The following is a 115343-nucleotide window of genomic DNA, read 5'->3' on the forward strand; positions in this document are numbered from 1 at the left end:
TCCGTTGCGGGTGGCGGTGATGGGGTGTGTGGTCAACGGTCCTGGTGAGGCGCGTGAGGCGGATCTGGGGGTGGCGTCGGGCAATGGCAAGGGGCAGATCTTCGTGAAGGGCGAGGTCATCAAGACCGTGCCGGAGTCGAAGATCGTCGAGACGCTGATCGAGGAAGCGATGAAGATCGCCGAACAGATGGAGAAGGACGGCGTGCTGTCCGGCGAGCCCGAGGTCTCCGTCGGCTGATCCACCCGGCCGCCCGGTCCCGCACCCCGTGCGCCGGCCGCGAAGCCGGGACGCACGGGCGGGAGGGCGCCCCCGCGGGCCGCGGCGGGCCTGGAAACGGCCCGCCGCCACCGCGCCCCGCATGGTCGCGGCGGTGCCGGGTACAGTGCGGTGACCGACAGACCCACTGGTGAGGCCCCCGTGTTGACGCACACCACCACCCGGGTCCTCGAACCCGGGGACCTCGGCGCCGCGCTCGCAGTCCTCGACAGCGAGCCGGTCGCCAACGCGTTCGTCACCGCCCGCGTCCAGGCCGCCGGCCTCGATCCGTGGCGCCTCGGCGGCGAGATGTGGGGCTGGTACGACGAGGGGCGGTTGCGCTCCCTGTGCTATTCGGGCGCCAACCTCGTCCCCGTCTGCGCCACCCCCGAAGCGGTCCGCGCCTTCGCCGACCGCGCCCGCCGCACCGGCCGCCGCTGCTCCTCGATCGTCGGCCCGGCCGAACCGACCGCCGAGCTGTGGCGCCTCCTCGAACCGAGCTGGGGCCCCGCCCGCGACGTGCGGCCCCACCAGCCCCTGATGGTCACCGAGCGGCCCGCCGCCGACGTGGAGCCCGACCCGCTGGTCCGCCGCGTCCGCAAGGACGAGATGGACCTGATCATGCCGGCGTGCGTGGCGATGTTCACCGAGGAGGTCGGCGTCTCCCCGATGGCGGGCGACGGCGGGCTGCTGTACCAGGCGCGCGTCGCCGAGCTGGTCTCCTCCGGCCGGTCCTTCGCGCGCGTGGAGGACGGCAAGGTCGTCTTCAAGGCGGAGATCGGCGCGGCCACGCCCAAGGCGTGCCAGATCCAGGGCGTCTGGGTCGCACCCGAGCACCGGGGGCGGGGCCTCTCCGAGACGGGCATGGCCGCGGTCCTGCGGTACGCCCTCGCGGACGTGGCGCCGGTCGTCAGCCTGTACGTCAACGACTACAACAAGCCCGCCCGGGCCGCGTACCACAGGGTCGGCTTCCGCGAGACGGGCGCGTTCATGAGCGTGCTGTTCTGAGGGCGCGCGCGGGACGTAGGGTTCGGGCCATGGATGACGTCGTGGTGGTCGGACCGCTCGACCTGACCGCGCGGGTGGACGACGCGCTGGCCGTGCAGGCCCTCGCCTTCGGGCTCAGCGAGGGCGAGGTCGCGGTGCGCCGCCACATCGTGGTCCGCCACATGGCCTGCCGGGGCGCCCGCGCGTACGGCGCGACCACCCCGGACGGGCGCCTCGTCGGCTTCGTGTACGGCATGCCCAACGACCGGGCCCACTGGTGGTCGACGGTCGTCCAGCCGTACCTGGTCCGCGAGGGCAACGACGGCTGGCTCGACGACTCGTTCGTCATCACGGAGCTGCACGTCCACCCCGGCCACCAGGCCCGCGGCATCGGCACGGAGCTGATCACCACGATCACCGGCACGGCGGACGAGCCCCGCTCGATCCTCTCGGCCATCGACACGGAGAGCCCCGCCCGCAGGTTGTACCGCTCCCTCGGCTACGTGGACCTGGCCCGCCGGGTGCACTTCCCGAGCGCCCCCCGCCCGTACGCGGTGATGGGCGCCCACCTGCCCCTGCGCCGGGGGTAGGACCGGGCCGCCGCCGCGCCCCCGGGCGGCGCGGCGGCGGGGCCACTGATTTCCGCGGGCCGGGGGCGCCCGGCTAACCTCCTGCCCATCACACTTTTCACCGCAGGAGAGATCCCCATGGCCCAGGTCCAGCGCATGTCCCGGTTGATGGTCAAGACACTGCGCGACGACCCGGCGGACGCCGAGACGCTCAGCCACAAGCTGCTCGTCCGCGCCGGTTACGTCCGCCGCAACGCCGCCGGCATCTGGTCCTGGCTGCCGCTGGGCAAGAAGGTCCTGGAGAACGTCTCGCGCGTCGTGCGCGAGGAGATGGACGCCATCGGCGCCCAGGAGGTCCTCCTGCCCGCCCTGCTGCCGAAGGAGCCGTACGAGGCGACCGGCCGCTGGGACGAGTACGGCGCCGAGCTGTTCCGCCTCCAGGACCGCAAGGGCGCCGACTACCTGCTCGGCCCCACCCACGAGGAGATCTTCACCCAGCTGGTCAAGGACCAGTGCACGTCCTACAAGGACCTGCCGGTGATCCTCTACCAGATCCAGACCAAGTACCGCGACGAGGCCCGCCCCCGCTCGGGCATCCTGCGCGGCCGCGAGTTCCAGATGAAGGACTCGTACTCGTTCGACACGACGGACGAGGGCCTCGCCGAGTCGTACCGCCTGCACCGCGAGGCGTACGTGAGGATCTTCGAGCGCCTCGGCCTCCACCACAAGATCGTCTCCGCGACCTCCGGCGCCATGGGCGGCTCGGCGTCCGAGGAGTTCCTGGCCCCCGCCGCGGCGGGCGAGGACACCTTCGTGTACTGCCCGTCGTGCGATTACGCGGCCAACACCGAGGCCGTCACCTTCGCGGGCGGCGAGCCCGTCGACGGCTCCGCGCACGGCCCGGTGGAGGAGCTGGACACCCCGGACACGCCGACCATCGAGACGCTCGCCGAGCACCTCGGCGTACCGGCCTCCGCGACGCTGAAGAACCTGCTGGTCAAGGTGGACGGCGAGATCGTCGCCGTGGGCGTCCCCGGTGACCGCGAGGTCGACCTGGGCAAGCTGGAGGACCACCTCGCGCCGGCCGTCGTCGAGATGGTCACCGCCGAGGACTTCACGGGCCGCCCCGACCTGGTGCGCGGCTACGTCGGCCCGCAGGGCCTGGAGAAGGTCCGCTACATCGCCGACCCGCGCGTCGCCCCCGGCACCGCCTGGATCACCGGTGCCAACAAGCCGGACACGCACGCGAGGAACGTCGTCTGCGGCCGCGACTTCCAGGTCGACGACTACCTCGACGTCGTCGTGGTCGAGGAGGGCGACCCCTGCCCGAAGTGCGGCACGGGCCTGAAGCTCGACCGCGCCATCGAGATCGGCCACATCTTCCAGCTCGGCCGCAAGTACACCGACGCCTTCCAGTTGGACGTGCTCGGCCAGAACGGCAAGCCGGTCCGCGTGACCATGGGCTCGTACGGCATCGGCGTCTCGCGCGCGGTGGCGGCCCTCGCCGAGCAGACCGCCGACGACAAGGGCCTGTGCTGGCCGCGCGAGATCGCCCCGGCGGACGTCCACGTCGTCGCGGCGGGCAAGGCGCTCCAGACGGAGCTGGCCCTGGAGGTCTCCGAGAAGCTCCGCGAGGCCGGGCTGCGCGTCCTGGTCGACGACCGGGCGGGCGTGTCGCCGGGGGTGAAGTTCACCGACGCCGAGCTGATCGGCGTGCCGAGGATCCTCGTCGCCGGGCGCCGCTCGGGCGAGGGCGTCGTCGAGCTGAAGGACCGCCGCACGGGCGAGCGCGAGGAGCTGACCGTCGAGGAGGCGGTGGCCCGCCTCACGGCCGCGTAGCGCTCGGAGGGCACCCTCAGAGGCATCCCGCCGTACCGGCGCCGTCGTCCCGCACCGGGACGGTCGGCGCCGGTGCGCGTACGGGCCGCGCGGTCGCCGCGCGGGGCGCCTCCAGGGACGGGGCGGGGCCGCCGTCCCCGGCCGGGGCGGTGGCGGGCCCGGGGCGCCCGTCCGCCTCGTCCCCGGCCGCCCGGTGCTCGGCGGCCTCCGCCGACCGCTCCAGGAAGCGGAGCAGCTCCACCGGGATCGGCAGCACGAGCGTGGAGTTCTTCTCGGCGGCGACGGCCATCACGGTCTGGAGCAGCCGCAGTTGGAGGGCGGAAGGCGTGTCGGCCATCTCGCGCGCGGCCTCCGACAGCTTCTTGGACGCCTGGAGCTCCGCGTCGGCGTTGATCAGCCGCGCCCTGCGCTCGCGGTCCGCCTCGGCCTGCCGGGCCATGGAGCGCTTCATGGTCTCGGGCAGCGACACGTCCTTGATCTCGACGCGGTCGATGGTGACGCCCCACTCGACGGCCGGGTTGTCGATCATCAGTTCCAGGCCCTCGTTGAGCTTCTCCCGGCTGGAGAGCAGGTCGTCCAGGTCGCTCTTGCCGATGATCGAGCGCAGCGACGTCTGGGCGATCTGCGAGACGGCGAACCGGTAGTCCTCGACGCGGATGACGGCCTCGACGGGGTCGACGACCTTGAAGTAGATCACCGCGTCGACCCGGACGGTGACGTTGTCGCGGGTGATGCCGTCCTGGGCGGGCACGGGCATCGTCACGATCTGCATGCTCACCTTCCGCATCCGGTCGACGAACGGGACGACCAGGGTGAGCCCCGGCCCCCGCACCCGGCTCCGCAGCCGCCCGAACCGCAGGACGACGCCCTGTTCGTACTGCTTGACGACCCTGACGGCGGCCCCGACGTACGCGATGGCGGCCGAGCCCGCCAGTACGGCCGCGGTCAGCAGTTCCTCGCCCATGACGACCCCCTGCCGTCGAGTCGAACCCAGGTGCGATACAAGGGTTACGCCCCATAGTGCACCGATATGGTCGAAACGGGCAGTGTCGTGCGGCCGTGTTCTCCGTGCGACGGCGCCCCGGTCGCCCGGAGTCCCCGGCCGGTCACAGCCAGCCGGCGAACTCCAGCAGCGGCTCCGCCTCGCGGTCCCGCCCGGCCGCCAGCGCACGGGTCCCCGACTCGACCGCCCGGAACAGCGTCCAGCCGCGCAACCGCTCCCGGTCCACGTCCAGGGAGTCCGCCAGCCGGTGCACCCGCCGCCGCGCCGCCGCCGCGCCGGACGCCTCCGCCACCAGGTCCTCGACCCGGTCGCGCACCAGCCGCGCCAGGTCGTACGCCCGCTCGCCCACCACCGGCTCCGGCCCCACCGCCAGCCACGGAGCCCGGTCACCGGCCAGCACCTTGCCCTGCCGGAAGCAGCCGTGCAGCAGCAGCGCCTCGGACGCGTCCGCCAGCAGCCCGGCGCGGGCCTCCAGCGCGGCCGCCACCAGGGCGCCCACCGCCTCGTCCGCCCGGTACGCGGCCATCGCCTCCGCCCGGGGCGCCGTCCGGTCCGCCACCGACTCGAAACGGTGCCCCTCCGGGGGCTCCACCCACAGCCGCCGTACCGTACCGGCCGCCTCCAGCAGCGCCTTCGCCTCCGGCAGCGACCGCAGCGACACGTCCGGCCGCAGCCGCTCCAGCAGCAGCCCGGGCCCCTCGCCGGCGTCGTCCAGCAGCCGCACCGCGCCCCAGCCGTCCCAGTGGGCGAGCGCCTCCCGCTCCCGGTCGGGCGCGGCGAACGGCGGCGCCAGCTTCAGCGCGGCCGGCTCCCCGCCGCCCCGCCGGGCCAGGACCACCACGCTGCTGCGGCCGCCCGGCTCCACCACCCGCTCGGCGGCCATGCCGCGCCCGGACAGCGCCCGGCGGACGGTGTCCGGCAACCCGTCGAGCCACGTGCTCGCGGCGGCCTCGCCGTACGTTTCGCCGAGTGCCCGCACCAGGCGACGAGGCGGTTCGGACACGGGGACGTCAGCGGCGTGGGCCATGCGTGCGGGGCCACCTTTCGGTCCTGCGGCGCGAGCCGCGCGGGGAAGCGGGGCTCACGGTCGCTCGGCGAGCCCAGGAAAGGCTACGCCGCCGCCGCGCCAGCGGACGGCCCGCACCGCCGCCTCCCGCAGCGCGGCCGCCGCGTCCCGGCGCAGCGCGCCCCCGGCGGCCCGTACGAGGTCGGCGTACACGCCCGCGACCCGGTCCTCCAGCTCGGCGGCCAGCCGCACCGCCCCGTCCCCGTCCGCCACCGGGAACGGCAGCGCGTACGCCGGCGCCGACGCGGCCGGCGTGCCGCCCAGGTCCCGCACGGTCCGGGCCGCCGCGTCCCGCCGCGCCCGGTGCGCCGCGTGGGCCGCCTCCGCCTCCGCCCGCCTGGCCGCCCCGACCCGGGCGCCGACGACGCCGTACCCGTACACCGCGGCGTGTTCCGCCGCCAGCACCGCCTGCGCGGCCTCCAGGGCGCTCACGCCCGGCTCCCCTCGCCGAGCAGGTAGGCGTGCGCGGCCCCGGCTGCGGCGACCGACGCCAGCAGGCGGGCCAGCTCCGGGGGCGCGGCCACCAGGGCCGCCGCGTGCGCCGCCGCGGTGCGCGAGGCCAGCGCGGCCAGCTCCCCGAGCACGGCGCCCGGCTCGGCCGGCACGCCGCGGGGGAACGGGCCCGCGCCGGAGCGCGGCGCCGGGGACGCGGCGCCGTCCGCGCCGGGGGCCGTGCCCACCGGGGTCGGGGACGCCGTGCCCGCCGGGTCCGGGGACGCCGCGCCGGGGGCCCGCTCGCCCGGAGGGGCCAGCGCCGCCACGTGGCGGGCCGCCGCCTCACGGAGCGGGGCCAGCCGGCCGCCCAGCGCCGGATGGGCGTCCAGCGCCTCGTCGTAACCGGCCAGGAGCACCCCGCTCGCCGCCGCCGACCTGCGGCGCAGGACCGTTTCGGCACGCCGTGCCGACTCGGCCGCCGAGGGGCGCGGGAGGCCGCCCCCGCCGGAGCCCGGGCCCGAGCAGCCGGCCAGCGCCCCGGACACCCCGGACGCCGTCGCCACCGCGAGCGCACGCCTCCGCGTCACCTCCGTGCGCCCCACGTTCACTCCTTCGGGTACACCACTTCGAAGATCACCGCAGGCGAGCGTACCCGCGGGCCGGTCCGGGGTGGACGGCAACACCCCCCGGGACCGGATACCCTTTGTCTGACACGCGACGAACCCACAACAGCACACGCGGCCGAGGAGTCACCCGGATGAGCACCACCCAGAGCGAGAGGCTGCGCGGGTTGCTGGAACCGCTGGTCACCGCCAGGCAGCTGGATCTCGAGGAGATCGAGGTGTCCCGGGCGGGCCGCCGCAGGGAGCTGAGGGTCATCGTCGACTCGGACGACGGCGTGGAACTCGACGTCTGTGCCGAGCTGAGCCGCGCCATCTCCCAGACGCTCGACGAGACGGACGCGATGGGCGAGGAAGAGTACGTCCTCGAGGTGAGCTCGCCGGGCGTCGACCGCCCCCTCACCGAACACCGCCACTTCGTGCGCGCCACCGGCCGCCTCGTGAAGTTCCGGCTGCACGAGGGCGGCGACCTCGTCGCCCGCATCCTCGGAGTGGACGAGGAGGGGCTCGACCTGGAGGTCCCGGGCGTGAAGGGCCGCAAGGCCACCGCCCGGCGCCTGGAGTTCCCCGAGATCGCCAAGGCGCGCGTGGAGATCGAGTTCAACCGCAAGGACAAGAAGGAAGAGGAGGAGGCGTAGCCGTGGACATCGATGTGAAGCTCCTTAAGGGCTTGGCACATGAGAAGGAGATCCCCTTCGAGCTGCTGGTCGAGGCGATCGAGTCGGCCCTCCTCATCGCCTACCACCGCACCGAGGGAGCCCGCCGCCACGCCCGCGTCGTGCTGGACCGCCAGACCGGTCACGTGACGGTGTGGGCGAAGGAGGACCCGGCCGACCTGGAGGAGGGGCAGGAGCCCAAGGAGTTCGACGACACCCCGTCGGACTTCGGCCGCATCGCGGCGACCACGGCCCGCCAGGTCATCCAGCAGCGGCTGCGCGACGCCGAGAACGACATGACGTTCGGCGAGTACGCGCGCCGCGAGGGCGACATCGTGGCCGGCGTCGTCCAGCAGGGCAAGGACCCCAAGAACGTCCTGGTCAAGCTGGACGACAAGCTGGAGGCGATCCTCCCCGTCCAGGAGCAGGTGCCCGGCGAGGAGTACACGCACGGCCTGCGCCTGCGCACGTACGTCGTCCGCGTCGCCAAGGGGGTGCGCGGTCCGTCCGTCACCCTGTCGCGCACGCACCCCAACCTCGTGAAGAAGCTGTTCGCGCTGGAGGTCCCGGAGATCGCCGACGGTTCCGTCGAGATCGCCGCGATCGCCCGCGAGGCCGGCCACCGCACGAAGATCGCCGTACGGTCGACGCGCTCCGGCCTCAACGCCAAGGGCGCCTGCATCGGCCCGATGGGCGGCCGGGTGCGCAACGTCATGGCGGAGCTGCACGGCGAGAAGATCGACATCGTCGACTGGTCCGACGACCCGGCCGACATGGTGGCGAACGCGCTCTCCCCGGCGCGCGTCTCCAAGGTCGAGGTCGTCGACCTGGCGGCCCGGTCCGCCCGCGTCACCGTGCCGGACTACCAGCTGTCCCTGGCGATCGGCAAGGAGGGCCAGAACGCCCGCCTGGCCGCCCGCCTCACCGGCTGGCGCATCGACATCCGGCCGGACACCGAGCAGCCCGCGCAGTCCGCCGGGGAATCCCGGGAATCCGGGGAATAGAGACCACCGTGGTCACGTTGGGCTACAGCGAGACCACGACGGGATCACGACAACAACCGTTCGATTTTTGCCCCAAAGGGGTGAGGTCGGTGCGGGGAGGTAGACTTAAGCGTGTCTGGCCGGACGCATGCCCGCGCATGCCCTGAGCGAACCTGTGTGGGATGCCGGGAGCGGGCGGCCAAGAGCGATCTGCTGCGCATCGTGGCGATCGAGGGTGAGTGTGCCCCCGATCCACGCGGTACGCTGCCCGGTCGGGGTGCCTATGTGCATCCCGTCCAGTCCTGCCTCGATCTGGCGGTCCGCCGCCGGGCGTTCCCCCGGTCCCTCCGGGTCCAGGGTCCGCTCGACACCGCGGACGTGCACCGCTACGTCGAGCAGGCGACACCGTAAGAAAGAAGTACGGCACGGGGAGAGCCCGTGCGGTCAGGTACCTCGCGAGTGGAAGTAGGTCGAGATTGCGATGAGCACTCGATGAGTACGCGATGAGTACGCCCATGAAGTAGCGACGGTCCGGCGGTAACCGGACCTCAAAGGAGCGAAGTGGCTAAGGTCCGGGTATACGAACTCGCCAAGGAGTTCGGTGTGGAGAGCAAGGTCGTCATGGCCAAGCTCCAGGAACTCGGTGAATTCGTCCGTTCGGCGTCATCGACGATCGAGGCGCCGGTTGTCCGTAAGTTGACCGACGCTTTGCAGGGACCCGGCTCCGCCGGCAAGTCCGCTGCCAAGCCCGGCGCGCCCCGCAAGGCCGCGCCCCCCGCCCCCGCCAAGCGCGAGGGCGGCACCCCCGCGCCCGCCAGGCCCGCCGCGCCGTCCCCGGCGCAGGCCGGCGGCGCCCCCCAGGCCCCCAGGCCGGCAGGGGAACGCCCGGCCGCCCCGAAGCCCGGCGCCCCCGCGCCGCGGCCCGCGGCCGCCGAGAAGCCCGCGGCGCCGGCCCCCGGCCCGCGTCCCACCCCGGGTCCGAAGCCCGCCCCGGCCGCCAAGCCGGCCCCGGCGGCCCCGGCCCCGACGAAGCCCGAGTTCACCGCGCCCCCGTCGGCTCCCGCCGCCGGTCCCCGGCCCGGTGCCACCCCCGGCCCCCGCCCCGCCGCGCGTCCCCAGACGCCCGGTGGCCAGCAGGGCGGCGGACGCCAGGGCGCCCCGCGCCCCGGCCAGCAGGCCCCCCGTCCGGGCGGCCGTCCGGCCGGCCCGCGTCCGGGCAACAACCCGTTCACCTCCGGTGGCTCCACCGGCATGGCGCGCCCGCAGGCGCCCCGTCCGGGCGGCGCCCCGCGCCCCGGCGCCCCGGGTGCTCCCGGCGGCCCGCGTCCGCAGACCCCCGGCCAGGCCGGTCCGCGTCCGCAGGCGGGCCCCGGCGGCCCGCGCCCCACGCCCGGCTCCATGCCGCGTCCCCAGGCTCCGCGCCCGGGTGGCGGCCCGGCCGGTAACCGCCCGAACCCGGGCATGATGCCGCAGCGTCCCGCTGCCGGCCCGCGTCCCGGCCCCGGTGGCCGCGGTCCCGCGACCGGTGGCCGTCCGGGTGGTCCCGGCGGTCGTCCCGGTGGTGGCGGCGGCTTCGCCGGTCGTCCCGGTGGTGGCGGCGGCGGCTTCGCCGGTCGTCCCGGCGGCGGCGGTGGCGGCGGTGGCCGTCCCGGTGCTCCGGGCGGTGGCGGCGGCTTCGGCGGCGGCCGTCCCGGCTTCGGCGGCCGTCCCGGCGGCCCCGGTGGCCGTGGTGGCACGCAGGGCGCGTTCGGCCGTCCGGGCGGTCCCGCCCGCCGCGGCCGCAAGTCGAAGCGGCAGAGGCGCCAGGAGTACGAGGCCATGCAGGCCCCGTCCGTGGGCGGCGTGATGCTGCCTCGCGGCAACGGCGAGACCGTTCGCCTGTCGCGCGGTGCGTCCCTCACCGACTTCGCGGAGAAGATCAACGCCAACCCGGCGTCGCTCGTCGCGGTCATGATGAACCTCGGCGAGATGGTCACCGCCACGCAGTCCGTCTCCGACGAGACGCTGCAGCTCCTCGGCGACGAGATGAACTACACCGTTCAGATCGTCTCGCCGGAGGAGGAGGACCGCGAGCTGCTCGAGTCCTTCGACCTGGAGTGGGGCGAGAACGAGGGCGGCGAGGAGTACCTCACTCCGCGCCCGCCGGTCGTGACCGTCATGGGTCACGTCGACCACGGCAAGACCCGCCTGCTCGACGCGATCCGCAAGACGAACGTCGTCGCGGGCGAGGCCGGTGGCATCACCCAGCACATCGGTGCCTACCAGGTGACGACCGAGGTCAACGGCGAGGACCGCAAGATCACCTTCATCGACACCCCGGGTCACGAGGCGTTCACCGCCATGCGTGCCCGCGGTGCCAAGTCCACCGACATCGCGATCCTCGTGGTGGCGGCGAACGACGGTGTGATGCCCCAGACGATCGAGGCGCTGAACCACGCCAAGGCGGCCGACGTGCCGATCGTGGTCGCGGTCAACAAGATCGACGTCGAGGGCGCCGACCCGGTCAAGGTGCGCGGTCAGCTGACCGAGTACGGCCTGGTGGCCGAGGAGTACGGCGGCGACACGATGTTCGTCGACATCTCCGCCAAGCAGGGTCTGCACATCGACTCCCTGCTGGAGGCCGTGATCCTCACGGCGGACGCCTCGCTCGACCTGCGGGCCAACCCGGAGCAGGACGCGCAGGGCATCGCCATCGAGTCGCACCTCGACCGTGGCCGCGGCGCCGTCGCGACCGTCCTGGTCCAGCGGGGCACGCTGCGGGTCGGCGACACGATGGTGGTCGGCGACGCGTACGGCCGCGTCCGGGCGATGCTCGACGACAAGGGCAACAACGTCGAGGAGGCGACCCCGTCGACTCCGGTCCTGGTCCTGGGTCTCACCAACGTCCCGGGCGCCGGCGACAACTTCCTCGTCGTCGACGAGGACCGCACGGCCCGCCAGATCGCCGAGAAGCGCGCCGCGCGGGAGCGCAACGCCGCCTTCGCCAAGCGCGTCCGCCGGGTGTCCCTCGAGGACCTCGACAAGGTGCTCAAGGCCGGTCAGATCCAGGAACTCAACCTCATCATCAAGGGCGACGCGTCCGGTTCGGTCGAGGCCCTCGAGTCCTCGCTGCTCCAGCTCGACGTCGGTGAAGAGGTCGACATCCGGGTCCTGCACCGCGGCGTGGGTGCGGTCACCGAGTCCGACATCGACCTGGCGATGGGCTCCGACGCCATCGTCATCGGCTTCAACGTCCGCGCGGCCGGCCGTGCCGCGCAGATGGCGGAGCGCGAGGGCGTCGACGTCCGCTACTACTCGGTGATCTACCAGGCCATCGAGGAGATCGAGGCGGCCCTCAAGGGCATGCTCAAGCCGGAGTACGAAGAGGTCGAGCTCGGTACGGCGGAGATCCGCGAGGTCTTCCGCTCGTCCAAGCTGGGCAACATCGCGGGTGTCCTCATCCGGTCCGGCGTGGTCAAGCGCAACACCAAGGCGCGCCTCCTGCGCGACGGCAAGGTCGTCGCGGAGAACCTCAACATCGAGGGTCTGCGTCGCTTCAAGGACGACGTCACCGAGATCCGCGAAGGCTTCGAGGGCGGTATCAACCTCGGAAACTTCAACGACATCAAGATCGACGACGTCATCGCGACGTACGAGATGCGCGAGAAGCCGCGCGGCTGACCCAGCCCGCGCGACATCAGGAGCGGAAGCCGGGGCCGGTCGGCGGAAGGAATTTCCGTCGATCGGCCCCGGCCGCTGCGTGTACGGTTCGGATGTCCCCGCCGGTGAACGGCGGGGGCCTACCGAACCCGAACCGGCGGGACATCCGGACTGTCCATGTATGTGGGGACGCTGTCCTTCGATCTGCTTCTCGGCGACGTACGGTCGCTGAAGGAGAAGCGCTCCGTCGTCCGGCCGATCGTCGCCGAACTCCAGCGGAAATTCGCGGTGAGTGCGGCGGAGACCGGCAACCAGAACCTCCATCGCAGGGCCGAGATCGGCGTGGCGATGGTCTCCGGGGACGCCGGGCATCTCACAGGGGTACTGGACCGGTGTGAGCGCCTCGTCGCCGCGAGGCCCGAGGTGGAGCTGCTGTCCGTACGGCGGCGCCTGCACACCGATGAAGAGTGAACGCAAGACGGAAGAGGAGACGGACCGGTGGCCGACAACGCGCGGGCCCGCAAGCTGGCCGATCGCATCCAGGTCGTGGTCGCGGAGACCCTGGACCGGCGAATCAAGGATCCGCGGCTGGGCTTCGTGACCATCACGGACGCCCGCGTCACCGGCGACCTGCGGGAGGCCACGGTCTTCTACACGGTCTACGGTGACGAGGAGGAGCGCGCCGCGTCCGCGGCCGCGCTGGAGTCCGCCAAGGGCGTCCTGCGCTCCGAGGTCGGCAAGCAGACCGGCGTCCGCTTCACGCCGACGCTGACGTTCGTCCCGGACGCCCTGCCCGACAACGCCCGCACCATCGAGGACCTCCTCGACAAGGCGCGGGCCAAGGACGCCGAAGTACGCCAGGTGTCCACCGGCAAGACGTACGCGGGCGAAGCCGACCCGTACCGCAAGCCCGGCGAGGACGAGGCCGAGGACGACGAGGACGGCGCCGGCGCCTGATGAGCAACGCAGCACACGCCCTCCCGGCCCGGGCCGGGAGGGCCCCCCAAGACGGCCTCGTCATCGTCGACAAGCCGTCGGGGTTCACCTCCCACGACGTCGTGGCCAAGATGCGCGGCATCGCCCGCACCCGCCGCGTCGGCCACGCCGGCACGCTCGACCCCATGGCCACCGGCGTCCTCGTCCTGGGCGTCGAGAAGGCCACCAAGCTCCTCGGCCACCTCGCGCTGACGGAGAAGGAGTACCTGGGCACCGTCCGGCTCGGCCAGAACACCCTCACCGACGACGCCGAGGGCGAGATCACCTCGTCCGCCGACGCGTCCCGCGTGACCCGCGAGGCCGTCGACGCGGCCGTGGCCAAGCTGACCGGCGACATCATGCAGGTGCCGTCGAAGGTGAGCGCCATCAAGATCGACGGGAAGCGGTCCTACGCGCGCGTGCGGGGCGGCGAGGAGTTCGACATCCCGGCCCGCCCGGTGACCGTCTCCCAGTTCACCGTGTACGACATGCGCGACGCCGTCGCCGACGACGGCACCCCCGTCGTCGACCTGGTCGTCTCCGTCGTCTGCTCGTCCGGCACGTACGTCCGGGCCCTCGCCCGCGACGTCGGCGCCGACCTCGGCGTCGGCGGGCACCTCACCGCGCTGCGCCGCACCCGCGTCGGCCCGTACAAGCTGGACGCCGCGCGCACCCTGGACCAGCTCCAGGAGCAGCTCACCGTCATGCCCATCGCGGAGGCGGCAGCCGCCGCGTTCCCGCGCTGGGACGTCGACGAGCGGCGCGCGAAGCTGCTCCTCAACGGCGTTCGGATCGACATGCCCGCCTACGAGCGGGGCCCCGTCGCGGTCTTCGGACCGCAGGGCCGCTTCCTGGCCCTGGTGGAGGAGCGCGGCGGGAAGGCCAAGAGCGTCGCCGTCTTCGGCTGACCCCCGCCCCGGGGCTCCGGGGCGGGGGCCCCACCGTGGAGCGGGCCGGTCGCCCGCGCCCGCTCCACGATCCCCCTCCTGATGTCTCTGTCCGCGCCGGGATGCCTATTCACCCACTTGGCCGGGCGCTCGGAGTGAACAAGGGGGCATTTGGGGGCGCGTCCGATGGACGCGTTTCCCGGCGTGATCGGCCCGGTCCTACGGTCGACCCATGGCACGACAGGACCGGACGACACTGGTACGCATCTGTGATCAGGCGGGCCGGACGCGAGGCTCCGGCTTCGTCGCCGACCACCTCGGCACGGTCGTCACCAGCCACGAAACCGTCGACGGCCTGGAGCGGATCGTCGTCTGCACCCCCGACGGACGCGCCCACACGGCGAGGGCCGACGCCGTCACCGCCCTGCCCGCCGACGCCCTCGCCCTCGTCCGCACCGACGGGCTCGGCGTCCGCCCCCTGCCCATCGCCTCCCGCCCCGCACCCGCGGCGGGAGCGTACGTACACGTGTACGCCCACGGCTGGCGCGAGGCGCGCGTCCTCGGCGCCGCGCGGGCCACGTACACCGGCGCCGAGGGCTCCCACCCGGTCGACGAGGCCCTGGTGCTCGCCATCGGCACCGAGGGCCGCGAGGCGCTGCGGCGCGGCGGGGAGGCCGCCGGGGGACCCGTCCTGGACGCCGCCACCGGCACCGTCCTCGCCGTCCTCGCCGGCGCCCTCCGCACCGACCACCGCGCCGCCGGGCTCGCCCTGCCCCTGGCCCGCGCCGCCGCCCGCGCCCCCGGCGGCCCGCTCGCCGCCCTCCTCCACCGCAACGCCGCCACGGTCCCGGCCCACGGCCCCGACCTGAACCTCGCGGGCGCCCTCGAACTCGCCGCCCTCACGCACCCCGCCCTCGCCCTCGCCCGGACCGTCGCACGGCCCGGCATCGCCCACCGCCTCGACCTGTTCGCCGCCGCCCCCCACGGCCCGGACCACCCCGTCGTCTGCGGGGTCGTCGGGGAACCCGGCACCGGGCGCACCACCGCCCTGGGCGCCCTCGCCCACCGGCGCGCCGCCGCTGCCGCCCCCGAGCCGACCGTGTGGCTGCGCGGCGCCGACCTGCGGCCGGGCGACGTCTCCCTGGGGGACGCCGTGAGCCGCGTCCTGGACCGTGTCGAGCGGGCCGCCACCGAGGCCCGCGGCGACCGGAACGCCCACCCGGAGTCCCGCGCCACCGCCCCGGGCGCCCTGGCCCGGCACGTCGCGCGGATCGCCTGGGACGCGGGCCGGCCGCTGCTCGTGCTGCTCGACGCCCCCGAGGAGGCACCGCCGCCCTTCGCGGACCGGCTGCCCTCCTGGACCGCCGAGACGGTGCGCTGGCTGCGGCGGCACGGCGTACGGCTCGCCGTCGCCTGCGGGCCCGCGCACTGGGGGACGGCCGGTGCCCTGTACCCGCCGGGCGCGCTGTACCGGCCCGGCGCGTCCACCGGTCGGTTCCCCGCCGCCGTGCCGGTCGGGGACCTGACGCCCCAGGAGGCCGAGGAGGCCCGCGCACGGTACGGGCTGCCCGCCGGGACCCTCGCGGCGGCCGACGCGCGCCACCCGCTGGCGCTGCGGCTCCTCGCGGACGTACGGGCCGCGCTGCCCGGCGCGGTACCGGGGCGGGCCGGGCGGGCCGACGTCTTCGCCGCCCACCTGGACCTGCTGTGCCTGCGCGTCGCGCACCGCGTCGCCGCCGGGTGCCGGCCGGCGCTGTCGGAGGCGGAGGTCCGCGGCCTCGCCGCCCGGGCCGCCGACCGCGTCCGCGAGGCGGCCCGGCGCTGTCTCGGCCCCGGCCACGGCGAACTGGACCGGGCCGGGTTCGAGGAGTTGTTCCCGTGGGGCACCGGTTGGGCGTCGGCGGTGCTCGCGGAGGGGCCGCTGGTCGCGGCGGGCGCGGGCTACCGGTTCGCGGACGAGGAGTTCGGGGAGTGGCTCCAGGCCCTCCACGTCGACGTGGACGCGGCCCTGGACGCCCTGGTGCACACCCGCCGCGACACGGCCCCGCCCCCGGACCGCCTGCCGTGCGTCCCCCCGGCCCGGGGCCGCGTGCCGGCGCCGGCGATCCCGGCCGCCGGTCCGGTCCCGGCCGCCCTGCCCGCGCGCCCGACCGGGTACGCCATCCCGCCGGTCCCGCCGGTCCCGCCGTTCCCCCCGGCGCTGCCCGGGCGGGCGGGCCCGGTGGGCCACGGCCCCCGGCCGCACGCGGCCCGGCCGGAGCCGGCCACCGGACCCGGCGGACACGCGGTCGCGCCCGGAGTCGTGGCCGCGCCCGGTGACGTCCCCCCGCCCGGGCACCCGGTCCTGCCGGGATACCCGGTCCCGCCGGGTTACCCGGTCCCGGCCGGGCACGCCTTCCCGCCCGGCGGGACGGTGCGGCCCGGGAACTCCTCCGCGCCCGGCGCGCCCGCCCCGCTCGACCACGGCACGTCCCCCCGGCCCGGCCCGGAGGGGCACATCGCCCTGCCGGGCCGGGCCGCCTTCCCCGACACCGCCCTGCCCGGTCACCCGGTCCCGCCCGGCCACCCGGCCCCGCCCGCGCGGTTCGCCCGACCCGAGTACGGCGGAGTGCCCAGGCAGACACCCCCGGGCGGGTACGCCGCTCCGCCCGGGTACGCCGCTCCGCCCGGGTACGGCACGCGGCCCGAACGGCGGGCGCCGCTCGGCCAGGCCGTCCCGCCGACCGTCCCGCCGCCGCGCACGGCCCCGCCCGGACCGGCCTCCCGGCCCGGTCACGGCGACCCGCGCGGTGCCCTCCTCCCGGCCGGGCCCGTCGACCGCCCGCTGCCGCCCGGCGTTCCCGCGCCGCGCCCCGCGGGGGTGCCCCCGCACCGGGTCGGCGTCGTGGTGGGGGCGTTGCTGCTGCTGGAGGGGGGCCGGGGCGCCGAGGCGCTCGCACGGAGGCTGGAGCGGCTCGCCCGCCACGAGGGCGGGCCCGCCGACGCCGGCTGGTGGGCGGGCCGACTGCTGCGGGACACGCTGCTGCGCGTCCGGGACGCCCGGCCGTACACCGGTGTCCTGCGGCAGTTGGCCGAGCGCCTCGCGGCACGGCCGGCCCCCGGCGACCCCGACGTGTACGGGGCGCCCTTCTGGGAGCGGCTCCGCCTCGGCGAGGACGAGCGCCTGGACCTCCTGCGCCGCGTCCTCCCCGCCGACGCCCCGTCCCGCGCCCCGCGCCGCCCCGGCTACCTGGAGGCCGTCGCCCGGCGCCTGGCCGCCGACCCGCGCGGCGTACAGCCCCTGCTGTGCCGGTGGTTCACCGACGAACGGCCGCTCTCCGCCGAGCCCGGCTCCCACGTCCGGCCCACCGTCGCCGGCGTCGCCCAGGCGCTGCTCCACACCCACCGGGACCTCGCCGTCGACGACCTGTGCGAGGCCCTCGTCACCACCGCCCACCCGCGCGCCGACGAGCTCCTCACCGGCCTCGTCCACGACGACCCCGCCGCGCTGTGCCGCGCGGTCGACCGCTGGGCGCACGACGACACGCGCCCCGCCCGCCGTGTCGCCGCGGCGGCGTACGGGCCGCTCCTCGCCGCCCGCGTCACCGACGGCGGCGACCGCGAACTCCTCCGGTACGCCGCCCTCGCCCTCCTCGCCCGCCCCGGGGACCGCTCCCTGCACGGCGCGGCCCTCGCCGTCCTCGTCCACGACCCGCACAGCCGCACCCGCCACCTGGCCCAGGCCCTCGCGGCGTTCCGGGCCGGCGACCGCGGACTGCCCGCCCGGGCGCTGACCGCCGCGCTCGCCACCCACCCCGAGCCGGTCCTCGCCGCCTTCCGCGCCCGGCTGCGCAGCGGCGGCCCCGCCGTGGCCGCCGACGTCCTCGGCGCCCTGGCCGACGTGGACACCCCCGAGCTCGCCGGGTGCGCCGCCGCCCTCGTCCGCGGGTACGTCGACGGCCACCCGGAGGGCGCCGCGCACGCCGCCGCCCACGTCGACCGGCGTCTGGAGCGGGGCCCCGCCGTCCGCGCCGACCTGTTCCCGCTCGTCACCGACCTGCTGCGGGGCCGCCCCGCCGAGGTGCGCGCCGCGCTGGTCCCGGTCCTGGCCGCACCCGGCACGCCCGCGTCGCGGGCCCTGCGCGGCGAACTCCTCGACGTACTCCTCGACCTGGAGCGGGACGAGCGCCCCGACCCCGCCGTGCCGGAGGCGCTGTTGCGGGCCGCCGCCCACGGCGCGGCGGGGCGCCCGGAGTCCCGCACCCGGAACCTGGTCCTGCGGAGCGGCGAGTTGCTGGCCCGTACGGCCGAGGGCGCGGCGGTCCTCGACCGGCGGCTGGCCGAGCTGGCCGACGAGGTCCCCGGCTTCGCCGCGCTGCTGGGCGCCTGGTTCGCCGGGGACCCGCGGCGGTGGGCGGCCCTCGCGGGCCCCGCCGTCCGCCGCGCGGTCGAGCGGCACGCCGCGCCGGGGCCCGGTGACGGGGCCGCCGCTGTGGCCGGGCGGGTACGGACCGCTATGCCGATGCGGAACGAACCACGGGGGCATGGCACCCTTAGACCTGCGTATCGGTCATGACGCATTGACGTACACGGGTTCGGGCGAGGAGCGGTCACAGTGCAGCGCTGGCGAGGCTTGGAGGAGATTCCCCAGGACTGGGGGCGCAGCGTCGTCACCATCGGTTCCTACGACGGCGTCCACCGCGGGCACCAGCTCATCATCGGCCGGGCCGTGGAGCGCGCCCGTGAGCTGGGCGTCCCCGCCGTCGTCGTCACCTTCGACCCGCACCCCTCCGAGGTCGTCCGCCCCGGCAGCCACCCGCCGCTGCTCGCCCCGCACCACCGGCGGGCCGAGCTGATGGGGGAGCTGGGCGTCGACGCGGTGCTGGTCCTGCCGTTCACGACCGAGTTCTCGAAGCTGTCGCCGGCCGACTTCATCGTGAAGGTCCTGGTCGACAAGCTCCACGCGCGCGTGGTCGTCGAGGGCCCCAACTTCCGCTTCGGCCACCGCGCCGCCGGCAACGTCGACTACCTCGCCGAGCTGGGCGCCACGTACGACTACGAGGTCGAGGTCGTCGACCTGTACGTGACGGGCGAGGCGGGCGGCGGGCAGCCGTTCTCGTCGACGCTGACCCGGCGCCTGGTCGGCGAGGGCGACGTCGCGGGCGCCGCCGAGATCCTGGGCCGCCCGCACCGCGTCGAGGGCGTCGTCGTCCGCGGCGCCCAGCGCGGCCGCGAGCTGGGCTACCCGACGGCGAACGTGGAGACCCTGCCGCACACGGCCGTCCCCGCCGACGGCGTCTACGCCGGCTGGCTGACCGCGAACGGCGAGCGGATGCCGGCGGCGATCTCCGTCGGCACGAACCCGCAGTTCGACGGGACGGAGCGGACCGTCGAGGCGTACGCCATCGACCGCGTCGGCCTGGACCTGTACGGGCTGCACGTGGCCGTCGACTTCCTCGCCTACGTGCGGGGGCAGAAGAAGTTCGACTCGATCGAGGCGCTGCTGGAGGCCATCGCGGACGACGTGAAGCGCTGCCGTGAGCTGACCGGGGAGTACGACGCCCGCTGAGGCCGTACGAGGAGGGCCCGCACCGTGGGGACGGTGCGGGCCCTCCTGTCGTGCCGTCACTCCCGGGGCGGGGCGGGGGCCTGCGGCGGCTGCTGGGGCCAGGCGGGGGCCGGCGCGGGCGCGTCGGGGTCGCCGTACGGCACGCCGCCAGGCTGGGGCGGCTGCTGGGGCTGGGGCGGCTGGTCCGGCCAGTTGGCCGGGGGCTGCTGCGGCCAGCCCTGCGGGGGCACATCCGGCTGGGCGAACTGGGCGGGGGCCTGCGGCGGCTGCCCGTACGGCTGCCCGGGCGCGGGCTGTCCGGGTACGGGCTGCCCCGGTACGGGCGGCTGACCGCCGTACGGGGGCTGGGCGGCGTACGGCTGGCCCTGGCCCGGGTGGCCCGGCATCGGCGGGGCCATCTGCGGCGGCATGCCGCCGTGCCCGTCACCGGTCCACAGCCCCTGCGCCTGCTGCGCGCGCGTGAAGTCCTCGGCGACCATCGCGGCGAGGTTGAAGTACGCCTCCCGCGTCTTCGGCCGCATCATGTCCAGGTCGACCTCGGCGCCCGCCGCCAGGTGCTCGTCGAACGGCACCACGACGACACCCCGGCAGCGCGTCTCGAAGTGCTGGACGATGTCCTCCACCTTGATCATCTTGCCGGTCTCGCGGACACCCGAGATGACGGTGAGGGAACGCTGCACCAGCTCGGCGTACCCGTGCGCGGAGAGCCAGTCCAACGTCGTGGACGCGCTGGAGGCGCCGTCGACGGAGGGGGTCGAGATGATGATCAACTGGTCGGCGAGGTCGAGCACACCGCGCATGGCGCTGTACAGCAGACCCGTGCCGGAGTCGGTGAGGATCACCGGGTACTGGCGGCCGAGCACGTCGATCGCCCGCCGGTAGTCGGCGTCGTTGAACGTCGTGGAGACGGCCGGGTCCACGTCGTTGGCGATGATCTCCAGTCCGGAGGGCGCCTGCGAGGTGAACCGGCGGATGTCCATGTACGAGTTGAGGTACGGGATCGCCTGGACCAGGTCGCGGATGGTCGCGCCGGTCTCGCGCCGCACGCGGCGGCCGAGCGTACCGGCGTCCGGGTTCGCGTCGATGGCCAGGATCTTGTCCTGGCGCTCACTGGCGAGGGTGGAGCCGAGCGCCGTCGTCGTCGTGGTCTTGCCGACGCCGCCCTTGAGGGAGATGACGGCGATCCGGTAGCAGGACAGGACGGGCGTGCGGATCAGTTGGAGCTTGCGCTGGCGCTCCGCCTCCTCCTTCTTGCCGCCGAGCTTGAAGCGGGAGCCGGCGGAGGGGTTGCGGCTGCTCTTGGGCTTCTGCTTGGTGTTGCGGAGCAACCGGTCGGAGGAGAGCTCGACCGCCGCCGTGTACCCGAGCGGAGCGCCCGGCACGGACGGCTGCCGCTGATCGTGCGCCACCGGGGAGGGCCAGGCGGCGCCGGTACGGGGGTCGGCGGCGGGCGCGGGGGAGGGCGCCTGGGGCTGGGCCCGGCCCTGGGGGTGCGGGAAGCCGTACCCGTCCTGTGGCTGGCCGGGCTGGCCGGGCTGGGCCTGCGGGGCGGGGTGGCCGGGGTGCTGCGGGGTCTGGCCGGGGTGGACCGGTGCGCCGTACCCGCCCTGCGGCTGCGCGGGCGCGCCCTGCCCGGGCGCCTGGCCCGGCGGGGGGCCGTACGGGTTCTGGGGCTGGGCGGGCCGGGGCTGTTCCGGCACCTGGCCCTGCGGGAAGCCGTAACCGCCCTGCGGCTGCCGGGCGTCGGGCGCGGGCGGCTGCGCGTGCGGGTGGGGGAAGCCGTACCCGTCCTGCCCGGTCGTCCGGCCCGTCGGGAAGCCGTACCCGCCCGGCTGTACGGCGGCCTGCGGGTTCGGGAACGAGGCTGCCGGCGACTGCGGTGCGCCGGGCGCGGGAGCCGCCCCCGGCCACACGGGCGCGGGCGCCGGGGCGGGCGGGGCCGACTGGTCGGCAGTGGGCGCCGGTACGGGCCACTGCTGCGCCCCGGGCGGCGCCGCCGGCTGGAACGCGGGCGGCAGCGGCGGCAGACCCGGCACGGCCGGCCCACCGCCCGGGGCGTCCTGCTGGGCGGGCTGCGGCGGCCACGGCTGCGACGCGGGCTCACCGGCCGCCGGAGTGAAGTCCTGCGCGGGCGCGGCGTCCGCCGCCGGCTGCTCGGCGGACGGCTGGTCAGTGGACGGTCGGTCGGTGGACGGCTGGTCGTCACCGCCGTCGGCCGGCCCGTCACTCCGGTCACCACCGTCACCGGAACCGTCCGCCGGCGCCTCGTCCCGAGGCTCCGTACCGGCGCCGGACCCGTCGGCCCGGTCGTCACCGGCCTGCCCGTCGTCCGCCGCGTCGCCGGCCGGTACCCGCTCCTCGTCCGGGGCGACGGCGCTCTCCGGGGCGACGGCGGTGTCGCCCTCCGCCGTACCGCCGTCCCCGGCCCGCCTCTCGCCCTCGCTCCCGCCTCCGGCCTCTGCCTCCGCGCGCTTTGCGACCTCGTCCGTCTCGTGCTGCGGCGCGGCGGGGGAGAAGCGCGTCGTGGCCCCGCCCCCCGCGTCGCCCCCGCCGAACGGCTGCGCCGCGGGAACAGGGGCAGGGGCAGGGGCCGGCTCGTGCACCGCGGGCGGGGCGGCGGGCGGCGCGGACGGCACGGGCGGCACGGGCGGCGGCGTGGAGTGCGGCTGGAACCCCCCGCTCTGCGGCAGGCCGGGAACGGCGATGGGCTGCCCGGTCGGCGGCGGGGGAGGCGTCATCGCACCCGGCGACGGGGCGTCCGCGCCCCCGGCGTTCTGCGTGTACCAGGCGGGTGGGGTGTAGTCGATGGTGAACTCACCCGTCATCTCGGCGGCGTCCACGTCGGACGGATCGTCGACGGGAGGAGCGTTCCATCCCCGGTGGATCTCGTCCCGATCGCCGTTCACTTTGCCTCCTGGTGTGGTCGAGCACCCTTGTGCCGTCGTGGGTGTGGGCGACCGTTCCCGTCGTCCGCGGCCCGGCTCTCCCCTGCGGGCACCGCACGCCCGCGCGGGGTCACGGCCGGCCCCTCCCACCCTAATCGCCGACGGCGCCCGCGCGTCAGGCCCGTCGATCGGCGAGGGCGCCACCGGACCGGTGGACCTCACCGCCATGTGACGCCACGACACCCCTGTGTGAGGAGAGGGTGGAGCGAAAGCCTTCAAAAGCCGACATGTTGACAGCGTCTCACGGCCCCGCGCGCCGGTGCGGCCTCTCCAACAATCAGGTCTCGGCCGCCCGCCCCTCCACGCGAAAGGACCCCGCCCGCCCGGGGTCCCGGGCCGCGGGGTCCGCCGCCACCGCCGTGCCGTCAGCGGTTCACTTCAGGTCGAACTCCCCGTCACGCGCCCCCAGGACGAACGCCCGCCACTCCGCCTCCGTGTAGCGCAGGACCGTGTCCGGGTCCAGCGACGACCGCATGGCGACCGCGCCGCCGGGCAGGTAGGCGATCTCGACGCGCTCCTCGTCGGGGCTGGTGCCCGGAGGGCCGTGCCACTCCACCCCGGAGATGTCGAGGGCGTACAACTCGTCCTTCTCCTGTGCGCTGCCCATCGCTCGAGTCCTTTCGGTAACGGCTGGGACGAACGTGCCCCTTCAGGAGCCCCGCCCGGTCGGCTGCGACGGCGGCTGCGGCTGCGGCACGCGTCACGTCCCGGCATCTTAGAGCCGGACGCGCCGCGGGGCCGGGCCACTTGACAGACGGCCCGGAACCCCTCGGCGGTTCTCCGCCGCGGCCTCAGTCCATCCGCCGGGCCGCGCCCAGCAGCCCCGTCTCCGCGTCGGTGCCGCTCGTCATCACCCAGTGCCGCTCCCGCCCCGCGCACCACAGCGTCACGCCGTCCGCGAGCGTCGGCAGGGCCTCGTACTCGGCCCGCGCCAGCCCCAGGATCCGGCCGATCTGCTCCGCCTCCTGCGGGGAGACCCGCTGCACGCCCACGAGCGTCGCGGCGCGCATCAACCGGGGCGCGACCGGACTCAGGTAGGGCAGCAGCGTCAGCACCGACTGCCACGGCGACGACACGACCCGGCCCCGCGGCGGCCGCATGCCGCAGTCGCGGACGACCACGACCGGGCTGCCGACCGTGGCGCCCATCGGCGGCACCCGGCCCACGTCGTGCAGCGTGACGCACTCCAGACCCGCGCCGGCCGCGTGCGCCAGCGCCGTCCACGCCTGCGCCCGGCCGGTCTCGACGGCCACCCGGGCGCCCGTGCCCGCCGCGCGCAGCGCCAGCACCTGCGCCGTCCACAGGCCGCCGATGAGCAGCACGTCGTACGGGGTGGAGCGGTGGAAGCCCACGATGCGCGGGTTGCCCTCCGCGTCGTCCCCGATGACCACGCCGTCGTCGCCGACCGGCAGGGACAGGGCGCCCATGCCGTCCGCGGCGACGCTGTGGCCCGCGTGGCGCGGGCCGAACAGTCCGCGCGGGGCGCGTGCCGACCGTGCTCCGAACATCACTGCGTCCCTCCCAGCGGCAGCGTCGCCAGCACCCCGGGCAACTGCTCCCGGTCGAGCCGCACCAGACCGACCTTCGCCGACCGGGCGGCCTGCTCCAACGCCCGCCGCACCCCGATGAGCTCGGTGTCCGAGCCGCCGGTGATCCGCACGTACCCGGCCACGTCCACGGTGCCCTGCCGCGATCCGCGGCGCATCGCGAGGCCGAACGTCGTCGCGTACGCGGGCGTCGCCGTCAGTAGCGACACGAGCCTCGCCAGCGGGGACCCCTCGCCGCCGTCGGCCAGGTCCGGCCAGCGGCCCACCGCGTACGTCGTGTGCCAGCGGTCGTCGCATCGCCACACGCGCGCCGTCTCCACCGTGCGGCGCTGCGGCGTGGCGTCCGGGCGGTGCGCGCGGGCCGCCAGCCGGGGGCTCGCGCACGCCGCGGTCGCCATCGTGGAGTTCAGCTCCTCCTGGTCCAGTACGACGGCCTCGAACCCGGCACCCGTGATCCTGCTCGCCACGTGGTCCGCCGCGCGCACCAGGCACCGCTGGGCGCCCTCGACACCGCCGCCGCGCGCCGCGATGGCCTCCCGGCAGCGCTCCGGGTCCAGCTTCAGCGCCACCCACGTCATCCGCAGGGCGGGCGCCCCGGTGCGCTGCTGCAGCGGCGCGTACGAGAGCCGGGCCACCGCCTGCTGCGGCAGGTGCGGCGCCGGTGCGGAACGCACCTGCTGCACCAGTTGCGCCGACTCCAGCACGATGTCGTCGACCTCCAGCGCCCCGCCCAGCAGCGACAGCGGGAGCGTCCGCGCGCCGAACGCCGGCCGCGGCGCGGCGCCGCCCGCCTCGACCCGGACGACCGCGGTCAGGAACGTGCCGTCGCCGAGCATGCCGACGGTGCGCCGCTTCCGGTCGACGTACGGGAACGGCCGGAACCCCGGCAGCCCCTCCACGATCGGCGCCAGTGACGGGTCGACGTCCACGGCGGCGGGCGCGGCCGCCCGGCGGCGGGCGCGCAGGGCCAGCGCCGTCGACGCCCAGTCCGGCACGGCCCGGCCGCGGCGGCGCACCACCGCGAGCAGCACGAGCACCACGGCGACGGACAGCGTCGGGACCAGCCACAGGCCCCGCAGCGCGACCCCGACCGCGGCCAGCGCCAGGGCCAGTTCGACCAGGACCAACTGGCGCAGTTGGAAGGGCCCCACGCGGCCGACCCGCGACAGCGGGCGCGGAACGGGGGCGGGCGCGGAGCCGGGCGCCGGGGAAGCCGGGGCGGAACGATGTCCTCCGGTCCGGCGGCCGTTGCTGCGTTGCCGGCGGGAACGGGCGGGGCGTCCCTCGCCGGACCGCCTCGTGCGCGCGCGCGTCGCCGTACCCATCGCCGCGTTGCCCCCTCGTGTCCGTAAAAGCCGAATTCACACGGCCGTTGACCGGGCGATCACCCTACCTGAGCAAAGCGGCCCGGCCGCCAGCAGGCATAGTAGGGGGCGGTTACGACGGCCGGTGCCCCTTGGGGACCAGGGGGACGCGGCGGCCCAGCGGGGAGAGGGACAGCGGATACATGGCATCGCGTCGGGACGAACTCAACGCCTACACCTTCGCGAAGCGGAGGCTCGTCGCCCAATTCGTCCAGCCCAACTCCACCGGCTCGGAAGAAGGCGCGCCCCGCCCGCTGCGCGCGGTGTTGCCCGGGATCATCGTGGGCGTCGTGGTGCTCGCCGTGTTCGGCGCGTGGGGAATGTTCCGTCCGGTCGCCCCGAAGAACTGGGACCGGCCCGGCGAGAACGTCATCATCGCCAGTAAGTCGACAACACGCTATGTCGTCCTGGAAACCGGCAGGACGAAACAGCTGCACCCGGTCCTCAACATGGCCTCCGCGAAACTCCTGCTGAATCCCGACAAGGGAACGGTCATCAAAGTCGACGAATCCGTACTCGACAGCGGAAAGATCCGGCACGGCGCCACCCTCGGAATTCCGTACGCGCCCGACCGCCTCCCCGACGCGAAGGAGGCCGGCACCGCCAAGCGCTGGGCCGTGTGCGAGCGCCCCGTCGAGGGCGGCCGCGCCATCCAGAAGGCGGCGTTCGTCTTCGCCGACCGCGAGAAGGGCAGGACCGAGGGCCCCGGCCGGCTGAGCGGCGGCGACCTCCTGTACGTCGAGGGGCCCGCCCCCGACCGCACCCGGTACATCGTGGACGCCCAGGGCACCGCGTACCCGGTGGAGAAGAACGAACTGCTGCTCCGCCAGCTCGTCGGCCAGGGCCGCACCCCGCAGCGCGTCTCCGCCGGCTGGTTGGAGACCCTCCACGAGGGCGACGAGATCACCTTCCCCACCATCGACGGCGAGCCCGGTTCCCCCGCCGGCGTCCCCGGCGAGCTGGACCCCGAGGTGAACAAGGTCGGCATGGTCCTCACCGCCACCGACGGCACCAGGAAGCAGCAGTACGTCGTCCTGCCCGGCCGGGTCGCGCCCGTCTCCGACTTCACCGCGAAGCTGCTGCTGAACAGCCGCGAACTGATCGAGCTCGGCCAGGACGGCCAGGCCACGTCCGTCAGCGCCGCCGCCTTCCGGCCGGGCGAGGCGTTCGGCCGCGACAAGAAGTGGCCGCGGGACGCCCCGAAGCCGGTCAACTCCGCGAGCACCGGCGAGGGCAGCCGCAACACCGTCTGCAACGTGCTGCGCGAGGTCGACGAGGACAACGGCTCCACCACCCTCGGCACCTGGGTCGGCGAGGACTTCCCGGCGCCCCTGCCGACCGGTTCCAGCAGCGCGTACGTCACCCCCGGCACGGGCCTCCTCTTCCGCCAGTTCACCGGCTCGCGCACCGACGCCGGCTTCCTCTTCCTCGTCACCGACACCGGCCTGCGGTACGCGATGCAGTCCAACGGCGACAACCCGGCCGACGACTCCGGCATCGGCTCCTCCGGCTCCGAGGACGAGAAGAAGGCGCGCCTCCTGGAGGCGCAGCAGGCCCAGAACCGGCTCGGCTACAAGGACGTCGACCCGCAGCCCGTACCGGCCGCCTGGTCGGCGTTCCTGCCGACCGGTCCGCGCCTGTCGACGGCGGCGGCACGGCAGCCGCAGGGCTCGTGAGGCGGAGGCGTACGCGATGAGGTCCACGAACAGGCGACGGGCGGCGGCCCTGGCGGCGGCGGCGTTCCTCGGGGTCGCCCTGCCCGCCCCGCCGGCCGCGGCGGACACCCCCGGCCAGTGCACGTACCCCGGCAAGCCCTACGAGGGCCGGCCCTGGGCGCTCCAGCGGGTCCTGCTCGACGAGCTGTGGAAGCAGTCCACGGGCAAGGGCGTCCGCGTCGCCGTCATCGACACGGGCGTCGACGTGAAGCACCCGCAGCTGAAGCCGGCCGTCGACACGGGGAGCGGGATCAACCTCATCCCGAAGGACGCCGAGGACGAGCACGGCAACAAGGTGGAGCGCGGCAGGGAGGACGGGACGACCGACACGGTCGGCCACGGCACGAAGGTCGCCGGCATCATCGCCGCGCGCCCCATGAAGGGCACCGGCTTCGTCGGCCTCGCCCCGGACGCGACGGTCATCCCCATCCAACAGAACGACGCCGACGGCAACGGCACGGCCGCGACGCTGGCGACCGCCATCCGGCACGCCATCGAGGAGGGGGCCGACGTCATCAACATCTCCCAGGACACGGCGAACGCCATCGAGCCGACGCCGCTCCTGAAGGACGCCGTCCAGGAGGCCCTGGACAAGGAGATCGTGGTCGTCGCGTCCGCGGGCAACGACGGCCTCGACGGCAACGTGAAGAAGACGTACCCCGCCTCCTACGAGGGCGTCCTGGCCGTCGCCGCCTCCGACCGCAACAACGAGCGCGCCGCCTTCTCCCAGTCCGGCGACTTCGTCGGCGTCGCCGCACCCGGCGTGGACATGATCACAACGGTGCCGGGCGGCGGCCACTGCGCCGACAACGGCACCAGCTTCTCCGCCCCGTACGTCGCGGGGATCGCCGCGCTCATCAAGGCCAAGCACGAGGACTGGACGCGCAAGCAGATCGTCGCCCAGATCCAGCAGACCGCGGAACGCTCGATCGCCGGCCACGACCGGCTCGTGGGGTGGGGCGTCGTGGACCCCGTGCGGGCGCTGACGGAGGACGACAAGCCCATCGAGGCCCCGGTCGCCCACGAGGGCGTCACCAAGGCGGAACCGCCGACACCGGCCGAGCTCCACCTGGGCGAGACGCCCGAACAGCGCAACGCCCGCCTCGCGACGTACGTCGTCGTGGGCGGCGGCGTCCTCGTCGCCGCCATCGCCGGCACCGCGATCGCCCTGCGCGACGCCCGCCGCCGCAGCCGTACGACGACGCGTCCCGCGAACGGGTGAGGACGTGCGCGGCCACACCGCAACCGGGGGGCCTTCCCGCGCCGTCCACGCAGAAGACGCGTCACGGGCAGGCCACTTGGGGCTGTCGGAGGCACTGGATAGAGTGGCGGGCGTGCGATCGGTGAATAGCGCAAGAGTTTGATCGCCATGCGTGACCGCTGGAACAACGGGGAGGGACAAGGGTCATGGGCGACCTTGAGCGCGGCGCAGGCGCGCTACGAAATTTCCAGTCCAAGATCAACGCGCTGCTGACGGAATTCGAGAACGGCCCCGGCGGCAGCCAGAAGGTCGCCGAGCACACCATCGAGCGCGGCGCCTTCAGCGGCACCGGTCTGCCCTTCGCGGAAGCGGACGGCTTCTTCGCGCAGTACGCCCGCGTCCACAGGGAACTGGTGTCCCTCTCCAAGCTCCTGGCCGACCAGATGGAGCTCCTGCGCCTCGGCGCCCACGCGGCCGACGTCGGCTTCGACAACGTGGACGAGGACACGCGCCGCCGCTTCCACGCCATCCAGGACCGCCTGGAGGTGGCGGCGGAGGAGCGGCAGAAGCAGGACGAGAAGAGCGACAAGCCGGAGCAGCCCCGCAGCGACTCGAAGAACGTCACGAAGGACCTGGGGTAACGCCGATGGGAACCGAAGACAAGAACCTCACCCCCGAGCAGCAGCAGAGCCAGGAAGCGTCGAAGATCCGGACGACGTTCACCGCCACCGACCGGCTGGAGCGCTTCTCGGCCCAGTTCGAGCGCATGGGCTTCGGCACCGGCAGCGGTCCCGGCGGCTTCTTCGGCAAGACCAACTTCGAGAACGCCCCGCTCAACGCGATGCTGGACCTCCTCGAAGCGGCCAACCCGGCCGACCTGGAGGCCGCCGGCACGGCCCTGGAGGCCGCCCGCAAGGCGCTCAACGACGCGGCGCGCGACCTCAAGAAGGACGCCGCGGCCGTGGACCTGAAGGGTGAGGCGGGTACGGAGTTCCAGCGCTTCGCCGCCGACCTCGCGACGTACACGTACAACCTGGCGAGCTTCGCCAACGTCGTGGGCGCGCAGATGAAGGTCGCCAGCACGGGCCTGGCCTCCGTCCGCAACGCCCGCCCGCCCCGCGACAACCGCCCCGACCCGAAGAAGCCCACGGACTTCCCCCCGCCGGAGCGCACGGCGGACAACGAGGACTACCAGAAGGCCGTCAAGGCGGAACGCGACCGCCAGGAGGCCATCAACCAACTGAACCGCCTGGCGTCGTTCTACGCGGTGTCGGAGCAGACCCTGGCGTCCCAGGAACCGCCGAAGTTCCCGGAGCGGCTGAAGGCGGCGGTGCCGCCGCCGACGGGCACGGGCGCCGTCGGAGACGGCAGCGGTTCACGGGCGGTGCCGCCCACGGGCGCACAGCGTGGTACCGGCGCCGAACAGCCGCAGGCCGCCTACGGGGCCGAGCGCGGCGGTACCACTGGTGTGCCGCCGCGTGCGGACGTCCTCGGCCCCACGCCGCCACCCGCGACGCTGGACCCGTCGATGCAGATCGACACCGTCACCGCCCCGCCCCCTCCGGTGACGGCCCCGCCCGCACCCACGCCCACGCCGACCACTCCCACGGGTGGTGGCGGTCCGGTCACGCCGCCGCCCATGGCTCCCGGACTCCCGAACGCCGGGAAGGGGCCGGGTACCAGCCGTGTTCCCGGCACCCCGGCGGTTCCGCGCCCGGCGGGCCCGGCCACCAGCCAGGTCGGCCGCCCGGGTGTTCCCGGGGGCCCGCACACGGGGCAGGGCGGTCCCGGCCAGGCGGGGCGCACCACCGGACCCGGTCAGACGAACATGGTCGGCCGGCCCGGTACGCCCGGCACCCCCGGTACGCCCGCCGCTGGACGCCAGGGCGTGATCGGTGGCCAGGGCCCGAACAACATGGTGGGCCGTCCCGGTGCCCCGGGCACGCCGACCGCCGGACGTACGGGCGGCCCCGCACCGGTCACCGGCCGGGCGAGCGGAGGGATCGTGGGCGGCACGCCCCAGCCGCGCACGGCCGCGGGCGGTGCCGGCGGCTCCCGTATCCCCAGGGGTACGGTGATCGGCGGCGAGGGCGCGGCACAGGGCCGGCCGTCGGCTGCACGACCCGTCACGGGGGGCGTCATCGGGGCGAACCCGGGTGCGGGGGCCCGTTCCACGGGCCGGGGCGCGCCCAGTGTGAACGGCGTCGTGGGCACCCCGCGCTCGCAGCGGAACAAGGGCCGGAAGGACGAGGAGCACACCGGTTCCGAGCGTCCCGACTACCTCGTGGAAGACGAAGAGACGTGGACGGCCCGGCGGCGCGGCGCCGTTCCCCCGGTGATCGACTGAGGACAGGAAAGGTGCGGGGAGCCAGGATGACAGCAGGAACGACGCGTCGGCTGCGGCGGCGGGTCACATGCGCGGTCGCGTTGGTCGGCGCGTGGGCCATCGGATTCGTCGGCCTGGCTCCCTCCGCCGTCGCGGAGGACATGCGCGCCCAGCAGTGGTACCTGGACGCGATGCACGTCGACAAGATCTGGAAGAAGACCACCGGCCAAGGCATCAAGGTCGCGGTCATCGACACGGGTGTCAACGCGTCCACCCCCACCTTGCGGGGACAGGTCCTCAAGGGCCTCGACGCAACGAAGGTCAACGGGAAGACGGACGACAACAGCGGCCATGGCACCACCATGGCGGAGCTGATCGCCGGCACAGGACGGGCAGGCGGCATCCAGGGGCTGGCCCCCGGAGCCAAGATCATCCCCTTCCGCACGAACGTGTCCGGCTCCGACGAACTCGACAAGAACCCGTGGGCGCTCGAAGACGCCGTTCGCGCCGCAGCTGACAGCGAAGCGCAGATCATCAACATGTCGTTCGCCTACAGGTACAAGACGGACCGCATGGTCGAGGCGGTGAAGTACGCCCAGAGCAAGGGGAAGCTGATGTTCGCGGGCGTGGGGAACGACGGCGACGGGGAGAACAAGCGACTCTACCCGGCGGCCTTTCCGGAAGTCGTCGGAGTAGCGGCAACCGATCGTGAGGGAATGGTGGGCGAGTTCTCCCAGCACGGCAGCTTTGTCGATATCGCCGCGCCGGGGAAGGGCATTCCGGGCTGGTGCGACGCCAAGTTCGACGGGTACTGCATCAATCAGCAAGGTACGAGCCATGCCACCGCCATCGCCTCCGCCACCGCCGCGCTGATCTGGTCCCTGCACCCCGACTGGACCGCGAACCAGGTCCTGCGCGTCATGATCGAGAGCGCGGGCAAGGGGGAGGGTTGGAAGCCCGGTACGGTCAGCAACTACGTGGGTCACGGTGTGGTTCGCCCCGGCGCCCACATCAACCGGGGCCTCGGCAAGCCCGGTGACCCGGACATCAACCCGTTGACGAACGAGGACACGTCCGGCGCGGGCGGTGGTTCGTCCGCGTCACCCGCATCGTCCGCCTCACCCGCCGCGTCTGCACCAGCTTCGTCACAAGCCCCGCAGGGCCAGGCCACACCCGGCGCGACCGTGGCAGGCTCCAGCGAGGAAGCCGGGGACGGGAGCTCCCTCGGCCTCATTCTTGGCGGCGCCGCGGCCGTGGTCGTCGTCGCGGGGGGAGTCTTCCTCTTCGCCCGCAAGCGCCGTACGCCATAGCGGCAGGAACCGAGCCGCCCGTACCCGACGGTGGCGATCAGACCCACCGAGAACCTCCAGAGAGGAAGCACATCGCATGGCAGTCCAGAAGGTTAATGGCGTTGCCCTCAAGGGGTTGCAGGACGAGCTCACCCGCAACTTCGACGACGTGAAGAGCCAGCTGTCCGTCCTGCAGGCGACCATCGACAGCCTGGAAGGCGCCTGGGCCGGTATCGGTGCCGGTGCGTTCAACCAGAAGCAGGACGCGATCAACCGCAACATGGTGGGCATCGGCAAGCTCCTGCTGAACTTCCAGGAGGCCATCGAGGCGGCCCGCACGATCGCCGGCAACACGGACACCGAGGTCGAGGCCGCCCTCCGCGGTGTCGACGTGGCCGAGGGCTACTCGGGCGACGCCAAGGCCGAGGCCCGCACGTCGAACCTCAGCAACTACTGACCTCTCCCGGCCGCGCACCGTTCGCGGCCGGCACACGACAGCTCGACGCGGTTGGAGGACCGATGGCGAACAACAACGACGGCACGATGATTGTCACTTACGCGAAGCTGGAAGACGCCGCGCGTGACATCAAGAAGCAGGCCGACCGACTCGACCAGAGCCTGAAGAACATCCAGGCGAAGATCAAGTCGATCTCGTCCCTCTGGGAGGGCGAGGCCCGCGAGGCGTACAACACCGCGCAGGCCGACTGGGACCGCAGGGCGATGCAGATCCACACGTCGCTGGTCCAGATCTCCAACGCGGTCCGCGAGGCGGCCCCCGCGTACCAGCAGGGCGACAAGAAGGCCGCGTCGAACTTCATGTAGGAAGCGGCACGGCCGACATCGGCGGCAAGGGGCGGACACGCGCGGGAGGTGTCCGCCCCGACTGCTGCCACCGTCGCCCCCGCCCGCGCCGACGGGATCCGGCGCCCGGCATCGGGATCCGGCGCCCGCCCCCGTCACGCCGGTACGTCGGATGCGCGCCGCGCGGGGGAGCCACCGGCCGCGCGCCCCGTCACGCCGGGAAGCCGTTGCCGACCGCGAACCGCGCCGCGCTCTCCCGCGGCGGCCCGACCCGTCCCCGCCACCGCGCCCGTCCCCGCCACCGCGCCCGGAACCACCGAGGGGCGGGCCGCCCGGCCGGCCGGGGGCCCCCCGGGGGGGCGGGGGCGGGCCGGGCCCGCCGGGGGCGGGTACCGCGGCCCGGCCCGCGGCCGGCGGGTCAGACCTCCAGGCGGCCGTCGACCCGCCGCGGCAGGTTCAGCGGGTTGTCGTCGCGCAGCTCCGGCGGGAGGAGGGAGTGGGGGGTGGACTGGTAGGCGACCGGGCGCATCCAGCGCTCGACGGCGGTGCCGCCGACCGACGTGGACGTGGACGTGGTCGCCGGGTACGGACCGCCGTGCTGCTGGGCGTAGGCGACGGCGACACCGGTGGGCCAGCCGTTGACGACGACGCGGCCCGCGAGCGGGGTGACCTCGGCGAGGAGCGCGGCACCGGAGCCCTCGCCGGCCGCCTCCTCCGAGGAGACGTGCAGCGTCGCCGTGAGGTTGCCGGGCAGGCGGGACAGGACGCGGGTGACCTCCTCGTCCGTCTCGTACCGGGCGACGACGGTGACCGGACCGAAGCACTCCTCCAGGAGCAGGTCGTGCGGCCCCTCCTCGGCCAGGCGGGCGGCCGGCACGGTCAGGAAGCCCGCCGCCACCTCGTGCTCGCCGGCCGCGCCGGGGGTGACCGGCGCCTCGACGTCCGGCAGGGCCGCCCGCTCGCTGACGCCCGCGACGAAGTTGTCGCGCATCCGCCCGTCGAGGAGGACGCCCTCGGGGACGCGCGCCACCGCGTCGGCCAGGGACTTGACCATCTGGTCGCCGGCCGGGCCCGCCGGGGCGAGCACCAGCCCGGGCTTCACGCAGAACTGGCCGGTGCCCAGCGTCATGGAGCCGGCCAGGCCCGTGCCGATCTCGTCGGCCCGCTCCGCCGCGGCGTCCGCGGTCACCACGACCGGGTTGAGGGAGCCCAGTTCGCCGTGGAACGGGATCGGCACCGGCCGGGCGGCCGCCGCGTCGAACAGCGCCCGCCCGCCCCGTACCGAACCGGTGAAGCCGGCCGCGGTGATCAGCGGGTGGCGGACCAGTTCGACGCCCGCGTCGAAGCCGTGGACCAGGCCGACGACCTCCTCGGGGATGCCGTGCTCGGCGGCGGCCTCGCGCAGCGCGGCGGCGGCCAGCTCGGAGGTGGCCGGGTGGTCGGGGTGGGCCTTGACCACGACGGGGCAGCCCGCGGCCAGGGCGCTGGCCGTGTCGCCGCCGGGCACCGAGAAGGCGAAGGGGAAGTTGGAGGCGGCGTACACGGCGACGACGCCCAGCGGCACCTTGTAGCGGCGCAGGTCCGGGATCGGCGGCGTCGCCGAGTCGTCCGGGTGATTGATGATCACGTCCAGGAACGCGCCCTCGTCCACGATGTCGGCGAAGGCCCGCAGCTGGTAGCAGCTGCGGGCGAGTTCGCCGGTGAGGCGGGGCACGCCGAGGGCGGTCTCGGCGTCGGCGGCCTCGACGAGCCGGTCCTTCGCCGCTTCGAGCCGGTCGGCCGCCGTCCGCAGGAACGCGGAGCGCACGGCGCGGTCGGCCAGTGCGGCACGGACGCCGTGCGCGGCGCGTACCGCGCGGTCCACGTCCTGCGCCGTCGCCTCCGACGCGACCTGCTCCCGCTGCTTCCCGGTTCGGGGGTCGACACTCCAGACTTGTGCTGCTGACACCGCGAACGTCCTCTCCGACTGTGCGCTTCCCATCCGTTCGGTATTCTGAACGGCGTTCCTGATGATGAATATGCTGGGACTCTATTAACGGGCGTCTGAAGGGGTCAAGGGCGATGTCTGCTACCGAATCCGGCGGAGCGCAGGTCAAGTCCGCGGTACGGACCGTGGAACTGCTCGAGTACTTCGCCAAAAGCCCCGGCATGCACTCGCTGGCGGCCGTCCAGGAGGCGGTCGGCTACCCCAAGTCGAGCCTGTACATGCTGCTGCGGACCCTCGTCGAGCTGGGCTGGGTGGAGACGGACGCGACCGGCACCCGGTACGGCATCGGCGTCCGCGCGCTGCTCGTCGGCACGTCGTACATCGACGGCGACGAGGTCGTCGCCGCCGCCCGCCCCACCCTCGACCGGCTCTCCGACGACACGAGCGAGACCATCCACCTGGCCCGCCTCGACGGCACCAACGTCGTCTACCTGGCGACCCGGCAATCCCCGCACTACCTGCGCCCCTTCGCCCGCGTCGGACGGCGGCTGCCCGCCCACTCCACCTCCCTCGGCAAGGCGCTGCTCGCCACGTACGACGACGAGCAGGTGCGCAAGCTGCTGCCGGAGACCCTGCCGGCGCTCACCGAGCACACGATCACCGACCGCGAGAGACTCATCGAGGAGCTGCACGTCATCCGCGACCAGGGGTACGCCGTGGACCGCGAGGAGAACACCCTCGGCCTGCGCTGCTTCGGCATCGCCATCCCGTACCGCACCCCCGCGCGCGACGCGATCAGCTGCTCGGTGCCGGTCGCCCGGCTCACCCCCGCCCACGAGCAGATGATCAAGGACGCGCTGTTCGACGCCCGCGACCGGCTCACCCTCGCCACCCGCCGGCTCTGACACCGGGTGCGCCGGGCCCTTTGGGCACACCGCCGGGTACGGGGCGGCCGGGCGCCGGGCGCGGGGTGGCGTACGGGACCGGTGCATGGGACCGGCGCGTGGGGCGTGCAGGGCGCGCGGAACGCACGGGGTGCGTGGGGCTGGAGTGAGGGCCCGGCGGCGGGCGGCGGGCGGGGGCCTGCGAGCATCGACCCGCTGACCGCTCCCGGCACTTGGAGGATCCGTGCGCCGCCTGTCGTCCCGCCCCCGTTCCCTGTCCGGCTGGACCATGGCCGTCTTCGGGCTGCTGGCCGCGGCGCTCGGCGCGGTCGGCCTGGCCGCTCCGGACGCGCTGCTGGCGGTGATGGGCTTCGAGCCCGTACCGGACGGGGCGCGGGCGGCGGGCGACCACACCCTGGTGTTCCTGACGGCGTCGTCGATGGCGGCGGTGAACATGGGCGTGTACTACGTGCTGGCGGCGCTCTCCGACTGGCGGGCGTTCTTCGGCTGGACGGTGCCCTTCCGGCTGCTGACCTGTGCGGTGTTCACCGCCGCCGTCGTCGCGGGGCGCGCCCCGGCCGGCTTCCTGGGCGTGGGCCTGTGGGAGGGCGCGGGCGCGGCGGCGACCTGGGCGGCGCTGCGGTACGAGCGCCGGACGGCCGCGCCCGCGTCGGCGGGGTGAGTCAGCCGGGCGGCGGGGGCGGCCCGTACCCGGGGGGCGGCCCGTAACCCGGAGGAGGGCCGTACCCGGCCGGTGGACCGTACCCCGGGGGAGGGCCGTATCCGGTCGGCGGACCGTGCCCGGCCGGTGGACCGTACCCCGGGGGAGGCCCGTATCCGGTCGGCGGTCCGTACCCGGCGGGCGGTCCGTACCCGGCCGGCGGACCGGGTCGGTCGCGCGGTATCGCCGCCGTCACCAGGGTGCCCAGCGCGGCGACTTCGAGGCCGATGCCCACCTGGGAGCTCCACAGCCGCGGGTCCGCGGCGAGTACCGACACGGGCACCGCCACGACCAGCCCCGCCGCCAGGACGGCCGCCGCCGCCCACACCAGCCGGTGCGTCCGGGCCAGCCCGCCGACCGTCGTCCCCACGGCCACGAGGACCGTCATGGGGACGAGGAACAGCGGGTGCGCCAGGGATTCCAGCCCCCGTTGGTGCGCCCACCAGGTGTAGACGGGCGGGAAGAGGGCGGTCACCAGGGCGGCGACGCCCAGCACGGGGACGGCGCCGCGCCGGGGCGGCCGGGGCGGCGCCGGGACCGTGCGGCGGGCCGGGCGCCGGTCGCGCACCACCCCGGCGAGGGGCGCGCCCAGCAGGACGGCCAGCGCGGCGGCGAGCCACACGGGGTCGATGAACCGGGTCGCGAGGACGTACTGCGTCCACACCGCCGCGTGCAGGGGCCCGGGGAGGGCGGCGAGCCGGGCGTCCATGAACTGGCCGAATTCGACCTGCCACGGGAGCTCGAAGACCGTGTCGGCGTTGCCCACCGCGGCGGCGGCCGCCAGCAGCCCGAGCACCGTGACGCCCAGGAGCGGCCGCCGCGCGTGGTCCAGGGAACGGGCCCAGCAGTCCGCGAGGAACTGGCACCACACGGTGAACAGCAGTACCAGCAGCGCCACGGCGGCCCAGCCGGAGACCTGCGAGGAGATCCGCAGCCCGGGCAGCATCAGGTGGTCGACGACGGCGCTGGGCGCGAGCGCGAAACCCGCGAGGACGCCGAGGGCGAGCCCGGCCCGGAACGGCGTCCGCGGGGGCGCGTCCGCGGGGTTCCCCAGGCGGTGGAGGGAGGCGCGGGCGACGGTCAGGAAGAGGATGAGGACGACCAGCAGGGTGATCAGCTCGGTCGGCCACCAGCCGCGGATGCCACCGCCCTCGCGGACTTGGGCGGTGACGGAGGAGACGGGGTCCCAGGCGGCCGGCAGGCAGAAGCCGATCACGAAGGCGAACCCGAACCCCTGGTGCATCAACTGCTTCCGGTCCGCCAGGCAGGCCCGGCGCTCCGCGAACGACGGGTGCGTGCGGGTCAGCCGGGCCCACCAGCCGCTGAGCGCCCGCCGGGGCGGGCCGCCGGGCCGCGCCGCGGCGAGGTCGAAGGCGCGCAGGAGCGGCGCGGGGTCGCCCAGCCACTCGGCCGTGCGGGCGTCCGCCCGGAACTCCCTGGTCCGCAGGACGATGGAGCGGGCGGCGAGGACGACGGCGCCGAGGACGGCGGCGTCGAGGAGGGTGGCCGCGTGGAAGGGGGCGCCCTTCGGCAGGAAGAGCAGGCCCAGCAGGTCGCCGAGCATCCTCGGGACCAGGATCAGCGCGACGTAGCAGCGGAGCATCCCGAGCGTGATCATGGTGATGTCGACGTCGCGGTTGCGCAGGTGGGCCAGTTCGTGGAGGACGACGGCCCGGAACGCGGCGCGGTCGGCGTCGGTCCCGTCGTGCAGTTGGACCAGGCCGCGGCTGAGGATGACGTGGCGGCGGCCGACGCGGCCGAAGGTGACGCCGTTCACCCCGGAGTCGAGGTAGTCGACGAGGACGGTGACGCCGCGGGCCCGGTCGACACCGGCGACGAGCCGGGCGACCTCGGCGTGCAGGGCGGGGAGGCGGGCCGGGTCGAGCGGGCGGACCCCGCGCCGGCGGGCGCGGCGGGTGGAGCGGAACCAGTAGTGCGCGGCGGTGGCGGCGGCGAGGATCGCGTACGAGACGAGGATGCCCTGCGACGTGCGGTCGTCGCTGGAGTCGCACCTCCCGTGCCGCGGGCCGTTCAGGAAGGCGCCCGTCCCCCCGGCGTCCCGCATCGCGTCGCGGAGGCAGTCGTTGAGCTCCCCGGCGCGGCCCCGGGAACCGGCGAGGAGGTCGGCGTACCCGGGGTGCAGGATGGTCATCGACGCCAGCACCGCGCAGATCAACAGGACGAACGCGACGAGCGTCCCGGAGGGCAGGGGGCGGCGCGGCGGGGGCGCGGCCCCGGCCGGGGGCCCGCCGGCCGGGGCGGCGGTCATGCCCCGGGCCCGCCGGCCGCCCTCAGGTGGTCGCGGACCGCGGCGGCGAGCAGGTCGGACCGGTCGGGCGGCAGCCCGAGCAGGATCGCCGTGCGGCGGGCGGCGGCGCCGAGTTCGGCGATCCGCTCCTCGGTCAGGGCGGGGCCCTGCTCCTCGGGCGGGGTCGGCCGCCGCTCCCCGGGGCCTTCCGCCTCCGCCTCCTCCCGGCGGGCGCGGCGCCTGCCGACGAGGCGGCGGAAGCGACCGGCGAGGCTGCCGCCGAGCGTCTCGCCCATCATCTTGACGACTTCGAAGGCGACCCCGCAGGCGATGCTGGTGACGACGAGTTCGGCGGCGCCGCCGAAGGCCAGCGGGTCGTCCTTGGGGCGCCGCCTCGCCTGCCGGAGCGGGCGCCCCGACAGGCTCGCGGCGGTCTCGTCGAAGTACGGCAGCTCCTCGGGGGCGACGCGCGCCACGATGGCTCGCCCCAGCGCGATGTCCGGAGCCTCGGGCTGTCCCACGTCGGCTCGAACCCCCTCCCGGTGCGGGCCCGCCGGGCGGGTCCTCCCCCGCGGCGGGACGTCCAGAGGATCAGCACGGTAGCGCAGGGCCGGGGCGCGGGGGGCCACTTCGCGCCGAGAAGCGGCTGGGCCGGGCCGGCGGCGGGCCGCACGGCGAACGGCGCGGCCGTCGCCCGCGGCGGGTGCGCCCCGCGGGCCCGCCGGGGACGGTCGGGTCCGGTACGGGGACGCGCGCCGCCGCAAAGCACGCGGCCCTCCGCCGCGTACCGCGCGGCGGAGGGCCGGTGCGTGCCCGCAGACGCGCGAGCAGTGGTCGGGACGCCGCGGGGGGCCGCCGGCCCGGTGGGGGGCATGTGCGGTCATGCGCGGCGGACGGCCGCCCCGCGGCGGGTCTACGGGAGGCGGTGTTCCGCGGCGCCCCGCGCGGCCCACGGCCGCCAGTCGCCCAGGTACGCCGCGCGGGTGGCCGCCGCCGCCTCGGCCCGGGTCAGCTGGGGCCGCTCGGCGGGGTCCAGGATCCGCGCGCCGGGCCCGGAGTTGCGGTACTCGGCGAACCGCTGCGCCTGCCAGGGGTACTGGTCGCGCATGTTCGTGTACGGCGCGGCCGCGTCGATGCCCGGGCCCAGCCAGCTGTCGCGGACCACCAGCGAGGGCCGGGCGGTCGGGTCGGAGCTCGGCACCCACGGCCGGGCCAGCTTGTACGCGCCGTCCTCCGCGCCGCTGGTGATCCGGCACCGCACGGCGAGGTAGCCGTACGGGTTGGCGACGGCCGTGGACGGCGCGAAGACCATGCCCTTGGGCGTGAAGTCGACGTCCCGGGCGAGGGTGTGGAACCGGCAGTGCTCGAACACGGCGGTGGCGCGCCCGAAGACGAAGTCGACGTCGCCCTCGGCGTAGCAGTGCGCGAAGTACTGCCGCGCGAAGGCGGACAGGGCGGACGAGTCGGCGTACAGGGTGTCCTGGTGGCCGAGGAACCGGCAGTGGAGGAACGCCGACCGGTCGCCCGTGGCCTTGAGGGCGACGGCCTGCGTGGCGGTGATCCCCGGGTGGTCGGCGCGCAGGAAGTCGTTGGCGAAGGTGACCCGGTACGCGGTGAAGCCGTCCGCGAGGACGCTGGTGGTGGCGGAGCCGGAGGTGCCGTACGTGCCCGAGCCGTCGGGCTTGGGGGTGCCGGCGGCGTTGCCGTACACGATGACCGTGTCGCGGGGGTCGCCGCTCGCGCCGAGGAGGGTCAGGCCGGTGTGGGTGGCGGGGACGACGACGGTCTCGCGGTACGTGGCGGGGGCGAGGACCAGGGTGTGGCCGGGCCCGGCGGCGGTGACGGCCGCCTGGACGGTCGTGTGGTCGCCGCGGCCCGCGGGGTCGACGTACAGCGTGCGCGGGGTGAGGCGGCGGCGGGGACCGCCGTAGGGGCCGAAGGGCGAGGGGTTCCCGGTGGCCAGGGCGGTCCCGGGGGCGGCGGCCCCGAGGAGGACCCCGAGGCCCAGGGCTCCGGCCCGCAGGAGGCTCCTGCGGCTGGGCGTTGACGGCATGTGGCTGCTCCTTGCGTGAGGACCGGGTGGTGAGGGCCGGTCGACCGGGGGCCGCCGCGCCGCGCGTCCGGCCGGGGCGGACCGGGACGCGCGGCGGGGCGGGGCGGTGCGGGGCCGGGCCCGGGCGCCGGGGGCCCGGGGCGGCGCGCGGGGTGGGGCGGGAGCGTCGACGCCCCGGTCCGGGACCCTGTGCGGGCGCTCCCGCCCTGTTCGGGGGCCGATTCGGCCTCGATGGCTGGTCGACCCCGGGGCCGGTTCAGCCTCTGGGGCCGGTCGGCCTCGGAGACCGGTCGACCTCGGGGCCGGTTCAGCCTCGGGTCGGCTCAGCCTCGATGGCCGGTCGGCCTCGGAGACCGGCTCAGCCTCGGGGACTGGTCAGCGGAGGCGTCCCGCGCCGGCGCGGTGGGCGAGGATCCACGGCAGCACGCGCGGGTGGTCGACGCGGGTCCGCAGCGTGGGCGTCCAGCCCGCGCCGGACTGGAGGACCTCGCCGGGGACCTCCGCGTTGTGGACCGCCAGGAGGTCCACCGGGCGCCCGTTGACGTAGTTGTCCCCGACCGTGACCGGGGCCTCCTTCCACTTCTTGAGGATCTTCCCGGCCGGTACGCCCTCGGGCAGCCGGAAGGAGTTCTTCTCCGCCACCAGCTGCGACTCGGCGCCGATGCCGAAGCTGTACGCGTACCCGTCCTTCGGCACCACGTAGTGGTTGTTGTAGGCGTCGACCTTGCCGAAGCGGACGCGCGGCGCGCGCTCGACGACGTTCTTGAAGACGTTGTGGTGGAGGGTGACGCGCAGCTTGCCGCGGTCGGTGGCGCCCGCGCTGTCGCTGTTGCCGATCATCAGGGTCTTGTCGTGGTCGGCGAACACGTTCCAGGACGCCGTCACCAGGTCCGCGCCGCGCACGACGTCCAGCTCGCCGTCGTGCTGCTGGTACAGCTCGCCGAAGTAGCGGGGCAGGGAGCTGTCCGGGTAGCGGCCGTCGGTGAACGTGTTGTGGTCGATCCACACGTGGGTGGAGCCGTACACGACCATCGAGTCGTACTCGGAGTTCCAGGCGCCCGTCGCCCCGTCCGTGGGGTCCCACTGCGGGAAGCAGTCGAGGGGGCTCTCCAGGGTGAGGTTGCGGACGATGACGTTGTCGGCGTCCTTGATCTGGAGGCTGCCGCCGGTGATCCCGGCGCCGCGGCCGACGCCGACGATGGTCGTGTTGGACGGGACGAACGCCTTGATGGCCCGGTCCTGGTTCTTGGCGGAGGCGGCGCGGAGGTCCTCCTGGGGGCCGCTGACCTCCTTCTCGTAGCCCCAGACGGCCGGGTCGTAGTCGGCGAGGTACTGGTCGAAGTCGTAGCCGGGCGCCTCGAAGGTCTCGCAGCCGCCCTCGGTGGCGTTGAGCGTGCCGACCACCCGGATGATCTTCGGTGCGTCGCCGCCGGCGGCGAGCGCGGACCGGAACTCGGCCCAGGTGGTGACGGTGTACACGTGGGCCGCGTCGGCGGCGGCGCCGCCGGTGGTGCCGCCGTCGGCGGAGGCCCAGCCGTCACCGGCGGGCAGCGCGTGGCGGCCGAGGTCCCGGCCGCCGGTCCCGGCGGCGGCCGGGGGGGCCGTGAGGGACAGCACCAGCGCGGTGCAACCGGCCAGCGACGCGGCCGTTCCCATGACCCGAGCATGACATCTGAGGGTGCGCATTGCGGCTCCTGAGGGGGAAGGGAGGGGGGTGGTCAGGCGGGGGGCCAGGTGATCCGGTCGGCCGGCACCTCGTCCTCGACGCGGCGCACGTCCCGGGGCCGGAGCACCCGCTCGGCGAGCAGGCCCCGGGCCACCATGCGGGCGACCTCGATTGCCCCGAGGGGCCGGAAGTGGGTGTTGTCCTGCCGCCCGTCCGGGTAGTTGGGCGACTCGCCGGGCGCCAGCCAGTTGAAGTACGCCTTGGAGCCCTCGGGACCCAGCCGCTGCCACTCGGCGAGCGACGCGGCCTGGACGTCGACGAGGGGCACGTCGTGCTCGGCGGCGAGGGCGCGCACGGCGGCCGGGTACTCCCCGTGGGAGGTGACGGCCCGGCCCGCCGCGTCGAACCTGCGCCGCTCCACGGAGGTGAGCAGCACCGGCCGGGCGCCGCGGCGGCGCGCCCCGGTGACGTAGCGGAGGAGGTGCTCCCGGTAGGTGGTCCAGGGCTCGGTGTAGCGGGCCGGGTCCTCGGACTTCTGGTCGTTGTGCCCGAACTGGACGAGGAGGAGGTCGCCCGGGCGGATGGCCGCCAGGATCGGGTCGAGTCGGCCCTCGTCGACGAAGCTCTTGGAACTGCGGCCGTTGACCGCGTGGTTGGAGACGCTCAGGTGCGGGGTGAGGAAGAACGGCAGGGCCATGCCCCAGCCGGTCTCCGGCGCGGCGGGGGCGTACTTCTGCGCCGCCGTCGAGTCGCCCGCGATGAAGAGGGTCCGGGGGGCGGGGGCCGCGGCCTGCTCGGCAGCGGCGGCCGGACGGGCGGCGACCGCGCCCGCCACGGGGAAGGCGGCGAGTGCCGCCACGGTCTGCCTACGGCTCAGGGACACGTCGTCGTGCCTCGCTCTCGTACCGGATGAGGAGGAGTACGGCCGGCGGCGGGGCGCGACCCGGACCGCCGCCGGCCGGTTCTGGGAGGGACGGGCTAGCTCTTCTTGAGCTGCTCGTTCCACTCGGCCTGGGCCTCGTTGAGCTGCTTGGCGAGGGTGTCCAGGAAGTCCTTGGCGGTCATCGCGCCGAGCAGGACCTTCTGGAAGTTCGGCTCGTTCTCCGACTTACTGATCTTGTTCCAGTCGGGCAGGTAGTACGGCAGCTGGACGATCTTGGTGGAGCCGTCGGAGAGGGCCTGCGCGCCGAGCTTGGTGGCCTGGGCCTTGTCCAGCCACGCGTCGCCCGCGGCCTCCGTGTTGGACGGGATGGCGCCGGCCGACTCGTTCCACTTGCTGTTCGACTCGTGGGAGACGGCGAACTCGATGAACTTCCAGGCCGCGGCCTTGTTCTTGCTGGTGCGGAAGAGGCCGAGGCCGTCGACCGGGTTGGACACCTGGACGCGGACGCCGCCCGGGCCGGTCGGGTTCGGGATGCCGGCGAACTTGTCCGTGCCGAGGGCCTTCACGTGGTCCGTGTACGAGCCCAGGTTGTGGTTCATCATGGCGATGGAGCCCGAGTCGAACTGGGCGTTCATCTTCTTGAAGTCGTTGTTGACGTCGGCCTCGGGCGTCGTCTTCTTGTACAGGCCGACGTACTTCTCCAGCGCCGCGACGTTCTTCGGGTCGTTGACGGTGGTCTTGTCGCCCTTCCAGAACTCGGTGATGCCGGACTGGCCGTACATCGAGTCCAGGGCCTGGGCGATGGAGCCGGAGCCGCCGCGGATCGTGTAGCCGAACTTGTTCTTCTTGGCGTCGGTCAGCTTCTGGGCCGCCGTGTAGAACGCGTCCCAGGTGGTGGGCGCCTGGAGGCCGGCCGCCTTGAACAGGTCGGTCCGGTAGTACAGGACGCCGTTGCTCGCGGAGGTCGGGACCGAGTACATCTCGTCGCCGCGCCCGCCGGCCGACTTCACGGACTCGACCATGTTGGGGACGAGCTTGCCGTTGAGGGACGACTCCTTGATGCGGTCGCCGACCGGGTCGAGGGCGTTCTGGGCGACCATGTTGGCCAGGTAGGCCGCGCCCACGCCGCCGACGTCGGGCAGGCCGCCGCCCGCGATGGCCGTGTCGTACTTGGACTGGACGTCCTCGCTCGGGATCGGGACGTACTTGACCTTGATGTCGGGGTTCTTGGACTCGAAGTCCTTGATGATCTCCTGCCAGACGGCGGTCCGCACACCGCCGTTGTTGTCCCAGAAGGTGATGGTGCCCTTGCCCGAGCCCTCGGTCCCGCTGCCGCCGGTGCCGTCGTCACCGCAGGCGGTGGTGGTGAGCGCGAGCGTGACGGTCAGGGCGACGGCCGAGGCCGTGCGTCCTCTGAGGCTTCTCGAGATGGTCATGTCGGCTTCTCTCTTTCGAGTGCGGGTCGTGCGGGGAGGGTCGGGTGCCCTTCGGTGGTGCGGTGGTGCGAGTAGTGCGGGTGGTGCGAGGTCTTTCCGGTCGTGCGGGGTCCCTCCGGTCGTGTGGGGGGTCACGACAGGTGGGGCGCCCAGCCGTCCCGGCCCGCGAGGTAGTCGGCGACCTCGTGGGCCGCGGCCTCCGCGTCGCTCATCCGCGGGCGGTCCGGGGAGACGGCCGCCCCCGGTCCGTACGTGCGGTACTCCGCGAAGCGGGCGTCCCGCCAGGAGAAGCCGCTCATGTCCGTCCACGGCGCCGCCTTGATCGCGGCCGGCAGCTCCGTCTCCCTGATCAGGACCTGGCCGACGGCGTCCGGGTTGCCGCCGGGGTGCCAGGGGCGTCCGAGGTGGAAGGTGCCCGCGGGGGCGTCGCTGACGATCCGGGACCGGGTGATCAGGAAGCCGTACGGGTTGCCCTTCCAGGTGCTCGCCGCGGTGATGTAGCCGTTGTTGGTGGCGGAGCCGCGGCTGAGCGCCCTGATGAGCGAGTTCTCCACGACGGTGGTGGCCCGTCCGTAGAGGAAGTCCACATCCCCCTCGAGGTACGAGTCGCGGATGTAGACCCGGCTGACGACGTCCAGCTTGGGGCTGTCGGTCATCAGGGTGTCCTGGTTGCCCTTGAAGGCCGTGTCTTCGAAGACGATCCGGTCGCCGGTCGTCTTCATCGCCAGGGCCTGCTCCCCGTTCAGCTCCACCGCCGCCTCGTCGAAGTCGTTGACGAAGGTCAGGTTGCGGGCCGAGACGTCGGAGGCGGCGATCAGGACGGTGGCGCTGCCCGTGGATCCTCCGTGTGCGGCCGGGGTGTCGTACACGATCACGGTGTCCGACCGGTTCTGTCCAGTCCCCTGAAGAGAGATTTTCGGCTTGTCGGCTGAAATACGTACTTTCTCACGGTACGTCCCGGGCGCGATGCGGAGCGTGACGCGTCCGTCGTTGCCGGAGGGCACGGCGTCCACGGCGGACTGCACGGTCGGGTAGGCGGCGGGCACGTCGAGGACGGTGTCCGTGCCGAGGGTGCGCTGCGGCCCGGAGAAGCGGCTCACGAGGGCGGGCACGGCCGCCGCCGGGTCGAGCCGGTAGGCGTAGTGGTCCCGCGGGTCGAAGGCGGTGCCCCGGCTGTCGGTGCGGCCCGTGGTGCCGCGCAGGACCGAGCCGCGCTGCACCAGCTCGGCGGTGGCGTCGGCCTGGTAGGGGTGCTGGACGCCGTCGTAGTAGCTGTTCTCGATGACCATGCGGGTGCGTCCGCGCGCCCAGTTGCCGTAGGTCCACACGGGGTCGCCGTCGTCGACCTGCGCCGAGAGGTAGTTGTTGTACAAGTGGGCGTAGGCGCAGTTGTCGGCGGACGGGTTGCGCTGTTTGGTGCCCTTGAACCAGTTGTGGTCGATGGTCACCTGCGTGGCGACGTTGCTCGTCCAGCCGATCCCGAGCGCCTTGTTGTGGTCCTCGAAGCGGTTGTACGAGACGGTGACGTACGTGCTGTCCTTGCGGATGTCGAGCATGCCGTCGCCGAGGCGGCTGAAGCGGTTGTGGTCGATCCAGACGTGGGAGACGGAGTCCATCTGGATGCCGTCGAAGTCGTTGGTCTTGCCGTCCCAGTCGCCCTCCACGAACGAGTCGCGGATGGTGAGGTTGCGGATGATGACGTTGCGGGTGCCGGGGTTCAGCCGCAGCTCGCCGTGGACGATCTCGCCGCTGGTGCCGACCCCGATGATCGTCTTGTCGGAGGCCACGTCGATGGCGGTGCCGAACGGGGCGACGTCGATCGCGCCCGCGACGCGGATGACGTAGGGCTCGGCGGCCCCGGCGTACCGGGCGAGGTCGGCCTGGGTGCGGACGGTGACCACCTTGCCGCCTCGGCCGCCGGTGGTGCCGCCCGCGAGCGACGCGAAGCCGTGCGGCTCCTCGGCGTGCGGCGACCGCGCGGCGGGGCCCGCGGCGGGCCGGTCGCCGGCCCCGGCGGGCGGGGCCGGCGCGGGGGCCGCCGCGGCCGGGGTGAGCGTCCCCAGGCCGAGGGCGGCGGCCAGCGCGCCGGCGGCCAGGGCCCTGGCGGGGCCGGTCCCCGACTGCGGCAAGCGCTTGCTACGGAAGTGCGTCATTGCGGCTCCCAACAGGCTGGTGGTGAAGGGTTCCTGCGCGGGCGGCGCCGCGCAGCGTCAGACGACCCGGAAGTCGGTGAACGCGGCGGTCCCGGCGTCGCCCTGTCCCGGGGGCGCGGCCGCGAACAGGCCGAGCAGCGCGCCGACCCAGCGCCACGGCGTGGCGGCGAAGACCGGCCCGGACGGCCGCCAGCCGTCCCCGGTGTCCGCCTGGAACCGGCAGCGCGCCCCGGCCGACACCTCGACCCGCAGCCGTACGCGCCCCTCCGGCGCCGGCCGCGGCGGCGCGGCGTCCCGTTCGGCCTCCGCCACGGGCTCGGCGAACCGGTGCACGAGGCGGACGGCCCCGTCGCCGCCGCGCTCCAGGCCGATCCAGGAGAACGCGTCGCCCAGGACGGCGAGCCCGGCCCGGGCGCCCGGCTCGGTGCCCTCCAGGGCGAGGGCGACCTCGGCGGTGAACGTCTCGGCGGGCAGCCGCTGGGTGAGGACGTGCGGCAGCAGCCGCAGGTCGTGCGCGTCGCCGGTGCGGACGCAGCTCATGCGCAGCCCGTCCCCGCCGTGCTCGACGGTCCAGCCGGGGCGGGGGTTGGCGGTCCACTGCCACTGCCGCCCGAACCGGCCGCCGGGGAAGGAGTCGTCGGTGGCGGGCGCCTCGACGGGCTGCTCGGGGGCGGCCGGCTTGCGGTGCCGCAGGACCGGCTCGCCCCGGTCGCCCATGACCGGCCAGCCCTCGTCGTCCCACGCCATGGGCTGGAGGTGGACGACCCTGCCGTACGCGCCGCGCGCCTGGAAGTGCAGGAACCAGTCCTCGCCGGCCGGGGTGCGCACCCAGCCGCCCTGGTGGGGGCCGTTGACCTCGGTGCGGCCCTGGGCGAGGACGATCCGCTCCTCGTACGGGCCGAAGAAGTCCCGCGCCCGGAAGGCGCCCTGCCAGCCGGTCTCCACTCCCCCGGCGGGCGCGAAGATCCAGAACCAGCCGCCGTGCCGGTACAGCTTGGGGCCTTCGAGGGTGAACCAGCCGGGGATGCGGTCGCCGTCGACGATGACCTCGCCCTCGTCGAGGAGGGTGCGGCCGTCGCGGCTCATCCGGTGGCCGGTGAGCCGGTTCTTCACCCCGGACCGGGACTTGGCCCAGGCGTGCACGAGGTACGCCTCGCCGGTCTCGTCGTCCCACAGCGGGCAGGCGTCGATCAGTCCCTTGCCGGCCTTCAGCAGGTGTGGCGCGGTCCACGGGCCCCGGACGTGCTCGGCGTTGATCTGGTAGATCCCGTGGTCGGGGTCACCCCAGAAGATCCAGAACCGGCCGTCGGCGTGGCGCAGGCTCGGTGCCCACACGCCCTTGTCGTGACGGGGCGCGGCGAAGTCCCCGGCGGGTTCGAGGCGTTCGAGGGCGTGGCCGACGAGGGACCAGTTGACCAGGTCGCGGGAGTGCAGCAGCGGCAGGCCGGGGGCGCGGCCGAAGCTGGACGCGGTGAGGTAGAAGTCCTCGCCGACCGCGACGACGTCGGGGTCGGACCAGTCGGCGGCGAGGACCGGGTTGCGGTAGGTGCCGTCGCCGAGGTCGGCGCGGTGGACGAGCGTCATGACAGGGCCTTCCGTACGAGCCCGGCCGCCGCCGGCCGGTCGAGGCGCCCGTCGGCGACGACGGTGACGAGGCGGCGGACGACGGTGCCGCCCGCCGGGACGGGCAGGCGCGCGTCCCAGGCGAGGGACGAGCCGACGCCGGGGTACTCCCCGGTGCGGACGAACCAGGGGTCCCGCCGGGTGTCCCCGGTGGCTCCGGCGAAGACGAGCGTCCAGTCCGCCCCGCGCAGCGCCAGCCAGTCGGCGGTGCGGCCGTGGACGGCCTCCTCGCCCTCGGCGTCGGCGGTGAACACGTCGGGGGCCGCGGCGCCGGCGGGCTCCTTGGGGGCGCGCCAGAAGAAGCCGCCGTAGCCGGCGCCGGGGCGGCCGTTGGTGGCCGGGGAGCCGATGGACAGGTCCTCGTCGCCGGGGTTGGTGAGCGAGAAGGTGAAGTCCAGCGCCCAGGCGTCGGACGTGAGCGCGGTGGCGGCGACGGTGCGGCGCTCCCGCAGGAGGTCCGTACCGCCGGAGGACCAGACGAGGTCCTCCACGAAGCCGTCCGGATCGCGCAGCTTCCAGCCGTCGTGGCGCTGCTCGCCGTGGTTGTCCAGCTCGGTGGGGCCCTGGTCGCGGACGAAGGTGCGACCGCCCCAGAAGTTGCGCCCCGCCACGTCGGGGACGGCGACCGACACCCCGAGGTGGTGGAGGTGGTCGGCCGGCCGCTCCTCGGTGACCGGCGTGCCGTGGAGGGTGGTGACGGGATGGAGGTAGGGCCGGGGCGAGAGCCGGGCGGGCAGGTCGTCCGGGTGGACGTAGTGGCCGACGGCCCGTCCCGCGCAGCGCAGGACCAGCGGGTGCGTCATGGGGCTTTCGCCTCCAGCTCGGAGAAGAGGGAGAGGGTGTCCGCGCTCGCGTGGACGAGGCCGTCGACGCCCTTCACGACCCGCCGCCGGACCCCGTCGACCGTCTCGTCCACGTACCAGTCCGCGGCGGGCAGGGCGCGGGGCTCGGGGGCGGTGCGGACGGCTTCGACGACGCGCATGAACGCGCCGGTCCGGTCGGGCGGTACGAGGAGCTCGTCGCCGTCGACGACGTGGCGGACCAGGTTCTCCAGGAGGTCGGTCCGGCCGTGCACCGTCTCGACGGGGCCGTGTCCGGCGCGCTGCACCAGGACGCGGTCCTGCTTGTACCAGAAGGTGATGCGGCCGTGCCGGCCGTGGACGAGGACGTACGGCTCGCCGGGCTCCTCGGCGCAGAGGGTGACGGCGGTGGTGACGCGGGTGCCGCGCGCGGTGGTGACGCGCAGGCAGGAGGTGTCGTCGGCCTCGATGTCGTTGGCGCGGGCCAGCTCCAGTTCGATGTCGGCGACGTCCTCGGCGTACGGGCTGCCGTCGAGCGCCAGGGCGGTGGCGACGGCGTGGGCGAGCGGGTTGGTGAGCACCCCGTCGACCACGTCGGTGCCGCCCAGGCGGCGCTTCCCGGCCCACGGGGAGCGCCGGAAGTACGCCTCGTCGCGGGCCCACGCCCCCGCGGCGCCGATGCCGGTGACCTCGCCGATGGCGCCCTGCGCGACGAGTTCGGCGATGGCGGGCAGGGCGTGCGAGCCGAGCGACTGGAAGCCGATCTGGCAGGCGGTGCCCGCCAGGCGCACCCCGTCGGCCATGCGCCGGAACTCCGCGAAGGACGGGGCGGGCGGCTTCTCCAGGAGGAGGTGGACGCCGCGCCGCGCCGCGGTGAGCGCGAGGTCGGTGTGGGTGTCGATGGGCGTGCAGACGACGGCGATCCGGGCGCCGGTCGTGTCGAGGAGGGCGCCGAAGTCGTCGGACTGCGCGGGGGTGCCGAACCCGTCGAGCTCCTCGGCGTCGAGCGGGCGCAGTTCGCACACCCCGGCGAGCCGCACGAGCCCGGCCCCGGCGAGGCGCCGGATGTTGTGCAGGTGCCAGCGGCCGTGGCCGCGGGCGCCGGCGAGGACGACGGGGAGGGGCAGCGGTCCGTGGTTCATCCGGCGTCAGCCCTTCACCGCGCCGGCGCTGAAACCGGTGATGAGCCACTTCTGGATGAACGCGAAGACGATCACGACGGGCACGGCGGCGATGACGCCGCCCGCGGCGAGGGCGCCCAGGTCGACGCTGTCGGCGCCGATCAGGGTGTTGAGGCCGACGGGGATCGTCTGCTTGTCCTGCTCGCTGAGGAACATCAGGGCGAACAGGAAGTGGTTCCAGCTGTGCACGAAGGCGAAGGAGCCGACGGCGATGAGGCCGGGGCGCAGCAGCGGCAGGACGACCGCGCGGAAGGCGCGGAAGCGGGAGCAGCCGTCGACCCAGGCGGCCTCCTCCAGGGAGACGGGGACGTTCTTGATGAAGCCGCTGATGAGGATGATCGACAGGGGGAGCTGGAAGACCGTCTCGGCGATGACGACGCTGCCCAGCGAGTTGATCATCTGCAGGTTGCGGAAGATCTCGAACAGCGGGACCAGCATGAGCGCGCCCGGGATGAACTGGGAGCACAGCAGCGCCAGCATGAAGCCGTTCTTGATGCGGAAGTCGAACCGGGCGAGCGCGTAGCCGCCGGCGAGCGCGACGAGGGTGGTGGCGATCAGCGTGGCGACGCCGACGAGCATGCTGTTCTGGAAGAAGACCCCGAAGCTGCGCTCGTTCCAGACCTTCTCGAAGTGCTCGAAGGTGATGGGCCAGGGCACGAGCGAGGTGGAGCCGGCGGGCCGTACGGCGAACAGCAGCATCCAGTAGAACGGGACGAGCGTGAACAGCAGGTACAGCGCGAGCGGCACGTATATCTGCCAGCGCGGCACGTCGTCGAAGGCTCGTTCGCGCTTCCGGCGGCGCGGGGCGGCGGGAGGCGCCGGGTCGTCGTGGGCGGGCACGCGTGCGTGGGTGCCCTTCTCCGCGAGTGCTGCGGTCATCAGCGGTCGCCTCCGAACTTGCTCAGGCGCAGATAGAGGATCGAGCAGAAGAGGAGGATCACGAACGCGACGGTGGTCAGCGCCGAGGCGTAGCCGAAGTCGTGGCCTTCGATGCCGGTGTTCGCGATCATGAGGGGCAGGGTGGTGGTGACGCCGGCCGGGCCGCCGCCGGTGAGGGTGTAGAGCAGGTCGACGTTGTTGAACTCCCACACGGCGCGCAGCAGCGTGGAGAGGATGATGGCGTCCTTGAGGTGCGGCAGCGTGATGTGGAAGAACTGCCGCATCCGGCTCGCGCCGTCGACCGACGCCGCCTCGTAGAGGTCCTTCGGGATGGACTGGAGGTCGGCGAGGATGAGGATGGCGAAGAAGGGGACGCCGCGCCAGAGTTCGGCGAGGACGGCCGCCCAGAAGACGGTGCCGGTGTCGGAGAGGACGGACGTGCCGTACGTGCCGATGCCGATGTCCGCGAGGTAGCGGCTCATGCCCGTGGACGGGTTGTAGAGCAGCATCCAGATGGTCGTGGTGAGCACGCCGGAGACGGCCCAGGGCGAGAAGACCAGGGCGCGGGCGATGCCGCGGCCGACGAAGGTCTGGTTGACCAGCAGGGCGAGGACGAGTCCGAGGGCGAGCTGGAGGGTGACCTCGACGACGACCCACTTGGCGCTGAAGCCGAGCGTGGACCAGAAGAGGGGGTCCTCGGTGAAGATGCGGGTGAAGTTCTCGAAGCCCGCGTAGCCGTTCTTCCACGGCTTGGTGACGTTGTAGTGCTGGAGGCTGTAGTAGAAGACGCTGAGCACGGGGTAGGCGATGAAGCCGAGCATCAGCAGACCGGCGGGCGCGATCAGCAGATACGGCAGGCGACGTGGCTCGGCTCCCGTGCGGCGCCGACCGGCCCTGGGTTGTTTCGCCACGGCTGCGGCTTGGGCCATGACATGTCTCCGTTCATCGTGCGGTGCATTGCGGTGCGGTGCGGTCGTGCGGGTCACGCGTGAAGCGCTTTCCGGATCACGTTCGAGATTCCGGACATGAGGGCCGGTGGTGCCCCCGGCCGGGGCTCAGCCCGCGTACGGCTCCGGTACGTTCCCCGGCCTGGCCAGGAACTCGAAGTCGCAGCCGGTGTCGGCCTGGGTGATCTGCTCCTGGTACAGCGCGCCGTAGCCGCGCTCGTACGGGTTGGGCGGCGGTGTCCACGCCGCCCGGCGCTCCGCCAGCTCCTCGTCGCTCACGTGGAGGTGGAGCGAGCGGGCCTCGACGTCGAGCGTGATGAGGTCGCCGGTCCGCACGAGGGCGAGCGGCCCGCCGACGTACGACTCGGGCGCGACGTGCAGCACGCACATGCCGTAGCTGGTGCCGCTCATCCGGGCGTCGGAGATCCGCACCATGTCCCTCACGCCCTGCTTGAGCAGGTAGTCGGGGATGGGCAGCATCCCGTACTCCGGCATGCCCGGGCCGCCCTTGGGGCCCGCGTTGCGCAGGACCAGGACGTGGTCGGGGGTGATGCCGAGGGCCGGGTCGTTGATGGTCCGCTGCATCGTGCGGTAGTCGTCGAAGACGACCGCGGGGCCGGTGTGCCGGAGCAGGTGCTGCTCGGCGGCGATGTGCTTGATGACGGCGCCGTCCGGGCAGAGGTTGCCGCGCAGGACGGCGAGTCCGCCCTCGTCGGCCAGCGGCTTCTCGCGGGTGCGGATGACCTCGGTGTTGTGGACCAGGGCGCCGGCGAGCTGCTCGCGCAGGGTGGCGTGGGCGACGGTCGGCCGGTCCAGGTGCAGCAGGTCCGTCAACTGGGCGAGGAACCCGGGCAGTCCGCCGGCGAAGTGGAAGTCCTCCATGAGGTACTGCCCTCCGGGACGGAGGTTCGCCAGGACCGGCACCGTGCGGGCGATCCGGTCGAAGTCGTCCAGGGTGAGCCGGACCCCGGAGCGGCCCGCCATGGCGATCAGGTGGATGACCGCGTTGGTGGAGCCGCCCAGGCCGAGGACGGTCGTGACGGCGTCCTCGTACGCCTCGCGGGTGAGGATGCGCGACAGCCGCAGGTCCTGCCGTACGAGCTCGACGATCCGCAGGCCGGCGGCGGCGGCCATCCGGTCGTGCCCCGAGTCGACGGCCGGGATGGAGGACGCGCCGGGCAGGGTGACGCCGAGCGCCTCGGCGGCGGCCGTCAGCGTGGAGGCGGTGCCCATGGTCATGCAGTGGCCCGGCGACCGGGCGAGCCCGCTCTCCAGTTCGGCCATCTCGCAGTCGCCGATGAGCCCGGCCCGCTTGTCGTCCCAGTACTTCCACATGTCCGTGCCGGAGCCGAGGACCTCGTTGCGCCAGTGGCCCGGCAGCATCGGCCCGGCCGGGACGAACACGGTCGGCAGGTCCACCGTGGCGGCGCCCATGAGCAGCGCGGGCGTGGACTTGTCGCAGCCGCCCAGCAGCACGGCGCCGTCCACGGGGTAGGACCGCAGCAGCTCCTCCGTCTCCATCGCGAGCATGTTGCGGTAGAGCATCGGGGTGGGCTTCTGGAAGGTCTCCGACAGCGTGGAGACCGGGAACTCCAGCGGGAATCCGCCGGCCTGCCACACCCCGCGCTTCACGGCCTGCGCGCGGTCGCGGAGGTGGACGTGGCAGGGGTTGATGTCGGACCAGGTGTTGAGGATCGCGATGACCGGCTTGCCCAGGTGCTCCTCGGGGAGGTAGCCAAGCTGCCGGGTGCGGGCGCGGTGGCTGAACGAGCGCAGTCCGTCCGTGCCGTACCACTGGTGGCTGCGGAGGGTCCGGCCCTGCCCTGCGGCGGGGCCGCCGTTCCCGGGCGGGGTTCCATCGGTGCTCATACGTCCCATTCCTTGACCATCTCGGCGATTTCGGCGCGGCGCGGCTCGGGCAGCAGCCGGCTGGGCGGGCGCACGTCGCGGCGGCACAGGCCGAGGGCGGCCAGGGCCTCCTTGACGACGGTGACGTTGTTCGCCGCCTGGTCGGCCGCGCGCAGGTCCTCGAAGCGGCGGATCTGCTCCCACACCTCCAGGGCGGCCGGGTAGTCGCCGCCGCGCAGCGCCCTGAGCATCGTGAGGGAGACGGCCGGGGAGACGTTGACCAGCCCGGAGGTGAAGCCGGTGGCGCCCATGGCCCAGTACGAGGGGGCGTACAGCTCCGCGAGGCCGGCGATCCACACGAACCGGTCGAGGCCCGCGTCGCGGGCGACGGCGGCGAAGCGGGCCGCGTCGGGGACGGCGTACTTGACGCCGATGACGTTGGGGCACAGCTCGCCGAGGCGAGCGATGGTCGCGCCGTCGAGGAGCGGGTTGCGGACGTAGGGGACGACGCCGAGTTCGGGCACGGCGTCGGCGATCTCGCGGTGGTAGTCGACCCAGCCGTCGCGGGAGACGTACGGGTGGACCGGCTGGTGGACCATGACCATGCCGGCGCCGGCGTCGCGGGCGTGGCGGGCGGCGTCCGTGGCGGTCGGCACGTCGTGGCCGACGCCGACGAGGACGGCGGCGCGGTCACCGGCCTCCGCCACGGTGAGCTCCGTGACCAGGCGGCGTTCGTCGGGCGTGAGCGTGTAGAACTCACCGGTGTTGCCGTTGGGGGTCACGGCCCGTACGCCGCTGTCGAGCAGCCTGCGCAGCAGGGCGCGATACGTGTCCCGGTCGACACCGCCGTCGGCGTCGAACGGGGTCACGGGGATCGCGACGACGTCTGCGAGCGCCGCCCTCAGCGATGAGTGGTCCATGCGTACCGGCCTTTCTCTGACTGTCACGGGTGCACGGGGGAGCCGGGTTCACCGCGGTTCTCGGTGCGGGTCCTTCGCCTGGCGGCGCCCGGGCCGTGCCTTGGGGTGGTCCTACGGGTGGTGCGGCACCTCGACGCCCGGCACCTCCATGCCCGGCACCTCGATGCCCGGGTCGCCGGGGAAGGCCCGCCGGAGGAACCGGGCGATGTGCTCGCGCAGGGCGCCGGCGGCCCCCTCGGCGTCGCCGGCCAGGGCGAGGCGGAGGATCTCGCGGTGCTCGTCGGCCTCGCGCTGCCACGACGGGTCGGCGCTCCAGGCGACGGTGGACACGAGGGCGGCCTGGTCGCGGACCTCGTCGAGCATCCGCGCCAGCAGCGGGTTGCCGCAGGGCAGGTACAGCGCGCGGTGGAACTCGCGGTTGGCGAGGGAGCGTTCGGCCTGGTCGGTCGCGCCGTCCGCCCGGACGAGCGCCTGCCCGGCGACCTCCAGCGACGCGCGGCGGGCGATGGTGCGGCGCAGCGCCTCGGGCTCCAGCAGCAGCCGTACGTCGTAGACCTCGCGCGCCATGGCGGCGTCGACGGTGCGGACCGTGGCGCCCTTGTACTGGCTCATGACGACGAGCCCGGTGCCGGCGAGGGTCTTGAGCGCTTCCCGCACGGGCGTCTTCGACACCCCGAAGCGCGCCGCCAGTTCGGCCTCCACCAGGGCGCGGCCGGGCGGCAGCTGGCCGGTGAGGATGGCGTGCTTGACCTCCTCCAGCACGTACTGGGTGCGGGAGGGGACAGGGCTGGGGGCGAAGGCCATACGGGTCTCATATCTCGCGTATCGCGTCTCATATATGACGTACGAAGTACGACGGCGACGAACGTAAAGCGGGGTTTTCCATTCGTCAACGCTTCTGACAAAACTCGTCGCCACGGGTTTCGGGCGCGGGACCGCGGGGACACGCGGGCGGGGTCCCGGCCCAACGGGCCCGGAACCGGGAGGAAACGGGCCCGCCGGCGCCGTCCGGGCATGCCTGACCGCCCCGGGTCGCTGGGGATCCGGGGCGGGGGACGGGCGGGCCGCAGGGCCCGTCAGGACAGGGCGCGCAGCGCGGCGGCGACCTCCTCCAGGTCGGGGCCGGAGGCCAGGCCCGCGTGGTACAGGCGCAGTTCGGTGGCGCCGAGCGCGGCGGCGTGCGCGGCGTCCTCGGCGAGCCGTCCGGGGGCGCCGCCCATGCCCGTGACGACGGTGAAGTTGGCCGCCAAGGTGGTGTCCGCGCGCGCGTGCGGGGCGAACGGCGGCAGCACGGCCCCGGCTCCGCCGCCCGTGCAGGGCAGGACGACCCCGTCGGCGACGCCCAGGACGTGTGCGGGGTCCACGCCCGGGTTGGCGCCCGTGCGGTACGGGGCGGGGTCGGCGTGCAGCAGGACCCGGAAGCCCGGCGGCGCGACCGCCCGGACCGCCGCCACGGCGTCCTCCTGAAGGGTGCGGGCGGCACGGGTGCGCCAGGCGAGGGTGGCCGCGGCGAGGGGGGTGCCCAGCAGCTTCTCGACGCCGGACCAGCCCGCCTCCCGCCCGTCGGCCCGGCCGTCCCAGACGGGCTCCAGGGCCTGGCGCACGGCCGCGGCGACCACCTCGGGGTCGGCGCCCGCCTCGGCGTACCCGTCGCGGCAGGTGCCGCAGAAGCAGAGCGACATCAGGTACTGCGCGGCGTCCCCGAGGGTGACGCCGCCGATCTTGTCGTGGGCGTGCAGGTGGGCCATGCCGTACCAGCCGCACGACTCCAGTTCGGTGCCGCGGGCGCCGGGGCGCACGGCGGCCTCGGCGGCCAGGTCGGTGAGGAGGGCGCGCACCTCGGGGCGGGCGATGCAGGGGGCCCAGGGGTAGCGGTCGCCGTAGGCGTTGACGACGGACGTGCCGGGGTGCTCGGCGCCGAGGCGGGAGTTGTGGGCGAGGACGACCCAGCTGTGCACCTCCAGCCCGGCGGCCTCCAGCGCCCCGGCCGCCGCACCGTACGCGTCGCCCGGGGCCCAGTCGCCGGCCTCGTACGGGCGCAGGGCGCGCCCGGCCCAGCGGTCGGGGGCGGGCGGGTAGAGCACCGCGGCGTGCTCGGCGGTGACGAACCGGTGGCGCGGGTGGCGGGGCGTCAGGGCGCGGGTGGAGTGGTACGCGGAGGCGAGGGTGACCTGTTGGACGCCGAGCGCGGCGACGCGGTCGGCGGCGCCGGGGTCGCCGTTGACGTCCCAGGGGTAGAGGAAGGCGGAGGCTCTCACCGGCCGGTCTCCGCGCCGACGAGGGCGAGGCCCCGGTCGATGAGCTCGGCCAGCTCCTCGACGTGGGCGGGGGCGGGCTCGGTGAGCGGCGGACGGACCTCTCCGACGTCCAGGCCCCGGAGCCGCACACCGGCCTTGACCAGGGAGACCGCGTATCCGCGGCCCTTGGCGCGCAGGTCGGCGAAGGGACGGTAGAAGCCGTCGACGAGCCGGTCGACGGTCGCCTGGTCGCCGGCGCCGATGGCGCGGTGGAAGGCGAGGGCGACCTCGGGCACGAAGCAGAAGACGGCCGACGAGTAGAGCGTGACGCCGATGCCGCGGTAGGCGGAGCCGGTGAGTTCGGCGGTGGGCAGGCCGTTGAAGTACAGCAGGTCCAGGCCCTCGGCGCGGACGGCGCTGACGATGCGCTGCATCAGGTCCAGGTCGCCCAGGCCGTCCTTGAAGCCGATGACCCGGTCGAGCCGGGCGAGGTCGGCGGCCGTCTCGGGGGTGAAGACGGCGTTGTCGCGCTGGTAGACGACGAGGTCGAGGGAGGTGGCGGCGGCCAGCGCCGCGTAGTGGCGCAGGAGTCCGGCCTGGTCGGCGACGACGAGGTAGGGCGGCAGGGCGAGCAGCCCGTCGGCGCCGGCCTCCTCGGCCAGCCGGGCGTACCGGACGGCGAGCGCGGTGCCGTACCCGGTGCCGGCGACGACGGGCACGCGCCCGGCGACCTCCTCCACGGCGGCGGCGACGCACGCGCGGTACTCGTCGGGGGTGAGGGCGTGGAACTCGCCCGTGCCGCAGCACGCGAAGACGGCGGCGGCCCCGTGCTCCACGCCGGCGCGCACGTGCGCGCGGAAGGCATCGAGGTCGAGTGCGCCGTCCGGCCCGTAGGCGGTGACGGGGAAGAACAGCAGGCCGTCGAGGCGGTCGGCGAGCGGAGGTGGGGTCACGGGAGCTCCCTGGGCGAAGCCGTCGAATGATTCAGTGGTACACACTTCTGATCGTCGTCCATATCTATGAACTCCGACCACGCTAGGGCAGCCCAAAGGGGCCGGTCAAGGAGGAAAACCGCAGACGGCGGCAGTACTTGACGGTACAGAGCACCCTCAATAGCGTGTCCACGCATGTGAATGACGTCTACGTATCCGCAAGGAGCACCGCTGATGCCCGCTGCCCGCACCATCCTGCTGACCGGCGCCGCCGGCGGCCTCGGCACCCTGATGCGCGGTCTGCTGCCCGACTACGGATACGAGCTGCGCCTGCTCGACGTGGCCCCCGTCGAGGGCGCCCCCGACGCGATCACCGCCGACCTCGCCGACAAGGACGCCCTGCGGGAGGCCGTCCGGGGCGTCGACGCGATCATCCACCTGGCGGGCATCTCCCTGGAAGCCCCCTTCGACAAGATCCTGCGCGCCAACATCGAGGGCACGTACAACCTGTACGAGGCCGCGCGCGAGGAGGGCGTCCGCCGGATCGTCTTCGCCTCCAGCAACCACGCCGTCGGCTTCACCCCCCGGCCCCGCACCGGCGACCCGCTCATCCCGGTCCACACCCCACGCCGCCCCGACACGTTCTACGGCCTGTCGAAGTGCTTCGGCGAGGACCTGGCCCAGCTGTACTGGGACCTGCACGGCCTGGAGACCGTCTCCGTGCGGATCGGCTCCTGTTTCCCCGAGCCCACCTCCGTGCGGATGCTGTCGGTGTGGCTCAGCCCCGGCGACGCCGCCCGCCTCTTCCACGCGGCGCTCACCGCCGAGGGGGTCGGCCACACGGTGGTCTACGGCTCCTCCGCCAACACCCGGCTGTGGTGGGACCTGTCGTCGGCCCGCGCGCTGGGCTACGAGCCGCAGGACGACTCGGAGCCGTACGCGCAGAAGCTCGTCGCGGAGCAGGGCGAACTGGACGACGCGAACCCGGACCACGCCCACCTGGGCGGGCACTTCTGCACCCACCCGCCGCAGTGGCCGCACTGACGGGGCCGCGCCGGGAGGGCGGCGTCCGCGCGCGCGGCACCGGGCCGAAGGCGCCGGCGCGGGGCGCGCGGGCCCGGCCCGGTCTCACGGGGGGCGACCCGGGACGGGCCCGCGCGGGGACGCGCGCACCCACGGGGGACGGGTGCGTCGGCGTCACCAAGCGACCCTAAGGGCCACCGAAACGGTCGGCGATCCGCCGAACGCGGCGACCTGTCCGCCGAACGCGGTGCACCGCGGCACGCGGACGCACGGGTCACACCCGCCTCGGCGGCGGCGCGTGCAGGGTCTGCGACGGCGCCTCGCCGAACCGCTCCCGGTAGCGCGCCGCGAACCGCCCCAGGTGGGTGAAGCCCCAGCGCCAGGCCACCTCGCCGACCGTCAGCCCGGCGCCCGGCTCGGCGTCCCGCAGCTCGTCGCGGACCCGCGCCAGCCGCACGTCGCGGACGTACCCCATCGGCGTCGTCCCCACGTGGGCGCGGAACGACTCCTGGAGCCGCCGGGTGCTCACGCGCGCGAGGGCGGCCAGCTCCGTCACGGTGAACGGGTGCTCGGGCCGCTCCCGCACCGCGTCCATGACCCGCTTGACCGGTGCCGGGCGCAGGGCGCGGGCCGGCTCGGCCACCTCCGCGCGGTAGGGGTGCGAGGCGGCCAGCAGCAACCCCGTGAGCAGCGCGTCCTTCAGCGGCTCGGCGACCAGCGGGTGCTGGGCGAGCCCGGTGGGGTCGGCCGCCTCGCGCGCGAGGCGCCGCACCAGCGCCGCCCAGTCCCGGCCCGCCCCGCGCACCAGGTCCAGCGTCGGCGCCAGGACGAGCGCGCGCGGCGGGGTGCGGCCCAGCAGCTCCTCCAGCCTGCGCCGCAGCGCGGCCGTCTCCACCTTGACGGCGACCACCCGGCAGTCCCCCGCCCACCGGTCGACCACGACCCGCCCGGCCGGGTTCAGCACCGTGCCGCGCTCGGGCGTCCCGGTGAGGGCGTCCCCCGCCCCCTGCCGCAGCTCCAGCCGCCCGCTCAGCGGCACGTTCACGTGGTAGGCGCCCAGTTCCCCGAAGCGCAACCGCACGTCGGCGCCGCACCGCATGTCCCCCACGACGAGCGGCCCCAGGCGGACCGTCTCGAAGCGGGCGGCGAAACGGCGCCCGCGCTCCTCGATGAGGTCCATGGAGGTGGCGTAGAAGCGCTCACCGATCTCCCGGCGCGCCTCCTCCACCTTCCCCGTGCGAAAAACGGTCCCTGCTGTCACGGAGCGAGAGGATATGCGCCCGCACGGCCGTGCCGCCCGCCGCCGCCCCGTGACCGGAACGGCGGCGGGCGGGGGAACGGCGAAGCGGACTCGGTCGTTACGGCAGTCATGACAGCTATGACCCCCGGCTCGAACATCCCCCTGTCCGCCGCGCGCGTGGCGGTGGACGTCGCCGCCCCGGTGCGGCTCGACGTATCGGGCCTGCTGCTGACCGCCCACGGCAAGGTCCGCTCCGACGACGACTTCGTCTTCTACAACCAGCCGTCGGGTCCCGGCGTCACCTACCGGTCCGGCGGCGGCACGGCGCCCGACGCGATCACGATCGACACGGCCGCGGTGCCCGCGGACGTCGAGCGGATCGTCGTCACGGCGAGTCCGGACGCCGCGGGCCGGACGTTCCAGGGCGTCGAGCCGACCGCGACGATCCGCGACGCCGCGTCCGGCGCCGTCCTCGCGACGTTCACCCCGCCCCGGCTCGGCGCGGAGACGGCGCTGGTCGTCGTCGAGGTGTACCGGCGGGGCGGCGCGTGGAAGGCCCGCGCGGTGGGCCAGGGGTACGCGAACGGGCTGGCGGGCATCGCGACCGACTTCGGCGTGACCGTCGAGGAGGCCCCCGCCGCGCCCGCCCCGGCGGCTCCGGCCGCCGCACCCGCCCCGGCCGCACCCGCCGCTCCCGCCCCGGCCGCGCGGTCCCGGGCCGGCTCCGCGCCCGCCCCGGCCGCCGCTCCCCCGGTGCCGACGACCGCTCCCCCGGCGACCGGGAAGATCAACCTGGACAAGGGCCGGGTGAACCTCCAGAAGAACCAGACGGTGTCCCTGGTCAAGGGCGGCCGTCCGCTGCTGTCCCAGGTCAAGATGGGCCTCGGCTGGGAGCCCGCCTACCGCGGCAAGGACATCGACCTGGACGCCTCCGTCATCGCGTACGGCCCGCGGCGCGACCACCTGGACAGCTGCTACTTCGGCAAGCTGACCATCCTGGGCGGCGCGGTCCGCCACTCCGGCGACAACCTGACGGGCGAGGGCGCGGGCGACGACGAGGTCATCACGGTCGACCTGGGCCGGCTGCCCGCCGAGGCGACGGGCCTGGTCTTCACGGTGAACTCGTTCTCCGGCCAGAAGTTCACCGAGGTCGCGAAGGCGTACTGCAGACTGCTCGACGCGGCGACCGGCGAGGAGCTGGTCCGCTTCGACCTGACGACCGCCGAGCCGCAGACGGGCGTCCTGATGTGCAAGCTGATCCGGCAGTTCTCCGGCGAGTGGGAGATGACCGCGCTGGGCACGTTCGTGAAGGCCCGCACGGTGCGCAACATGGTGCGCCCCGCGGCCGAGGCCCTCTGACCGGCCGGGGCCCCGCCCGGAGTGCCGGGCGGGGCCCCGCGCGTCAGCGCCTCGGGGCGCGGTGCCAGGGCCCGGTGACGGCGAGCAGCAGGCCGGGGTTCTGGATGCTGGCGTACAGCGTCCGCCCGTCCGGCGAGAAGACGACGCCGGCGAACTCGGAGTCGTTCAGGTCGTTGCGGGCGATCGGGTACGTGCGCCCGGAGTCCGTCGCGCCGAAGAGGTGCTGGACGCCCTCGCCGTCCTCCGCGACGACGAGCCCGCCGTACGGCGACACGGTGATGTTGTCCGGCCCGTCGAGGGCGCCGTCCTCGTCCGGGGCGGTGTTGACGCCGAGGAGCACCTTCAGGGTGAGGGTGCGGCGCTTCGGGTCGTAGAACCAGACCTGCCCGTCGTGCGGGGTGCCGGGGCTCTCCCCGCGGGCGTACGAGGAGACGACGTACGCGCCGCCGTCCGCCCACCACATGCCCTCCAGCTTCCGGCCGCGGGTGACGCCGCCGGCCCCGAACTGCTCGCGCACGGCGACCGTGCGGGCGTCCCGGTCGGGCACGTCCACCCAGTCGACGCCGTACACGGTGCCGGTGCGGGTGGCTCGGGACAGGTCGTCGACGAACCGGCCGCCCGCGTCGAAGCAGCGCGGCGCCTGGAGGACGCCGGCGTCGTCGGCGAGGGTGCGCAGCCGGCCGCGGCCGTGCCGGAAGCCCTCCGGCGGGACCCAGCGGTAGAACAGCCCGTTGGGCGAGGAGTCGTCCTCGGTCAGGTAGGCGTGCCCGCGCCGCGGGTCGATGACCACCGCCTCGTGGTCGAACCGGCCGAACGCCTTGACGGGCTTCGGGTCGCGGTTGGCGCGGCGGTCGTGGGGGTCGACCTCGAAGACGTAGCCGTGGTCCTTGGTCATGCCGTTCTCGCCCGCGCGGTCGGAGTTCTCCTCGCAGGTGAGCCAGGTGCCCCAGGGGGTGGCGCCGCCGGCGCAGTTGGTGGAGGTGCCCGCGATGCCGACCCACTCGGCGGTGGAGCCGTCGCGGCGCACCTCGACGACCGTGCAGCCGCCGGCCGCGGCGGGGTCGTAGACCAGGCCCTCGGCGAGCGGGACCGGGTGGTCCCAGCCGTCGCGCGGGCCCTTCAGCTCGTGGTTGTTGACCAGCAGGGTGACCCCGCGCGGCCCGGGGAAGGCGGCCGTGCCGTCGTGCCGCTCGGGCGTGAACTCGCCGCTCTCCAGACGGGTGACGCCGCTGCGGGTGAGGATCCGGTACGCGAACCCGGCGGGCAGGGCGAGCACTCCGGCCGGGTCGTCGAGCAGCGGACCGTACCCGTGCCCGCCGCCCCGCTGCGGGGGTGCGGCGACGGCGCCGGGGGCGGTGGCGAGGGCACCGACGGTGCCGGTGAGGGCGAGGGCGGTGCCGGTGGCGGCGGCGAACTCTCTGCGGCTGAGCGGCATCTGGGCTCCTGATCGGCCGGACGGTGGCGTCCCACGCTGGCCCCCGCAGCTGAACGCGGGCTGAACCCCGCGCGTCCCGGCCGGGACGTCCGTGTGACCGGGAACCACCGGAAGGCGTTCCCCGCGGCGGCCGTACGGGGGCGGGGCCGCCGGCGGTCCGTCAGGAGCCGGCGCGGGACCGGGCCTTGAACGCCGCCTTCCGGGCCTCCTTGGCGATCCGCCTGTCGCGGTGCAGGCGCCCCATCGCCTCCAGTACCTCCGGGGTCGAGGGGTGTTCGACCCGCCACGCCTCGTCGAAGAACCCGCTGTGGCGGCCCGTCAGCCCCTCCACGAGGTCCTGGAGCTCGTCCAGGTCGCCTTCGGCGTCGAGCTGGGCGGCGATCGTGTCGACGGCCAGCCAGAAGATCATCGTCTCGGGCGGCGGCGGCACGTCCGCCGCGCCCCGCTCGGCGAGCCACACCCGGGCGAGCCCGCCCAGCTCCGGGTCGTCGAGGACCTCCCGCACGGCGGGCTCCGCCCCGGCGCCCACCAGGGCCAGCGCCTGCTGGCAGTGGAGCCGGCGCAGCGGCGCCCCGGCGTCGGCGCCCTTCGCCGCGGCGAGCAGCTCGCGGGCCGCCGCGACCGGTTCGCGCCCGGCGAGCCACTGCTCCGTCTCGGCCCGCGCCGCCGCCTGCGGGAAGCCGCCGACCGCGCCGAGCAGTTCGTCCGCGCCCCGCTCCGCGAGGTCCCCGACCGCCGGGGCGGCCACACCGGCCTCCAGCAGCCGGCTGCGGACGCCGTACAGGCCGAGCGGCGTGAGCCGCACCATGCCGTACCGGGCGACGTCGTCCTCGTCGAGGTCGGCGGGCGACGGCTCGTCGGGGGCCTCCTCCGTCATCAGGGCCTCGTCGACGGGCCGGTACTCGACGAGCCCCATCGGCTCCAGGACCCGGAACTGGTCGTCGAGCCGCATCATCGCCTGGGAGACCTGCTCCAGCACGTCGTCCGTCGGCTCGCCCATGTCGTCGGGGACGATGACGGAGGCGGCGAGCGCGGGCAGCGGCACCGGCCCGTCGCCGGGCCCGCCCTCGGCCACGGTCAGCAGGTAGAGGTTGGCGAGCACCTCGTCCAGGAACTCCGCCTCCGCCTCCGGGTCCCAGCCCAGCGCGTCGAAGTCGACGCCGCCCTCCGCCCCGGCCAGGGCCTCCAGCACCTCGGCGTCGTCCACGACGGGCGCGGTGGCGTCGGCGAACACGGTCTCCAGGCCGTCCAGCCAGAGGGCGAGCACGTCCTGCGGGCCGCCGCCGGTCACCAGCGGCAGGGCGTCCCCGGCCGTGACGGTGCCCGTACCGTCGGCGCCGTCCCCGGGGTCGCGGACCTCGACGAGGCCCGTGTCGACCGCGACCCGCCACGCCTCGCTCGCGTACGCCTCGCCGTCCTCGTCGCCCGCGAGGCCCAGCGCCTCGGCCGCCGCGCCCAGTTGCGCGTCGACGAGTTCGCCGCCCGCGCCGACCCGGGTCTCCGGTCCCGCCCAGCGGGCGAGCCGGACGGCGCGCGCCAGCACGGGCGCGGCCAGCGCGGCCCGCGCCAGCTCGGCGTCCGGGCGGAGCCGTACCGGCGGCAGGGTCGGGCGGTCTGAGGGCATCGGCGGTATCTCCTCGGGACGAGCGGCGGTGCGGGTCCGAACCGTCCCCCAGCGTAGACGCATGCGGGGACGCGTTCCGCGTTCATGCACCTGACAGGTGGCGTCCACCCGGGACCCCTTGACAAGTGCCCTGCTCACCCAAGAGATTGACGCGCGTAGAGCGGCCACCCCTCCTTTTCAGCCACTCCGCACACGCCCACCTCCCACCACCCCTTGGAGTCCATCCATGGCTTCCTCCCTGCCGAGGACCGCTGCCGTCTCGGCCGTCGTCGCCGCCGCCCTGGCCGCCGGACTGCTCGCCGGCGCCTCCACCTCGGCCGCGGACACGGCCGGCGCCGTCCGCATCCACGACGTCCAGGGCTCCACGCGCATATCCCCGCTCGTCGGCCAGCGCGTCACGGACGTGCCCGGCGTCGTCACCGGCGTGCGGACGTACGGCTCCCGCGGCTTCTGGTTCCAGGACCCGGAGGCGGACGGGGACGCGGCGACCAGCGAGGGCGTCTTCGTCTTCACGAGTTCGAAGCCGACCGTCTCCGTCGGCGACGCCGTCACGGTGTCGGGCACGGTCACCGAGTACGTCCCCGGCGGCCTCGCCTCCGGCAACCAGTCGCTCACCCAGATCTCGAAGCCGACCGTCACCGTCGTCTCCTCCGGCAACCCGGTGCCCGCCCCGGTGACCGTCACCGCCGGGTCCGTCCCCGACGCGTACGCGCCCGAGGGCGACCCGGCGCAGGGCGGCTCCGTCAACGGCCTCCCCCTCAGGCCCGGCTCCTACGCGCTGGACTACTACGAGTCGCTGGAGGGCGCCAACGTCCGCATCGGCTCCTCGCGCGTCGTGGGCCCCAGCACCGAGCACGCCGAACTGTGGGTGACCGTCAAGCCCGGCGAGAACCCCAGCCGGCGGGGCGGCACGGTCTACGGCTCGTACGCGTCCCAGAACTCCGGCCGCCTCAAGGTCCAGTCGCTGGTCCCGCTCGCCCAGCAGCCCTTCCCGACGGCGAACGTCGGCGACGTGCTGACCGGCACCACCGAGGGCCCGCTCGACTTCGACCAGTACGGCGGCTACACCCTCACCGCGCGCACCCTCGGCACCGTGGAGGACCGCGGCCTCGAGCGCGAGAGGACCCGCCCGCAGCACCGGAGCGAACTCGCCGTCGCCACCTACAACGTGGAGAACCTCGACCCGACCGACCCGCAGGAGAAGTTCGACGCGCTGGCGAAGGCGGTCGTGGAGAACCTGGCCTCGCCCGACGTCGTCGCGCTGGAGGAGATCCAGGACAACAACGGCGCCGCGAACGACGGCACGGTCGCCGCCGACGAGACGCTGAGGAGGTTCACGGACGCGATCGCCGCCGCGGGCGGCCCGGCCTACGCGTGGCGTTCCGTCGACCCGGAGAACAACAAGGACGGCGGCGAGCCCGGCGGCAACATCCGCCAGGTCTTCCTCTTCAACCCCGCGCGCGTGTCGTTCACCGACCGCGCGGGCGGCGACGCCACGACCGCGACCGGGGTCGTCAAGGAGCGCGGCAAGGCGGCGCTGACCGTCTCCCCCGGCCGGATCGCGCCGGCGGACGCCGCCTGGGAGAACAGCCGCAAGCCGCTGGCCGGCGAGTTCGTCTTCCGCGGCCGTACGGTCATCGTCGTCGCGAACCACTTCGGCTCGAAGGGCGGCGACGAGTCGATCACCTCGCACCGCCAGCCGCCGAACCGTTCCTCCGAAGTGAAGCGCGTTCAGCAGGCGAAGGTCGTCAACGCCTTCGTCAAGGACGTCCTCGCCGTCCAGCGCAACGCCGATGTCGTGGTCCTCGGCGACATCAACGACTTCGAGTTCTCCGCCACGACCCGGGCCCTCACCGACGGCGGCGCCCTGCGCGCGGCCGTCACGAGCCTGCCGCGCAGCGAGCGCTACTCGTACGTCTTCCAGGGCAACAGCCAGGTGCTGGACCAGATCCTGATCAGCCCGGGCATCCGCCGCTTCGCGTACGACAGCGTCCACATCAACGCGGAGTTCGCCGACCAGAACAGCGACCACGACCCGCAGGTCCTGCGCTTCCGCCCGTAGCGGCGCGCCGCCGTCACACGCCCGGGGCGAGGCTCAGCGCGGGCGTGTGGCGGCGCACCGTGCCGCGCACCAGCCCCGGGTACGCCTGCACCCTGCGCCACTGCGGAGTCGGCGCCCCGACGCCGTCGCCGGTCGCGGCCAGGGCCTCCTCGTGGGCGGCGGCGCTCTCCCACTCGGCGTAGTTGAGGACGCGGGTGCCGTCCAGGCCGAGGTGGAAGTGGGCGGACATCCCGCCCGGATGCGGCGCCGGAGCGCCGCCGAGCGCCTCGAACACCGCGTCCACCCAGCCCCGCTGCCGCGCCGGGTCCGGCCCGTCGAACTCCGCCTCCACGGTGACCACGCACCCCGGCACCCGGGCGTCCCCCTCCGCGGGCGTGCCGCTGCGGTACAGCTCGTACGAGTGGAGGGCGACCCGCTCGATGCCGGGCATCGCGGCGTCGATCTCCGCGTTCCGCTCGGCGCGCTCGGTGCGCACGAGTTCCTGGTAGTCCTCCTCGGCGCGCCACTGCGAGTAGTGGAACAGCGTGTCCCCGTCCGCGCCGATGTGGACGGTGTACGAGAGCAGTCCCTCGTTGGGCCACTCCCGCTTCTCCCAGGTGCGGGCGATGGCGTCGACGGCCGCCCGCTGCCGCTCCGGGGTGCCGACGCGCCAGGTGCTGGCCTTGACGAGGCCGACCCCCGGGCGGGTGAGGTCGGGCCGGGCGTGGGGCTGGACGTACACGGTCATGTGCTGCCTCCTCTGACGGGCGCCCGGCCGCACCCCGTGGTCCGGACCGGGCACCTCCCATCCTGGAAGCTGAAGCGAACTTGAGGTCAAGAGCCTCCCGGCCAGGTCCCGGTGATCCGCCTCACGCCGGCGGCGCCGCCCCGGTCCACGGCCGCCCGGACCGCCGCGAAGATGGCGCCCTGGAGGGCGGCGGCGATCAGGACCTCCCGCCACGAGCGGTCCTCGTCCAGCGCGTCGGGCGCGTCGTCACCCCGGCCGACGACCTTCCACGCCTGGGTGAACAGCGCGCTCGCGGCGGCACCGCTCGCGATGCCGAGGAGCAGTCCGACGGGCCGGTAGAGGATCTTCTGCTTCCGCTTGGACTTCGACCGGGGCTTCGGGGGCCTGCGCGCGCTCACCGCGACCTCCCCCCGCGCCGGGTCCGGCTCGTCAGCACCACGGCCAGCACGGCCAACGCCGCGGCGGCCGCGGCCGCCGCCACCAGCGGGCGGCGGTCCATGCGGGCGGCGCGCGCCCGCAGGTCCGTCTTCGCCACGAGCTGGTCGATCGTCTCGACCAGCTCCTGCCGTTTGTGCGCCGCTTCGAGGCGCAGTTCGTCCGGTCCGCTCATCGATGGACCCTCTCCTTGATCTCGTCGAAGTCCGAGCGCACGCCGTCGATGGCCCGCTCGGGCAGCGGCGGCACGGCACGGCGCATCTGCGCGCGTCCGGCGAGGGCCAGGACGGCGGCGATGAGGAACAGCACGCCGGTCACGATCAGGGCGGCGGCCCACACCTCCAGGACCAGGGCGAGGAGCGCCACGCAGGTCCCGGCCAGGGCCATGAGCCCGACGTAGGCGACGGCGGTGGCGCCTCCGATGAGCCCGCCGCCGACTCCGGCGCGCTTGCCCTTCTGCGCCAGTTCCGCCTGGGCGGTGCGCAGCTCGGCCTTCACCAGGTCGGTGAGCTGCTCCGAGGCCCGCTTGACCAGCTCGCCGACCGACGGTTCCGCGGTTCTGATGGCCACGGCGGTCGCTCCCTTCTGTGCGCGTACGGGAACGCTCCGGGTACCCGTGAGCACCGCCGCCATGCCACGCTTAAGCGCGTCTTCACAATGGTCCGGAGAAGAACTAAGTGGACCTACGACATTCTGCCCCGGAGACTGCGGGCATGACGTACGACGGCACCACGCCCCCTCCCTTCGGCCGCGCCCTGTGCGCCATGGTCACGCCCTTCACCCCGTCCGGCGCCGCCCTGGATGCGGACCGGGCCGCGAAGCTGGCGGCGGACCTGGTCTCCGGCGGCTGCGACGGGCTCGTCCTGAACGGCACGTCCGGGGAGTCCCCGACCACCTCCGACGCCGAGAAGAGGGAGCTGATCAGCGTCGTCAGGGAAGCGGTCGGCCCCTCGGTGCCGCTCGTCGCGGGCGTCGGCACGGCGGACACGGCGCACACGGTCGAGCTGGCCCGCCAGGCGGAGGCCGCGGGCGCCGACGGCCTGCTGGTCGTCCCGCCGTACTACAGCCGCCCGCCGCAGGCCGCCGTCGAGGCGCACTTCCGCCGGGTCGCCGACGCGACGGGCCTGCCCGTGGCGCTGTACGACATCCCGGGCCGGACCGGCACCCGGATCGAGCCGGACACGATGGTGCGGCTCGCGGAGCACCCGCGGATCGTGGCCGTGAAGGACTGCGCCTACGACCTGCTGGGCACGACGAAGGTGCTCTCCCGTACGGCGCTGGCCGTCTACTCGGGCTGCGAGGAGCTGAACCTGCCGCTGTACGCGGTGGGCGGCGCGGGCTTCGTCAGCACGGTGGCGAACGTGGCGCCCGGCGCGGTACGGGCCGGGCTGGACGCCTTCGACGCGGGCGACACGGCGGAGGCGGCCCGGCTGAACCGGCGCCTGCTGCCGCTGGCCGAGCTGATGATGGCGTCCGGGCTGCCGGGGACGGTGACCGTGAAGGCGCTGCTGGACGCGGGGCCGGTGCGCGAGCCGTTGCAGCCCGCCGGCCGCGAGGCGGTCGACGGGCTGCGAAGGGCGTACGCGGAGCTGGTCAGCCGCTGATCGTGTTCCGGCCCAGGAGGGCGACGTGTTCCAGCACGTCCTCCATGGGGTCGTCGATCTGGCCGACGTCGACCAGGGCGAAGCGGGGGCCGTTGTGCGCGTGGGTGTGCGTCTCGTCCGCGTGGGCGGCCCCTGCGGCGGGCAACACGCCCGCCACGACGAGGAGCCCCGCGACCACGACCCTCTTGGTGGTCCTCATGTGCGTTCCTCACCTTGCCGTCTCGTGTGGTTTGCCGTCCCGTGCGTCCCTTGCGACGCCCTGTCCATCGGCCCGACGGGGGCGGGAGTCACGCGAATTCACACCTTCGTGCGGTATGTCTGTGTCACACCCGTCCGCCCCCGCCCCGCCTCGGTCGAGGCTCACGACCTCCCTCCTGTCTGCTGTCCGACGGAGGAGCGGCGCGCTGGCCACTGGTAGCAGCGGAACACGGCCGCCGGGGCCGGTTGTTCTCCCTCTGCTTCCACATCCGCATCGTCGGCTGCCGACTGCGGACGAGCAGCGAGGGCGAGGACGTGGCCTTCGCCGACCCGAGCAAGCGGAACGAGCCGAACGTCCATCCGCCGATGCGCATGCGGATCGGGCTCGGCCCGGCCAGCCGAGCGGAGCCCTACATCGACTGAGGGCCTCGAACCCGATCGTCTGACAGGTGCCGGCGCAGCAACCGGATCGCCGGGGCGTGGTCATAGTGCTCGGCTACCTGAAGGGGCGTCCTGCCGGACGCATCCGGCAGTTCCGGGTCTGCGCCATATGCGAGGAGCACCGCGGTCGTTGCCGCAGTGAGCGGACCGCCGCTCTGCAACGCCCCGTCACCTTCGGTGTCGATCGCGTGCGTCAGTGGTGTCGCACCACTGCCTTCGTCGGGGTCCGCGCCGGCATCGAGCAACCGGGCCAGCAGTTCCACGTCCTGGTGCTCCACGGCGAAGAGCGTCGGTGGCCACCAGCCGCTTCCGTCGATGATCGCCCGTTGGCTGGGCGGCAGCGAGGTGAACGCCGCGATGTGCCGCCGAGTGCGTTCCACGGCAGCACCCAGGTACGGCCGCGCCTTGCTGATCGCGGTGCGCACTTCACTGCCCGGCTCGTAGCGGACGAGGATCTCGTCGATGCGGGTGTCGAAGTCGAAGGACTGCCCGGCGGGGCCGGTCGTCATGTCGGCGAAGGCCAGGGCGTCCAGGACCGGGGAGTCCTCCCGCTCGTAGACGGCCAGCTCCGCCGACAGCCCGCGCTGTTCCGCCTCGTACACGGCCCCGGAGTGGTGGGCGACCAGCCGCACCAGGCGCGCCGGGGCACCCAGCGATTCGAGGTGACGAGCACCGTCAAGGGGATGGAACCCGGTGTCGCGCAGCTCGGGCGCGTAGCCGATGTCGTGCAGCCAGGCGGCGGCGACGAGGAGATCCCGGTCCGTCTCGGGGACAGCCGCGGCAGCCTCCCGCGCCCGAGCGGCCACGGCCTGGGTGTGCAGCCAGAGGTCCCCCAGCGGAGGAAGCAGGGACTCAGCGAGCTCGGCCGCGCCCTGGGGGTGTCCAGCGCAGAAGGCATGGACGGAACGGTAGCCGAGTCGAACAGCGAGCCGACAGGCCAGGAGCAAGCAGCCACACGCTCATGGGCGCGGTAAGACTTCCCCTACTTCATCAAGGCCCGCGCACGACGCGGACACGCGCCGCCTCAGCAGCGCGGCCTGCCTCCTGTCTGCGCCCCGGCTACCCGCATCCGGCGGCTACGGGCACGAGGTGGGAGAAACCCTCTGTGGCTGGACAGTCGACTCCACGGCTTCAGGCAGCCACTTTGGGACGAGCCTCGAAGATCATGGCCCGTGATCGGGCACTAATACTCCAGCCGTGGATCGTTATGTGCCCTGGTCTTGGGGTTGTCTGCCGCTGGCGGGAACTCAGATGATCTGAGCCCACCATCCGGTTAGGGTCGGGCGGTGCCCAAGCTGAAGCGGCTGCATGCTGGCCATGCCCCGGCGGTCCTGGCCTTCGAGCTGGAGAACCGCGCCTACTTCGCTGCCTCGGTCCCCGACCGCGGCGACGACTTCTTCGACAAGTTCACCGACCGGTACGGCGCCCTGCTGGCCGAGCAGGAGGCCGGCATCTGCGCCTTCTACCTGCTCGTTGCCGAGGACGGCTCGGTTCTGGGCCGGTTCAACCTGTACGACCTCGAGAACGGCACTGCTGAGCTCGGTTACCGGGTCGCGCAGCACGTCGCCGGACGCGGCGTGGCGACCGAGGCCGTCCGGGAGCTGTGTCGGCTGGCGGTGGCGCGGCACGGGCTGCGCACCCTGCGGGCGGGCACCTCCCGCGAGAATGTCGCGTCCCAGAGGGTGCTGATCAAGGCTGGGTTTGTCCTGGTTGACCCGGCCGGCCCGGCCGACTCCGGTGGTAAGTCAGGCCCCTGGTATCAGCGCGACTTGGTACTGCAGCAGTAGCGTGATCCTGCTGGTGGACCGGCTGCGGGAAGGCTGCGGCCACCCGTTGATCATCGGTGTGTGAAGACGAACGATCGTGCGGTGGCCGCAGGTCACAGCGTAGGCCCTGCCCGCTGGCAGGAGGCGTCGAGGTCCTGATGGGCCGGATAGCGGGCCGGTTCGCGCGGGTGGAGCCCCGGCGCCGGGTGAGAGACCTGGTGCTGGGGCTGCTGTCGGACCTGCCACGCAAGAACTGCTGGTCGATCGCCGAGTTGGCCGGGGAGGCGAGTCCGGACGGCATGCGGCACCTGCTCGCCCGGGCCGGGTGGGATGCCGACCGCGTGCGTGATGACGTGCGTGAGTATGTGCTGGAGCATCTGGGCGACGAGGATGCGGTGCTGATGGTCGACGAGACCGGGGACGTGAAGAAGGGCACGCACACCGTCGGTCTCCAGCGCCAGTACACCGGCACCGCCAGGAGGATCGAAAACGCGCAGGTCGCCGTCTACCTCGTCTAGGCGGGCCGCCGCGGGCACGCGGCGGTGGACCGGGAGCTGTACATTCCGCGCTCGTGGACGTGCGACCCGGACCGCTGCCGGGCCGCGGACCTGGCCGAGGACACCGCCTTCGCTACCAAATCGGAGCTGGCCGCCCGCATGATCGGCCGGTTCCTTGACACCGGGCACCGCGTGAGCCGGGTCGCGGGTGACGAGGTCTACGGCGGCAACCCCAAGCTGCGGTCCGCGCTGGAAGAGCGCCAGGTGGGCTACGTGCTCGCTGCCGCCTGCTCGGCCGAAGTGACCACCAGCGCCGGGAACTCCGTGCGGACGCATCCGAGGCCAGGTCAAACCCCGGCTCATGCACGAGTGCCCTCCCGGGCCGTCCTCGGGCCGTGGAAGGGCGCTCAATGGTGACCAACGTCGACAGCTACCGACAGCTCAGCAGCAGGTCACGGCGTTGATTGATAAGGCGGCCGCAGGTCGCGGCCGCCCGTGGTCAGTTGTGGCTGTGCAGGATGTCGTTCAGGCCGCCCCAGACCGCGTTGTTCGGGCGGGCCTCGACGGTGCCGGTGACCGAGTTGCGGCGGAACAGGATGTTCGAGGCGCCGGACAGCTCGCGGGCCTTGACGACCTGCCCGTCGGGCATGGTGACGCGCGTGCCGGCGGTGACGTACAGGCCGGCCTCGACGACGCACTCGTCGCCCAGCGCGATGCCGACGCCCGCCTCGGCGCCGATCAGGCAGCGCTCGCCGATGGAGATCACGACGTTGCCGCCGCCGGACAGGGTGCCCATGGTGGAGGCGCCGCCGCCGATGTCGGAGCCGTCGCCGATGACGACGCCGGCGGAGATCCGACCCTCGACCATGGACGTGCCGAGCGTGCCCGCGTTGAAGTTGACGAAGCCCTCGTGCATGACGGTCGTGCCGGCCGCGAGGTGCGCGCCGAGCCGGACGCGGTCGGCGTCCGCGATGCGCACGCCCTTCGGGGCGACGTAGTCCGTCATCCGCGGGAACTTGTCGACGCCGGTCACCTGGAGGTGCAGGCCCTCGGCGCGGGCGTTGAGGCGGACCTTCTCGATGTCGTCGACGGCGACGGGCCCGAGGCTCGTCCAGGCCACGTTGGCGAGGAGGCCGAAGATGCCGTCGAGGTTCTGGCCGTGCGGCTTGACGAGCCGGTGGCTGAGCAGGTGCAGCCGCAGGTAGGCGTCGTGCGCGTCGAGCGGCTTCTCGTCCAGGGAGGCGATCACGGTGCGTACGGCGACGACCTCGACGCCGCGGCGGGCGTCGACGCCGACGGCCTTGGCGGCGCCCTCCCCGAGGAGGTTCACGGCCTGGTCGGGGGTGAGCCGCTCGGTCCCGGCGGGCCCGGCCTCCTCGGTGAGCTCGGGCGCGGGGAACCAGGTGTCGAGAACGGTGCCGTCACCGGCGATGGTGGCGAGGCCGGCGGCCACGGCTCCGGTGGTACGAGGTGCAGAAGTCATGCCCTGAACCTAACCGCCCGGCCCGCCCGGGTGCTAACCGGTCTCACCTCCCGGCCCGCCTGCCCCCCGGACGGCCGCGCGGAGCCCCGCACGGGGACGGACGACGGCGGCGGACAGGGGATGTGGACTGGGGACGGCGACGGACGGAGGACAGCGGCGGACGACGCCAAACGGCGGACAGCGGCAACAGCGGCGGCGTACGGCGTACGGCGGCGGAGAACGACGAACGGCCGGGCCCGCCGGGTCGGTCCGGCGGGTCCGGCCGTCCGCCGCGGTCCGAGGGGCCTCGGACCGCGGGCGGGTGCCTCGGGCGTCGAATCAGGCGTCGAACAGACGACGGATCAGACGTTGAAGCCGAGCGCGCGCAGCTGCTCGCGCCCGTCGTCCGTGATCTTGTCGGGGCCCCACGGCGGCATCCAGACCCAGTTGATCTTCAGCTCGTTGACGATGCCGTCCGTCGCCGCCTTCGCCTGGTCCTCGATCACGTCCGTCAGCGGGCAGGCCGCCGACGTCAGCGTCATGTCCAGCGTCGCGACGTTGGAGTCGTCGACGTGGATGCCGTAGATCAGGCCGAGGTTGACGACGTCGATGCCCAGCTCGGGGTCGACGACGTCGTACAGGGCCTCGCGGATCTCGTCCTCGGAGGCGGGCTTCACCGTTGCCGTCTCGTTCTCGCTCATGCCGTCTTCCTATCCGCCTTCGCGGGCTCGTCGCCCAGGGCCTGGGCGGTCGCGTCCTTCCACGCCATCCAGCTCAGCAGCGCGCACTTCACCCGGGCCGGGTACTTGGAGACGCCGGCGAACGCGACCGCGTCCTCCAGCAGCTCCTCCATCGCGTCGTCGGGCTCGATCCGGCCCTTGGACTGCATCAGCTCCAGGAACGTGTCCTGGATCCGCCGCGCCTCCTCCAGCTCCCTGCCGACGAGGAGCTCGTTCAGCACGGAGGCGGAGGCCTGGCTGATGGAGCAGCCCTGCCCCTCGTACGACACGTCCGCGACGCGCGAGCCGTCGTACTTCACACGGAGCGTGATCTCGTCACCGCACGTCGGGTTGACGTGGTGCACCTCGGCGTCGCCCGGCCGCAAGCCCCGCCCGTGCGGGTGCTTGTAGTGGTCCAGGATGACGTCCTGGTACATCGAATCCAGCTTCACGAGTCAGCCCCTCATCCGAAGAAGTTACGGACGTGCTCCAAGCCGTCCACCAGGGCGTCGACCTCGGCGGGCGTGGAGTACAGATAGAACGACGCTCGCGTGGTCGCGGGAATTCCGTACCGGAGGCAGACGGGCCGTGCGCAGTGGTGGCCGACCCGGACCGCGATGCCCTGCTCGTCGAGGACCTGGCCCACGTCGTGGGGGTGGATGTCGCCGAGCGTGAAGGAGATGGCCGCGCCCCGGTCCTCGGCCGTGGTGGGGCCGATGATCCGCAGGTCGGGGACCTCGCGGAGGCGCCGGACCGCGTACTCGGTGAGCGCGTGCTCATGAGCGGCGATCTTGTCCATGCCGATCGAGGTGAGGTAGTCCACGGCCGCGCCGAGGCCGACGGCCTGGGCGATCGGCGGCGTGCCCGCCTCGAACTTGTGGGGCGCGGGGGCGTACGTCGACGAGCTCATCGAGACGGTCTCGATCATCTCGCCACCGCCGAGGAACGGCGGGAGGTCCTCCAGCAGCTCCTGGCGGCCCCACAGCACGCCGATGCCGGTCGGGCCGCACATCTTGTGGCCGGTGAAGGCCACGAAGTCGGCCTGGAGGGCCTGCACGTCCAGCGGCATGTGCGGGGCGGCCTGCGACGCGTCGACGAGGACGAGCGCGCCGACCTCCTGGGCGCGGCGGATGATCGCCTCGACCGGGTTGAACGTGCCGAGGATGTTGGAGACCAGCACGAAGGAGACGATCTTCGTCTTCGGCGTGATGACCTCGTCGATCCGGGAGAGGTCGAGCCGGCCGTCGTCGGTCAGCCCGAACCACTTCAGCTTCGCGCCGGTGCGCTGCGCGAGCAGCTGCCACGGGACGATGTTGGAGTGGTGCTCCATCTCCGTGATGACGATCTCGGTGTCGGCGTCCACGCGGTAGGGCTCGTCGGCCCAGCCCAGCATGTTGGCGACGAGGTTCAGCGACTCCGAGGCGTTCTTGGTGAAGATCACCTCGTTGCGGCTGGGCGCGTTGATGAAGGCCGCCACCTTGTCACGGGCGCCCTCGTACAGCTCCGTGGCCTCCTCGGCGAGGACGTGCACACCACGGTGGACGTTGGCGTTGTGCTGCTCGTAGTACTCGTTGAGCACGTCGAGCACCTGGCGCGGCGTCTGGGACGTCGCCGCGTTGTCCAGGTAGACGAGCTTCTTGCCGTCGTGGAGGACGCGGTCCAGGATCGGGAAGTCCTTGCGGATCGCCTCGGTGTCGAGGAGGCCCGGAAGCTGTGTCACGCGGATGCGCCACCCTTCGTGTAGGACTCGTACCCCTCGGCCTCCAGCTTGTCGGCCAGCTCGGGGCCGCCCGACTCGACGATCCGGCCGCCGGCGAAGACGTGGACGTGGTCCGGCTTGATGTAGCGGAGGATGCGCGTGTAGTGCGTGATCAGCATGGTGCCGACCTCGCCGCTCTCGCGGACCCGGTTGACGCCCTCGGAGACGATGCGCAGTGCGTCGACGTCGAGGCCGGAGTCGGTCTCGTCGAGGATCGCGATCTTCGGCTTGAGCAGTTCGAGCTGGAGGATCTCGTGGCGCTTCTTCTCACCGCCGGAGAAGCCCTCGTTGACGTTCCGCTCGGCGAAGGACGGGTCCATGTTGAGGCGCTCCATGGCCTCCTTGACCTCCTTCACCCAGGTGCGCAGCTTGGGGGCCTCGCCGCGGATGGCGGTGGCGGAGGTGCGCAGGAAGTTGGAGACGGAGACACCGGGGACCTCGACCGGGTACTGCATGGCGAGGAAGACGCCGGCGCGGGCGCGCTCGTCGACGGACATCTCCAGGACGTCCTCACCGTCGAGGGTGACGGTGCCGCCGGTGATCGTGTACTTCGGGTGGCCGGCGAGGGAGTAGGCGAGGGTGGACTTGCCGGAGCCGTTGGGGCCCATGATGGCGTGGGTCTCGCCCTGCTTCACGGTCAGGTCGACGCCCTTGAGGATCTCCTTCGTGGCGTTGTCGGCCTCGACGGAGACGTGCAGGTCGCGGATTTCAAGCGTTGCCATGGGTGTCTCAGGACTCCTGGGTGACGGAGACGAGCACATCGTCCCCTTCGATCTTTACGGGGTATACGGGGACGGGGCGCGTCGCGGGAAGGCCGGACGGCTTGCCGGTGCGGAGGTCGAAGCTGGAGCCGTGCAGCCAGCACTCGATGGCGCAGTCCTCGATCTCGCCCTCCGAGAGGGACACGTTCGCGTGCGAGCAGATGTCGTTGATCGCGAACACCTCCCCCTCGGTGAGGACCACGGAGACCGGCGTGCCGTCGATCTCCACCCGCGTCGGGGTGTCCTCCGTCAGCTCGCTCAGGCCACAGGCGCGGACGAAGGCCATCAGACGGACGCCTCCAGCTCCGCCTCGATCTTCTCGATGAGCCGCTGCTCGACGTCGGGCAGGCCGATCTGCTGGACCAGCTCGGCGAAGAAGCCGCGGACGACGAGGCGGCGGGCCTCGACCTCCGGGATGCCGCGGGCCATCAGGTAGAAGAGCTGCTCGTCGTCGAAGCGGCCGGTCGCCGAGGCGTGGCCGGCACCGGCGATCTCACCGGTCTCGATCTCCAGGTTCGGCACCGAGTCGACCCGGGCGCCGTCCGTGAGGACGAGGTTGCGGTTCATCTCGTACGTGTCGGTGCCCTCGGCCGACGCCTGGATGAGGACGTCGCCGATCCACACGGCGTGCGCCTCCTCGCCCTGGAGGGCGCCCTTGTAGACGACGTTCGACGTGCAGTGCGGGGCGTTGTGGGTGACGAGGAGGCGGTGCTCCTGGTGCTGGCCGGCGTTGGTGAAGTACAGGCCGAACAGCTCGGCTCCGCCGCCCGTCCCGGTGTACTCGACGCGCGGGTGGATGCGGACGAGGTCCCCGCCGAAGGTGACGACGACGGACTTGAAGGAGGCGTCGCGGCCGACGAGCGCGTTGTGCTGCGCCACGTGGACGGCCTTGTCGTCCCAGTCCTGGACGGAGACGACGGTCAGCTTGGCGCCGTCGCCGAGGACGTAGTCGACGTTGGCGGCGAGGACGGCCTCGCCCGTGTGGTCGATGACCACGACGGCCTCGGCGAAGGCCCCGACCTCGACGGTGAGGTGGCCGAAGGAGGTGCCGCCGTCGCCGTGCACGGCGATGCGGACGGGCTCGGAGAGCACGGTCTCCTTGGGCACGGTCACGACCGTGGCCTTCTCGAACGAGGAGTACGCCTGGGCGGCGACCCGGTCCACCGGCGTGCCCGCCCTGCCGAGGCGCGCGTCGTCGCGGCCGACGGTCTCGACGGTGACGGCGTCGGGCGCGGTCACCTCGACGCGCACCCCCTCACCGGTGGCGGCGGCGGTGCCGTCGTGCAGACCGCGCAGACGCTCCAGCGGCGTGAACCGCCACTCCTCCTCGCGGCCGTGCGGGACGGGGAAGTCCGCGACGTCGAAGGACGGGGGGGCGCTCATGCGCGTGGCGACGGTCGACTCCGCCGCCACCGCGATGGAGCCGGCGGTGGTCGAGCCCACCGGGATGTTCTCAGCCATGGCTGTCGTGGTTTCTCTTCCTACGTGCGTACGTCGTCAAGTCGTTCGGGCGGGGCGGGCGGGTCAGCCGACCGCGCCCTCCATCTGCAGCTCGATCAGCCGGTTGAGCTCCAGCGCGTACTCCATCGGCAGCTCCTTGGCGATCGGCTCGACGAAGCCGCGCACGATCATCGCCATGGCCTCGTCCTCGGAGAGGCCGCGGCTCATCAGGTAGAAGAGCTGGTCCTCGGAGACCTTCGAGACCGTGGCCTCGTGGCCCATGGACACGTCGTCCTCGCGCACGTCGACGTACGGGTACGTGTCGGAGCGGGAGATCGTGTCGACGAGGAGGGCGTCGCAGAGCACGTTGGACTTGGAGCCCGGGGCGCCCTCGCCGATCTCGATGAGGCCGCGGTAGGAGGTGCGGCCACCGCCCCGCGCCACCGACTTGGAGACGATGTTGGAGGAGGTGTTCGGCGCCATGTGGACCATCTTGGCGCCGGCGTCCTGGTGCTGGCCCTCGCCGGCGAAGGCGATGGACAGGGTCTCGCCCTTGGCGTGCTCGCCCATCAGGTAGACGGCCGGGTACTTCATGGTGACCTTGGAGCCGATGTTGCCGTCGACCCACTCCATGGTCGCGCCCTCGTACGCCACGGCACGCTTGGTGACCAGGTTGTAGACGTTGTTCGACCAGTTCTGGATCGTCGTGTAGCGGCAGCGCGCGCCCTTCTTCACGATGATCTCGACGACGGCGCTGTGCAGCGAGTCGGAGGAGTAGATCGGGGCGGTGCAGCCCTCGACGTAGTGGACGTAGGCGTCCTCGTCGACGATGATCAGCGTCCGCTCGAACTGGCCCATGTTCTCCGTGTTGATCCGGAAGTAGGCCTGGAGCGGGATGTCGACGTGCACGCCCTTCGGCACGTAGATGAAGGAGCCGCCGGACCACACGGCCGTGTTCAGCGAGGCGAACTTGTTGTCGCCGACCGGGATGACCGTGCCGAAGTACTCCTGGAACAGCTCCGGGTGCTCCTTGAGCGCCGTGTCCGTGTCCAGGAAGATGACGCCCTGCTTCTCCAGGTCCTCGCGGATCTGGTGGTACACGACCTCGGACTCGTACTGGGCCGCGACGCCGGCGACGAGGCGCTGCTTCTCCGCCTCGGGGATGCCGAGCTTGTCGTACGTGTTCTTGATGTCCTCCGGCAGGTCCTCCCAGGACTCGGCCTGCTTCTCGGTGGACCGGACGAAGTACTTGATGTTGTCGAAGTCGATGCCGGAGAGGTCGGAGCCCCAGGTCGGCATGGGCTTCTTCTCGAACAGGCGCAGACCCTTCAGCCGCAGCTTCAGCATCCACTCCGGCTCGTTCTTCTTCGCGGAGATGTCGCGGACGACGTCCTCGTTGAGGCCCCGCTTGGCGGCGGAACCGGCCGCGTCGGAGTCGGCCCAGCCATATTCGTACCGACCCAGGCCCTCGAGCTCGGGGTGGCTGATCTCGGTGGTCATGCGGGGTTCCTCCCGGCCGTGCTTGCGGATGGTGATGAAGGGGTCTTGGGGTGTTTCGGGTCGCCGTGCGGGATGAACGTCGTGCAGACCCCGTCGCCGTGCGCGATGGTGGCCAGGCGTTGCACGTGCGTCCCCAGCAGACGGGAGAAGATCTCCGTCTCCGCCTCGCAGAGCTGCGGATAGCGCTCCGCGACGTGGGCGACCGGGCAGTGGTGCTGGCACAGTTGCTGTCCGGCCTGCCCGACCGGCGCCTCGCGTGCCGTCGCAGCGTACCCGTCGGCGCTGAGCGCCTTGGCCAGCGCCTCGGCCCGCTCCCGTGGCGGCGCCGACTCGACGGCCTCGCGGTACGCCTCCGCCTGCGCCTCGATCCGGTCCCGGGCGAAGGCCGCGACGGCGGCCTCTCCCCCGGCGTTCTGCTCGATCCAGCGCAGCGCGTCGACCGCGAGGCTGTCGTACGACTGGTCGAAGGCGTCCCGGCCGCAGTCCGTCAGCGCGAAGACCTTGGCGGGGCGGCCCCGGGTGCGGGCGCCGTAGACGCGCTGCTCGCGGGGGGCGACCACGTCGTCCGCGACGAGGGCGTCGAGGTGCCGGCGCACGGCCGCCTGGGTGAGGCCGAGCCGCTGGGCGAGTTCCGCGACGGTGGACGGACCGTGGTCCAGGATGGACCGCGCGACCCGGTTGCGGGTGGACCGCTCCCCGGTCGCGAGTTCCTCCCCGGAGGTCGTGGAAGCCGCACCGACGTTTTTCACAACGCCATTGTTGCGTAATTCCGAAGAGAGTGACAAGCCGCGCCGACACGGCCCGGCGGTGCCGTGCGTCACTTAGGGAAACCTAACCTGACCTGCGGAAACGATCATCGATGCTCGTCCGCGCCGCCCGCCGGGGCCCCGCGGCCCGCAGGCGCCCGGCGGCTGCCTAGACTTGGCTGCCATGCGAAACGAGTCCGCCGTCCGGGTACGGGGCCTGGTGAAGCGGTACGGGACCAAGACCGCGGTGGACGGGCTCGACCTCGACGTCCGCGCGGGTACCGTCACCGCCGTCCTCGGCCCCAACGGCGCCGGCAAGACCACCACCGTCGAGACCTGCGAGGGCTACCGCCGACCCGACGCGGGCACCGTCCGCGTCCTCGGTCTCGACCCGGTCGCCGACGCGGCCCGGCTGCGGCCCCGCGTCGGCGTGATGCTCCAGTCGGGCGGCGTCTACTCGGGCGCCCGCGCCGACGAGATGCTCCGCCACATGGCGAGGCTGCACGCCCACCCCCTCGACGTGGACGCCCTGATCGACCGCCTGGGCCTCGGCTCCTGCGGCCGTACGACGTACCGGCGCCTGTCCGGCGGGCAGCAGCAGCGGCTCGCCCTCGCCATGGCCGTCGTCGGCCGGCCCGAGCTGGTCTTCCTGGACGAGCCGACCGCCGGCCTCGACCCGCAGGCCCGCCGCTCCACCTGGGACCTGGTGCGCGAGCTGCGCGCGGACGGCGTGACCGTGGTGCTCACCACCCACTTCATGGACGAGGCCGAGCAGCTCGCCGACGACGTGGCGATCGTCGACGCCGGGCGGCTCGTCACGCAGGACAGCCCCGAGCGGCTGTGCCGCGGCGGCGCCGAGAACTCCCTGCGCTTCACCGGCCGCCCCGGCCTCGACCTGGGCTCCCTGCTGAAGGCCCTGCCCGACGGCACGGCCGCCGCCGAGGCCGCCCCGGGCGCGTACCGGATCACCGGCGCGATCGACCCGCAGCTCCTCGCCACGGTCACCAGCTGGTGCGCCCAGAACGGGGTGATGCCGGACGGCATCGCGGTCGAGCGCCGCACCCTCGAAGACGTCTTCCTGGAGCTGACCGGCAAGGAGCTGCGCGGATGAACAGCGGTACGTACGCCCCGAGGCCGGGGGCCGCGCCGGTCGGGCGGATGATCGCCGCGCAGGCGGCGCTGGAGACGCGGATGCTGCTGCGCAACGGCGAGCAGCTCCTGCTCACCGTCGTCATCCCGTCCCTGCTGCTGGTGCTGTTCTCCACCGTCGACGTCGTCGACACCGGAGCCGGCGAGGCCGTGGACTTCCTCGCCCCCGGTGTCCTCGCCCTCGCCGTGATGTCCACCGCCTTCACCGGGCAGGCCATCGCCACCGGCTTCGAGCGGCGGTACGGGGTGCTCAAGCGGCTCGGCGCGTCCCCGCTCCCCCGCTGGGCGCTGATGGTCGCCAAGACGCTGTCCGTGCTGGTCACCGAGGTGCTCCAGATCCTGCTGCTGACCGCCATCGCCCTGGCGCTCGGCTGGTCGCCGCAGGGCGGCCCCCTCGCGGTGCTCCTGCTGCTGGCCGCCGGGACGGCGGCGTTCTCCGGGCTCGGCCTGCTGATGGCCGGCACGCTGCGGGCCGAGGCGACCCTGGCGGCGGCGAACCTGGTCTTCCTGCTGCTCCTGGTGGGCGGCGGGGTGATCGTCCCGCTCGACAGGTTCCCGGACGCGGCGCGCGCGGCACTGGAGTGGCTGCCGATCTCGGCGCTCTCCGACGGGCTGCGGGACGTGCTCCAGCACGGCGCCGGCGTGCCGTGGGGGCACCTGGGCGTTCTCGCCGCGTGGGCGGTGGCGGGGCTGGGCGCGGCGGCGCGCCTCTTCCGCTGGGAGTAGGCGCGCGGCCCGCCGCGGCACCCCCTCGTGAAAGCGTGCACAAGCGCCGACTTACGATAGGTCCGTGTTGACCCCCCTCGCCTCCATCGCCCAGCGCTGGACCCCGTCCCCCCGGACGCTCCGGCGGGCCGCCCTCTCCGCGGTCGTCATGACCGTCGTCATCATCGTCACGGGCGGCGCGGTCCGGCTGACCGGCTCCGGCCTCGGCTGCGACACCTGGCCCAAGTGCACCGACGACAGCCTGTTCGCCACGCCCGAACAGGGCATCCACGGCGCGATCGAGTTCGGCAACCGCATGCTGACGTACGTCCTGTCGGCGTCCGTCGGCTGGGCGATCGTCGCGGCGCGGTCCACGAAGCCGTGGCGCCGCGGGCTGTCCCGGCTGGGCTGGGCGCAGTTCTGGATCGTCGCGAGCAACGCCGTGATCGGCGGCATCACCGTCTGGACGGGCCTGAACCCGTGGACCGTGGCGGGTCACTTCATCGCCGCGAACGCGCTGCTGACCGTCGCGGTCGTCACCTGGGTGCGCACCGGAGAGGGCGACACCGCGCCCCGTCCGCGCGTCCCCGGCCCGGTGCGCAAGCTCGGCTGGGCGCTGGTCCTCGTGTCGGCCGTGCTGATCGTGGCGGGCACGGGCGTGACGGGCAGCGGCAAGCACGCGGGCGACAGCAGCGACGTGCCGCGCATGCCGTTCGACTACACGACGGCCGCGCAGGTGCACGCGGCGTTCGCGTGGATCGTCTGCGTGGGCGCGGTCGCCATGTTCTTCGTGCTGCGGGTCGTCGACGCCCCGGACGACGTCCGGGCGCGCGCCCGCGACCTGCTGCTGGTGCTGCTGCTCCAGGGCGGCATCGGCTACGTGCAGTACTTCACCGGCGTCCCGGAGGTCCTGGTGGGCGCCCACATGCTGGGCTCGGCGCTGCTGTGGATCGCCGTGCTGCGCCTGGTCCTGAGCCTGCGCGAGCGGCCGCTGGACGCGGCGCCGGCGCCCGCCCCGTCCAGCGGCGCGGCGCTCACGGCGGCGTGACGCCGGCAGCGGTCGGCAGCGGTACGGAAAGACGCCCGGGGCGTCGCCGGAACGGAATCGTTCCGGCGACGCCCCGGGCGTTGCGGTACGTCGTGGTCGCGGCGGGCGCGCCGCGTCACTCGGCGGTCTGCCCGGGAGCCTTCTCGCCACCGATCTGGATGCCGGCCATGCGGCTCCACTCGTACGGGCCCGTGCGGACCTTCGCGGCGAGCTCGCCGTCGAAGGACTCGTGCAGGGTGAGGCCGGCCCTCTCGGCGGCGCCCTGCGCGGTCTCCCGGTCCGGCGCGACCAGGTCGCCCCAGCCGCCGTCCTCGCCGACCAGCACGATGCGCGTGCCCGCCTGCCCGATGTAGGCGAGCTGGCCCTGGGCGCCGCCGTGCTCCTTGGCGAACGCCTGGATCTGCCGGGCGAGCTTCGCCGCCGTGCGCTCTGCCTGCTTGGTGGTGTCTGCCATGGACAGGATGCTACTGCCGGGTAGATCAACGTGCGACGGGCGGGCCACGTGGCCTTGGCCACGCGACCCGCCCGTCGGGCGGTCCGGTTGCGCGCTCAGCGCAGGAACGGGTCCACGGCGACCGCCACGAACAGCAGCGACACGTACGTGATGGACCAGTGGAAGAGCCGCATCTCCTTCAGCTTCGCCCCGGTCTCGCCGGCCCGGGCGCGGTGCTGGAGGGCGTGCGCCTCCCACAGCCACCAGCCGCCGGTGACCAGCGCCACGGCCGTGTAGAACCAGCCGGTGTAGCCGAGGGGCTGGAGCAGCAGCGAGACGAGGACCATCACCCAGCTGTAGAGGACGACCTGTCGGGCCACGACCTTGTTGGAGACGAGGACCGGGAGCATCGGCACGCCCGCGCGCGCGTAGTCCTCCTTCACCTTCATGGACAGCGGCCAGTAGTGCGGCGGGGTCCAGAAGAAGATGACGAGGAAGAGGATGACCGCGGCCCACGACATGGAGTTCGTGACCGACGACCAGCCGATGAGGACCGGCATGCAGCCGGCGACGCCGCCCCACACGATGTTCTGCGCCGTGCGGCGCTTGAGGATCATCGTGTAGACGACGACGTAGAAGAGGAGCGCGCCGAGGGCGAGCCACGCCGACAGCCAGTTGACGAACAGGCCGAACCAGAGCGTGGACACGACACCGAGCCCGAGACCGAACACCAGGCCCTCGCGGGGCGAGACCATGCCGGTGACGAGGGGACGCCGCGCCGTGCGCTCCATGAGCGCGTCGATGTCCCGGTCGATGTACATGTTCAGCGCGTTGGCGCCGCCCGCCGAGAGGTAGCCGGCGAAACACGTGTGGAGGACCAGCAGCAGATCCGGTACGCCCTGTTCCGCGAGGAACATGACCGGAACCGTGGTGATCAACAGCAGCTCGATGATCCGCGGCTTGGTCAGCGCCACGAACGCCTTGGCGCGGGCCCCGAATGGCCGATGGGCTGGGCTCGTCCCGAGAGCACTCGCTGGACGGGATTCGACGGCCGTCACGCACACCCCTGACAGAGACATCCCTGCGAGCCCGCCCCTTGACGTGATGGGCCGGTGAAGACTCGCGCGTACCACGCCACTGTAGACGTTGCCCCTACTCCGCCCTTCGCGGGGGTGGGGTCGTGTTCCCCCTCCCCGCCCCTCGCCGCCCCCCTCCTCGTCACCTTCCCGTCCGCCCTCCCCGGCCGGACCGGGAGGGGGAACGGGAGGGCGTGGGCTCGGACGGGCGGGTCCCCCTCTCGTCCGAGCGCTCCGATGAGCGCCCTCGCGGCGGGTGGGCCACGGATGAGCGATCGGATGAGCGGGCCCGCATACACGTGGTGCACCAGGGTGGTTGCGGGTGGCGGGACCCCGTGGAGAGCCGGAAAATCGGGCCTGGTGACGGGATAGGCTCGGCAGCGGCCGGTGCACCGACGTCATCGGCATGCGACATGTGGAGAGGAGCCCTGACCGAGGGTGAGCACCAAGCCGACCACCACAGACCTCGAGTGGACCGCATTGGACCAGCGTGCCGTCGACACCGCCCGTGTCCTGGCCGCGGACGCCGTACAGAAGGTCGGCAACGGCCATCCTGGTACGGCCATGAGCCTGGCCCCCGCGGCGTACACGCTCTTCCAGAAGGTGATGCGCCACGACCCCGCGGACCCGGACTGGACCGGGCGCGACCGCTTCGTGCTGTCCGCGGGCCACTCCTCGCTGACCCTGTACACCCAGCTCTACCTGGCCGGGTTCGGCCTGGAGCTGGACGACCTGAAGGCGTTCCGCACCTGGGGGTCGAAGACCCCGGGCCACCCGGAGTACGGCCACACCAGGGGCGTGGAGACGACGACCGGCCCGCTGGGCCAGGGCGTCGCCAACGCCGTGGGCATGGCGATGGCCGCCCGCTACGAGCGCGGCCTGTTCGACCCGGAGGCGGCGCCCGGCACCTCGCCGTTCGACCACTTCGTGTACGTCATCGCCGGTGACGGCTGCCTCCAGGAGGGCATCTCCGCGGAGGCGTCCTCGATGGCCGGGCACCAGAGGCTCGGCAACCTGATCATGCTGTGGGACGACAACCACATCTCGATCGAGGGCGACACCGAGACCGCCGTGTCCGAGGACACCCTGAAGCGGTACGAGGCGTACGGCTGGCACGTGCAGCGCGTCGAGCAGCAGGAGAACGGCGACCTCGACCCGGCGGCCCTGTACGCGGCGATCCAGGCGGCGAAGGCGGAGACCGGGCGCCCCTCGTTCATCGCGATGCGCTCGATCATCGCCTGGCCCGCGCCGAACGCGCAGAACACCGAGGCGGCGCACGGCTCCGCGCTGGGCGACGAGGAGGTCGCGGCCACCAAGCGCGTGCTGGGCTTCGACCCGGAGAAGTCGTTCGAGGTCTCCGACGAGGTCATCGCGCACACCCGCAAGGCCCTGGACCGGGGCCGCGAGGCCCGCGCCGCCTGGGAGAAGGACTTCCAGGCGTGGCGTGCCGCCAACCCGGAGCGCGCGGCCGAGTTCGACCGGATCTCCGCGGGCGAGCTGCCCACGGGCTGGGAGGAGAAGCTCCCGGTCTTTGAAGCGGGCAAGGCGGTCGCCACGCGCGCCGCGTCCGGCAAGGTCCTCCAGGCGCTCGGCGCGGTCGTCCCCGAGCTGTGGGGCGGCTCCGCCGACCTGGCGGGCTCGAACAACACGACGATCGACAAGACGTCGTCGTTCCTGCCGGAGGGCAACCCGCTGCCGGAGGCCGACCCGTACGGCCGCACGATCCACTTCGGCATCCGCGAGCACGCGATGGCCGCCGAGATGAACGGCATCGCGCTGCACGGCAACACGCGGATCTTCGGCGGCACCTTCCTCGTGTTCTCCGACTACATGCGCAACGCGGTCCGGCTCTCGGCGCTGATGCACCTGCCGGTGACGTACGTGTGGACGCACGACTCGATCGGCCTCGGCGAGGACGGCCCGACCCACCAGCCGGTGGAGCACCTGGCGTCGCTGCGCGCCATCCCGGGCCTGAACGTGGTCCGCCCGGCCGACGCGAACGAGACGGCGATCGCCTGGCGCGAGATCCTGCGGCGCTGGACGAAGGAGTTCGGCAAGGGCGCCCCGCACGGCCTCGCGCTGACCCGTCAGGGCGTGCCGACGTACGAGCCGAACGAGGGAACGGCCAGGGGCGGCTACGTGCTGGCGGACGCCGAGGGCGGCGAGCCGCAGGTCGTCCTGATCGCCACGGGTTCCGAGGTGCACCTGGCCGTGGAGGCGCGCGAGCAGCTCCAGGCGGCGGGCGTGCCGACGCGTGTCGTGTCGATGCCGTGCGTCGAGTGGTTCGAGGAGCAGGACCGGGGGTACCGGGATTCCGTGCTGCCGCCGTCGGTGAAGGCGCGGGTGGCGGTGGAGGCCGGCATCGGTCTGACCTGGCACCGGTACGTGGGCGACGCGGGCCGGATCGTGTCGCTGGAGCACTTCGGTGCGTCGGCCGACGGCAAGCTGCTGTTCCGGGAGTACGGCTTCACCCCGGAGGCCATCGCCGCCGCCGCACGGGAATCGCTCGCGGCCGCGACGCGCTGACGCCAACACAAGCACGAGTAGGAGATGCAATCCTCATGACAGACGCACTCAAGCGCCTCTCCGACGAAGGCGTCGCGATCTGGCTCGACGACCTGTCCCGCAAGCGGATCACCTCCGGCAACCTGGCGGAGCTGATCGACGAGCAGCACGTGGTGGGTGTCACCACCAACCCGTCGATCTTCCAGAAGGCGATCTCCGAGGGCCACGGCTACGACGGCCAGCTGGCCGACCTCGCGGCCCGCCGGGTGACCGTCGAAGAGGCCATCCGCATGATCACGACGGCGGACGTCCGGGACGCCGCCGACATCCTCCGCCCCGTCTTCGACGCGACGCAGGGCCAGGACGGCCGGGTGTCGATCGAGGTGGACCCGCGGCTCGCGCACGACACGCGGGCGACGGTCGCCGAGGCGAAGCAGCTGGCGTGGCTGGTCGACCGGCCGAACACGCTCATCAAGATCCCCGCCACCGAGGCGGGCCTCCCGGCGATCACGGAGACCATCGGCCTGGGCATCAGCGTCAACGTCACGCTGATCTTCTCGCTGGAGCGCTACCGCGCCGTCATGGACGCGTACCTCTCCGGCCTGGAGAAGGCCAAGGAGCGCGGCCTGGACCTGTCGAAGATCCACTCGGTGGCGTCGTTCTTCGTGTCCCGGGTGGACACCGAGATCGACAAGCGGCTGGACGGCCTCGGCACGCCCGAGGCGAAGGCGCTGCGCGGCAAGGCCGCCCTGGCCAACGCGCGCCTCGCCTACCAGGCGTACGAGGAGGTCTTCGGCTCCGAGCGCTGGGCGGCGCTGGACCGGGCGCAGGCCAACAAGCAGCGTCCGCTGTGGGCGTCGACGGGGGTGAAGGACCCGGCCTACAAGGACACGCTGTACGTGGACGAGCTGGTCGCCCCGGGCACGGTGAACACGATGCCCGAGGCGACGCTGGAGGCCACCGCCGCGCGCGGCGAGATCCGCGGCAACACCATCGCCGGTACGTACGAGCAGGCCCGTGCGGACCTGGACGCGCTCGCGAAGCTGGGCATCGGCTACGACGAGGTGGTCCAGCTTCTGGAGGACGAGGGCGTCCAGAAGTTCGAGGCGTCCTGGAGCGACCTACTGGCGTCGACCGAGGCGGAGCTCAAGCGCCTCGCCCCTTCGGAGGCATAGGACCTTGCACAGCAGCAATCCGCTGCGTGACGCCGCGGACCGACGGCTCCCGCGCATCGCGGGGCCGTCGGGCCTGGTCATCTTCGGCGTCACGGGCGATTTGTCACGTAAAAAGCTGATGCCCGCCGTCTACGATCTGGCGAACCGGGGGCTGCTGCCGCCGGGCTTCGCGCTGATCGGCTTCGCCCGCCGCGAGTGGCAGGACGAGGACTTCGCGCAGGTCGTCCACGACGCCGTGAAGCAGCACGCGCGCACCCCCTTCCGCGAGGAGGTGTGGCAGCAGCTCATCCAGGGCATGCGGTTCGTCCAGGGCGACTTCGACGACGACACGGCGTTCGAGCAGCTCAAGGCCACCATGGACGAGCTGGACAAGGCGCAGGGCACCGGCGGCAACTTCGCCTTCTACCTCTCCGTGCCGCCCAAGTTCTTCCCCGTGGTGGTCCAGCAGCTGAAGCACCACGGGCTGGCCTCGCAGCGGGAGGGGTGCTGGCGGCGCGCGGTCATCGAGAAGCCGTTCGGGCACGACCTGGCCTCGGCCCAGGAGCTGAACGCGATCGTCCACGAGGTGTTCACCCCGGACCAGGTGTTCCGGATCGACCACTACCTGGGCAAGGAGACCGTCCAGAACATCCTGGCGCTGCGGTTCGCCAACACCCTCTTCGAGCCGATCTGGAACCGGTCGTACGTCGACCACGTGCAGATCACCATGGCCGAGGACATCGGCATCGGCGGCCGGGCCGGCTACTACGACGGCATCGGCGCCGCCCGCGACGTGATCCAGAACCACCTGCTCCAGCTGCTCGCGCTGACCGCGATGGAGGAGCCCGCCTCCTTCGGCGCGGACGCGCTCGCCGCCGAGAAGACCAAGGTGCTGGGGGCCGTGCGGCTCCCCAAGGACCTGGGCGCCTCGACGGTGCGCGGCCAGTACGCGGCCGGGTGGCAGGGCGGCGAGAAGGCCGTCGGCTACCTGGAGGAGGAGGGCATCGACCCCGCTTCCAAGACCGACACGTACGCCGCGATCAAGCTGGAGATCGACAACCGCCGCTGGGCGGGCGTCCCCTTCTACCTGCGGACCGGCAAGCGCCTGGGCCGCCGGGTGACGGAGATCGCGGTCGTCTTCCAGCGGGCCCCGCACTCCCCGTTCGACCACACGGCGACGGAGGAGCTGGGCCACAACGCGCTGGTGATCCGCGTCCAGCCGGACGAGGGCGTGACCATGCGGTTCGGCTCGAAGGTGCCGGGCACCTCGATGGAGGTGCGGGACGTCTCGATGGACTTCGCGTACGGCGAGTCGTTCACCGAGTCCAGCCCGGAGGCGTACGAGCGGCTGATCCTCGACGTCCTCCTCGGCGACGCCAACCTCTTCCCGCGCGTGGAGGAGGTCGAGCTGTCGTGGCGGATCCTCGACCCGATCGAGGACTACTGGGACAAGCACGGCAGGCCCGCGCAGTACCGGGCGGGCACGTGGGGTCCGGTCGAGGCGGACGAAATGCTCGCACGAGACGGACGGAGCTGGCGCCGGCCATGAAGATCGACCTTACGGACACCACCTCCAGCAAGATCAACAAGGCGCTGGTCCAGGGGCGGCGCGCCATCGGCACCCCCGCCGTCGGCATGGTGCTGACCCTGGTCATCGTCACCGACGAGGAGAACGCGTACGACGCGCTCCGCGCGGCCAACGAGGCCTCCCGCGAGCACCCGTCGCGCAAGCTCGTCGTCATCAAGCGGGTCTCCCGCTCCCCGCGCGACCGGGCGAAGGCACGGCTGGACGCGGAGGTCCGGGTCGGCGCCGACGCGGGTACCGGTGAAACGGTCATCCTGCGGCTGCACGGCGAGGTCATCGACCACGCCCAGTCGGTCGTGCTGCCGCTGCTGCTGCCCGACGCGCCCGTCGTGGTGTGGTGGCCGGTCAACGCACCGACCAACCCCGCCAAGGACCCGCTGGGCGCCCTCGCCCAGCGGCGGGTGACCGACACGTACAACGCCGAGGACCCGGTCCGCGAGCTGGTGGAGCGCGCCGAGGCGTACACGCCGGGCGACACGGACCTGTCCTGGACGCGCATCACGCCGTGGCGTTCGATGCTGGCCGCCGCGCTGGACCAGGTCGCCTGCCAGGTGGTCTCCGCCGAGGTGGAGGGCGAGGAGTTCAACCCGAGCGTCGAGCTGCTGGCCATGTGGCTGGCGGACCGGCTCGGGATCGCGGTGCGCCGTACGACCTCCGCGGGCCCCGGTCTCACCGCCGTGCGGCTGGAGACCGACTGCGGGCCGATCGTGCTGGACCGGCCGGACGGGTCGCTCGCCACGCTGTGCGTGCAGGGGCAGCCGGACCGGGCGGTCGCGCTCAAGCGGCGCGACACGGCCGAGCTGATCGCGGAGGAGTTGCGGCGGCTGGACCCGGACGACACGTACGCGTCGGCGCTGCGGTACGGGGTCGAGCGGCTGGGCGAGACGGCGAACGGCTCGGCCGGGGCTCCGGCTCCCTCCTCGGCCCAGGATTCCCCGGCTCAGGCGCCGTCGGACGCGGCTTCGTCGGACGCGGGTGACGCCGCCGGCGGTGCCGGTACGGCCGCTCCCGCGCCGGCGGGCAAGGCCGGTACGAAGAAGGCCCCGGCGAAGAAGGCGGCCGCCAAGTGAGCACCCCCCAGCTGGTCGTCCACCGCGACAAGGAGCTGATGGCGCAGGCCGCCGCCGCCCGGCTCATCACCCGGATCATCGACGCGCAGGCCGCCCGCGGCTCCGCGTCGGTGGTCCTCACCGGTGGCCGCAACGGCAACGGCCTGCTCGCCGCGCTGCGCTCGGCTCCCGCGCGGGACGCGATCGACTGGTCGCGGCTCGACCTGTGGTGGGGCGACGAGCGCTTCCTGCCGGAGGGCGACCCCGACCGGAACGACACGCAGGCGCGGGCCGCGCTCCTCGACGACGTGCCGCTGGACCCGGCGCGGGTGCATCCGATGCCCGCGGCGGGCGGCGCGTACGGCGCGGACGCGGACGCCGCCGCCGCCGCGTACGCGGAGGAGCTCGCCGCCGCGGCCCGCCCGGAGGACCTCGGCCCGGTCCCCCGGTTCGACGTGCTCATGCTGGGCGTCGGCCCGGACACCCACGTCGCGTCGCTGTTCCCGGAGCACCCGGCGGTGCGGGAGACCGAGCGGACGGTGGTGGGCGTGCACGGCGCGCCGAAGCCGCCGCCCACCCGGATCTCCCTCACCCTCCCGGCGATCCGCTCGGCGCGCGAGGTGTGGCTGCTGGCGGCGGGTGAGGACAAGGCACAGGCCGCGGCCGTCGCCCTGTCCGGCGCCGGTGAGGTGCAGGCCCCGGCGGCGGGCGCGTACGGGCGGAAGCGGACGCTGTGGCTGCTCGACGCGGCCGCGGCGGCGCGGCTGCCGGGCACGCTCTCCCCGGCGGCACCGGCCTGACCGGCCGTCGTCCGGCACGGGCACAGGCCCGGCTCGCGGAAGGTGCGCGGGCCGGGCCTGTGTCGTTCCCGCAGGTCAGAGGATGACCTGGTCGGGGTCCTGGTGCAGCCGGGCGATGGCGGTGCGGCAGGCGCGGACGAAGTCCCAGTACACGGCCGTGGTGCTGCCGGCGCGTCCGGCGCGGGTGTTCACGGAGAACATCGCGGCGCGCAGCTCGGTGGTGAGCTCCAGTTGGCCGCCCTTGCCGAGCATGGTGCGGTTGCAGGGGTTGTCGGGGTTGATTCCGGCGAGGTCGCGGACCTCGGGGTCGTTGCCGTCCTTCCAGGCGATGCCCACCTTGTCGAACTCGGCCTTCAGGAGGGTCTTGAACCGCTCGTTGAGCCCGCCGACGACCACGGCCCGCGGATCGGCGGTGTGCGCCTGGGCGGCCGTGCAGCCGTGCAGGCTCAGCACGTTGAGGCTGGAGCGGACCATCGAGAGGCAGACGTGGTCGTCGTTGTTCTTGGCGGTGACGTGGAGATCGCGGTTGCCGGAGCTGCGCAGCCCCTCGAACATCCAGTAGTCGTGGACGTCGAGGCCGTCGTCGACGGGCTGGAGGGTGGCCGGGTAGTAGCCGGCTATGCCGAAGCACAGCTCGGACGTGCCCGTCTCGATGCCGCCGCCGTGCATGGCGAGGACGGTGGTGCGGTTGTAGGGGTGTCTCCCCGCGTAGTCGTGGTCGAGGAACCCGTGCCGCTTGTAGCGGCGCGCGAACTCGGCCCCCTCCTGGCCGGCCAGCTTCGTGTAGAGGTCGGTGTTGGAGGTGTAGAGGTCGAACTCGTCGGTGGCGTGGGCCGGGGTCGCGGTCACGGCGCCCAGCAGCGGCCCGGTGACGGCGGCGGTGGCGAGCGCGGTGAGGACGGTGCGTCGGCTGGTGTGGGTCATCCGCTCATGATCACCGCCGGCGGCCGGGGACGGCCACTCCGTCCTTGTGCCGTGCGTCACTCCGCCGGTTCGAGGAACGGCTCCAGGAGTCCGGGGACGGCGGCGGCCGCGAAGCGCAGGCCCTCGCTCTCGTCGGCGTCGTACACGTCGTAGGCGCCGTCGCCGGCCGCCGTGGTCGCGGTGAGCGTGAGCAGCCCGGCGCGCCGCTGGGCGTACGACTGCTTGAGCGTCCACCCGATGACGCCGCCGCGCTGGAGGGCGACGGTCGACCGGCGCACCGTCCCGGAACGCGCCACCAGGTAGCCGCCGGCCGTGCCGTGCCCCAGGGCCCGGTACGCGTCGAGGGCGAGGGCCGCGGCGCACACCACCAGCACCAGGGCGGTCGCCCCGGCGGCGTACAGCAGGGCGCGGACGTCCAGCGCGGCGCCGAGCACGGCGAGCGGCAGGGCGGGTACCAGCGCGGCGCCCACCGCCCAGCGCAACCGCCGCGCGCGGGCCGCCCGGGGGTGCGGGGTGAGCGGCGCGGCCGTGGGCGGTACGGGCTCGCGCAGGACACGGGCGGCGACCCCGTCGGCGACGGTGCGGGGCACGGCGGGCAGCAGCGACTTGTGGGTGTCGTGCTTGTCGTCGGCGCCCTGCGACAGGCCCGTGGCGACGGCGTCTATCCGCGCGGCCCCGAACAGCCGGACGCCGAGCGGCTCGACGAGCTCGACGCCGCGCAGCCGCCGCTCCTCGATGGTCAGGGAGCGGGCGGTGAGCAGACCGCGCCGCACCCGCAGCGTGCCGCCGGGCTCGCGCTCCAGCCGGAAGTTCCACCACATCTCGACCCACAGGGCGAGCGCGCCGACGACCCCCGCGCACAGCGCGACCGCGGTGAGCGTGACGACGATCCACACGACCGGCGTCTCCCGGAAGAGGCCGCCTATCCGGTCGATGACCTCGCCCTGCGCCCCGAACCACTCGCTGACCTGCATCACACCGCCGACCGCCGCGCCGCCGAGGAGCGGCGCGACGAAGGACACCGGCGCGTACCGGATCCAGGACGGGTCCAGGGCGGCCAGCTCTCCGTCGTGACGGGCCGTCGCCTCCGGGCCGGGGGCGCGGCGCAGCAGTTCCCGCCGCAGCCGCTCGCCCTCGGCGCGGCTCACGGCGTGCAGCTCCAGCGTGGACTCGCCGCCACCGGTGCTCTCCCCCGTCCCGATGCGCACCTTCACCAGGCCGAGGAGGCGCAGCGGCAGGGGGGCCGTCAGGTCGACGGTGCGGATGCGCTCGCGGGGCAGGGAGCGGCGCCGCTCCAGGACGAACAGCCGCGCGTGCAGCTCGACCCGCTCGTCCCCGACGCGGTAACGGGTCCGGCGGCACCGGACGGTCTCGATCGCCGCGCCGCCGACGACCAGCAGCAGGAACCCGGCGGCCACCAGGAACAGCGCGCCTCCCGCGCCCATCGGGCCGGACAGGGCGAGGAACGCCGGCACGGCGCCGCCGGCCGCGACCCCGGCCCCGGCGGCACCGGTGACCAGCGCCGTGCGCCGGTCGGGGCGCCGCCAGTCCCCACCGCCGCCGGGGGCCGCGCTCATGTCGCGTCCCCCGGCGTGTCGCGGGTGATCAGCGTCAGCCGCTCGGCGAGGTCGGCGGCCAGCCGGTGGTCGAGCCCCGCGAGGGTGACCGCGCCCTTGGCGGACGCCGTGGTGACCGTGACCGTGGCCAGCCGGAACGCCTGTTCCAGGGGTCCGCGGACGGTGTCCACGGTCTGGATGCGGGACATGGGGGCGATCCGCCACTCCTGCCAGAAGAAGCCGGTGCGGACGTAGACCGCCTCGTCCGTCACCTCCCACCGGTGGACCCGGAACCACCAGCGGGGGAAGAACGCGGTGCACACGAGCCCGGCCGCGGCCACCGCCCCCGCGGCGGCGAGCAGCCAGGTCCGGGCGGGCTCCAGGAGCCCGCCCAGCACGGCCAGGACGACCGTCGGCACGGCCGTCGCCAGCAGCCACTGCGTGCGCCACCAGGCGACCGCACGCTCGTCCAGCGTGTTCCGCGGCGGCCGCAGCCGCACCGCGCCCTCCCCCCGCACCGCGTCACCCCGCCCGCAACGCCCGGTAGGCGGCGGCCAGGGCCGCCGTGGAGCCGTCGAGGCCCTCGCCGCCGACGCCCTGGGTCAGCACCGGCTCGATCCGCTTGGCGAGGACCTTGCCCAGCTCGACGCCCCACTGGTCGAAGGAGTCGATGTTCCAGACCGCGCCCTGGACGAAGACCTTGTGCTCGTACAGGGCGATGAGCTGGCCCAGCACGGACGGGGTCAGCTCGTCGGCGAGGATCGTGGTCGTCGGGTGGTTGCCGCGGAACGTCTTGTGCGGCACGAGCTCCTCGGGGACCCCCTCCGCCCGCACCTCGTCGGAGGTCTTGCCGAAGGCCAGCGCCTGCGTCTGGGCGAAGAAGTTGGCCATCAGCAGGTCGTGCTGGGCGGCGAGGCGGGGCGGCAGGTCGTCGACGGGCTTGGCGAAGCCGATGAAGTCGGCCGGGATCGTCTTCGTGCCCTGGTGGATCAGCTGGAAGTAGGCGTGCTGGCCGTTCGTGCCGGGCGTGCCCCAGACGACCGGGCCGGTCTGCCAGTCGACCTCTCGGCCGTCGCGGTCCACGGACTTGCCGTTCGACTCCATGTCGAGCTGCTGGAGGTACGCCGTGAACTTGGACAGGTAGTGCGAGTACGGCAGCACCGCGTGGGACTGGGCGTCGAAGAACGCGCCGTACCAGACGCCGAGGAGGCCCAGCAGCAGCGGGGCGTTCTCCTCCGGCGGCGCCGTGCGGAAGTGGTCGTCCATCAGCCGGAAGCCGTCGAGCATCTCGCGGAACCGGTCCGGACCGATGGCGATCATCAGGGAGAGGCCGATGGCGGAGTCGTACGAGTAGCGGCCGCCGACCCAGTCCCAGAACTCGAACATGTTCGCCGTGTCGATGCCGAAGTCCTGGACCTTCTCGGCGTTGGTCGACAGGGCCACGAAGTGCCGGGCGACGGCCTCCTGGCCCGCCTTCAGCTCGTCGAGCAGCCACGCGCGGGCGGAGGTCGCGTTGGTGATGGTCTCGATGGTGGTGAACGTCTTGGACGCGATGATGAAGAGGGTCTCCTCCGCGTCCAGGTCGCGGATCGCCTCGTGCAGGTCGGCGCCGTCGACGTTGGAGACGAAACGGAACGTCAGGTCCCGGCGCGTGTAGGACCGCAGCGCCTCGTAGGCCATCGCCGGGCCCAGGTCGGAACCGCCGATGCCGATGTTGACGATGTTCCTGATGGGCTTTCCGGTGTGGCCGGTCCACGCACCGGAGCGGACGCGCCCGGAGAAGTCGGCCATCCGGTCCAGGACGGCGTGCACGCCCGGCACCACGTTCTCCCCGTCGACCTCGATCACGGCGTCGCGCGGGGCGCGCAGCGCGGTGTGGAGGACGGCGCGGTTCTCCGTGGTGTTGATCTTCTCGCCGCGGAACATGGCGTCCCTCAGCTCCGCGACCCCGGTGGCCTCGGCCAGCCGGCGCAGCAGCGTCAGGGTCTCCTCCGTGACGAGCTGCTTGGAGTAGTCGAGATACAGGTCACCGACCCGCAGGGTGTAGTCGGTGCCGCGCGTCGGCTCGGCGGCGAACAGCTCGCGCAGATGCGTCGTGCCGAACCGCTCGCGGTGCTCCGCCAGGGCGGCCCACTCCGGCATCCGGGTCAGCCTCGGGCGGCTGCTTTCTGCGTTCATGTTGGACATCGGCCCACTTCTTCTCGTACCTGCCTGCTTGCCCCGCTGCCCCTCCAACCTAATTGATCTGCCCCCCTCCCACCGACTTGTCCACAGGTCGGAGTCGTCCACGGGTACGAAAAGGGCCCTGCTCGCGGAAACCGGTGGGGTTTCGCGGGCAGGGCCCGTGTCGCGGGGTGCCAGGACTCAGATCTCGCCGCGCAGTTTGGCCAGCGCCTCGGCCAGGATCGCCTCGCCGTCCGCGTCGCTGCGCCGCTCCCTGACGTACGCCAGGTGCGTCTTGTAGGGCTCGGTGCGCGGCGGGTCCGGCGGGTTGTCCCGGTCCTGACCTGCCGGGAAGCCGCACCGGGGGCAGTCCCAAGTGTCCGGGACCTGTGCGTCGCTGGCGAAGCTCGGCTGTGTCTCGTGCCCGTTGGAGCACCAGAAGGAAATGCGGAGCCGGGGTGCGGACTCGCCGCGCTCGGCCTCCCCCATCGGCCCCGCCCCGACCCGGCTTCCCCGGATCGCGTTGCCACTTGCCACGGTCGTCACTCCCTGCGTGATGGTGCTCGAGGATGCCCCAGTCTACGTAAGGCCCAACGCGCGTCCAGTGACGGGAGTTACCCCGTTCTCAGGGCGCGGGAGGTGGGACGCGGGACGGCGCGGTCAGCCCTCCAGCTTGATGAGCAGGCCCACGACGACGATGCAGGCGACCCAGAGCAGGCCGACGACGACGGTGATGCGGTCGAGGTTGCGCTCGGCGACCGAGGAACCACCCACGGAGGACTGCATACCGCCACCGAACATGTCGGAGAGACCGCCGCCCTTCCCCTTGTGCATCAGCACCAGCAGCATCAGCAGCAGGCTGAACACGATCAGGGCGATCGAGAACCCCATAATCACGGCTGGACCCTACTTCCTGGCAATTCTCTCGGACTGGATGGACGACGGGGGCCCAGGCTCACTGAAAGCCCCGGGCCCCCGCAAGGGTACGACGATTCGGCCCTACCGCATACTCACTGGTCGCGGAAGCGGACGATCTTGACGAACTCCTCGGGGTCCAGCGAGGCACCGCCGACCAGGGCGCCGTCGACATCGGGCTGCGCCATGATCGCGGCGATGTTGCCGGCCTTCACGGAGCCGCCGTACTGGATGCGGACCTTGTCGGCCAGGTCCTGCGAGTACAGCTCGGCGAGGCGGCCGCGGATGGCGCCGCACACCTCCTGCGCGTCCTCGGGGGTGGCGACCTCGCCGGTGCCGATGGCCCACACCGGCTCGTAGGCGATGACGATGGTCTCGGCCTGCTCGGCGGGGATGCTCTTGAGCCCGCCGTCGAGCTGGGCGAGGGTGTAGTCGACCTGGTCGCCGGCCTTGCGGACGTCGAGCCCCTCGCCGACGCAGAGGATCGGGGTCAGGCCGTGCTTGAACGCGGCCTTCACCTTCTCGTTGCAGAGGGTGTCGGTCTCGCCGTGGTACTGGCGGCGCTCGGAGTGGCCCACGGCGACGTAGGCGCACTTCAGCTTGGCGAGCATGGCACCGGAGATCTCACCGGTGTACGCCCCGGAGTCGTGCGCCGACAGGTCCTGGGCGCCGTACTTGATCTTCAGCTTGTCGCCGTCGACCAGGGTCTGCACGGAGCGCAGGTCGGTGAAGGGCGTCAGGACGGCGACCTCGACGGCCTCGTAGTCCTTGTCGGTGAGGGCGAAGGCGAGCTTCTGGACGTGGGCGATGGCCTCGAGGTGGTTGAGGTTCATCTTCCAGTTGCCCGCCATCAGCGGGGTGCGGGTGGTCACGGTGTTCAGTCCTCCAGTGCGGCGAGGCCGGGAAGCGTCTTGCCCTCGAGGTATTCGAGGCTGGCGCCGCCGCCGGTCGAGATGTGGCCGAATGCGTTCTCGTCGAAGCCCAGGGTTCGGACGGCGGCGGCGGAGTCACCGCCGCCGACGACGGTGAACGCCGGGGAGTCGACGAGCGCCTGGGCGACGGCCTTGGTGCCCTGGGCGTAGTCGGGGTGCTCGAAGACGCCCATCGGGCCGTTCCAGAAGACGGTGGCGGCGTCGGCGAGCTTCGAGGCGTACAGCTCGCGGGTCTTCGGGCCGATGTCGAGGCCCTCCTGGTCGGCGGGGATGGCGTCCGCGGCGACCGTGGTGGGGTTGGCGGGAGCCTTCGTCTTCAGGTCCGGGAACTCGGTGGAGACCAGGACGTCGACGGGGAGGACGAACTCCACGCCGCGCTTCTCGGCGCGGTCCAGGTAGTCCAGGACGGCCGGGATCTGGTCCTCCTGGAGCAGCGAGATGCCGACCTCGTGGCCCTTGGCCTTGAGGAAGGTGTACGCCATGCCGCCGCCGATCAGGATGCGGTCGGCCTTCTCCAGCAGGTGGTCGATGACGCCCAGCTTGTCGGAGACCTTCGCGCCGCCGAGGACGACCACGTACGGCCGCCGGACGTCGTCGGTGAGCTTCTTCAGGACGCCGACTTCGGTCGCGATGAGGTGGCCGGCGTAGGAGGGCAGCAGCTTCGGCAGGTCGAACACCGAGGCGTGCCTGCGGTGCACGGCACCGAAGCCGTCGCCCACGTACACGTCGGCGAGGGCGGCGAGGCGGGCGGCGAACTCGGCGCGGGCGGCGTCGTCCTTGGAGGTCTCGCCCGGGTTGAAGCGGAGGTTCTCGATGACCGCGACCTGGCCGGCCTGGAGGCCGCCCACCGCGTCGTGGGCCTCGCTGCCGATCGTGTCACCGGCGAACGCGACGGGCGCGCCGAGCAGCTCGGCGAGGCGGGCGGCGGCGGGGCGGAGCGAGAAGGCCGGGTCCGGAGCGCCCTTGGGGCGGCCGAGGTGGGAGGCCACGACGACCTTGGCGCCGGCCTCGGTGAGGGCCTTGATCGTGGGCAGGACCGCGCGGATCCGGCCGTCGTCGGTGATGGCGGTGCCGTCGAGCGGCACGTTGAGGTCGGCGCGGACGAAGACCCGCTTGCCGTCGACCCCCTGCTCGAGAAGTGTGTCGATCGTCTTCATCGGTTGGTGCTCCTTGGAGAACTCGTGGCCGGGGCAAGCCACAGGGCCCGTACAGCGCGGCGTTGCGCTGCCCGGACCCTGTGCTCACATCGAGGTGCCCGCCCTGCTGTTTATCAGAGCTGGCCGCCGACGAAGACGGTCAGGTCGACGAGGCGGTTCGAGTAGCCCCACTCGTTGTCGTACCAACCGACGACCTTGACCTGCTTGCCCTGCACCATCGTCAGCAACGAGTCGAAGGTGCAGGAGGCCGGCCAGTTGACGATGTCGGAGGAGACGATCGGGTCCTCGGTGTACTCGAGGATGCCCTTCAGCTGGCCCTCGGCGGCCTTCTGGAAGGCGGTGTTGATCTCGTCCTTGGTGACCTCGCGGTCGAGCTCCAGGACGAGGTCGGTGACCGAGCCGGTCGGGACCGGGACGCGCATGGCGATGCCGTCCAGCTTGCCCTTGAGCTGCGGGAGGACGAGCGCGGTGGCCTTGGCGGCGCCGGTGGACGTCGGGATGATGTTCTCCGCGGCGGCCCGGGCGCGGCGCAGGTCCTTGTGCGGGAAGTCCAGGATGCGCTGGTCGTTGGTGTACGCGTGGACCGTGGTCATCATGCCCTTGACGATGCCGAAGTTCTCGTCGAGGACCTTGGCCATCGGGGCCACGCAGTTGGTGGTGCAGGAGGCGTTGGAGATGACGTGGTGGTTGGCCGCGTCGTACTTGTCCTGGTTGACGCCCATGACGATGGTGATGTCCTCGTCGCTGGCCGGAGCCGAGATGAGGACCTTCTTGGCGCCGCCGGCGATGTGCTTCTCGGCGTCGGCCTTCTTGGTGAAGATGCCGGTCGACTCGATGACGATGTCGACGCCCAGCTCGCCCCAGGGGATGTCGGCCGGGTTGCGCTCGGAGAGGACCTTGATGGTGTGGCCGTCGACGGTGATCGTGTCGGCGGTGTGGGACACCTCGGCCTTGAGGCGGCCCAGGATCGTGTCGTACTTCAGCAGGTGAGCGGTGGTCGCGGTGTCACCCAGGTCGTTGACAGCCACGATCTCGATGTCTGCACCCTGCTCCAGCAGCGCGCGGAAGTAGTTACGACCGATGCGGCCGAAGCCGTTGATGCCTACGCGGATCGTCACGAACCGATCTCCTCGTTAGGTACGCCGGGGTTCGACGCCCGGCGAGCTTTGTTTGGGATGTCCCCGACCGCCTCCGACCCTACCTCTCCCGGGCCTCCGGAGTGACATCGAGCGCACCGGGACGACCGGATCGTGGGAACCTACCGCCGGGTAGTCAAACGTGCGGTACATCCGCCCATATGTGCATACGACAACCCCCGCCGTACGCGTACGGCGGGGGTGGCGGGAGGGCGGGGTCAGCCGACGAGGCCGTCGGCCATCTCCTCCGTCAGGTTCGACTCCGTGCCCGGGATGCCCAGGTCCTGGGCGCGCTTGTCGGCCATGGCGAGGAGGCGGCGGATGCGGCCCGCGACGGCGTCCTTGGTGAGCGGCGGGTCGGCGAGGGCGCCCAACTCCTCCAGCGACGCCTGCTTGTGCTCCATGCGCAGCCGCCCGGCCGCCGCGAGGTGCTCCGGCACGTCCTCGCCGAGGATCTCCAGGGCGCGCTGGACCCGGGCGCCGGCGGCCACGGCGGCGCGGGCCGAGCGGCGCAGGTTGGCGTCGTCGAAGTTGGCGAGCCGGTTGGCCGTGGCGCGGACCTCGCGGCGCATCCGCCGCTCCTCCCAGGCCAGTACGGACTCGTGGGCGCCGAGCCGGGTCAGCAGGGCGCCGATCGCGTCGCCGTCGCGGACGACGACCCGGTCCACGCCCCGCACCTCGCGGGCCTTGGCGGCGATGGAGAGCCGACGGGCGGCGCCGACCAGGGCGAGCGCGGCCTCCGGGCCGGGGCAGGTGACCTCCAGGGAGGAGGACCGGCCGGGCTCGGTGAGCGAGCCGTGCGCCAGGAAGGCACCGCGCCAGGCGGCCTCGGCGTCACAGGTCGCGCCGGAGACGACCTGCGGGGGCAGACCCCGGATCGGTCTGCCCCGACCGTCGACGAGGCCCGTCTGGCGGGCCAGCTGGTCGCCGCCCGCCACCACGCGCACCACGAAGCGGGAGCCGCGCCGCAGCCCGCCCGGGGCCATGACGATCAGCTCCGAACCGTGCCCGAAGATCTCCGCGATGTCCCGCTTCAGGCGGCGCGCCGCCATCGCCGTGTCCAGCTCCGCCTCGATCACGATCCGGCCGCTCACCAGGTGCAGGCCGCCGGCGAACCGCAGGATCGACGAGACCTCGGCCTTTCTGCAGCAGGTGCGGGTGACGGGGAGCCGGGAGATCTCGTCCTTCACCGCTGCCGTCATCGCCATGGGCCGATCCTTCCATGCATCCGAAAAATACGGTCGTACGCGGCGGCCAGCAGCTCCGGGTCGTGCTTGGGCAGGCCGTCCTTCCTGGCCACCGGGGCCAGCTCGACCGCTGCGCCGAGCCGCTTCGCGGCGTCCGCCAGCGACTCGCGGTCGGGCACGGCGGCCTCGTCGGCCAGCACCACGTCCAGGGCGAGTTTAGGGGCGTGTCGGGCCAAAACCTCCAAATGACGCTGCGGAGAGAACCCGGCGGTTTCACCGGGTTGCGGCGCGAGGTTCAACGACAGGACCCTGCGGGCCTTCGTCTCCACGAGCGCGTCCAGCAGCTCCGGCACCAGGAGGTGCGGGATCACCGAGGAGAACCACGAGCCCGGTCCGAGGACCACCCAGTCGGCGTCCAGGACCGCGGCGACGGCCTCCGGGACGGCCGGCGGGTCGTGGGGCACCAGGTGCACCGACTGGACCTCGCCGGGCGTGAGCGCCACGGTCGCCTGGCCGCGCACGGTGTCCACGTCGTCCGGCCGGGCCGGGTCGTGGCCCTTGACGAGGGCCTGGAGCTCCAGCGGCACGGCGGACATGGGCAGCACCCTGCCCTGCGCGCCGAGCAGCCTACCGACCAGGTCCAGCGCCTGCACGTGGTCGCCGAGCTGTTCCCACAGGGCGACGATCAGCAGGTTGCCGACGGCGTGCTCGTGCAGGTCGCCCTTGGACTGGAAGCGGTGCTGGATGACCCGCGCCCAGGTCTGGCCCCACTCGTCGTCGCCGCACAGGGCGGCGAGGGCCTTGCGCAGGTCCCCGGGGGGCAGGACGCCCAGCTCCTCGCGGAGCCGGCCGCTGGACCCGCCGTCGTCGGCGACGGTGACCACCGCGGTCAGGTCGCCGGTGATCCGGCGCAGGGCGGCGAGGGACGCGGACAGGCCCATGCCCCCGCCGAGCGCGACGACCTTCGGCTGTGCGCCGCGTCTGCGCAGCGTGCGAGCGGACAGGGTGCTCGCGCGCCGCCGGTACGGGCGCATCACTCGCGCCCCATGTCCCGGTGCACGACGACGGTCTCGACCCCTTCCGAGGCGAGCCGGGCGGCGAGCTTCTCGGACATGGCGACGGAGCGGTGCTTGCCACCCGTACAGCCGACGGCGACGGTGACGTACCGCTTGCCCTCGCGGCGGTACCCGGCGGCGATCAGCTGGAGCAGCTCCGTGTACCGGTCGAGGAACTCCTTGGCGCCCGGCTGGTTGAAGACGTAACCGGACACCTCCTCGTTGAGCCCGGTGAAGGGGCGCAGCTCGGGCACCCAGTGCGGGTTGGGCAGGAAGCGGCAGTCGACGACGAGGTCGGCGTCGACGGGCAGGCCGTACTTGTAGCCGAACGACATGACCGTGGCCCGCAGCTCGGGCTCCTCGTCGCCGGCGAACTGGGCGTCCATCTTGGCGCGCAGCTCGTGCACGTTGAGGCTGGAGGTGTCGATCACCAGGTCGGCGTCGCCGCGCAGCTCGCGCAGCAGGTCGCGCTCGGCGGCGATGCCGTCGACGATGCGGCCGTCACCCTGGAGCGGGTGGGGGCGGCGCACGGACTCGAAGCGGCGCACGAGCGCGTCGTCGGACGACTCCAGGAAGACGATGCGGCGCGTCACCTGCTTGGCGTCGAGGTCGGCGAGGGACTCGCGGAGGTTGTCGAAGAACTGGCGGCCGCGGACGTCGACGACGACGGCGATGCGGGCGACGTTGCCCTGCGAGCGGGCACCGAGCTCGACCATGGTCGGGATCAGGGCGGGCGGCAGGTTGTCCACGACGAACCAGCCGAGGTCCTCCAGGCACTTCGCGGCCGTGCTGCGCCCGGCGCCGGACATGCCGGAGATGATCACCAGCTCGGGGATGGCCGCCTCGGCGGCCTCGCCGGCCTCGATCGTCGTGCCCGTACTCACGTCTGCTGCTCCGTCTTCTCGGTCGTCCTGCGCGGTGTGGTCATTCATGCCCGGATGCCCGTCCATGTGCGATTCCCCCGTCGTCGTCTTCAATGATCTCTCCTGTCGCCGTGTTCACGGCGGGAGCGGCCGGGGCCGCCTGGGCGAGGGCGACGGCGACGGCTTCGGCGGTCTTGCGCCCGAAGCCGGGCACCTCGCAGATCTGCTCGATTGTCGCCTGCCGGAGCCGTTTCACCGAACCGAAATGCTTGACCAACGCCCGTTTGCGCGCGTCACCGAGGCCCGGGACGTCGTCCAGGGGGCTGGTGCGCAGCCGTTTGCCGCGCTTGCCGCGCTGGTAGCGGATGGCGAAGTCGTGGGCCGTGTCGCGGATCCGCTGGAGGAGGTACAGGCCCTCGCTGGTGCGGGGCAGGACCACCGGGTCGTCCTCGTCGGGCAGCCAGACCTCTTCGAGCCGCTTGGCCAGCCCGCACACGGCGACGTCGTCGACGCCCAGCTCGTCGAGGGCCCGGCGGGCGGCGGCGACCTGCGGCTTCCCGCCGTCGACGACGACGAGCTGGGGCGGGTAGGCGAACTTCCTCGGCCGGCCGTTCTCCTCGGCGGAGGCGGGGTCCGCGGCGTCGGCGGGGACCTCGCCGCCCTCGGCGAGCCACTCCCCCGTCCGCTCCTTCTCCGCGAGGTAGCGGCGGAAGCGGCGGCTGACCACCTCGTGCATGGAGCGGACGTCGTCCTGCCCCTGGCCGTGCCAGACCTGCGTGTCCCCGACGCGGCCCTTGATCTCGAAGCGGCGGTACTCGCTCTTGCGGGGCAGCCCGTCCTCGAAGACGACCATGGAGGCGACGACGTCCTCGCCGTGGAGGTGGGAGATGTCGAAGCACTCGATGCGCAGCGGGGCCGCGTCCAGGCCGAGGGCGTCGGCGATCTCCTCCAGGGCGCGGGAGCGGGTGGTGAGGTCGCTGGCGCGCTTGGTCCTGTGGAGGACGAGGGCCTGCCGGGCGTTGCGCCCGACGGTCTCCATCAGGTCCTTCTTGTCGCCGCGCCGCGGGACGCGCAGGGACACCTGGGAACCGCGGCGGTCGCCCAGCCACTGCGTGACCGCCTCGGGGTCCTCGGGCAGGGCGGGGACCAGGACCTCCTTCGGCACCGCGTCACCGCTCTCCTCGCCGTACAGCTGCTGGAGGGCGTGCTCCACGAGGCCGGCCGTGTCGACGGCCTCGACCTTGTCGGTGACCCAGCCGCGCTGGCCGCGGACCCGGCCCCCGCGGACGTGGAAGATCTGGACGGCGGCCTCCAGCTCGTCCTCCGCGACCGCGATCAGGTCGGCGTCGGTGGCGTCGGCGAGGACGACGGCGTTCTTCTCCATGGCCCGGCGCAGGGCCTCGATGTCGTCGCGGAGGCGGGCGGCCCGCTCGTACTCCATCTCCTCGGCGGCCGCCGTCATCTCCTTCTCCAGGCGGCGGATGTACGTGCCCGTCCGGCCGGCCATGAAGTCGCAGAATTCCTGGGCCAGTTCGCGGTGCTCCTCGGGGTCGATCCGGCCGACGCAGGGCGCCGAGCACTTGCCGATGTAGCCGAGGAGGCAGGGGCGGCCCGTGCGGTTCGCGTTCCGGAACACCCCGGACGTGCACGTGCGGACGGGGAAGACGCGCAGGAGCAGGTCGACGGTCTCGCGGATGGCCCACGCGTGCGCGTACGGCCCGAAGTAGCGCACGCCCTTCTGCTTGTGGCCGCGCATGACCTGGACGCGGGGGAACTCGTCGCCGAGGGTGACGGCGAGGTAGGGGTAGCTCTTGTCGTCGCGGTACTTGACGTTGAAGCGGGGGTCGAACTCCTTGATCCAGGAGTACTCCAGCTGGAGCGCCTCCACCTCCGTGGAGACCACCGTCCACTCCACGGACGCGGCCGTGGTGACCATGGTCCGCGTGCGCGGGTGCAGGCCCGCCAGGTCCTGGAAGTAGTTGGCGAGGCGCTGGCGCAGGGACTTGGCCTTGCCGACGTAGATCACGCGGCCGTGCTCGTCACGGAACTTGTAGACCCCCGGCGAGTCGGGGATCTGTCCCGGTTCGGGGCGGTAGGTGGAGGGGTCTGCCATGCCTCACACCCTACTGGCGCACACCGACAGACCAGCCGGGTCGTCCGGGGCCGGGCCGGGGGGGCGGACCGGTGCGGTCGGCCGGTCCGGCGGCCGGCGGGAGCGGGGCGGGAGCAACCCGGGTGGACGGCCGGGCGCGGACGCGGAAGCAGCCCCGGCAGGCGGTCGGCCGGCCCGGCGGCCGGCAGGGGCGGGGGCGGGCGGTCGGGAGCGGGCCGGGCGGGCGCGGGAGCGGCCTCGGCGGGCGGGCGGGGCCGCCGGGGCCCGGCGGTGGGGCGGTCAGTCCTGCGGGCCGGCGATGAGCTTGCCGTCCCTGACCGTGACGGGCACCTCGGGCAGCGGGACGGTCGCGGGGCCCCTGAGGACCTTGCCGGTGGTGACGTCGAAGCGGCTGCCGTGGCAGGGGCAGTTGCCCTCGTTCTCCTCGATCTTGTCGAGGACACAGCCCGCGTGGGTGCACTGGGCGCTGAACGCCTTGTACTCGCCCCGGGCGGGGCAGTGCACGAGGAGGCGCTGTTCGCGGTAGAGCCGGGCGCCGCCGACGGGCACCTCGGCGGCCGTGCCGAGGTCGACGGGCGCGGTCGGGGTCGGCGTCCGGGCGTGGCCCAGCTTGGATTCGGTGGAGCAGGCGGCGGCCCCCAGTCCCGCGGCACCGGCGAGGGCGGCGCCTTTCAGCACGGTTCGGCGGGTGGCGGGCTGGCCGGACATGGGCGCTCCAGGGCGTGCGGGAACAGGGGACGCGTCGGTACGACGGGTACGGACCCGACGATACCGACGCAGACCACCGCCCCCGGGCCCGGGTCCCGCCCCGGGGCCGGGGCGGGCGGACCGGAACGGCGGCCGTGCGGACGCCCGCGCGACCCGGTCCCCGCCGCTCGGAGCGGCGGGGTCCGGGCCAGGGGTGGCGGAGGACCCGCCCCCGGGTGGCGGGGGCCGGCCGGCCCGCGGGGGGCCGGGGGCGGCGCAGCGGGCGGTCGAGGCGGCCATGCGCGCCGGGCGCTTGGCCTTCGCCTTCCCCTGCGTCTTCGCCTTCACCGGCGTGGCGTCGCTGATCCGGCTCGGGTCCAGGATGTCGCGGAGGAACTTGCCGGTGTGGCTCGCGGGCACGCCCGCGACCGTCTCCGGCGTGCCCTCGGCGACGACCAGGCCGCCGCCGCTGCCGCCCTCGGGACCCATGTCGACCAGCCAGTCCGCCGTCTTGATCACGTCGAGGTTGTGCTCGATGACGATCACCGTGTTGCCCTTGTCGACCAGGTCCGACAGCACCTTGATCAACTTGGCGATGTCCTCGAAGTGCAGGCCGGTCGTCGGCTCGTCGAGGACGTAGACCGTGCGGCCCGTGGAGCGCTTCTGGAGCTCGCTGGCGAGCTTGACGCGCTGCGCCTCGCCGCCCGACAGGGTCGGCGCGGACTGGCCGAGCCGCACGTACCCCAGGCCGACCTCGTTGAGCGTCTTGAGGTGGCGGGAGATCGTGGGGACGGCCTCGAAGAAGTCCAGGGCCTCCTCGATGGGCATGTCCAGCACCTCGGCGATGGACTTGCCCTTGTAGTGGACCTCCAGGGTCTCCCGGTTGTAGCGCGCGCCGTGGCAGACCTCGCACGGCACGTACACGTCCGGGAGGAAGTTCATCTCGATCTTGATGGTGCCGTCGCCGGAGCAGTTCTCGCAGCGACCGCCCTTGACGTTGAAGGAGAACCGGCCCGGCAGGTAGCCGCGGACCTTCGCCTCCGTCGTCTCGGCGAACAGCTTGCGGATGTGGTCGAAGACACCGGTGTACGTGGCCGGGTTGGACCGCGGGGTGCGGCCGATCGGCGACTGGTCGACGTGGACGACCTTGTCGACGAGGTCGTCGCCGTCCACGCGCGTGTGCCGTCCGGGCACGGACCTGGCGCCGTTCAGCTCGCGCGCCAGATGGGTGTAGAGGATGTCGTTGACCAGCGTCGACTTGCCGGAGCCGGAGACTCCGGTGACCGCCGTGAGCACGCCGAGGGGGAACGACACGTCGATGTCGCGGAGGTTGTTCTCGCGGGCGCCGTGCACGGTCAGCTGCCGGGCGGGGTCGACGGGGCGGCGGGCGTCCGGGACGGGGATGGACCTCCTGCCGGACAGGTACTGCCCGGTCACCGACTTCTCGTTGCCGAGGAGCTGCTCCAGCGGCCCGGAGTGGACGACCTTCCCGCCGTGCTCACCGGCGCCGGGGCCGATGTCCACGACCCAGTCGGCGACCTTGATGGTGTCCTCGTCGTGCTCGACGACGATGAGGGTGTTGCCCATGTCGCGGAGCCGGACGAGGGTCTCGATCAGGCGGTGGTTGTCGCGCTGGTGGAGGCCGATGGACGGTTCGTCGAGCACGTACAGCACGCCCACCAGACCGGAGCCGATCTGGGTGGCGAGCCGGATGCGCTGGGCCTCGCCGCCGGAGAGCGTGCCGGCCGCGCGGTTGAGCGAGAGGTAGTCGAGGCCGACGTCGACCAGGAACCTCAGGCGCTCGTTGACCTCCTTCAGGACCCGCTCGGCGATCTTCTTGTCACGGGCGTTGAGCGTGAGCCGGCCGAGGAAGTCGGCGCACTCGCTGATGGACATGGCGGAGACGTCCGCGATGGACTTGTCCATGATCGTCACGGCGAGGACGATCGGCTTCAGGCGCGTGCCCTCACAGGTGGGGCAGGGCACCTCGCGCATGTAGCCCTCGAAGCGCTCGCGGCTGGAGTCGCTCTCGGCCTCGCTGTGGCGGCGCTTGACGAAGGGGAGGACGCCCTCGAAGGCCGTCGTGTAGGCCCGCTCCCTGCCGTACCGGTTGCGGTACCGCACCTCGACCTGGGTCTTGTGGCCGTGCAGCAGGGCCTTCTTGGCCCGCTGGGGCAGCCCGGCCCACGGGATGTCGGTGCGGAAGCCGAGCGCCTGGGCGAGCGCGTCGACCAGGCGGCCGAAGTACTCCTTGGTGTGGCCGTGCGACCAGGGGTGGATGGCCCCCTCGTCGAGGGAGCGGTCCTCGTCGGGGACGACGAGCTCCGGGTCGACCTCCATGCGCGTGCCGATGCCGGTGCAGTCGGGGCAGGCGCCGAAGGGCGAGTTGAAGGAGAAGGAGCGGGGCTCCAGCTCCTCGAAGGACAGGTCGTCGTACGGGCAGTACAGGTGCTCCGAGTACATCCGCTCGCGTTCGGGGTCGTCCTCGGGGAGGTCGACGAAGTCGAGCACGACCATGCCGCCGGAGAGGCCGAGCGCGGTCTCCACGGAGTCGGTGAGCCGCCGCTTGGCGCTCTCCTTGACCGTGAGGCGGTCGACGACCACCTCGATCGTGTGCTTCTCCTGCTTCTTCAGCTTCGGCGGGTCGGTCAGCGGGACGGTCTGCCCGTCCACCCGGGCGCGGCTGAAGCCCTTGGTCTGGAGGTCGGCGAAGAGGTCGGCGAACTCGCCCTTGCGCTCGCGCACCAGCGGCGACAGGACCTGGAAGCGGCTGCCCTCGGGCAGCTCCAGCACCCTGTCGACGATCGCCTGCGGCGACTGGCGGGAGATCGGCCGGCGGCACTCGGGGCAGTGCGGCTTGCCGATGCGCGCGAAGAGGAGCCGGAGGTAGTCGTAGACCTCCGTGATCGTTCCGACCGTGGAGCGCGGGTTGCGCGAGGTCGACTTCTGGTCGATGGAGACCGCCGGGGAGAGCCCCTCGATGAAGTCGACGTCCGGCTTGTCCATCTGGCCGAGGAACTGCCGGGCGTACGACGAGAGCGACTCGACGTAGCGGCGCTGCCCCTCGGCGAAGATCGTGTCGAACGCGAGGGACGACTTGCCCGACCCCGAGAGCCCGGTGAAGACGATGAGGGAGTCGCGTGGCAGGTCGAGCGAGACGTTCTTCAGGTTGTGCTCGCGCGCGCCACGGACGATGAGACGGTCGGCCACGCCGGGTCCGCACCTTTCTTGAGAGAAGCGGGGGGTAGTACAGCCCCTGCCCCCGACCGCCCCAGCCTATGGGGGCCGCCAGATGGATGACTGCCTGACTTTCAAGGATGCCTCCATCGAGCGTATAGCACGTGCATTCGATTTCAGGTCGCGTTCCACCGCCTTCACCCGAACGAGTGGCGGCGCTACTGTCAGCACCATGATCGATCACGCCCATGACCTGGCCTCCGTACGCGAGGCGACCGATCGGCTGCTCTCGGCGGCCTCCGCGCTCGACGACACCGCCGCCGCGGAGCCGTCCCGCCTCCCCGGCTGGACCCGCGGCCACGTCCTGGCCCACCTCGCCCGCAACGCGGACGCCCTGGTGAACGTCCTGCGCGGCCTGCCCATGTACACGAGCGCCGAGGCCCGCGACGCCGACATCGAGCGCGACGCCCGGCGCCCGCTCGCCGCCCACCTCGACGACCTGCGGTCCAGCGCCGCCCGCTTCCTGGCGGAGGGCGACGCGCCGGCGGACTGGGGCCGCACCGTGGAGCTCCGCAACGGGGTGACCGACCGGGCCGCCCGCGTCCCCTTCCGCCGTCTCGTCGAGGTCGAGCTCCACCACGTCGACCTGGGCGTCGGCTACGAGCTGGAGGACCTGCCGGAGGAGTTCACCGAGCGGGAGATCGTCTTCCTGACGGAGCGGTTCGCCGGCCACCGGGACGTCCCCGCCACCACGGTCACCGCCGACGACGGCCGGACGTGGACGACGGGCGGCGGCGCGGCCGGCGGCCCGGTCGTCGTCCGGGGCCCCGCGGCCGACCTGCTCGGCTGGCTCGCGGGCCGCCGCGACGGCTCCGCGCTGAACGTCTCGAACGGCTCCCTCCCGGCGCTGCCCCCGCTATAGGCTGGCCCCATGACGTACAGCGGAGCGGTGAAGGTCGGCGGACCCGCGGACGTGCACGAACTGGCGGACCTGATCATCTCGAAGGTCGCCGTCGGACCGATGGACAACAACGCGTACCTGCTGCGCTGCCGGGCCACCGGCGAGCAGTTGCTGATCGACGCGGCCAACGAGCCGCGGACCCTGCTCCGGCTGATCGGTGACGACGGCATCGCGGCCGTCGTCACCACCCACCGCCACCACGACCACTGGTACGCGCTGCGCGAGGTGGTGGCGGCCACCGGGGCCCGCACGTACGCGGGGCGGTACGACGCCGAGGGGATCGACGTGCCGACGGACGTCCTCGTCGAGGACGGCGACACGGTCCGGGTGGGCCGGGTGGAGCTGACGGCGCGCCGCATGACCGGGCACACGCCCGGCTCGATCACGCTGATCTACGACGACCCGCACGGCCACCCGCACGCCTTCACCGGCGACTGCCTGTTCCCCGGGGGCGTCGGGAACACCCACAAAGACCCGGAGGCGTTCGCGAGCCTGCTCCACGACGTGGAGACCAAGCTGTTCGACGCCCTGCCGGACGAGACGTGGGTCTACCCGGGCCACGGCCGGGACACGACGCTGGGCGACGAGCGCCCGCAGCTCCCGGAGTGGCGCGCGCGGGGCTGGTGACGCGCCCGGATACCGCCCCCGCGCGCCCGGTACCGTCCCCCGCGCGTCCGTGCGCCCCGTGACCGGGGCGCGGCCCGGACGGTTGGCGCGGCATGCGCCACAGTCACACGCCCGCGTCCTCGGAGCCGCCCCGGCGGCCGTCGGGGCAACCGCCGGGGCGGTCCCCGGCCGGGCCGCCCATGGGGCGGCTGGCGGCGGCCTCCCTCGCCGGGACCGCCGTCGAGTTCTACGACTTCTACGTCTACGGGACCGCCGCCGCGCTGGTCCTGGGGCCCTTGTTCTTCCCCACGTTCTCGCCGCTGGCGGGGACGCTCGCCGCCTTCGGGACCTTCGCGGTGGGCTTCGTCTCGCGCCCCCTGGGAGCGGTGGTCTTCGGCCACGTCGGCGACCGGCGCGGGCGGCGGCCGGTGCTCTTCGCGTCCCTGGCGCTGACCGGCGCGGCGACGGTCGCGGTGGGCTGCGTCCCGTCGTACGCGGTGATCGGGCCGGCGGCCCCGGTGTTGCTCCTGGTGCTGCGCTTCCTCCAGGGGCTGGGGTTGGGCGGCGAGTGGGGCGGGGCGGTGCTGCTGGCCGGGGAGCACGCCCCGCGGCGGCGACGGGCGCTGTGGGCGAGCTTTCCGCAGGTCGGCCCGTCCGTGGGGTTCCTGCTGGCGAACGGGGTGATGCTGGCGCTCTCGGCGGGGTTGAGCGACGCGGCGTTCCGGTCGTGGGGGTGGCGGGTGCCGTTCTGGGCGGCGGGCCTGCTCGCGCTGGGCGGGCTGCTGCTGCGGTCGTCCCTGGCGGAGACGCCCCAGTTCCGGGAGCTGGCGGAGACGGGGCGGCGGGCGGGCGCCCCGTTCCTGGAGGTGGTGCGCGGGCACTGGCGGCTGCTGCTGCTCACGGCGGGGGCGCTGGCCGTGGGGTACGCCGTGTTCTACGCGGTGTCCACCTGGGCGCTGGCGTACGGCACGGAGCGGCTCGGCGTGAGCCGCACGGTCATGCTGGGGTGCGTGATGGCGGCGGTGGCCGTGCAGGGCGCGGTGACGCCGTTCGCGGCGATGCTGGGCGACCGGTACGGCCGGCGGCCGATGTGCCTGGCGGGGTGCACGGTGTGCGCGCTGTGGATGTTCCCGATGGTGGGGCTGCTGCACACGGGGCGGCCGGTGCTGATGTTCCTGGCGATCCTGGTGGCGCTGCTGGCGTTCATCACGATGTTCGCGGTCATCGGCGCGTACCTGCCGGAGCTGTACGAGCCGCGGGTGCGGTGCACGGGGGCGGCGGTGGGCTACAACCTGGCGGGGGTGCTCGGCGGGGCGCTGACGCCGGTGGTGGCGACGGCCGCCGCGGGCGGTTCCGGGCCGCCGTGGAGCGTGGCGGCGTATCTGGCGGGGGTCGCGGTGGTGAGCCTGGGCTGCTTCGCGCTGCTCCCGGAGACCGTGCCGGCGGCGGGCGCGGGGAGGCGCGGCCGGGCGGGGGAGCCGGCGACCGCGTGAGAGTCGGGGCGGGACGGCCCGCCCGGGGCTCCCGCCGGTGAACGCACGGCACCGGCCGGGTCGTCGAACGACCCGGCCGGTGCCGTGCGTTTCCGGTTGTGTCAGACCTTCGTGGAGTCGGTCTCCTTCTCGCCCTCGGCGGACTGCCGGCGGGAGGCGATGAGGCTGGTGATCGTGGTGATGATCAGGACACCGCAGATGACCGCCAGCGAGAACGGGATGGAGATCTCCGGGACGTGCACCCCCGACTCGTGCAGGGCGTGCAGCACCAGCTTCACGCCGATGAAGCCGAGGATGACGGAGAGGCCGTAGCTGAGGTGGACCAGCTTCTTGAGCAGGCCGCCGATGAGGAAGTACAGCTGCCGCAGACCCATCAGGGCGAAGGCGTTCGCGGTGAAGACGATGTACGGGTCCTGGGTCAGGCCGAAGATCGCGGGGATCGAGTCCAGCGCGAACAGCACGTCCGTGGTGCCGATGGCGAGCATGACCACCATCAGCGGGGTCAGCACCCGCTTGCCGTTGACCTGGAGGAACAGCTTCGTGCCGTGGTAGCGGTCGGCGACGCCGAAGCGCTGCTCGATCGACTTGAGGAGACGATTCTCCTCGTACTCCTCGTCGGGCTCGTCGGAGGATGCCTCCTTGATCAGCTTCCAGGCGGTGTAGATCAGGAACGCGCCGAAGATGTAGAAGACCCACGAGAAGCTGGCGATGATCGCGGCGCCGGCGGCGATGAACACGGCCCGCAGGACGAGCGCGATGAGCACGCCGATCAGCAGCACCCGCTGCTGGAGGTGGGACGGCACGGAGAACTTCGCCATGATCAGGACGAAGACGAAGAGGTTGTCGACGCTCAGCGACTTCTCGGTGATGAAGCCGGCGAAGAACTCGCCGGACGCCTTGCTCTCGCCGAAGAAGAGCAGGCCGAGGCCGAACAGCACGGCGAGGACGATCCATACGGCCGTCCAGATCCCGGCTTCTTTGATCGACACGTCATGGGGCTTGCGCCCGATGAGGAAGTCGACCGCGATCAGGGCGATGAGACCGAGAACGGTCACCGCCCACAAGGTCATAGAAACGTCCATTGCGCCTCCGGCGTCGTACGGCTACTGATCAGCGTCGTCGCTGCCGGAGGTCTCTTCCACCCGGGCACCGCCCGTGGTGCGGGCGGCGCGGGGGCCGGCGCCCCGGGACAGGTCTCCGTCCGACCGGTCCGTACTGACGGGCACGCCGCTGTGTGGGAGTACTCCCCTCCGCGTAAAGGAACCGTACACGAAATACCAAGGATAGGTAAAGCGCCTGGCAAAGGAGAGCCCAAAAGCCCAGTTCAGTGAGGTTGTACGGGGACGGGAGGGGGGCGCGGGGCGGTCAGTGGCGCCGGGTGCGGCGGGCCTCCGCGACGCTCGCGAGGACCTGGTGCAGCACCCGGCTGCCCTGCGGTGTCCGCGGCGGCTCGTACGTCCAGGCGTGCCCCACCCACGGGTCCGCCAGGTGGTCGTCCGGCACCGGGGGGACGCGCAGCAGCGAACGCCACAGCGGGTCCAGCACCGGCCCGTACGCACGGGCGTCCTCGCGGTCGGCGACCATCATCAGGTGCACGCCCACGGCCGGGCCCTCGTCGGCGAGGTACCGCAACCGGGTGACGGCCCGGTCGTCGAAGCCGTGCGGGAAGTCGTGGACGACGAGCAGTTGCTCGGCCGTGTCCAGGTCCGGCGGGAGCGCGTCCGCGCCGGCGCCGCCGCGCACCGCCATCTGCACCAGGTCCACGCGCCGGGTGAGCCGCGCCAGGACCGTCGCCACTCCCCCGGGCCCCGCCGCCGGGGGCTCGGCCAGCACGCCCGAGCCGGTGAGCGGGGCGAACGCGGCGGCGCCCGAGCCGGCCGGGTCGATCACGTGGACGGTGAAGTCGCCCGGCGGGTGGACGGCGAGGAGGCGCGCGACGTGCGCGACGGCCGTGTCGAGGGCGAGGCGGCGCAGCCGGTCCTCGTCCGTGAGCAGGGCCCGCTCCGAGCCGCGGCGACCGCTGTCCACCCACAGGCCGCGCTCCAGGGGAAGCCTGACCAGCAGGGGAATGCGCAGCTCGGGCCGTTCCGGGAGGTGGAGGTCGCCGAGGCGCAGCGCCATCGGGGC

The 115343-nt window shown here is 73.4% G+C and carries 101 protein-coding genes and 2 pseudogenes (1 of these 103 running past the window's edge); 40 read left to right on the plus strand and 63 right to left on the minus strand.

The window, feature by feature from the left end; genetic code table 11:
• The 4 genes from RND61_RS04465 to RND61_RS04480 form a co-directional block, all read left to right on the plus strand.
• On the plus strand, nt 1-238 hold a 238-nt coding region (locus tag RND61_RS04465; protein ID WP_315876345.1), incomplete at its 5' end, for a flavodoxin-dependent (E)-4-hydroxy-3-methylbut-2-enyl-diphosphate synthase.
• Between the two features lie 180 nt (nt 239-418).
• Nucleotides 419-1264, plus strand: a complete 846-nt coding sequence (locus RND61_RS04470; protein ID WP_315876346.1) for a GNAT family N-acetyltransferase — start codon at nt 419-421, stop codon at nt 1262-1264.
• A gap of 29 nt (nt 1265-1293) precedes the next feature.
• Nucleotides 1294-1833, plus strand: coding sequence for a GNAT family N-acetyltransferase (locus tag RND61_RS04475; RefSeq protein WP_315876347.1), 540 nt, complete (start codon nt 1294-1296; stop codon nt 1831-1833).
• Between the two features lie 117 nt (nt 1834-1950).
• Complete coding sequence (locus tag RND61_RS04480; RefSeq protein WP_315876348.1) at nt 1951-3651, plus strand: proline--tRNA ligase; 1701 nt, start codon at nt 1951-1953, stop codon at nt 3649-3651.
• A 16-nt stretch (nt 3652-3667) separates the two neighbouring features.
• Here RND61_RS04480 and RND61_RS04485 read toward each other — a convergent pair whose 3' ends face one another.
• The 4 genes from RND61_RS04485 to RND61_RS04500 all read right to left on the minus strand — a co-directional run bounded on the left by RND61_RS04485 (nt 3668) and on the right by RND61_RS04500 (nt 6757).
• Nucleotides 3668-4615, minus strand: coding sequence for a slipin family protein (locus RND61_RS04485; protein WP_315876349.1), 948 nt, complete (start codon nt 4613-4615; stop codon nt 3668-3670).
• Nucleotides 4616-4757: 142 nt separating this feature from the next.
• Nucleotides 4758-5681, minus strand: a complete 924-nt coding sequence (locus RND61_RS04490) for an aminoglycoside phosphotransferase family protein (protein WP_315876350.1) — start codon at nt 5679-5681, stop codon at nt 4758-4760.
• Between the two features lie 54 nt (nt 5682-5735).
• Complete coding sequence (locus RND61_RS04495; RefSeq protein WP_315876351.1) at nt 5736-6152, minus strand: DUF4439 domain-containing protein; 417 nt, start codon at nt 6150-6152, stop codon at nt 5736-5738.
• A complete protein-coding gene (locus RND61_RS04500) occupies nt 6149-6757 on the minus strand; it encodes a hypothetical protein (protein ID WP_315876352.1) in 609 nt (202 codons plus the stop codon). The genes RND61_RS04495 and RND61_RS04500 overlap by 4 nt, the downstream gene beginning before the upstream one ends.
• 155 nt (nt 6758-6912) lie before the next feature.
• Here RND61_RS04500 and rimP point away from each other — a divergent pair, with 155 nt between their 5' ends.
• From rimP to RND61_RS04545, 9 genes are all read left to right on the plus strand, one after another.
• Nucleotides 6913-7413, plus strand: coding sequence for a ribosome maturation factor RimP (rimP, locus tag RND61_RS04505; protein WP_315876353.1), 501 nt, complete (start codon nt 6913-6915; stop codon nt 7411-7413).
• A gap of 2 nt (nt 7414-7415) precedes the next feature.
• Nucleotides 7416-8435 carry a transcription termination factor NusA gene (nusA, locus tag RND61_RS04510; protein WP_315876354.1) on the plus strand — a complete coding sequence of 340 codons (1020 nt, stop codon included), beginning with the start codon at nt 7416-7418 and terminating at the stop codon, nt 8433-8435.
• A 111-nt stretch (nt 8436-8546) separates the two neighbouring features.
• Complete coding sequence (locus tag RND61_RS04515; protein WP_315876355.1) at nt 8547-8825, plus strand: YlxR family protein; 279 nt, start codon at nt 8547-8549, stop codon at nt 8823-8825.
• A 150-nt stretch (nt 8826-8975) separates the two neighbouring features.
• The gene (infB, locus tag RND61_RS04520; protein WP_315876356.1) at nt 8976-12074 is read left to right on the plus strand and encodes a translation initiation factor IF-2; all 3099 of its coding nucleotides are present in this window, start codon (nt 8976-8978) and stop codon (nt 12072-12074) included.
• 156 nt (nt 12075-12230) lie between these two features.
• A complete protein-coding gene (locus RND61_RS04525) occupies nt 12231-12524 on the plus strand; it encodes a DUF503 domain-containing protein (RefSeq protein ID WP_315876357.1) in 294 nt (97 codons plus the stop codon).
• Nucleotides 12525-12551: 27 nt separating this feature from the next.
• Nucleotides 12552-13010 carry a 30S ribosome-binding factor RbfA gene (gene rbfA, locus RND61_RS04530; RefSeq protein WP_315876358.1) on the plus strand — a complete coding sequence of 153 codons (459 nt, stop codon included), beginning with the start codon at nt 12552-12554 and terminating at the stop codon, nt 13008-13010.
• Nucleotides 13010-13936 carry a tRNA pseudouridine(55) synthase TruB gene (gene truB / locus RND61_RS04535; protein WP_315876359.1) on the plus strand — a complete coding sequence of 309 codons (927 nt, stop codon included), beginning with the start codon at nt 13010-13012 and terminating at the stop codon, nt 13934-13936. The genes rbfA and truB overlap by 1 nt, the downstream gene beginning before the upstream one ends.
• 211 nt (nt 13937-14147) lie before the next feature.
• Entirely contained in the window at nt 14148-18470 is a 4323-nt protein-coding gene (locus tag RND61_RS04540; protein WP_315876360.1) for a serine protease, read from the plus strand.
• Nucleotides 18471-18509: 39 nt separating this feature from the next.
• Entirely contained in the window at nt 18510-19463 is a 954-nt protein-coding gene (locus tag RND61_RS04545; protein WP_315876361.1) for a bifunctional riboflavin kinase/FAD synthetase, read from the plus strand.
• 56 nt (nt 19464-19519) lie between these two features.
• Here the strand turns inward: RND61_RS04545 and RND61_RS04550 are convergent, their stop codons facing one another.
• From RND61_RS04550 to eccE, 4 genes are all read right to left on the minus strand, one after another.
• Nucleotides 19520-22369 (minus strand): SCO5717 family growth-regulating ATPase, encoded by a 2850-nt coding sequence (locus RND61_RS04550; RefSeq protein WP_315876362.1) that lies wholly within the window; start codon nt 22367-22369, stop codon nt 19520-19522.
• A gap of 412 nt (nt 22370-22781) precedes the next feature.
• A complete protein-coding gene (locus tag RND61_RS04555) occupies nt 22782-23015 on the minus strand; it encodes a DUF397 domain-containing protein (RefSeq protein ID WP_315876363.1) in 234 nt (77 codons plus the stop codon).
• A 184-nt stretch (nt 23016-23199) separates the two neighbouring features.
• Nucleotides 23200-23916 carry a hypothetical protein gene (locus tag RND61_RS04560; protein WP_315876364.1) on the minus strand — a complete coding sequence of 239 codons (717 nt, stop codon included), beginning with the start codon at nt 23914-23916 and terminating at the stop codon, nt 23200-23202.
• The gene (eccE, locus tag RND61_RS04565; RefSeq protein WP_315876365.1) at nt 23916-25280 is read right to left on the minus strand and encodes a type VII secretion protein EccE; all 1365 of its coding nucleotides are present in this window, start codon (nt 25278-25280) and stop codon (nt 23916-23918) included. Before eccE ends, RND61_RS04560 begins: the two co-directional genes overlap by 1 nt.
• Nucleotides 25281-25462: 182 nt before the next feature.
• On the opposite strand from eccE, the gene eccB reads away from it, so the two are divergent.
• The 7 genes from eccB to RND61_RS04600 all read left to right on the plus strand — a co-directional run bounded on the left by eccB (nt 25463) and on the right by RND61_RS04600 (nt 32672).
• Nucleotides 25463-26995 (plus strand): type VII secretion protein EccB, encoded by a 1533-nt coding sequence (eccB, locus tag RND61_RS04570; protein ID WP_315876366.1) that lies wholly within the window; start codon nt 25463-25465, stop codon nt 26993-26995.
• Nucleotides 26996-27011: 16 nt separating this feature from the next.
• A complete protein-coding gene (gene mycP, locus RND61_RS04575) occupies nt 27012-28256 on the plus strand; it encodes a type VII secretion-associated serine protease mycosin (protein WP_315876367.1) in 1245 nt (414 codons plus the stop codon).
• A 185-nt stretch (nt 28257-28441) separates the two neighbouring features.
• On the plus strand, nt 28442-28876 hold the full coding sequence (locus tag RND61_RS04580; RefSeq protein ID WP_315876368.1) for a hypothetical protein: 435 nt from the start codon (nt 28442-28444) through the stop codon (nt 28874-28876).
• Nucleotides 28877-28881: 5 nt separating this feature from the next.
• Entirely contained in the window at nt 28882-30582 is a 1701-nt protein-coding gene (locus tag RND61_RS04585; protein WP_315876369.1) for a hypothetical protein, read from the plus strand.
• A gap of 26 nt (nt 30583-30608) precedes the next feature.
• Complete coding sequence (locus RND61_RS04590) at nt 30609-31871, plus strand: S8 family serine peptidase (RefSeq protein ID WP_315876370.1); 1263 nt, start codon at nt 30609-30611, stop codon at nt 31869-31871.
• Nucleotides 31872-31947: 76 nt separating this feature from the next.
• A complete protein-coding gene (locus RND61_RS04595; RefSeq protein ID WP_315876371.1) occupies nt 31948-32307 on the plus strand; it encodes a WXG100 family type VII secretion target in 360 nt (119 codons plus the stop codon).
• A gap of 62 nt (nt 32308-32369) precedes the next feature.
• Nucleotides 32370-32672 carry a WXG100 family type VII secretion target gene (locus RND61_RS04600; protein ID WP_315876373.1) on the plus strand — a complete coding sequence of 101 codons (303 nt, stop codon included), beginning with the start codon at nt 32370-32372 and terminating at the stop codon, nt 32670-32672.
• 397 nt (nt 32673-33069) lie between these two features.
• Here the strand turns inward: RND61_RS04600 and RND61_RS04605 are convergent, their stop codons facing one another.
• Nucleotides 33070-34599, minus strand: a complete 1530-nt coding sequence (locus tag RND61_RS04605) for an aldehyde dehydrogenase (NADP(+)) (RefSeq protein ID WP_315876374.1) — start codon at nt 34597-34599, stop codon at nt 33070-33072.
• 113 nt (nt 34600-34712) lie between these two features.
• Here RND61_RS04605 and RND61_RS04610 point away from each other — a divergent pair, with 113 nt between their 5' ends.
• Complete coding sequence (locus RND61_RS04610; RefSeq protein WP_315876375.1) at nt 34713-35483, plus strand: IclR family transcriptional regulator; 771 nt, start codon at nt 34713-34715, stop codon at nt 35481-35483.
• A gap of 268 nt (nt 35484-35751) precedes the next feature.
• On the plus strand, nt 35752-36144 hold the full coding sequence (locus RND61_RS04615; protein WP_315876611.1) for a hypothetical protein: 393 nt from the start codon (nt 35752-35754) through the stop codon (nt 36142-36144).
• A gap of 1 nt (nt 36145) precedes the next feature.
• Here the strand turns inward: RND61_RS04615 and RND61_RS04620 are convergent, their stop codons facing one another.
• The 17 genes from RND61_RS04620 to RND61_RS04700 form a co-directional block, all read right to left on the minus strand.
• The gene (locus tag RND61_RS04620; RefSeq protein ID WP_315876376.1) at nt 36146-38452 is read right to left on the minus strand and encodes a M48 family metalloprotease; all 2307 of its coding nucleotides are present in this window, start codon (nt 38450-38452) and stop codon (nt 36146-36148) included.
• Nucleotides 38449-38952 carry a hypothetical protein gene (locus RND61_RS04625; protein ID WP_315876377.1) on the minus strand — a complete coding sequence of 168 codons (504 nt, stop codon included), beginning with the start codon at nt 38950-38952 and terminating at the stop codon, nt 38449-38451. The genes RND61_RS04620 and RND61_RS04625 overlap by 4 nt, the downstream gene beginning before the upstream one ends.
• A 392-nt stretch (nt 38953-39344) precedes the next feature.
• A complete protein-coding gene (locus tag RND61_RS04630) occupies nt 39345-40484 on the minus strand; it encodes a pectinesterase family protein (RefSeq protein WP_315876379.1) in 1140 nt (379 codons plus the stop codon).
• A 375-nt stretch (nt 40485-40859) separates the two neighbouring features.
• Nucleotides 40860-42170, minus strand: coding sequence for a pectate lyase family protein (locus RND61_RS04635; protein WP_391652855.1), 1311 nt, complete (start codon nt 42168-42170; stop codon nt 40860-40862).
• A gap of 32 nt (nt 42171-42202) precedes the next feature.
• Nucleotides 42203-43033 (minus strand): rhamnogalacturonan acetylesterase, encoded by an 831-nt coding sequence (locus RND61_RS04640; protein WP_315876381.1) that lies wholly within the window; start codon nt 43031-43033, stop codon nt 42203-42205.
• A 95-nt stretch (nt 43034-43128) separates the two neighbouring features.
• The gene (locus tag RND61_RS04645; RefSeq protein ID WP_315876382.1) at nt 43129-44469 is read right to left on the minus strand and encodes an ABC transporter substrate-binding protein; all 1341 of its coding nucleotides are present in this window, start codon (nt 44467-44469) and stop codon (nt 43129-43131) included.
• 131 nt (nt 44470-44600) lie between these two features.
• Complete coding sequence (locus RND61_RS04650) at nt 44601-46622, minus strand: pectinesterase family protein (RefSeq protein ID WP_315876383.1); 2022 nt, start codon at nt 46620-46622, stop codon at nt 44601-44603.
• Between the two features lie 57 nt (nt 46623-46679).
• Complete coding sequence (locus RND61_RS04655) at nt 46680-48206, minus strand: glycoside hydrolase family 43 protein (RefSeq protein ID WP_315876384.1); 1527 nt, start codon at nt 48204-48206, stop codon at nt 46680-46682.
• On the minus strand, nt 48203-49048 hold the full coding sequence (locus RND61_RS04660) for a DUF6807 domain-containing protein (protein WP_315876385.1): 846 nt from the start codon (nt 49046-49048) through the stop codon (nt 48203-48205). Before RND61_RS04660 ends, RND61_RS04655 begins: the two co-directional genes overlap by 4 nt.
• Entirely contained in the window at nt 49045-50187 is a 1143-nt protein-coding gene (locus RND61_RS04665) for a Gfo/Idh/MocA family protein (RefSeq protein ID WP_315876386.1), read from the minus strand. Before RND61_RS04665 ends, RND61_RS04660 begins: the two co-directional genes overlap by 4 nt.
• A 6-nt stretch (nt 50188-50193) precedes the next feature.
• On the minus strand, nt 50194-51105 hold the full coding sequence (locus RND61_RS04670; protein WP_315876387.1) for a carbohydrate ABC transporter permease: 912 nt from the start codon (nt 51103-51105) through the stop codon (nt 50194-50196).
• A complete protein-coding gene (locus RND61_RS04675; RefSeq protein WP_315876388.1) occupies nt 51105-52034 on the minus strand; it encodes a carbohydrate ABC transporter permease in 930 nt (309 codons plus the stop codon). Before RND61_RS04675 ends, RND61_RS04670 begins: the two co-directional genes overlap by 1 nt.
• Before the next feature lie 126 nt (nt 52035-52160).
• Nucleotides 52161-53921, minus strand: coding sequence for an L-arabinonate dehydratase (gene araD, locus RND61_RS04680; RefSeq protein ID WP_315876389.1), 1761 nt, complete (start codon nt 53919-53921; stop codon nt 52161-52163).
• Nucleotides 53918-54820 (minus strand): dihydrodipicolinate synthase family protein, encoded by a 903-nt coding sequence (locus RND61_RS04685; protein WP_315876390.1) that lies wholly within the window; start codon nt 54818-54820, stop codon nt 53918-53920. The genes araD and RND61_RS04685 overlap by 4 nt, the downstream gene beginning before the upstream one ends.
• A gap of 111 nt (nt 54821-54931) precedes the next feature.
• Nucleotides 54932-55624 (minus strand): GntR family transcriptional regulator, encoded by a 693-nt coding sequence (locus RND61_RS04690; protein ID WP_315876391.1) that lies wholly within the window; start codon nt 55622-55624, stop codon nt 54932-54934.
• A gap of 272 nt (nt 55625-55896) precedes the next feature.
• On the minus strand, nt 55897-57078 hold the full coding sequence (locus RND61_RS04695) for a hypothetical protein (protein ID WP_315876392.1): 1182 nt from the start codon (nt 57076-57078) through the stop codon (nt 55897-55899).
• Nucleotides 57075-58010 carry a 5-dehydro-4-deoxyglucarate dehydratase gene (locus RND61_RS04700; protein WP_315876393.1) on the minus strand — a complete coding sequence of 312 codons (936 nt, stop codon included), beginning with the start codon at nt 58008-58010 and terminating at the stop codon, nt 57075-57077. Before RND61_RS04700 ends, RND61_RS04695 begins: the two co-directional genes overlap by 4 nt.
• Before the next feature lie 213 nt (nt 58011-58223).
• On the opposite strand from RND61_RS04700, the gene RND61_RS04705 reads away from it, so the two are divergent.
• Entirely contained in the window at nt 58224-59033 is an 810-nt protein-coding gene (locus RND61_RS04705; protein ID WP_315876394.1) for an NAD-dependent epimerase/dehydratase family protein, read from the plus strand.
• Between the two features lie 253 nt (nt 59034-59286).
• Here RND61_RS04705 and RND61_RS04710 read toward each other — a convergent pair whose 3' ends face one another.
• On the minus strand, nt 59287-60273 hold the full coding sequence (locus RND61_RS04710) for an AraC family transcriptional regulator (RefSeq protein WP_315876395.1): 987 nt from the start codon (nt 60271-60273) through the stop codon (nt 59287-59289).
• Between the two features lie 117 nt (nt 60274-60390).
• Between RND61_RS04710 and RND61_RS04715 the strand changes: the two genes are divergently transcribed.
• Entirely contained in the window at nt 60391-61611 is a 1221-nt protein-coding gene (locus tag RND61_RS04715; RefSeq protein WP_315876613.1) for a TerD family protein, read from the plus strand.
• Between the two features lie 43 nt (nt 61612-61654).
• On the opposite strand, the gene RND61_RS04720 is transcribed toward RND61_RS04715, so the two are convergent.
• Together RND61_RS04720 and RND61_RS04725 are read right to left on the minus strand one after the other, a co-directional pair.
• Nucleotides 61655-63046: an alkaline phosphatase PhoX gene (locus RND61_RS04720; RefSeq protein ID WP_315876396.1), complete on the minus strand. Its 1392-nt coding sequence runs from the start codon at nt 63044-63046 to the stop codon at nt 61655-61657.
• 160 nt (nt 63047-63206) lie between these two features.
• Nucleotides 63207-64670 (minus strand): hypothetical protein, encoded by a 1464-nt coding sequence (locus tag RND61_RS04725; RefSeq protein WP_315876397.1) that lies wholly within the window; start codon nt 64668-64670, stop codon nt 63207-63209.
• A 226-nt stretch (nt 64671-64896) separates the two neighbouring features.
• Between RND61_RS04725 and RND61_RS04730 the strand changes: the two genes are divergently transcribed.
• On the plus strand, nt 64897-66732 hold the full coding sequence (locus tag RND61_RS04730; RefSeq protein WP_315876398.1) for an endonuclease/exonuclease/phosphatase family protein: 1836 nt from the start codon (nt 64897-64899) through the stop codon (nt 66730-66732).
• Nucleotides 66733-66745: 13 nt separating this feature from the next.
• On the opposite strand, the gene RND61_RS04735 is transcribed toward RND61_RS04730, so the two are convergent.
• The 4 genes from RND61_RS04735 to RND61_RS04750 all read right to left on the minus strand — a co-directional run bounded on the left by RND61_RS04735 (nt 66746) and on the right by RND61_RS04750 (nt 68464).
• A complete protein-coding gene (locus tag RND61_RS04735; RefSeq protein ID WP_315876399.1) occupies nt 66746-67459 on the minus strand; it encodes an antibiotic biosynthesis monooxygenase in 714 nt (237 codons plus the stop codon).
• A gap of 86 nt (nt 67460-67545) precedes the next feature.
• Nucleotides 67546-67857 (minus strand): DUF4235 domain-containing protein, encoded by a 312-nt coding sequence (locus RND61_RS04740; protein WP_315876400.1) that lies wholly within the window; start codon nt 67855-67857, stop codon nt 67546-67548.
• Nucleotides 67854-68069, minus strand: coding sequence for a DUF3618 domain-containing protein (locus RND61_RS04745; RefSeq protein ID WP_315876401.1), 216 nt, complete (start codon nt 68067-68069; stop codon nt 67854-67856). The genes RND61_RS04740 and RND61_RS04745 overlap by 4 nt, the downstream gene beginning before the upstream one ends.
• On the minus strand, nt 68066-68464 hold the full coding sequence (locus tag RND61_RS04750) for a phage holin family protein (protein WP_315876402.1): 399 nt from the start codon (nt 68462-68464) through the stop codon (nt 68066-68068). Before RND61_RS04750 ends, RND61_RS04745 begins: the two co-directional genes overlap by 4 nt.
• A 143-nt stretch (nt 68465-68607) precedes the next feature.
• On the opposite strand from RND61_RS04750, the gene dapA reads away from it, so the two are divergent.
• Nucleotides 68608-69498, plus strand: a complete 891-nt coding sequence (dapA, locus tag RND61_RS04755) for a 4-hydroxy-tetrahydrodipicolinate synthase (protein ID WP_315876403.1) — start codon at nt 68608-68610, stop codon at nt 69496-69498.
• On the opposite strand, the gene RND61_RS04760 is transcribed toward dapA, so the two are convergent.
• The gene (locus RND61_RS04760) at nt 69488-69697 is read right to left on the minus strand and encodes a hypothetical protein (protein ID WP_315876404.1); all 210 of its coding nucleotides are present in this window, start codon (nt 69695-69697) and stop codon (nt 69488-69490) included. The two genes, dapA and RND61_RS04760, sit on opposite strands and share 11 nt — an antisense overlap.
• Before the next feature lie 245 nt (nt 69698-69942).
• Here RND61_RS04760 and RND61_RS04765 point away from each other — a divergent pair, with 245 nt between their 5' ends.
• Nucleotides 69943-70119: a hypothetical protein gene (locus RND61_RS04765; protein ID WP_315876405.1), complete on the plus strand. Its 177-nt coding sequence runs from the start codon at nt 69943-69945 to the stop codon at nt 70117-70119.
• Here the strand turns inward: RND61_RS04765 and RND61_RS04770 are convergent.
• A complete protein-coding gene (locus RND61_RS04770; protein WP_315876406.1) occupies nt 70107-70943 on the minus strand; it encodes an HD domain-containing protein in 837 nt (278 codons plus the stop codon). The two genes, RND61_RS04765 and RND61_RS04770, sit on opposite strands and share 13 nt — an antisense overlap.
• 480 nt (nt 70944-71423) lie before the next feature.
• Here RND61_RS04770 and RND61_RS04775 point away from each other — a divergent pair, with 480 nt between their 5' ends.
• On the plus strand, nt 71424-71924 hold the full coding sequence (locus RND61_RS04775) for a GNAT family N-acetyltransferase (protein WP_315876407.1): 501 nt from the start codon (nt 71424-71426) through the stop codon (nt 71922-71924).
• Between the two features lie 137 nt (nt 71925-72061).
• Nucleotides 72062-72718, plus strand: a pseudogene (locus RND61_RS04780) (IS701 family transposase); the annotation flags it as partial.
• A gap of 181 nt (nt 72719-72899) precedes the next feature.
• Here RND61_RS04780 and dapD read toward each other — a convergent pair.
• From dapD to RND61_RS04825, 9 genes are all read right to left on the minus strand, one after another.
• Nucleotides 72900-73883, minus strand: coding sequence for a 2,3,4,5-tetrahydropyridine-2,6-dicarboxylate N-succinyltransferase (gene dapD / locus RND61_RS04785; protein ID WP_315876408.1), 984 nt, complete (start codon nt 73881-73883; stop codon nt 72900-72902).
• Nucleotides 73884-74224: 341 nt separating this feature from the next.
• Nucleotides 74225-74563, minus strand: coding sequence for a metal-sulfur cluster assembly factor (locus RND61_RS04790; protein ID WP_315876409.1), 339 nt, complete (start codon nt 74561-74563; stop codon nt 74225-74227).
• Nucleotides 74560-75033, minus strand: a complete 474-nt coding sequence (sufU, locus tag RND61_RS04795) for a Fe-S cluster assembly sulfur transfer protein SufU (protein WP_315876410.1) — start codon at nt 75031-75033, stop codon at nt 74560-74562. Before sufU ends, RND61_RS04790 begins: the two co-directional genes overlap by 4 nt.
• A gap of 11 nt (nt 75034-75044) precedes the next feature.
• Nucleotides 75045-76301, minus strand: coding sequence for a cysteine desulfurase (locus tag RND61_RS04800; protein ID WP_315876411.1), 1257 nt, complete (start codon nt 76299-76301; stop codon nt 75045-75047).
• On the minus strand, nt 76298-77062 hold the full coding sequence (gene sufC / locus RND61_RS04805) for a Fe-S cluster assembly ATPase SufC (protein WP_315876412.1): 765 nt from the start codon (nt 77060-77062) through the stop codon (nt 76298-76300). Before sufC ends, RND61_RS04800 begins: the two co-directional genes overlap by 4 nt.
• Before the next feature lie 7 nt (nt 77063-77069).
• Nucleotides 77070-77387, minus strand: coding sequence for a bifunctional 3-phenylpropionate/cinnamic acid dioxygenase ferredoxin subunit (locus RND61_RS04810; protein ID WP_315876413.1), 318 nt, complete (start codon nt 77385-77387; stop codon nt 77070-77072).
• Nucleotides 77387-78562 carry a Fe-S cluster assembly protein SufD gene (gene sufD / locus RND61_RS04815; RefSeq protein ID WP_315876414.1) on the minus strand — a complete coding sequence of 392 codons (1176 nt, stop codon included), beginning with the start codon at nt 78560-78562 and terminating at the stop codon, nt 77387-77389. The genes RND61_RS04810 and sufD overlap by 1 nt, the downstream gene beginning before the upstream one ends.
• A gap of 63 nt (nt 78563-78625) precedes the next feature.
• The gene (sufB, locus tag RND61_RS04820; protein WP_315876415.1) at nt 78626-80041 is read right to left on the minus strand and encodes a Fe-S cluster assembly protein SufB; all 1416 of its coding nucleotides are present in this window, start codon (nt 80039-80041) and stop codon (nt 78626-78628) included.
• On the minus strand, nt 80038-80790 hold the full coding sequence (locus RND61_RS04825) for a helix-turn-helix transcriptional regulator (RefSeq protein WP_315876416.1): 753 nt from the start codon (nt 80788-80790) through the stop codon (nt 80038-80040). The genes sufB and RND61_RS04825 overlap by 4 nt, the downstream gene beginning before the upstream one ends.
• Nucleotides 80791-80971: 181 nt before the next feature.
• Here RND61_RS04825 and RND61_RS04830 point away from each other — a divergent pair, with 181 nt between their 5' ends.
• The 3 genes from RND61_RS04830 to RND61_RS04840 all read left to right on the plus strand — a co-directional run bounded on the left by RND61_RS04830 (nt 80972) and on the right by RND61_RS04840 (nt 83689).
• Entirely contained in the window at nt 80972-81898 is a 927-nt protein-coding gene (locus RND61_RS04830; protein WP_315876417.1) for an ABC transporter ATP-binding protein, read from the plus strand.
• On the plus strand, nt 81895-82662 hold the full coding sequence (locus RND61_RS04835; RefSeq protein WP_315876419.1) for an ABC transporter permease: 768 nt from the start codon (nt 81895-81897) through the stop codon (nt 82660-82662). Before RND61_RS04830 ends, RND61_RS04835 begins: the two co-directional genes overlap by 4 nt.
• Before the next feature lie 64 nt (nt 82663-82726).
• A complete protein-coding gene (locus RND61_RS04840; protein ID WP_315876420.1) occupies nt 82727-83689 on the plus strand; it encodes a COX15/CtaA family protein in 963 nt (320 codons plus the stop codon).
• A 115-nt stretch (nt 83690-83804) separates the two neighbouring features.
• Here RND61_RS04840 and RND61_RS04845 read toward each other — a convergent pair whose 3' ends face one another.
• Both RND61_RS04845 and RND61_RS04850 read right to left on the minus strand, forming a co-directional pair.
• The gene (locus tag RND61_RS04845) at nt 83805-84143 is read right to left on the minus strand and encodes a hypothetical protein (protein WP_315876421.1); all 339 of its coding nucleotides are present in this window, start codon (nt 84141-84143) and stop codon (nt 83805-83807) included.
• Nucleotides 84144-84238: 95 nt separating this feature from the next.
• The gene (locus RND61_RS04850) at nt 84239-85180 is read right to left on the minus strand and encodes a heme o synthase (protein ID WP_315876423.1); all 942 of its coding nucleotides are present in this window, start codon (nt 85178-85180) and stop codon (nt 84239-84241) included.
• 456 nt (nt 85181-85636) lie between these two features.
• Here RND61_RS04850 and tkt point away from each other — a divergent pair, with 456 nt between their 5' ends.
• The 5 genes from tkt to pgl are packed head-to-tail and all read left to right on the plus strand — an operon-like array spanning nt 85637 to nt 92291.
• Nucleotides 85637-87724, plus strand: a complete 2088-nt coding sequence (gene tkt / locus RND61_RS04855; RefSeq protein ID WP_315876424.1) for a transketolase — start codon at nt 85637-85639, stop codon at nt 87722-87724.
• Between the two features lie 35 nt (nt 87725-87759).
• Complete coding sequence (gene tal, locus RND61_RS04860; protein WP_315876425.1) at nt 87760-88878, plus strand: transaldolase; 1119 nt, start codon at nt 87760-87762, stop codon at nt 88876-88878.
• A 4-nt stretch (nt 88879-88882) separates the two neighbouring features.
• Nucleotides 88883-90406: a glucose-6-phosphate dehydrogenase gene (zwf, locus tag RND61_RS04865; RefSeq protein WP_315876427.1), complete on the plus strand. Its 1524-nt coding sequence runs from the start codon at nt 88883-88885 to the stop codon at nt 90404-90406.
• Nucleotides 90403-91512 (plus strand): glucose-6-phosphate dehydrogenase assembly protein OpcA, encoded by a 1110-nt coding sequence (opcA, locus tag RND61_RS04870; RefSeq protein ID WP_315876428.1) that lies wholly within the window; start codon nt 90403-90405, stop codon nt 91510-91512. Before zwf ends, opcA begins: the two co-directional genes overlap by 4 nt.
• On the plus strand, nt 91509-92291 hold the full coding sequence (gene pgl / locus RND61_RS04875; protein WP_315876429.1) for a 6-phosphogluconolactonase: 783 nt from the start codon (nt 91509-91511) through the stop codon (nt 92289-92291). The genes opcA and pgl overlap by 4 nt, the downstream gene beginning before the upstream one ends.
• A gap of 75 nt (nt 92292-92366) precedes the next feature.
• Here the strand turns inward: pgl and RND61_RS04880 are convergent, their stop codons facing one another.
• From RND61_RS04880 to uvrA, 15 genes and pseudogenes are all read right to left on the minus strand, one after another.
• Nucleotides 92367-93215: a poly-gamma-glutamate hydrolase family protein gene (locus RND61_RS04880; protein WP_315876430.1), complete on the minus strand. Its 849-nt coding sequence runs from the start codon at nt 93213-93215 to the stop codon at nt 92367-92369.
• A 56-nt stretch (nt 93216-93271) separates the two neighbouring features.
• Nucleotides 93272-94792, minus strand: a complete 1521-nt coding sequence (locus tag RND61_RS04885) for a PH domain-containing protein (protein WP_315876431.1) — start codon at nt 94790-94792, stop codon at nt 93272-93274.
• Nucleotides 94789-95271, minus strand: coding sequence for a PH domain-containing protein (locus RND61_RS04890; RefSeq protein ID WP_315876432.1), 483 nt, complete (start codon nt 95269-95271; stop codon nt 94789-94791). Before RND61_RS04890 ends, RND61_RS04885 begins: the two co-directional genes overlap by 4 nt.
• Nucleotides 95272-95293: 22 nt before the next feature.
• The gene (pgi, locus tag RND61_RS04895) at nt 95294-96949 is read right to left on the minus strand and encodes a glucose-6-phosphate isomerase (RefSeq protein WP_315876615.1); all 1656 of its coding nucleotides are present in this window, start codon (nt 96947-96949) and stop codon (nt 95294-95296) included.
• Between the two features lie 186 nt (nt 96950-97135).
• On the minus strand, nt 97136-97471 hold the full coding sequence (locus RND61_RS04900) for an RNA polymerase-binding protein RbpA (RefSeq protein ID WP_003957010.1): 336 nt from the start codon (nt 97469-97471) through the stop codon (nt 97136-97138).
• Between the two features lie 123 nt (nt 97472-97594).
• Nucleotides 97595-97825 carry a preprotein translocase subunit SecG gene (secG, locus tag RND61_RS04905; RefSeq protein WP_189537488.1) on the minus strand — a complete coding sequence of 77 codons (231 nt, stop codon included), beginning with the start codon at nt 97823-97825 and terminating at the stop codon, nt 97595-97597.
• Nucleotides 97826-97944: 119 nt separating this feature from the next.
• Nucleotides 97945-98721, minus strand: coding sequence for a triose-phosphate isomerase (gene tpiA, locus RND61_RS04910; protein WP_315876440.1), 777 nt, complete (start codon nt 98719-98721; stop codon nt 97945-97947).
• 5 nt (nt 98722-98726) lie between these two features.
• Nucleotides 98727-99938 carry a phosphoglycerate kinase gene (locus RND61_RS04915; RefSeq protein WP_315876441.1) on the minus strand — a complete coding sequence of 404 codons (1212 nt, stop codon included), beginning with the start codon at nt 99936-99938 and terminating at the stop codon, nt 98727-98729.
• Nucleotides 99939-100051: 113 nt separating this feature from the next.
• Nucleotides 100052-101056: a type I glyceraldehyde-3-phosphate dehydrogenase gene (gene gap, locus RND61_RS04920; RefSeq protein WP_315876442.1), complete on the minus strand. Its 1005-nt coding sequence runs from the start codon at nt 101054-101056 to the stop codon at nt 100052-100054.
• Between the two features lie 236 nt (nt 101057-101292).
• A complete protein-coding gene (gene whiA / locus RND61_RS04925) occupies nt 101293-102282 on the minus strand; it encodes a DNA-binding protein WhiA (RefSeq protein WP_010472975.1) in 990 nt (329 codons plus the stop codon).
• Complete coding sequence (locus tag RND61_RS04930) at nt 102273-103295, minus strand: gluconeogenesis factor YvcK family protein (protein ID WP_315876443.1); 1023 nt, start codon at nt 103293-103295, stop codon at nt 102273-102275. Before RND61_RS04930 ends, whiA begins: the two co-directional genes overlap by 10 nt.
• The gene (gene rapZ / locus RND61_RS04935) at nt 103295-104266 is read right to left on the minus strand and encodes an RNase adapter RapZ (protein ID WP_315876444.1); all 972 of its coding nucleotides are present in this window, start codon (nt 104264-104266) and stop codon (nt 103295-103297) included. The genes RND61_RS04930 and rapZ overlap by 1 nt, the downstream gene beginning before the upstream one ends.
• Entirely contained in the window at nt 104241-106292 is a 2052-nt protein-coding gene (uvrC, locus tag RND61_RS04940; RefSeq protein WP_315876445.1) for an excinuclease ABC subunit UvrC, read from the minus strand. The genes rapZ and uvrC overlap by 26 nt, the downstream gene beginning before the upstream one ends.
• Nucleotides 106293-106571: 279 nt before the next feature.
• On the minus strand, nt 106572-107279 hold the full coding sequence (locus RND61_RS04945) for a Rieske (2Fe-2S) protein (protein ID WP_315876617.1): 708 nt from the start codon (nt 107277-107279) through the stop codon (nt 106572-106574).
• Nucleotides 107271-110189 (minus strand): annotated as a pseudogene (gene uvrA / locus RND61_RS04950) (excinuclease ABC subunit UvrA); the annotation flags it as partial. The pseudogene uvrA and the gene RND61_RS04945, both read right to left, overlap by 9 nt.
• A gap of 199 nt (nt 110190-110388) precedes the next feature.
• On the opposite strand from uvrA, the gene RND61_RS04955 reads away from it, so the two are divergent.
• The 3 genes from RND61_RS04955 (at nt 110389) to RND61_RS04965 (ending at nt 113216) form a co-directional block, all read left to right on the plus strand.
• Nucleotides 110389-111078, plus strand: a complete 690-nt coding sequence (locus tag RND61_RS04955; RefSeq protein WP_315876446.1) for a maleylpyruvate isomerase family mycothiol-dependent enzyme — start codon at nt 110389-110391, stop codon at nt 111076-111078.
• 9 nt (nt 111079-111087) lie between these two features.
• The gene (locus RND61_RS04960; protein WP_315876448.1) at nt 111088-111744 is read left to right on the plus strand and encodes an MBL fold metallo-hydrolase; all 657 of its coding nucleotides are present in this window, start codon (nt 111088-111090) and stop codon (nt 111742-111744) included.
• A 179-nt stretch (nt 111745-111923) separates the two neighbouring features.
• Nucleotides 111924-113216, plus strand: a complete 1293-nt coding sequence (locus RND61_RS04965) for an MFS transporter (RefSeq protein ID WP_315876619.1) — start codon at nt 111924-111926, stop codon at nt 113214-113216.
• A gap of 101 nt (nt 113217-113317) precedes the next feature.
• Here the strand turns inward: RND61_RS04965 and RND61_RS04970 are convergent, their stop codons facing one another.
• Complete coding sequence (locus RND61_RS04970; protein ID WP_315876449.1) at nt 113318-114298, minus strand: TerC family protein; 981 nt, start codon at nt 114296-114298, stop codon at nt 113318-113320.
• A gap of 283 nt (nt 114299-114581) precedes the next feature.
• Nucleotides 114582-115343, minus strand: partial view of a TerD family protein gene (locus RND61_RS04975; RefSeq protein WP_315876450.1) — the 3' portion only. Its footprint extends 1287 nt past the window's final position; 762 of the gene's 2049 nt are visible here — the last part of the coding sequence; its start codon lies off the right edge, out of view; its stop codon occupies nt 114582-114584.

Origin of the sequence: Streptomyces tamarix (genome assembly GCF_032423885.1) — a bacterium.
GTDB classification, from domain to species: Bacteria; Actinomycetota; Actinomycetes; order Streptomycetales; family Streptomycetaceae; genus Streptomyces; species Streptomyces tamarix.

Excerpts from the sequence above, each read along its gene's own strand:
- RND61_RS04955 (WP_315876446.1), top strand. The coding sequence starts at position 110,389 with ATGATCGATCACGCCCATGACCTGGCCTCCGTACGCGAGGCGACCGAT.
- RND61_RS04660 (WP_315876385.1), bottom strand. The coding sequence starts at position 49,048 with ATGACGCACCCGCTGGTCCTGCGCTGCGCGGGACGGGCCGTCGGCCAC.
- RND61_RS04945 (WP_315876617.1), bottom strand. The coding sequence starts at position 107,279 with ATGGCCGCCTCGACCGCCCGCTGCGCCGCCCCCGGCCCCCCGCGGGCC.
- opcA (WP_315876428.1), top strand. The coding sequence starts at position 90,403 with ATGAAGATCGACCTTACGGACACCACCTCCAGCAAGATCAACAAGGCG.
- RND61_RS04615 (WP_315876611.1), top strand. The coding sequence starts at position 35,752 with ATGGCCGTCTTCGGGCTGCTGGCCGCGGCGCTCGGCGCGGTCGGCCTG.
- RND61_RS04930 (WP_315876443.1), bottom strand. The coding sequence starts at position 103,295 with ATGCGCCCGTACCGGCGGCGCGCGAGCACCCTGTCCGCTCGCACGCTG.
- RND61_RS04635 (WP_391652855.1), bottom strand. The coding sequence starts at position 42,170 with ATGCGCACCCTCAGATGTCATGCTCGGGTCATGGGAACGGCCGCGTCG.
- RND61_RS04665 (WP_315876386.1), bottom strand. The coding sequence starts at position 50,187 with ATGAACCACGGACCGCTGCCCCTCCCCGTCGTCCTCGCCGGCGCCCGC.
- RND61_RS04690 (WP_315876391.1), bottom strand. The coding sequence starts at position 55,624 with ATGGCCTTCGCCCCCAGCCCTGTCCCCTCCCGCACCCAGTACGTGCTG.
- RND61_RS04705 (WP_315876394.1), top strand. The coding sequence starts at position 58,224 with ATGCCCGCTGCCCGCACCATCCTGCTGACCGGCGCCGCCGGCGGCCTC.
- RND61_RS04645 (WP_315876382.1), bottom strand. The coding sequence starts at position 44,469 with ATGACCATCTCGAGAAGCCTCAGAGGACGCACGGCCTCGGCCGTCGCC.
- RND61_RS04745 (WP_315876401.1), bottom strand. The coding sequence starts at position 68,069 with ATGAGCGGACCGGACGAACTGCGCCTCGAAGCGGCGCACAAACGGCAG.
- RND61_RS04590 (WP_315876370.1), top strand. The coding sequence starts at position 30,609 with ATGACAGCAGGAACGACGCGTCGGCTGCGGCGGCGGGTCACATGCGCG.
- mycP (WP_315876367.1), top strand. The coding sequence starts at position 27,012 with ATGAGGTCCACGAACAGGCGACGGGCGGCGGCCCTGGCGGCGGCGGCG.
- RND61_RS04830 (WP_315876417.1), top strand. The coding sequence starts at position 80,972 with ATGCGAAACGAGTCCGCCGTCCGGGTACGGGGCCTGGTGAAGCGGTAC.
- RND61_RS04600 (WP_315876373.1), top strand. The coding sequence starts at position 32,370 with ATGGCGAACAACAACGACGGCACGATGATTGTCACTTACGCGAAGCTG.
- RND61_RS04525 (WP_315876357.1), top strand. The coding sequence starts at position 12,231 with ATGTATGTGGGGACGCTGTCCTTCGATCTGCTTCTCGGCGACGTACGG.
- RND61_RS04610 (WP_315876375.1), top strand. The coding sequence starts at position 34,713 with ATGTCTGCTACCGAATCCGGCGGAGCGCAGGTCAAGTCCGCGGTACGG.
- RND61_RS04790 (WP_315876409.1), bottom strand. The coding sequence starts at position 74,563 with ATGAGCGAGAACGAGACGGCAACGGTGAAGCCCGCCTCCGAGGACGAG.
- RND61_RS04630 (WP_315876379.1), bottom strand. The coding sequence starts at position 40,484 with ATGCCGTCAACGCCCAGCCGCAGGAGCCTCCTGCGGGCCGGAGCCCTG.
- RND61_RS04715 (WP_315876613.1), top strand. The coding sequence starts at position 60,391 with ATGACCCCCGGCTCGAACATCCCCCTGTCCGCCGCGCGCGTGGCGGTG.
- sufD (WP_315876414.1), bottom strand. The coding sequence starts at position 78,562 with ATGGCTGAGAACATCCCGGTGGGCTCGACCACCGCCGGCTCCATCGCG.
- pgi (WP_315876615.1), bottom strand. The coding sequence starts at position 96,949 with ATGAACGCAGAAAGCAGCCGCCCGAGGCTGACCCGGATGCCGGAGTGG.
- RND61_RS04655 (WP_315876384.1), bottom strand. The coding sequence starts at position 48,206 with ATGACGCTCGTCCACCGCGCCGACCTCGGCGACGGCACCTACCGCAAC.
- RND61_RS04485 (WP_315876349.1), bottom strand. The coding sequence starts at position 4,615 with ATGGGCGAGGAACTGCTGACCGCGGCCGTACTGGCGGGCTCGGCCGCC.
- RND61_RS04585 (WP_315876369.1), top strand. The coding sequence starts at position 28,882 with ATGGGAACCGAAGACAAGAACCTCACCCCCGAGCAGCAGCAGAGCCAG.
- RND61_RS04475 (WP_315876347.1), top strand. The coding sequence starts at position 1,294 with ATGGATGACGTCGTGGTGGTCGGACCGCTCGACCTGACCGCGCGGGTG.
- RND61_RS04560 (WP_315876364.1), bottom strand. The coding sequence starts at position 23,916 with ATGTTCGGAGCACGGTCGGCACGCGCCCCGCGCGGACTGTTCGGCCCG.
- RND61_RS04595 (WP_315876371.1), top strand. The coding sequence starts at position 31,948 with ATGGCAGTCCAGAAGGTTAATGGCGTTGCCCTCAAGGGGTTGCAGGAC.
- RND61_RS04480 (WP_315876348.1), top strand. The coding sequence starts at position 1,951 with ATGGCCCAGGTCCAGCGCATGTCCCGGTTGATGGTCAAGACACTGCGC.
- RND61_RS04650 (WP_315876383.1), bottom strand. The coding sequence starts at position 46,622 with ATGACGCACTTCCGTAGCAAGCGCTTGCCGCAGTCGGGGACCGGCCCC.
- whiA (WP_010472975.1), bottom strand. The coding sequence starts at position 102,282 with ATGGCGATGACGGCAGCGGTGAAGGACGAGATCTCCCGGCTCCCCGTC.
- RND61_RS04760 (WP_315876404.1), bottom strand. The coding sequence starts at position 69,697 with ATGAGGACCACCAAGAGGGTCGTGGTCGCGGGGCTCCTCGTCGTGGCG.
- RND61_RS04965 (WP_315876619.1), top strand. The coding sequence starts at position 111,924 with ATGGGGCGGCTGGCGGCGGCCTCCCTCGCCGGGACCGCCGTCGAGTTC.
- sufC (WP_315876412.1), bottom strand. The coding sequence starts at position 77,062 with ATGGCAACGCTTGAAATCCGCGACCTGCACGTCTCCGTCGAGGCCGAC.
- RND61_RS04580 (WP_315876368.1), top strand. The coding sequence starts at position 28,442 with ATGGGCGACCTTGAGCGCGGCGCAGGCGCGCTACGAAATTTCCAGTCC.
- RND61_RS04670 (WP_315876387.1), bottom strand. The coding sequence starts at position 51,105 with ATGACCGCAGCACTCGCGGAGAAGGGCACCCACGCACGCGTGCCCGCC.
- RND61_RS04730 (WP_315876398.1), top strand. The coding sequence starts at position 64,897 with ATGGCTTCCTCCCTGCCGAGGACCGCTGCCGTCTCGGCCGTCGTCGCC.
- RND61_RS04885 (WP_315876431.1), bottom strand. The coding sequence starts at position 94,792 with ATGAGCGCGGCCCCCGGCGGCGGTGGGGACTGGCGGCGCCCCGACCGG.
- RND61_RS04835 (WP_315876419.1), top strand. The coding sequence starts at position 81,895 with ATGAACAGCGGTACGTACGCCCCGAGGCCGGGGGCCGCGCCGGTCGGG.
- uvrC (WP_315876445.1), bottom strand. The coding sequence starts at position 106,292 with ATGGCAGACCCCTCCACCTACCGCCCCGAACCGGGACAGATCCCCGAC.
- RND61_RS04685 (WP_315876390.1), bottom strand. The coding sequence starts at position 54,820 with ATGGACCACTCATCGCTGAGGGCGGCGCTCGCAGACGTCGTCGCGATC.
- secG (WP_189537488.1), bottom strand. The coding sequence starts at position 97,825 with ATGGGGTTCTCGATCGCCCTGATCGTGTTCAGCCTGCTGCTGATGCTG.
- RND61_RS04845 (WP_315876421.1), bottom strand. The coding sequence starts at position 84,143 with ATGGCAGACACCACCAAGCAGGCAGAGCGCACGGCGGCGAAGCTCGCC.
- truB (WP_315876359.1), top strand. The coding sequence starts at position 13,010 with ATGAGCAACGCAGCACACGCCCTCCCGGCCCGGGCCGGGAGGGCCCCC.
- RND61_RS04735 (WP_315876399.1), bottom strand. The coding sequence starts at position 67,459 with ATGACCGTGTACGTCCAGCCCCACGCCCGGCCCGACCTCACCCGCCCG.
- RND61_RS04810 (WP_315876413.1), bottom strand. The coding sequence starts at position 77,387 with ATGGCCTTCGTCCGCGCCTGTGGCCTGAGCGAGCTGACGGAGGACACC.
- RND61_RS04880 (WP_315876430.1), bottom strand. The coding sequence starts at position 93,215 with ATGACCCACACCAGCCGACGCACCGTCCTCACCGCGCTCGCCACCGCC.
- RND61_RS04540 (WP_315876360.1), top strand. The coding sequence starts at position 14,148 with ATGGCACGACAGGACCGGACGACACTGGTACGCATCTGTGATCAGGCG.
- RND61_RS04620 (WP_315876376.1), bottom strand. The coding sequence starts at position 38,452 with ATGACCGCCGCCCCGGCCGGCGGGCCCCCGGCCGGGGCCGCGCCCCCG.
- RND61_RS04960 (WP_315876448.1), top strand. The coding sequence starts at position 111,088 with ATGACGTACAGCGGAGCGGTGAAGGTCGGCGGACCCGCGGACGTGCAC.
- RND61_RS04970 (WP_315876449.1), bottom strand. The coding sequence starts at position 114,298 with ATGGACGTTTCTATGACCTTGTGGGCGGTGACCGTTCTCGGTCTCATC.
- rimP (WP_315876353.1), top strand. The coding sequence starts at position 6,913 with ATGAGCACCACCCAGAGCGAGAGGCTGCGCGGGTTGCTGGAACCGCTG.
- araD (WP_315876389.1), bottom strand. The coding sequence starts at position 53,921 with ATGAGCACCGATGGAACCCCGCCCGGGAACGGCGGCCCCGCCGCAGGG.
- eccE (WP_315876365.1), bottom strand. The coding sequence starts at position 25,280 with ATGGGTACGGCGACGCGCGCGCGCACGAGGCGGTCCGGCGAGGGACGC.
- RND61_RS04555 (WP_315876363.1), bottom strand. The coding sequence starts at position 23,015 with ATGGGCAGCGCACAGGAGAAGGACGAGTTGTACGCCCTCGACATCTCC.
- RND61_RS04490 (WP_315876350.1), bottom strand. The coding sequence starts at position 5,681 with ATGGCCCACGCCGCTGACGTCCCCGTGTCCGAACCGCCTCGTCGCCTG.
- RND61_RS04725 (WP_315876397.1), bottom strand. The coding sequence starts at position 64,670 with ATGCCCTCAGACCGCCCGACCCTGCCGCCGGTACGGCTCCGCCCGGAC.
- rapZ (WP_315876444.1), bottom strand. The coding sequence starts at position 104,266 with ATGGACGGGCATCCGGGCATGAATGACCACACCGCGCAGGACGACCGA.
- RND61_RS04675 (WP_315876388.1), bottom strand. The coding sequence starts at position 52,034 with ATGGCCCAAGCCGCAGCCGTGGCGAAACAACCCAGGGCCGGTCGGCGC.
- dapD (WP_315876408.1), bottom strand. The coding sequence starts at position 73,883 with ATGACTTCTGCACCTCGTACCACCGGAGCCGTGGCCGCCGGCCTCGCC.
- eccB (WP_315876366.1), top strand. The coding sequence starts at position 25,463 with ATGGCATCGCGTCGGGACGAACTCAACGCCTACACCTTCGCGAAGCGG.
- dapA (WP_315876403.1), top strand. The coding sequence starts at position 68,608 with ATGACGTACGACGGCACCACGCCCCCTCCCTTCGGCCGCGCCCTGTGC.
- RND61_RS04720 (WP_315876396.1), bottom strand. The coding sequence starts at position 63,046 with ATGCCGCTCAGCCGCAGAGAGTTCGCCGCCGCCACCGGCACCGCCCTC.
- sufB (WP_315876415.1), bottom strand. The coding sequence starts at position 80,041 with ATGACCACCGAGATCAGCCACCCCGAGCTCGAGGGCCTGGGTCGGTAC.
- RND61_RS04915 (WP_315876441.1), bottom strand. The coding sequence starts at position 99,938 with ATGAAGACGATCGACACACTTCTCGAGCAGGGGGTCGACGGCAAGCGG.
- tal (WP_315876425.1), top strand. The coding sequence starts at position 87,760 with ATGACAGACGCACTCAAGCGCCTCTCCGACGAAGGCGTCGCGATCTGG.